Origin of the sequence: Kribbella sp. NPDC051137 (assembly GCF_040682535.1) — a bacterium.
GTDB lineage: Bacteria > Actinomycetota > Actinomycetes > Propionibacteriales > Kribbellaceae > Kribbella > Kribbella karoonensis.
Genome location: NZ_JBFBBI010000002.1, coordinates 1,206,127 through 1,319,493, shown reverse-complemented (window position 1 = coordinate 1,319,493; position 113,367 = coordinate 1,206,127). Strand labels below are relative to the sequence as shown.

Annotated in this window: 109 protein-coding genes (2 of these 109 cut by a window edge); 19 read left to right on the top strand and 90 right to left on the bottom strand. The window is 69.7% G+C overall.

Translation table 11 applies throughout. From position 1 onward, the window contains the following. Positions 1 to 403, top strand: partial view of a phosphotransferase gene (locus AB0M51_RS13800; RefSeq protein ID WP_344187464.1) — the 3' portion only. 671 nt of this gene lie to the left of the window's left edge; only the last 403 of its 1,074 coding nucleotides appear in the window; its start codon lies beyond the left edge, outside the window; the stop codon is at positions 401 to 403. A 1-nt stretch (position 404) separates the two neighbouring features. Here AB0M51_RS13800 and AB0M51_RS13795 read toward each other — a convergent pair whose 3' ends face one another. The 11 genes from AB0M51_RS13795 to AB0M51_RS13745 all read right to left on the bottom strand — a co-directional run bounded on the left by AB0M51_RS13795 (position 405) and on the right by AB0M51_RS13745 (position 10,038). Then, positions 405 to 2,429 carry a primosomal protein N' gene (locus AB0M51_RS13795; protein WP_344187465.1) on the bottom strand — a complete coding sequence of 675 codons (2,025 nt, stop codon included), beginning with the start codon at positions 2,427 to 2,429 and terminating at the stop codon, positions 405 to 407. Positions 2,430 to 2,528: 99 nt separating this feature from the next. Beyond that, the gene (metK, locus tag AB0M51_RS13790) at positions 2,529 to 3,722 is read right to left on the bottom strand and encodes a methionine adenosyltransferase (RefSeq protein ID WP_344187466.1); all 1,194 of its coding nucleotides are present in this window, start codon (positions 3,720 to 3,722) and stop codon (positions 2,529 to 2,531) included. 186 nt (positions 3,723 to 3,908) lie between these two features. Next, complete coding sequence (locus tag AB0M51_RS13785; protein WP_344187467.1) at positions 3,909 to 5,021, bottom strand: winged helix DNA-binding domain-containing protein; 1,113 nt, start codon at positions 5,019 to 5,021, stop codon at positions 3,909 to 3,911. Between the two features lie 11 nt (positions 5,022 to 5,032). Beyond that, a complete protein-coding gene (locus tag AB0M51_RS13780; RefSeq protein ID WP_363749445.1) occupies positions 5,033 to 5,521 on the bottom strand; it encodes a GNAT family N-acetyltransferase in 489 nt (162 codons plus the stop codon). Positions 5,522 to 5,523: 2 nt separating this feature from the next. Beyond that, positions 5,524 to 6,819: a bifunctional phosphopantothenoylcysteine decarboxylase/phosphopantothenate--cysteine ligase CoaBC gene (gene coaBC, locus AB0M51_RS13775; protein WP_344187469.1), complete on the bottom strand. Its 1,296-nt coding sequence runs from the start codon at positions 6,817 to 6,819 to the stop codon at positions 5,524 to 5,526. Between the two features lie 38 nt (positions 6,820 to 6,857). Further along, positions 6,858 to 7,163 (bottom strand): DNA-directed RNA polymerase subunit omega, encoded by a 306-nt coding sequence (gene rpoZ, locus AB0M51_RS13770; RefSeq protein WP_209695034.1) that lies wholly within the window; start codon positions 7,161 to 7,163, stop codon positions 6,858 to 6,860. Positions 7,164 to 7,165: 2 nt separating this feature from the next. Further along, positions 7,166 to 7,786, bottom strand: a complete 621-nt coding sequence (gene gmk / locus AB0M51_RS13765) for a guanylate kinase (RefSeq protein ID WP_344187470.1) — start codon at positions 7,784 to 7,786, stop codon at positions 7,166 to 7,168. 53 nt (positions 7,787 to 7,839) lie between these two features. Continuing rightward, positions 7,840 to 8,154, bottom strand: a complete 315-nt coding sequence (gene mihF, locus AB0M51_RS13760; RefSeq protein ID WP_344187471.1) for an integration host factor, actinobacterial type — start codon at positions 8,152 to 8,154, stop codon at positions 7,840 to 7,842. An 84-nt stretch (positions 8,155 to 8,238) separates the two neighbouring features. Continuing rightward, positions 8,239 to 8,610, bottom strand: coding sequence for a hypothetical protein (locus tag AB0M51_RS13755; RefSeq protein WP_344187472.1), 372 nt, complete (start codon positions 8,608 to 8,610; stop codon positions 8,239 to 8,241). A gap of 78 nt (positions 8,611 to 8,688) precedes the next feature. Beyond that, positions 8,689 to 9,063 (bottom strand): hypothetical protein, encoded by a 375-nt coding sequence (locus AB0M51_RS13750; protein ID WP_344187473.1) that lies wholly within the window; start codon positions 9,061 to 9,063, stop codon positions 8,689 to 8,691. A 9-nt stretch (positions 9,064 to 9,072) separates the two neighbouring features. Beyond that, entirely contained in the window at positions 9,073 to 10,038 is a 966-nt protein-coding gene (locus tag AB0M51_RS13745) for an EamA family transporter (protein WP_344187474.1), read from the bottom strand. Between the two features lie 69 nt (positions 10,039 to 10,107). Here AB0M51_RS13745 and AB0M51_RS13740 point away from each other — a divergent pair, with 69 nt between their 5' ends. Next, positions 10,108 to 10,965 (top strand): LysR family transcriptional regulator, encoded by an 858-nt coding sequence (locus AB0M51_RS13740; protein WP_344187475.1) that lies wholly within the window; start codon positions 10,108 to 10,110, stop codon positions 10,963 to 10,965. Here AB0M51_RS13740 and AB0M51_RS13735 read toward each other — a convergent pair. Genes AB0M51_RS13735 through pyrR form a run of 9 tightly spaced genes read right to left on the bottom strand, consistent with a single transcriptional unit; the run spans position 10,941 to position 21,547 of the window. After that, positions 10,941 to 11,891 (bottom strand): DUF4037 domain-containing protein, encoded by a 951-nt coding sequence (locus AB0M51_RS13735; protein ID WP_344187476.1) that lies wholly within the window; start codon positions 11,889 to 11,891, stop codon positions 10,941 to 10,943. The two genes, AB0M51_RS13740 and AB0M51_RS13735, sit on opposite strands and share 25 nt — an antisense overlap. A gap of 13 nt (positions 11,892 to 11,904) precedes the next feature. Beyond that, positions 11,905 to 12,741 (bottom strand): orotidine-5'-phosphate decarboxylase, encoded by an 837-nt coding sequence (gene pyrF / locus AB0M51_RS13730; protein ID WP_344188463.1) that lies wholly within the window; start codon positions 12,739 to 12,741, stop codon positions 11,905 to 11,907. A gap of 23 nt (positions 12,742 to 12,764) precedes the next feature. Beyond that, a complete protein-coding gene (locus AB0M51_RS13725; protein ID WP_363749444.1) occupies positions 12,765 to 13,838 on the bottom strand; it encodes a quinone-dependent dihydroorotate dehydrogenase in 1,074 nt (357 codons plus the stop codon). Further along, entirely contained in the window at positions 13,831 to 17,133 is a 3,303-nt protein-coding gene (gene carB / locus AB0M51_RS13720) for a carbamoyl-phosphate synthase large subunit (RefSeq protein ID WP_363749443.1), read from the bottom strand. Before carB ends, AB0M51_RS13725 begins: the two co-directional genes overlap by 8 nt. Next, positions 17,133 to 18,254, bottom strand: a complete 1,122-nt coding sequence (gene carA / locus AB0M51_RS13715) for a glutamine-hydrolyzing carbamoyl-phosphate synthase small subunit (protein ID WP_363749442.1) — start codon at positions 18,252 to 18,254, stop codon at positions 17,133 to 17,135. Before carA ends, carB begins: the two co-directional genes overlap by 1 nt. Beyond that, on the bottom strand, positions 18,251 to 18,736 hold the full coding sequence (locus tag AB0M51_RS13710; RefSeq protein WP_344187480.1) for a hypothetical protein: 486 nt from the start codon (positions 18,734 to 18,736) through the stop codon (positions 18,251 to 18,253). Before AB0M51_RS13710 ends, carA begins: the two co-directional genes overlap by 4 nt. After that, a complete protein-coding gene (locus AB0M51_RS13705; protein WP_363749441.1) occupies positions 18,733 to 20,025 on the bottom strand; it encodes a dihydroorotase in 1,293 nt (430 codons plus the stop codon). The genes AB0M51_RS13710 and AB0M51_RS13705 overlap by 4 nt, the downstream gene beginning before the upstream one ends. Then, positions 20,022 to 20,957, bottom strand: a complete 936-nt coding sequence (locus AB0M51_RS13700) for an aspartate carbamoyltransferase catalytic subunit (RefSeq protein ID WP_344187482.1) — start codon at positions 20,955 to 20,957, stop codon at positions 20,022 to 20,024. The genes AB0M51_RS13705 and AB0M51_RS13700 overlap by 4 nt, the downstream gene beginning before the upstream one ends. Beyond that, complete coding sequence (pyrR, locus tag AB0M51_RS13695; RefSeq protein WP_344187483.1) at positions 20,954 to 21,547, bottom strand: bifunctional pyr operon transcriptional regulator/uracil phosphoribosyltransferase PyrR; 594 nt, start codon at positions 21,545 to 21,547, stop codon at positions 20,954 to 20,956. Before pyrR ends, AB0M51_RS13700 begins: the two co-directional genes overlap by 4 nt. Before the next feature lie 205 nt (positions 21,548 to 21,752). Here pyrR and AB0M51_RS13690 point away from each other — a divergent pair, with 205 nt between their 5' ends. Continuing rightward, positions 21,753 to 22,268 carry a transcriptional regulator gene (locus AB0M51_RS13690; RefSeq protein WP_141851350.1) on the top strand — a complete coding sequence of 172 codons (516 nt, stop codon included), beginning with the start codon at positions 21,753 to 21,755 and terminating at the stop codon, positions 22,266 to 22,268. 195 nt (positions 22,269 to 22,463) lie between these two features. On the opposite strand, the gene nusB is transcribed toward AB0M51_RS13690, so the two are convergent. After that, a complete protein-coding gene (gene nusB, locus AB0M51_RS13685; RefSeq protein ID WP_344187484.1) occupies positions 22,464 to 22,874 on the bottom strand; it encodes a transcription antitermination factor NusB in 411 nt (136 codons plus the stop codon). A 23-nt stretch (positions 22,875 to 22,897) separates the two neighbouring features. After that, a complete protein-coding gene (efp, locus tag AB0M51_RS13680; protein ID WP_344187485.1) occupies positions 22,898 to 23,461 on the bottom strand; it encodes an elongation factor P in 564 nt (187 codons plus the stop codon). Between the two features lie 133 nt (positions 23,462 to 23,594). Here efp and AB0M51_RS13675 point away from each other — a divergent pair, with 133 nt between their 5' ends. Beyond that, positions 23,595 to 24,488, top strand: a complete 894-nt coding sequence (locus AB0M51_RS13675; RefSeq protein ID WP_363749440.1) for a hypothetical protein — start codon at positions 23,595 to 23,597, stop codon at positions 24,486 to 24,488. On the opposite strand, the gene fxlM is transcribed toward AB0M51_RS13675, so the two are convergent. Both fxlM and AB0M51_RS13665 read right to left on the bottom strand, forming a co-directional pair. Beyond that, positions 24,466 to 25,575, bottom strand: a complete 1,110-nt coding sequence (fxlM, locus tag AB0M51_RS13670; protein WP_363749439.1) for a methyltransferase, FxLD system — start codon at positions 25,573 to 25,575, stop codon at positions 24,466 to 24,468. The two genes, AB0M51_RS13675 and fxlM, sit on opposite strands and share 23 nt — an antisense overlap. A 2-nt stretch (positions 25,576 to 25,577) precedes the next feature. Beyond that, positions 25,578 to 26,075: a MarR family transcriptional regulator gene (locus tag AB0M51_RS13665; RefSeq protein ID WP_344187488.1), complete on the bottom strand. Its 498-nt coding sequence runs from the start codon at positions 26,073 to 26,075 to the stop codon at positions 25,578 to 25,580. Between the two features lie 74 nt (positions 26,076 to 26,149). Between AB0M51_RS13665 and AB0M51_RS13660 the strand changes: the two genes are divergently transcribed. Continuing rightward, on the top strand, positions 26,150 to 27,040 hold the full coding sequence (locus AB0M51_RS13660; RefSeq protein ID WP_363749438.1) for an EamA family transporter: 891 nt from the start codon (positions 26,150 to 26,152) through the stop codon (positions 27,038 to 27,040). Beyond that, on the top strand, positions 27,037 to 27,630 hold the full coding sequence (locus AB0M51_RS13655; protein ID WP_363749437.1) for an NAD(P)H-binding protein: 594 nt from the start codon (positions 27,037 to 27,039) through the stop codon (positions 27,628 to 27,630). Before AB0M51_RS13660 ends, AB0M51_RS13655 begins: the two co-directional genes overlap by 4 nt. Here AB0M51_RS13655 and AB0M51_RS13650 read toward each other — a convergent pair. The 3 genes from AB0M51_RS13650 to AB0M51_RS13640 all read right to left on the bottom strand — a co-directional run bounded on the left by AB0M51_RS13650 (position 27,627) and on the right by AB0M51_RS13640 (position 29,396). Continuing rightward, a complete protein-coding gene (locus AB0M51_RS13650; RefSeq protein WP_344187491.1) occupies positions 27,627 to 28,220 on the bottom strand; it encodes a response regulator transcription factor in 594 nt (197 codons plus the stop codon). The two genes, AB0M51_RS13655 and AB0M51_RS13650, sit on opposite strands and share 4 nt — an antisense overlap. A gap of 66 nt (positions 28,221 to 28,286) precedes the next feature. Beyond that, a complete protein-coding gene (aroQ, locus tag AB0M51_RS13645) occupies positions 28,287 to 28,724 on the bottom strand; it encodes a type II 3-dehydroquinate dehydratase (RefSeq protein ID WP_344187492.1) in 438 nt (145 codons plus the stop codon). 81 nt (positions 28,725 to 28,805) lie between these two features. Beyond that, positions 28,806 to 29,396, bottom strand: coding sequence for a TetR/AcrR family transcriptional regulator (locus AB0M51_RS13640; protein ID WP_344187493.1), 591 nt, complete (start codon positions 29,394 to 29,396; stop codon positions 28,806 to 28,808). A 56-nt stretch (positions 29,397 to 29,452) separates the two neighbouring features. On the opposite strand from AB0M51_RS13640, the gene AB0M51_RS13635 reads away from it, so the two are divergent. After that, positions 29,453 to 31,420: an AAA family ATPase gene (locus tag AB0M51_RS13635; RefSeq protein ID WP_363749436.1), complete on the top strand. Its 1,968-nt coding sequence runs from the start codon at positions 29,453 to 29,455 to the stop codon at positions 31,418 to 31,420. Here AB0M51_RS13635 and AB0M51_RS13630 read toward each other — a convergent pair whose 3' ends face one another. After that, complete coding sequence (locus tag AB0M51_RS13630; protein WP_363749435.1) at positions 31,421 to 32,587, bottom strand: FAD-dependent monooxygenase; 1,167 nt, start codon at positions 32,585 to 32,587, stop codon at positions 31,421 to 31,423. It lies immediately after the preceding gene. Positions 32,588 to 32,674: 87 nt separating this feature from the next. Here AB0M51_RS13630 and AB0M51_RS13625 point away from each other — a divergent pair, with 87 nt between their 5' ends. Beyond that, the gene (locus tag AB0M51_RS13625) at positions 32,675 to 33,343 is read left to right on the top strand and encodes a TetR/AcrR family transcriptional regulator (RefSeq protein ID WP_363749434.1); all 669 of its coding nucleotides are present in this window, start codon (positions 32,675 to 32,677) and stop codon (positions 33,341 to 33,343) included. Between the two features lie 46 nt (positions 33,344 to 33,389). Here AB0M51_RS13625 and AB0M51_RS13620 read toward each other — a convergent pair whose 3' ends face one another. The 5 genes from AB0M51_RS13620 to AB0M51_RS13600 are packed head-to-tail and all read right to left on the bottom strand — an operon-like array spanning position 33,390 to position 37,585. Next, positions 33,390 to 34,475, bottom strand: coding sequence for a Gfo/Idh/MocA family oxidoreductase (locus AB0M51_RS13620; RefSeq protein WP_363749433.1), 1,086 nt, complete (start codon positions 34,473 to 34,475; stop codon positions 33,390 to 33,392). 33 nt (positions 34,476 to 34,508) lie between these two features. Continuing rightward, positions 34,509 to 35,642, bottom strand: a complete 1,134-nt coding sequence (aroB, locus tag AB0M51_RS13615; RefSeq protein ID WP_344187498.1) for a 3-dehydroquinate synthase — start codon at positions 35,640 to 35,642, stop codon at positions 34,509 to 34,511. Then, on the bottom strand, positions 35,639 to 36,139 hold the full coding sequence (locus tag AB0M51_RS13610; RefSeq protein WP_344187499.1) for a shikimate kinase: 501 nt from the start codon (positions 36,137 to 36,139) through the stop codon (positions 35,639 to 35,641). Before AB0M51_RS13610 ends, aroB begins: the two co-directional genes overlap by 4 nt. Beyond that, on the bottom strand, positions 36,136 to 37,335 hold the full coding sequence (gene aroC, locus AB0M51_RS13605; RefSeq protein WP_344187500.1) for a chorismate synthase: 1,200 nt from the start codon (positions 37,333 to 37,335) through the stop codon (positions 36,136 to 36,138). The genes AB0M51_RS13610 and aroC overlap by 4 nt, the downstream gene beginning before the upstream one ends. 49 nt (positions 37,336 to 37,384) lie before the next feature. After that, positions 37,385 to 37,585 carry a hypothetical protein gene (locus tag AB0M51_RS13600; RefSeq protein WP_344187501.1) on the bottom strand — a complete coding sequence of 67 codons (201 nt, stop codon included), beginning with the start codon at positions 37,583 to 37,585 and terminating at the stop codon, positions 37,385 to 37,387. 144 nt (positions 37,586 to 37,729) lie between these two features. On the opposite strand from AB0M51_RS13600, the gene AB0M51_RS13595 reads away from it, so the two are divergent. Next, positions 37,730 to 38,845, top strand: coding sequence for an ADP-ribosylglycohydrolase family protein (locus tag AB0M51_RS13595; RefSeq protein ID WP_344187502.1), 1,116 nt, complete (start codon positions 37,730 to 37,732; stop codon positions 38,843 to 38,845). Between the two features lie 3 nt (positions 38,846 to 38,848). Here AB0M51_RS13595 and AB0M51_RS13590 read toward each other — a convergent pair whose 3' ends face one another. The 24 genes from AB0M51_RS13590 to AB0M51_RS13475 form a co-directional block, all read right to left on the bottom strand. Next, positions 38,849 to 40,432 carry an FAD-binding protein gene (locus AB0M51_RS13590; protein WP_363749432.1) on the bottom strand — a complete coding sequence of 528 codons (1,584 nt, stop codon included), beginning with the start codon at positions 40,430 to 40,432 and terminating at the stop codon, positions 38,849 to 38,851. 87 nt (positions 40,433 to 40,519) lie between these two features. Continuing rightward, the gene (locus AB0M51_RS13585) at positions 40,520 to 41,227 is read right to left on the bottom strand and encodes an A24 family peptidase (protein WP_363749431.1); all 708 of its coding nucleotides are present in this window, start codon (positions 41,225 to 41,227) and stop codon (positions 40,520 to 40,522) included. 11 nt (positions 41,228 to 41,238) lie between these two features. Then, on the bottom strand, positions 41,239 to 42,279 hold the full coding sequence (locus AB0M51_RS13580) for a DUF2330 domain-containing protein (protein ID WP_344187505.1): 1,041 nt from the start codon (positions 42,277 to 42,279) through the stop codon (positions 41,239 to 41,241). 9 nt (positions 42,280 to 42,288) lie between these two features. Continuing rightward, the gene (locus tag AB0M51_RS13575) at positions 42,289 to 43,848 is read right to left on the bottom strand and encodes an FAD-binding oxidoreductase (protein WP_363749430.1); all 1,560 of its coding nucleotides are present in this window, start codon (positions 43,846 to 43,848) and stop codon (positions 42,289 to 42,291) included. Then, positions 43,835 to 44,659, bottom strand: a complete 825-nt coding sequence (locus AB0M51_RS13570) for a shikimate dehydrogenase (RefSeq protein ID WP_344187507.1) — start codon at positions 44,657 to 44,659, stop codon at positions 43,835 to 43,837. Before AB0M51_RS13570 ends, AB0M51_RS13575 begins: the two co-directional genes overlap by 14 nt. 1 nt (position 44,660) lies before the next feature. Continuing rightward, positions 44,661 to 45,878 (bottom strand): endolytic transglycosylase MltG, encoded by a 1,218-nt coding sequence (gene mltG, locus AB0M51_RS13565; RefSeq protein WP_363749429.1) that lies wholly within the window; start codon positions 45,876 to 45,878, stop codon positions 44,661 to 44,663. Beyond that, entirely contained in the window at positions 45,875 to 46,333 is a 459-nt protein-coding gene (gene ruvX / locus AB0M51_RS13560; RefSeq protein ID WP_344187509.1) for a Holliday junction resolvase RuvX, read from the bottom strand. Before ruvX ends, mltG begins: the two co-directional genes overlap by 4 nt. Next, a complete protein-coding gene (gene alaS, locus AB0M51_RS13555) occupies positions 46,334 to 49,003 on the bottom strand; it encodes an alanine--tRNA ligase (RefSeq protein WP_344187510.1) in 2,670 nt (889 codons plus the stop codon). Between the two features lie 5 nt (positions 49,004 to 49,008). Beyond that, the gene (locus AB0M51_RS13550; protein ID WP_344187511.1) at positions 49,009 to 49,245 is read right to left on the bottom strand and encodes a DUF6167 family protein; all 237 of its coding nucleotides are present in this window, start codon (positions 49,243 to 49,245) and stop codon (positions 49,009 to 49,011) included. Beyond that, a complete protein-coding gene (locus AB0M51_RS13545; protein ID WP_344187512.1) occupies positions 49,242 to 49,652 on the bottom strand; it encodes a DUF948 domain-containing protein in 411 nt (136 codons plus the stop codon). Before AB0M51_RS13545 ends, AB0M51_RS13550 begins: the two co-directional genes overlap by 4 nt. A 187-nt stretch (positions 49,653 to 49,839) precedes the next feature. Next, positions 49,840 to 50,634, bottom strand: a complete 795-nt coding sequence (locus AB0M51_RS13540; RefSeq protein ID WP_363749428.1) for an excalibur calcium-binding domain-containing protein — start codon at positions 50,632 to 50,634, stop codon at positions 49,840 to 49,842. A gap of 51 nt (positions 50,635 to 50,685) precedes the next feature. Further along, positions 50,686 to 50,994 carry a hypothetical protein gene (locus tag AB0M51_RS13535; RefSeq protein ID WP_344187514.1) on the bottom strand — a complete coding sequence of 103 codons (309 nt, stop codon included), beginning with the start codon at positions 50,992 to 50,994 and terminating at the stop codon, positions 50,686 to 50,688. Beyond that, positions 50,991 to 52,541 carry a replication-associated recombination protein A gene (locus tag AB0M51_RS13530; RefSeq protein ID WP_363749427.1) on the bottom strand — a complete coding sequence of 517 codons (1,551 nt, stop codon included), beginning with the start codon at positions 52,539 to 52,541 and terminating at the stop codon, positions 50,991 to 50,993. Before AB0M51_RS13530 ends, AB0M51_RS13535 begins: the two co-directional genes overlap by 4 nt. Positions 52,542 to 52,777: 236 nt before the next feature. Then, positions 52,778 to 53,767, bottom strand: coding sequence for a hypothetical protein (locus tag AB0M51_RS13525; protein WP_344187516.1), 990 nt, complete (start codon positions 53,765 to 53,767; stop codon positions 52,778 to 52,780). After that, positions 53,764 to 54,012, bottom strand: coding sequence for a hypothetical protein (locus tag AB0M51_RS13520; protein ID WP_344187517.1), 249 nt, complete (start codon positions 54,010 to 54,012; stop codon positions 53,764 to 53,766). Before AB0M51_RS13520 ends, AB0M51_RS13525 begins: the two co-directional genes overlap by 4 nt. Beyond that, entirely contained in the window at positions 54,005 to 54,643 is a 639-nt protein-coding gene (locus AB0M51_RS13515; RefSeq protein WP_344187518.1) for a VC0807 family protein, read from the bottom strand. The genes AB0M51_RS13520 and AB0M51_RS13515 overlap by 8 nt, the downstream gene beginning before the upstream one ends. Before the next feature lie 87 nt (positions 54,644 to 54,730). Further along, entirely contained in the window at positions 54,731 to 55,561 is an 831-nt protein-coding gene (locus AB0M51_RS13510) for a class I SAM-dependent methyltransferase (RefSeq protein ID WP_344187519.1), read from the bottom strand. Next, a complete protein-coding gene (locus AB0M51_RS13505) occupies positions 55,533 to 58,139 on the bottom strand; it encodes an accessory Sec system translocase SecA2 (protein WP_344187520.1) in 2,607 nt (868 codons plus the stop codon). The genes AB0M51_RS13510 and AB0M51_RS13505 overlap by 29 nt, the downstream gene beginning before the upstream one ends. A gap of 40 nt (positions 58,140 to 58,179) precedes the next feature. Beyond that, on the bottom strand, positions 58,180 to 58,971 hold the full coding sequence (locus AB0M51_RS13500) for a GNAT family N-acetyltransferase (RefSeq protein ID WP_344187521.1): 792 nt from the start codon (positions 58,969 to 58,971) through the stop codon (positions 58,180 to 58,182). A 31-nt stretch (positions 58,972 to 59,002) separates the two neighbouring features. Then, the gene (locus AB0M51_RS13495; protein ID WP_344187522.1) at positions 59,003 to 61,015 is read right to left on the bottom strand and encodes a GxGYxYP domain-containing protein; all 2,013 of its coding nucleotides are present in this window, start codon (positions 61,013 to 61,015) and stop codon (positions 59,003 to 59,005) included. A 114-nt stretch (positions 61,016 to 61,129) separates the two neighbouring features. Next, positions 61,130 to 61,774 carry a hypothetical protein gene (locus AB0M51_RS13490; RefSeq protein ID WP_363749426.1) on the bottom strand — a complete coding sequence of 215 codons (645 nt, stop codon included), beginning with the start codon at positions 61,772 to 61,774 and terminating at the stop codon, positions 61,130 to 61,132. 137 nt (positions 61,775 to 61,911) lie between these two features. Next, on the bottom strand, positions 61,912 to 62,508 hold the full coding sequence (locus AB0M51_RS13485) for a hypothetical protein (RefSeq protein ID WP_344187523.1): 597 nt from the start codon (positions 62,506 to 62,508) through the stop codon (positions 61,912 to 61,914). Positions 62,509 to 62,687: 179 nt separating this feature from the next. After that, the gene (locus AB0M51_RS13480) at positions 62,688 to 64,760 is read right to left on the bottom strand and encodes a M64 family metallopeptidase (RefSeq protein WP_344187524.1); all 2,073 of its coding nucleotides are present in this window, start codon (positions 64,758 to 64,760) and stop codon (positions 62,688 to 62,690) included. A 79-nt stretch (positions 64,761 to 64,839) separates the two neighbouring features. Continuing rightward, positions 64,840 to 65,310: a hypothetical protein gene (locus AB0M51_RS13475; RefSeq protein WP_363749425.1), complete on the bottom strand. Its 471-nt coding sequence runs from the start codon at positions 65,308 to 65,310 to the stop codon at positions 64,840 to 64,842. Between the two features lie 20 nt (positions 65,311 to 65,330). Here AB0M51_RS13475 and AB0M51_RS13470 point away from each other — a divergent pair, with 20 nt between their 5' ends. After that, positions 65,331 to 66,065 carry a class I SAM-dependent methyltransferase gene (locus AB0M51_RS13470; protein ID WP_363749424.1) on the top strand — a complete coding sequence of 245 codons (735 nt, stop codon included), beginning with the start codon at positions 65,331 to 65,333 and terminating at the stop codon, positions 66,063 to 66,065. On the opposite strand, the gene AB0M51_RS13465 is transcribed toward AB0M51_RS13470, so the two are convergent. The 3 genes from AB0M51_RS13465 to AB0M51_RS13455 are packed head-to-tail and all read right to left on the bottom strand — an operon-like array spanning position 66,013 to position 68,803. Further along, entirely contained in the window at positions 66,013 to 66,576 is a 564-nt protein-coding gene (locus AB0M51_RS13465; RefSeq protein ID WP_344187526.1) for an ABC transporter permease, read from the bottom strand. The genes AB0M51_RS13470 and AB0M51_RS13465 overlap by 53 nt on opposite strands. Beyond that, positions 66,573 to 67,907 carry an ABC transporter permease subunit gene (locus tag AB0M51_RS13460; RefSeq protein ID WP_344187527.1) on the bottom strand — a complete coding sequence of 445 codons (1,335 nt, stop codon included), beginning with the start codon at positions 67,905 to 67,907 and terminating at the stop codon, positions 66,573 to 66,575. Before AB0M51_RS13460 ends, AB0M51_RS13465 begins: the two co-directional genes overlap by 4 nt. Continuing rightward, positions 67,904 to 68,803, bottom strand: a complete 900-nt coding sequence (locus AB0M51_RS13455) for an ATP-binding cassette domain-containing protein (protein ID WP_344187528.1) — start codon at positions 68,801 to 68,803, stop codon at positions 67,904 to 67,906. The genes AB0M51_RS13460 and AB0M51_RS13455 overlap by 4 nt, the downstream gene beginning before the upstream one ends. A gap of 106 nt (positions 68,804 to 68,909) precedes the next feature. On the opposite strand from AB0M51_RS13455, the gene AB0M51_RS13450 reads away from it, so the two are divergent. Together AB0M51_RS13450 and AB0M51_RS13445 are read left to right on the top strand one after the other, a co-directional pair. Next, positions 68,910 to 69,572 (top strand): response regulator transcription factor, encoded by a 663-nt coding sequence (locus tag AB0M51_RS13450; protein WP_344187529.1) that lies wholly within the window; start codon positions 68,910 to 68,912, stop codon positions 69,570 to 69,572. Continuing rightward, positions 69,569 to 70,564 carry a HAMP domain-containing sensor histidine kinase gene (locus AB0M51_RS13445; protein WP_344187530.1) on the top strand — a complete coding sequence of 332 codons (996 nt, stop codon included), beginning with the start codon at positions 69,569 to 69,571 and terminating at the stop codon, positions 70,562 to 70,564. The genes AB0M51_RS13450 and AB0M51_RS13445 overlap by 4 nt, the downstream gene beginning before the upstream one ends. A 7-nt stretch (positions 70,565 to 70,571) precedes the next feature. Here the strand turns inward: AB0M51_RS13445 and AB0M51_RS13440 are convergent, their stop codons facing one another. From AB0M51_RS13440 to AB0M51_RS13430, 3 genes are read right to left on the bottom strand one after another with little or no spacing between them, the layout of a single operon-like run. Continuing rightward, positions 70,572 to 70,925 (bottom strand): GntR family transcriptional regulator, encoded by a 354-nt coding sequence (locus AB0M51_RS13440; RefSeq protein ID WP_344187531.1) that lies wholly within the window; start codon positions 70,923 to 70,925, stop codon positions 70,572 to 70,574. A gap of 12 nt (positions 70,926 to 70,937) precedes the next feature. After that, positions 70,938 to 71,363: a VOC family protein gene (locus tag AB0M51_RS13435; RefSeq protein WP_344187532.1), complete on the bottom strand. Its 426-nt coding sequence runs from the start codon at positions 71,361 to 71,363 to the stop codon at positions 70,938 to 70,940. A 30-nt stretch (positions 71,364 to 71,393) separates the two neighbouring features. Next, complete coding sequence (locus AB0M51_RS13430; RefSeq protein WP_344187533.1) at positions 71,394 to 71,819, bottom strand: AraC family transcriptional regulator; 426 nt, start codon at positions 71,817 to 71,819, stop codon at positions 71,394 to 71,396. A gap of 74 nt (positions 71,820 to 71,893) precedes the next feature. On the opposite strand from AB0M51_RS13430, the gene AB0M51_RS13425 reads away from it, so the two are divergent. Then, a complete protein-coding gene (locus AB0M51_RS13425) occupies positions 71,894 to 72,586 on the top strand; it encodes a class I SAM-dependent methyltransferase (protein ID WP_363749423.1) in 693 nt (230 codons plus the stop codon). A 39-nt stretch (positions 72,587 to 72,625) separates the two neighbouring features. On the opposite strand, the gene AB0M51_RS13420 is transcribed toward AB0M51_RS13425, so the two are convergent. Beyond that, positions 72,626 to 73,192, bottom strand: coding sequence for a TetR family transcriptional regulator (locus AB0M51_RS13420; protein WP_344187535.1), 567 nt, complete (start codon positions 73,190 to 73,192; stop codon positions 72,626 to 72,628). Positions 73,193 to 73,231: 39 nt separating this feature from the next. On the opposite strand from AB0M51_RS13420, the gene AB0M51_RS13415 reads away from it, so the two are divergent. Next, complete coding sequence (locus tag AB0M51_RS13415) at positions 73,232 to 73,645, top strand: nuclear transport factor 2 family protein (RefSeq protein ID WP_344187536.1); 414 nt, start codon at positions 73,232 to 73,234, stop codon at positions 73,643 to 73,645. Here AB0M51_RS13415 and AB0M51_RS13410 read toward each other — a convergent pair. From AB0M51_RS13410 to AB0M51_RS13395, 4 genes are all read right to left on the bottom strand, one after another. Continuing rightward, on the bottom strand, positions 73,613 to 74,554 hold the full coding sequence (locus AB0M51_RS13410; RefSeq protein WP_344187537.1) for a glycoside hydrolase family 19 protein: 942 nt from the start codon (positions 74,552 to 74,554) through the stop codon (positions 73,613 to 73,615). The genes AB0M51_RS13415 and AB0M51_RS13410 overlap by 33 nt on opposite strands. 99 nt (positions 74,555 to 74,653) lie before the next feature. Continuing rightward, entirely contained in the window at positions 74,654 to 76,423 is a 1,770-nt protein-coding gene (aspS, locus tag AB0M51_RS13405) for an aspartate--tRNA ligase (RefSeq protein ID WP_344187538.1), read from the bottom strand. After that, positions 76,420 to 77,748: a histidine--tRNA ligase gene (hisS, locus tag AB0M51_RS13400; RefSeq protein WP_344187539.1), complete on the bottom strand. Its 1,329-nt coding sequence runs from the start codon at positions 77,746 to 77,748 to the stop codon at positions 76,420 to 76,422. Before hisS ends, aspS begins: the two co-directional genes overlap by 4 nt. Then, positions 77,745 to 78,434, bottom strand: a complete 690-nt coding sequence (locus tag AB0M51_RS13395) for an MBL fold metallo-hydrolase (protein ID WP_344187540.1) — start codon at positions 78,432 to 78,434, stop codon at positions 77,745 to 77,747. The genes hisS and AB0M51_RS13395 overlap by 4 nt, the downstream gene beginning before the upstream one ends. Positions 78,435 to 78,671: 237 nt before the next feature. Here AB0M51_RS13395 and AB0M51_RS13390 point away from each other — a divergent pair, with 237 nt between their 5' ends. The 3 genes from AB0M51_RS13390 to AB0M51_RS13380 all read left to right on the top strand — a co-directional run bounded on the left by AB0M51_RS13390 (position 78,672) and on the right by AB0M51_RS13380 (position 82,074). Beyond that, the gene (locus tag AB0M51_RS13390; protein ID WP_344187541.1) at positions 78,672 to 79,898 is read left to right on the top strand and encodes a DUF349 domain-containing protein; all 1,227 of its coding nucleotides are present in this window, start codon (positions 78,672 to 78,674) and stop codon (positions 79,896 to 79,898) included. Between the two features lie 52 nt (positions 79,899 to 79,950). Further along, complete coding sequence (locus AB0M51_RS13385; protein WP_363749422.1) at positions 79,951 to 80,808, top strand: hypothetical protein; 858 nt, start codon at positions 79,951 to 79,953, stop codon at positions 80,806 to 80,808. A 66-nt stretch (positions 80,809 to 80,874) separates the two neighbouring features. After that, positions 80,875 to 82,074 carry a hypothetical protein gene (locus tag AB0M51_RS13380; protein WP_363749421.1) on the top strand — a complete coding sequence of 400 codons (1,200 nt, stop codon included), beginning with the start codon at positions 80,875 to 80,877 and terminating at the stop codon, positions 82,072 to 82,074. Between the two features lie 13 nt (positions 82,075 to 82,087). On the opposite strand, the gene AB0M51_RS13375 is transcribed toward AB0M51_RS13380, so the two are convergent. Genes AB0M51_RS13375 through AB0M51_RS13365 form a run of 3 tightly spaced genes read right to left on the bottom strand, consistent with a single transcriptional unit; the run spans position 82,088 to position 84,021 of the window. Next, on the bottom strand, positions 82,088 to 82,654 hold the full coding sequence (locus AB0M51_RS13375) for a GrpB family protein (RefSeq protein WP_344187544.1): 567 nt from the start codon (positions 82,652 to 82,654) through the stop codon (positions 82,088 to 82,090). Between the two features lie 28 nt (positions 82,655 to 82,682). Continuing rightward, entirely contained in the window at positions 82,683 to 83,435 is a 753-nt protein-coding gene (locus tag AB0M51_RS13370) for a hypothetical protein (protein WP_363749420.1), read from the bottom strand. 1 nt (position 83,436) lies between these two features. Next, positions 83,437 to 84,021 (bottom strand): papain-like cysteine protease family protein, encoded by a 585-nt coding sequence (locus AB0M51_RS13365; RefSeq protein ID WP_344187546.1) that lies wholly within the window; start codon positions 84,019 to 84,021, stop codon positions 83,437 to 83,439. Between the two features lie 187 nt (positions 84,022 to 84,208). On the opposite strand from AB0M51_RS13365, the gene AB0M51_RS13360 reads away from it, so the two are divergent. Then, entirely contained in the window at positions 84,209 to 85,111 is a 903-nt protein-coding gene (locus tag AB0M51_RS13360; RefSeq protein ID WP_363749418.1) for a hypothetical protein, read from the top strand. A 20-nt stretch (positions 85,112 to 85,131) separates the two neighbouring features. On the opposite strand, the gene AB0M51_RS13355 is transcribed toward AB0M51_RS13360, so the two are convergent. The 12 genes from AB0M51_RS13355 to AB0M51_RS13300 form a co-directional block, all read right to left on the bottom strand. Beyond that, positions 85,132 to 86,055 carry a hypothetical protein gene (locus tag AB0M51_RS13355; RefSeq protein ID WP_363749416.1) on the bottom strand — a complete coding sequence of 308 codons (924 nt, stop codon included), beginning with the start codon at positions 86,053 to 86,055 and terminating at the stop codon, positions 85,132 to 85,134. 38 nt (positions 86,056 to 86,093) lie between these two features. Then, positions 86,094 to 88,283: a bifunctional (p)ppGpp synthetase/guanosine-3',5'-bis(diphosphate) 3'-pyrophosphohydrolase gene (locus tag AB0M51_RS13350; protein WP_344188464.1), complete on the bottom strand. Its 2,190-nt coding sequence runs from the start codon at positions 88,281 to 88,283 to the stop codon at positions 86,094 to 86,096. A 308-nt stretch (positions 88,284 to 88,591) separates the two neighbouring features. Then, positions 88,592 to 89,131 carry an adenine phosphoribosyltransferase gene (locus AB0M51_RS13345; protein ID WP_344187549.1) on the bottom strand — a complete coding sequence of 180 codons (540 nt, stop codon included), beginning with the start codon at positions 89,129 to 89,131 and terminating at the stop codon, positions 88,592 to 88,594. After that, entirely contained in the window at positions 89,131 to 90,318 is a 1,188-nt protein-coding gene (secF, locus tag AB0M51_RS13340) for a protein translocase subunit SecF (protein ID WP_344187550.1), read from the bottom strand. The genes AB0M51_RS13345 and secF overlap by 1 nt, the downstream gene beginning before the upstream one ends. Next, entirely contained in the window at positions 90,318 to 92,018 is a 1,701-nt protein-coding gene (secD, locus tag AB0M51_RS13335; protein ID WP_344188465.1) for a protein translocase subunit SecD, read from the bottom strand. Before secD ends, secF begins: the two co-directional genes overlap by 1 nt. Positions 92,019 to 92,189: 171 nt before the next feature. Continuing rightward, positions 92,190 to 92,645, bottom strand: a complete 456-nt coding sequence (gene yajC, locus AB0M51_RS13330) for a preprotein translocase subunit YajC (RefSeq protein ID WP_363749413.1) — start codon at positions 92,643 to 92,645, stop codon at positions 92,190 to 92,192. Between the two features lie 195 nt (positions 92,646 to 92,840). Then, positions 92,841 to 93,896 (bottom strand): Holliday junction branch migration DNA helicase RuvB, encoded by a 1,056-nt coding sequence (ruvB, locus tag AB0M51_RS13325; protein WP_344187552.1) that lies wholly within the window; start codon positions 93,894 to 93,896, stop codon positions 92,841 to 92,843. Positions 93,897 to 93,899: 3 nt separating this feature from the next. After that, positions 93,900 to 94,502 (bottom strand): Holliday junction branch migration protein RuvA, encoded by a 603-nt coding sequence (gene ruvA / locus AB0M51_RS13320; protein WP_344187553.1) that lies wholly within the window; start codon positions 94,500 to 94,502, stop codon positions 93,900 to 93,902. A gap of 22 nt (positions 94,503 to 94,524) precedes the next feature. After that, on the bottom strand, positions 94,525 to 95,121 hold the full coding sequence (ruvC, locus tag AB0M51_RS13315; protein ID WP_344187554.1) for a crossover junction endodeoxyribonuclease RuvC: 597 nt from the start codon (positions 95,119 to 95,121) through the stop codon (positions 94,525 to 94,527). A 72-nt stretch (positions 95,122 to 95,193) separates the two neighbouring features. Beyond that, positions 95,194 to 96,351: a GNAT family N-acetyltransferase gene (locus AB0M51_RS13310; RefSeq protein WP_363749410.1), complete on the bottom strand. Its 1,158-nt coding sequence runs from the start codon at positions 96,349 to 96,351 to the stop codon at positions 95,194 to 95,196. Between the two features lie 10 nt (positions 96,352 to 96,361). Continuing rightward, on the bottom strand, positions 96,362 to 96,823 hold the full coding sequence (locus AB0M51_RS13305; RefSeq protein ID WP_344187556.1) for a hotdog fold domain-containing protein: 462 nt from the start codon (positions 96,821 to 96,823) through the stop codon (positions 96,362 to 96,364). 9 nt (positions 96,824 to 96,832) lie between these two features. Beyond that, on the bottom strand, positions 96,833 to 97,855 hold the full coding sequence (locus AB0M51_RS13300) for a TrmB family transcriptional regulator (RefSeq protein ID WP_344187557.1): 1,023 nt from the start codon (positions 97,853 to 97,855) through the stop codon (positions 96,833 to 96,835). Positions 97,856 to 98,004: 149 nt separating this feature from the next. Between AB0M51_RS13300 and AB0M51_RS13295 the strand changes: the two genes are divergently transcribed. Then, complete coding sequence (locus AB0M51_RS13295) at positions 98,005 to 101,766, top strand: S8 family serine peptidase (protein ID WP_363749408.1); 3,762 nt, start codon at positions 98,005 to 98,007, stop codon at positions 101,764 to 101,766. A 52-nt stretch (positions 101,767 to 101,818) separates the two neighbouring features. Here AB0M51_RS13295 and AB0M51_RS13290 read toward each other — a convergent pair whose 3' ends face one another. The 7 genes in view from AB0M51_RS13290 to AB0M51_RS13260 are tightly spaced (at most 29 nt apart) and all read right to left on the bottom strand, a layout consistent with a single transcriptional unit that may run on beyond the window. After that, a complete protein-coding gene (locus AB0M51_RS13290; RefSeq protein WP_363749406.1) occupies positions 101,819 to 103,615 on the bottom strand; it encodes a heparinase II/III family protein in 1,797 nt (598 codons plus the stop codon). After that, entirely contained in the window at positions 103,615 to 105,837 is a 2,223-nt protein-coding gene (locus tag AB0M51_RS13285; protein WP_363749404.1) for a beta-galactosidase, read from the bottom strand. The genes AB0M51_RS13290 and AB0M51_RS13285 overlap by 1 nt, the downstream gene beginning before the upstream one ends. After that, a complete protein-coding gene (locus AB0M51_RS13280) occupies positions 105,834 to 107,519 on the bottom strand; it encodes a right-handed parallel beta-helix repeat-containing protein (RefSeq protein WP_363749402.1) in 1,686 nt (561 codons plus the stop codon). The genes AB0M51_RS13285 and AB0M51_RS13280 overlap by 4 nt, the downstream gene beginning before the upstream one ends. 27 nt (positions 107,520 to 107,546) lie before the next feature. Then, complete coding sequence (locus AB0M51_RS13275; protein ID WP_363749400.1) at positions 107,547 to 110,714, bottom strand: hypothetical protein; 3,168 nt, start codon at positions 110,712 to 110,714, stop codon at positions 107,547 to 107,549. Then, the gene (locus tag AB0M51_RS13270; protein WP_363749398.1) at positions 110,711 to 112,180 is read right to left on the bottom strand and encodes an extracellular solute-binding protein; all 1,470 of its coding nucleotides are present in this window, start codon (positions 112,178 to 112,180) and stop codon (positions 110,711 to 110,713) included. Before AB0M51_RS13270 ends, AB0M51_RS13275 begins: the two co-directional genes overlap by 4 nt. 29 nt (positions 112,181 to 112,209) lie before the next feature. Continuing rightward, entirely contained in the window at positions 112,210 to 113,058 is an 849-nt protein-coding gene (locus AB0M51_RS13265) for a carbohydrate ABC transporter permease (protein ID WP_363749396.1), read from the bottom strand. Beyond that, positions 113,042 to 113,367, bottom strand: the final stretch of a protein-coding gene (locus tag AB0M51_RS13260; protein ID WP_363749394.1) for a sugar ABC transporter permease. The gene runs 616 nt beyond the window's last position; the window shows 326 of its 942 coding nt (coding positions 617–942); the start codon falls outside the window, past its right edge; the stop codon is at positions 113,042 to 113,044. The genes AB0M51_RS13265 and AB0M51_RS13260 overlap by 17 nt, the downstream gene beginning before the upstream one ends.

The following is a 113,367-nucleotide window of genomic DNA, read 5'->3' as shown; positions in this document are numbered from 1 at the left end:
GCCCGAGGGACTGCTGCACGGCAATCTCCTGCATGCGCCCGATCACGCGATCATGGGCAAGAACGGGCCGCTGGCAATCAACTGGAAGGCGTCCGGGCGCGGCGCGAGGCTGTCCGACCTCGCCTACCTGCTGTGGGGTACCGGGAACTGGGCCCCGACCCGGAGCACCAACGAGGAGCGCGTCGAGGCGGTCGTCGCGGCGTACCGCCAACACGTCGAGCTGACCGACGAGGAACTCGACCGGCTCGAAGGCGTGATGTACATCAGGCCGCTCTACCTGGTCTGCTTCGGCTACCGGCGCGACCTCACCAACGGTGCGCCGTTCGACGAATGGTGGTTCCTCGAGCCGGCCGAGTACTTCACGACCACCGCGGCGGCGACCAGGAGAGCGTTCCGCCGGTAGGTCAGCCGAAGTTCGGAGGATCGACCTGGAGGCGGACCGTGCCGGGGTTCTTCTTGGTGGTGCGGGCCGACTGGGCTTCCTTCAGCGAGCGGACCAGCGCGGCGCCGTGGGCGCGAGGGGTGCGGACCACGGCGCGCGCGGTCTCGTCGTCGACGTCCACCGGGCCCAGGACCTCCAGGCCGGCGGACGGCGGGATCAGGTCGCGGAGGCGGGTGATCAGGTCGTTCACAGCCTCCGGCGGGCCGGTGAGTTCGGCGAGCTTGGCCGCCGGGGCGAGGCGGGCGGTACGGCGTTCCTCGATCTCGCGGAGCGCGTACCCTTCGGGGCTCCAGCGGACGATCGCCTGCAGCGGAAGGGCGGACGGGTCGCCGACCAGGATCACCGGAGCGCCCGCGCGGACCAGCGCGGCCGCGTTGAACCAGCGGCGTACGGCTTCCTCGGCCGCGCGCAGGTCGGGGCGGGACAGCAACAGCCAGGTGTCGAGCAGCAGCGCCGCGGCGTACCCGCCCTCGGCGACCGGCTCGGCACCTGGCGTGCTCACGATCAACGCCGGCGCCTCCGACACGACGTCCAGCACGTTGTCGCCGCCCGACGTACGCACGACGACCCCGGGGAAAGCCCGCCCGAGTTCTTCCGCCGTACGACGGGCGCCGATGATCGCGGCGCGCATCCGGGTGTCGCCGCACTCCGGGCAGCGGTGGTCCGCGGCCGGTCGCCCGCACACGCTGCAGCTCGCCGGCCCCGCTCCCCCGGTCCGGCGCAACGTACCGCCGCAGGTCGCGCACCGGGACGGCGCCCGGCACGTCTGGCACACGAGGCTCGGCAGGTACCCGGCCCGCGGCACCTGGACCAGCACCGGCCCGGACCGCAGCCCTTCGCGCGCGATCTCGAACGCCCGGTGCGGCAACCGCGCCGCCCGTGCCGACGGATCCCGGGCCAGGTCGATGTCGGACTCCCCCGCGATGTGCACCGACGGCGCCGCCGCGCGGATCACCTTCCGGTCCGCGATCAGCTCGTGCGCGAACCCGGACTCCAGCAACGCCGCCGCCTCGGCGGACCGCGCGTACCCGCCGAGCAACGCCGCACACTTCTGCCGGAAGGCCCGCAGCAGCAGGACTTCCCGGGCATGCGGGTACGGCGCACGCGGCTCGGCGTACGACTCGTCGCCGTCGTCCCACATCGCCACCAGCCCGAGATCCGCCACCGGAGCGAACGCCGCCGCCCGCGTCCCGATCACCACCCGCGCCCGCCCGTGCAACGCGGACAGGAAGGCGCGATAACGAGCCGTCGGCCCGAGATCCGCCGACAGCGTGACGAACCCGGTCTCCCCGAGCACGGCCTTGCACGCCGCCGCCAACCGCTCCAGGTCACGCGCGTCCGGCGCCAGCAGCAACGCACCCCTGCCCGACGCAGCACACACAGCCGCCGCCTGCGCGAACGCCAGCGGCCAGTCGGCCCCCGGTACGGCGGTCCACACCGCCCGCGGCGCCTCCGACCGCGCGATCGCGTCGAGGAAACCAGCAGGGTACGGCGACCACTCGGAGCGGGACGTCGACGCGGGCGGCCGCGGCGGCTGGTCGCAGCACAGCGCCTCGCCCTCGACCTTCGCGTGCCGCGGCGGGACCGCCAGCCGGGTGACGTCCGCGAACACCCCGGCGTACCGGTCGGCGACCGCACGGCACAGGTCCGCGATCTCCGGCGTCAGCACGCGCTCCCCGGACACCACCTTGCGGAGCCGGACCAGCTTGCCGTCGTGGTCGGAGGTCTGCAGCCGCTCCAGCACGAACCCGTCCAGGTCCTTGCCGGCGAACCGCACCTTCACCCGCGCACCGGGCTGCGCGGTCGCCGCCAGGTCGTCCGGAACCAGGTAGTCGAACGGCCGGTCCAGATGCGGCAACGAGACATCGACCGCGATCCGGGCCACCGGCAACGTCGCGGTGATCTCGGCCGGCACCTTCGTGCGGGACTTGCGAACGGTGTCGCGCAGCAGCGTCAGCTGCTCCGGGGAGTCTCCGTTCGACGTCACCGGGAAACTGTAGTCGGCCGCGACGACACTCCGCCGGAGGCCGACGCCCGCCTGTGGACAAGCGACGGCCCGGCCGCCGCGCCGGGCCGTCGCCCGCGCCTACTTGTTGATCGCGGCCTTGAGCGCCTCGACGCGGTCCGTCCGCTCCCAGGTGAAGTCCTCGCCGGTACGGCCGAAGTGGCCGTTCCGCGCGGTCTGGGCGTAGATCGGCCGGAGCAGCTCGAGGTCGCGGATGATCGCGGCCGGCCGCAGGTCGAAGACCTCCCGGACCGCGTCGGCGATCTTGGCGGCGTCGACCTTCTCGGTGCCGAACGTGTCGACGTAGAAGCCGACCGGCGCCGCCTTGCCGATCGCGTACGCGACCTGGCACTCGACGCGGTCCGCGAGGCCGGCCGCGACGATGTTCTTCGCCACCCAGCGCATCGCGTACGCGGCCGAGCGGTCGACCTTCGACGGGTCCTTGCCGGAGAAGGCGCCGCCGCCGTGCCGGGCCATCCCGCCGTACGTGTCGATGATGATCTTCCGCCCGGTCAGCCCGGCGTCGCCCATCGGGCCGCCGATCTCGAACCGGCCGGTCGGGTTCACCAGCAGCTTGTAACCGGTCGCGTCGATGTCGAACTGCTCGAGCACCGGGTCGACGACGTGCTTCTTGATGTCCGGCGTCAGCATCGTGTCGAGGTTGATGTCGGCCGCGTGCTGGCTGGACACCACCACGGTGTCGATCCGGACCGCCTTGTCGCCGTCGTACTCGATGGTGACCTGGGTCTTGCCGTCCGGGCGCAGGTAGGCGAGGGTGCCGTTCTTCCGGACCTCGGCGAGCTGCTCGGACAGCCGGTGCGCGATCGTGATCGGCAGCGGCATCAGCTCCGGCGTCTCGTTGGACGCGTAGCCGAACATCAGCCCCTGGTCGCCCGCACCCTGCAGGTCCAGCGCGTCCTGCGACGAGTCCGACCGCGTCTCGTACGCCGTGTCGACGCCCTGGGCGATGTCCGGCGACTGGCTCCCGATCGCGACCTGCACCCCACAGGACGCGCCGTCGAAGCCCTTCAGGGACGAGTCGTAGCCGATCTCGAGGATGCGCGACCGCACGATCCCCGGGATGTCGACGTACGCCGTCGTGGTCACCTCACCCGCGACGACGACCAGACCCGTGGTGATCAGGGTCTCGACCGCGACCCGGCTCTTCGGGTCCTCGGCCAGCAACGCGTCGAGGATGGAGTCGCTGATCTGGTCAGCAATCTTGTCCGGGTGACCTTCGGTCACGGACTCGGACGTGAAAAGGCGCCTCGCCACAGTTCTCCCTCGGATTCCTCGTGTGCCGCCCGGCTGATGGGTCTGGCCGTGCGATCCCCCCAATGCACCGGCGGTTGGCGATGCATCTGGGAAGTATGCCAGCAGTTTCCCCCGGGATCCCGGCGACGCTCCGAATTCGTCCGGCATACAAGACCGTCGACCATATCTTGGACAGACGGTCAGGATTCAGGCGTGCGCGCCGACCGTCACGTCGCCGAGTGTGAGCGAGGGAGTAGCACCGAGGATCGCACCCAGCCGGTCCACCTCGGCGTCGAGCAGCTTCCGGCGCCGACGGTTCAGCGGGCTCAGCGCCTCGACGGTGACCTGCAGCGTCCGGCCGGACTTCTTCTGGTGCCAGACGCCGGCGACGACGCCGTCGACGAGCAGCAGCGGGTAGTTCCCGGCCTGGCCGCGGGCGGTCGCGCGCTCGAATGCCTTGCCGGGGAAGAGCGACTCCCTCGGGTAGCTGCCGACGCCGTACGCGTCGAAGTACGGCAGCAGCCGTACGCCGTCGACCCGGTCGTCGGGGAAGTCCTCGTCCCCCGGTGCCACCCAGGCCGTCTCGCCGTTGAGCGTCACCTGTGGAAGGTCCTCGAAGTACGGCCTGACCAGCGTGGGCGTCGCCTTGAGCCAGCGGGCGAACTGTTGCGGGGTGGCGGGGCCGTAGGAGTACAGGTACTGGTGGAGCAGCGCCGTGAGGGCCTTCTCGGCAGGCAGCGGGTCGAACGGGCGCAGGCGGTGCGGATTCGAGTACGTCGTGAGCCGGCCGCGCATTGGCCCGTGACAGAGGACGCCGGCGTGCGCGGCCACGTGAACAGCCTGCCGCCACCGCGCCCAGGCGCCCTGGAACGCGGGGATGGTCGGAGTACGAGCCCATTCACCGGTACGCCGTACGACCTCCTCGGTGAGCTCGTCGACGGTCAGGTCGTCGTACGCGAGCGCCTCGCCGATCGCGGCGACCACCTGGTCGATCTCGTCCGGGGTCATCCGGATCGGCTCCGGCTGCTGCCCGTTCCCCGGGATCGCGGACAGTGCCCCGGTCCACATCGGAAGATCGTCCAACGGCAACAGATGTACGGTCCCCCGCGGCCCGAACGTCTTCACGAGCTCCTCGTCGCGTTGCACGGTCTCCCGGTCCGCCCCGCCCACCCGCAGTGCGACCGACACCTCCCCCGCCGCCGCGATCTGCGCATGCGCCCCACACATCGCCCGCACCGCCTCCACCGGCGCCCCCACCGGCTCCACCAACCCGTGCCGCCACATCCGCCGCGCGACAACCGCACCCCAGGAGATCTCCATATCCCCAGACCCTAGGGCGGAAAGCGGACAGCTTCCGTCCTCTTGTAGCGGAACACCTGCCGGGATCCACCTTCCGGCCCATTCTCAGCTGGCTCCGCCGGTGCGAACCCCAACCGCTCGTAGAACACCCGAGCTCCACTCTCGACAGCCCCCGGGTGGTCCATGCCGAACGTCACCACCTCGACCACATCCCCCACCGCGAGCGCCCACCGCTCGGCAACGGCCGCCATCAACGCACGCCCCACGCCGGCGCCGCGAGCCCGGCCCGACACCACCAACCAGTGCACGGCGAACCGAGGCGAGGCCCCTCCGAACAGCACAGCTCCCAGCGGCGCCTCAGTAGCTCCGAATGCCACCAGAGCACGCCGATCCGCGATGTGCTTGTCCAGCGCACGGTGGAAGCCGGGCTCCGCGACCATCGGCCCGAACCAGTGCTCGACCTCGCCGGCCAGGGCAAGAATCCCAGGTACGTCGGCAGCCGTGGCGAGCTCGACTCGCACGGTCATGACCAGTGGGCGGCGACCAGGTTCCAGATGACGCCGGAGAGGGCGTCCTTCGAGCCGGAGGGGACGGGGAGGGCGGTGCCGGCGCGGTCCAGGATCACTGCTTCGTTGAGGTCGCTGCCGAAGACCTTGCCGCCGGAGACGTCGTTGACGACCAGGAGGTCGCAGCCTTTGCGCTCGAGTTTGGCGCGGCCGAGGTCGAGGACCGTGTGGTCGGCGTCGCCGGTCTCGGCGGCGAAGCCGACGATGATCTGGCCGGGGCGGGCGCGGTCGTGCGAGATCGTGTGCAGGATGTCCGGGTTCTGCACCAGGTCGACCGCGGGGACGGCGCCGTCGGCGGTCTTCTTGATCTTGTGTTCGACGACGTCGGCCGGGCGGAAGTCCGCGACCGCCGCGGCCATCACGATCGCGTCCGCGTCGGCGGCCCGGCCGGTGATCTCGTCGTACAGGTCCTGGGCCGACACCACCGGCACCACCTGCACGCCGGCCGGGTCGGGAAGCTCGGAGTTGGCCGCGACCAGCGTCACCTTCGCGCCCCGGGCGGCGGCGATCCGCGCCAGCGCGTAGCCCTGCTTCCCGGACGACGAGTTGCCGAGGAACCGCACCGGGTCGAGGTGCTCCCGGGTCCCGCCGGCGCTGACCAGTACGTGCTTCCCGGTCAGGTCGGCCACCGACTGCCCGGCGGTCCGCGCCGCCTCGTCGGCGAGCATCAGCTGGCTGATCGCGAAGATCTCCGACGGCTCCGGCAGCCGCCCGCGCCCGGTGTCCGCACCGGTCAGCCGCCCGACCGCCGGATCGAGCACGGTGATCCCCCGCGACCGCAGCGTCGCGACGTTCGCCTGGGTGGCCGGGTGTTCCCACATCTCGGTGTGCATCGCGGCCGCGAACAGGATCGGGCACCGCGCGGTCAGCAGCGTGTTCGTGAGCAGGTCGTCGGCCAGCCCGTGCGCGGCCTTGGCGATCAGGTTCGCGGTGGCGGGCGCCACCACGACCAGCTCAGCGGCCTTGCCGATCCTGACGTGCGGCACTTCCTGGACGTCGTCGAACGGGTCCGCCGTCACCGGCTGCCCGGACAGCGCCGCCCAGGTCGCCGCGCCGACGAACTCCAGCGCCGCCGCGGTCGGCACCACCCGGACACTGTGCCCGGACTCGGTCAGCCGCCGCAGCAGGTCGCAGACCTTGTACGCCGCGATCCCGCCGCCCACCCCGAGGACGACGTTGGGCTTGTGTCTGGGTACGACGTCAGCCCCCGGCGCACTCGGCGTACCGGGGGTCTGGTCACCGGTTGCGGACATCTACGCGGACTCCGTTCCCGGTCAGTCGTCGGAGGTTGTTACTCGGACTTCTCCGCGGCCGCGGCGGCTTCCGCCTCGGCCTCGGGGTCGATGTCGGTGCAGGTCAGCACGCCGTCGTTGATCTCGCGCATCGCGATCGACAGCGGCTTCTCCTGGACGTGCGTCTCGACCAGCGGTCCGACGTACTCCAGCAGGCCCTCGCCGAGCTGCGAGTAGTAGGCGTTGATCTGCCGCGCCCGCTTGGCCGAGTACAGCACCAGCTTGTACTTGGAATCGGTGTGGGTGAGCAGGTCGTCGATCGGCGGGGAGGTGATACCGATGGCGACGGGCTGGTTGCCAGACAAGTTCAGCTCTTTCCAGAGATGTGGGGTGATCGAATCAACTTTACCAACTGATCGGCAGCCTCCCGAACCGAGGCGTTCACGAGCGTCACGTCGAACTCCTTCTCGGCCGCGAGCTCCAGCACCGCGGTCTCGAGCCGGCGTTCGCGTTCCTCCGGCGTCTCGGTGCCGCGACCGACCAGCCGGCGGACCAGCTCGTCCCAGCTCGGCGGTGCCAGGAACACGAACTGTGCCTCCGGCATCGTCTCGCGGACCTGCCGGGCGCCCTGCAGGTCGATCTCCAGCAGCGCGGGCCGGCCGGTGGCGAGCTTGTCCAGCACCGGCTGCCGCGGCGTACCGTACCGGGCCGCCTTGTGCACGACCGCCCACTCGAGCAGCTCGCCGTCGGCGATCATCCGGTCGAACTCGGCGTCCGACACGAACAGGTAGTGCACGCCGTGCACCTCGTTCGGTCGCGGCTTCCGGGTGGTCGCCGACACCGAGATCCAGATGTCCGGGTACCGCTCGCGGATGTCGGCGGCGACCGTGCCCTTGCCGACCGCGGTCGGCCCGGCCAGCACGGTCAACCGGGCCGGCGGCCGCTCGGCCGTGCCGGTCGGAGCAGAGTCGTTCGGGTGCGTGGTCATCGTCACACCAGTGTCCAACGAGCCAGTCAGTGTTTTGGTCTGGCTCACCTGGATCACTCGGCGAATTCGCGCTCGAGTGCCGCGATCTGGTTCGAGCCCAGACCGCGGACCCGCCGGGTCTCGGAGATGCCCGCGCGCTCCATGATCTGCTGCGCCCGGACCTTGCCGACGCCCGGGATGCACTGCAGCAGCTGGCTGACCCGCATCTTGCCGATCACGTCGTTCGTCTGCCCCTCGTGCAGCACCTCCGTCGGAGACGCTCCCGAGTGCCGGATCCGGTTCTTGACCTCGGCTCGTTCACGCCGCGCCGCCGCGGCCTTGTCCAGAGCTGCCGCACGCTGCTCCGGAGTCAAAGTAGGAAGTGGCACCGTTTCACCTGTCCCGTTGTATGGCTTCGCAAGGGAACCTAACACGGGTTCAGCCCGAGGTTCGGCCGACGTCGGGTCGAGTCGTCAGTTCAGGTTGGGCAGGTCGACCTTGCAGCTGTCCTTCGCCTGCCCGGAGATGTTCTTGTACGCGGTCATCACGGCGCCGGTCTGCTTGCTCAGCTTCGCCAGCTCGACCTTGTCAGAACCGGCCTTCTTCGCCTTCTCGGCGAACGCCACGACGACGCCCCAGTCGTCCTTCACGTCCTTCGGGGCGGAGCCCTGGAGCTTCTTCGCCTGGTCCAGGATCTTCACGTAGTCGACCGGCTTCTGCGGGTCGACGTCGACCGCCTTGGCGGCGTACTTGGCCAGATCGACGCAGTACGCCTGGTCATCGGTACAAGCGGTCAGCAGACCGGCACCAACAGCAACGGTCGCGAGAACGGCGAGAGTCTTCACGGACGGTCACGCTACTACCCGGGCGGGCCGGTGGAACGGAACGGGCAGAGCCGTCCCACCGACGTCACCCGCGGTGGGTCAGCTACCGCTGTTCATGTCGATCTTGCAGGAGTCCTTCGCCTGCTTGGTGATGGCTTCCTGCGCCGACTGGATCTTCGGCAGCTCGGTCTTCGCGAGCTCCGCCAGCTTGGTGGTGTCGCCGTTGGCGTCCTTGACCTTGCCGATGTACTCGACGACGACCTTCCAGTCGTCCTTCAGGTCCTTCGGTGCCGACTTCTCGACCTTCTTCGACTCCGACAGGATCTTGTCCAGGTCCTCGGACTTCTTGGTGTCCAGGTTCTTGCCGGTGTCGACGTAGCTCTTCAGGTCGTCGCAGTAGTTGCCGCCCGAGCAGGCCGTCAGGGCGCCAACACTCATCGTCACAACCGCCGCGAGGGCTGCCAGCTTCCGCATCGTGTTCCTTCACTGTGTCACGCGGGAAGTCCGTGGCTCCCCGTCCGCCGACACCTTTCCGAACGCCGGGGTCACCGCAAGCTCCGGCACGCCGTGAAGAACGTCGCACTCCGCGACTGGAACCCGTTTGTGACGTACTGCGTCAGCGCCGAAGGTGATCGCCACCGCGTTCGCCGACACGATCACGAGGATCGCGAACCAGTCGAGCACGGCCAACCGCTGATGCAGTACGACGAGCCCGACAAGGGCCGCGAGCACCGGGTTCACGCTCATGAACACACCGAAGAACTGGGCCGGCACCCGGCGCAGTGTCAGGACGTCCACAAAATAAGGGACAGCGGACGAGAGCACACCGGCGGCCAACGCGTACGTCGCGGCAGCGAGCGTCGCGGGATGATGCATGAGTACGACGATCCCGACGGGTACGTAGGCCAGACCGGACAGGCCGGCGGCCGCGGCGGCACCTGTTGCGCCCGGCAACTCTCTTCCGACCTTCCGGTTCAGCAGGATGTAGAACGCCCAGCAGGTCGCGGCCAGCAGGCCCAGCCCGACGCCCAGGTAGTCCGTTGTCGCTTGCGGTCGGGTGAGGAGGACGACGGCGGGGGCGGCGACGAGTGCACACACCAGGTCCAGCAGGCGCCGCGAGCCCAGCAGCGCGACGGAGAGCGGGCCGAGGAACTCGAGGGTCACGGCCAGGCCGAGACCGACGCGGTCGATGGCTGTGTACAGGGACAGGTTCATGACCGCGAAGACCGCGGCGAGTGCGATCACCGTGCGCCACTGCCGGGCCGTGATCGTGCGTAGTCGCGGGCGGCCGACGGCGAGCAGCAGCAGGGCGGCGACCCACTGCCGGATCGCCACCACACCGGCCGGGCCGATCACCGGGAACGCGAGCGCCGCCACCGACGCACCGACCTGCGTCGACAGCCCGCTGCCGAGCATCATCACCACACCGACCCACCGATCTCGCCTCACGCTCCCGAGGATCCGCTCCCCGCGGTCCGGCGCAAAATGCGGCGTACGGCGGATCTATACGCTGGAGTCATGGATATCCGGCAGCTGCGGTGCCTGGTGGAGATCGTGGACTCCGGCACGTTCACCGACGCCGCGATCGAGCTCGGGATCTCACAGGCCGCGGTGTCCCGCAACCTGCTGGCACTGGAGCGCGAACTCGGCGTCCGCCTGCTGCACCGCACCAGCCGCTCGCTGACGCCGACCACCGTCGGCGTCCGGGTCCTCGCCCGCGCGCGGCACGTCCTGGCGGAGCTGGACGAACTGGTGGCCGACGCGACCAGCGGACACAGCCGGCTGCGCGTCGGGCACGCGTGGTCGGCGTTCGGCAGCCACACGCGCGAGTTCCAGCGCCGCTGGGCGGCCGAGCATCCCGGAGTCGAGCTGCAGCTGATCCGCACCAACACCCCGACCGGCGGCCTCGCCGAAGGGCTGTGCGACCTCGCGGTCGTCCGCAGCCACCTCGACCTCCGCCGCTTCGCGCACGTCCTGCTGACCCAGGAGCAGCGGTACTGCGCGCTGCCCGCCGACGACCCGCTCACCCGGAAGCGGACCGTCACGCTCGACCAGCTCCGGGACAGGACGCTCGTCATCGACCGGCGTACCGGGAGCACCACCGCCGATCTGTGGCCGGAGGACGCGCGTCCGGCGATCGAGTACACGCAGGACGTCGACGACTGGCTCGCCGCGGTGGCGTCGGGGCGGTGCGTCGGGATGACACCTCAGGCCACGACGACGCAGTACCGGCGGGACGGCGTCACGTACCGGCCGGTGCGGGATGCGCCGCCGGTCGACGTCCACCTGATCTGGCAGCGCGCGGACCCGCATCCGGCGACGGACGCCGCGGTGGAGCTGCTGACGGCGATCTACTCGAGCAGTGGGAGCAGCTGACGCCGGTCGTCGACCCGCCACAGCAGGGCGCGGGCCTGCTCGATCCCGCCGGCCGGCCAGCGCTCGGCGATGCGCCGTACGTGGGGATCCTCGATGTCCTCGGCGAGGGCCGCCGGGAAGTCGCCCCAGACGACCTCGAACGGCCGGTCCCACAGCCGGCCGACCGCGAGCTCCACAGGTCGCGTGATCCCTCGCTGGTTGGACAGCTCCCCCACCGCGCGGAACGCCGCCATCAGCGCCTGCTCGCGCTGCTCCCAGCTCGTCGTACGCAGGACGTCCTGCAACAACGGCGTCAGCGACGGGCCGCAGCTCAGCCGGCTGAACGCCGTACCGAACCATTTGGAGTACGGCGCGTAGCGGCGTTCGACGAGGAAGCACAGCCGCATCAGGTCCTGTACGAGTTGCGCGCCGAGGACGGACGAGCCGAGTTCGTCGCCGACGTACCCGATCCGGCCGACGATGTTCATCTCGGGATGCACCCGCCACCAGGCGGCGATCATCAGGTAGCGCCAGACGTCGTCCGGGTAGTACGCCAACTGGTCGCGCACGTCCTGCAGGCCGAGGTCGTCGCGGAACACCGCGCCCGCGGTCAGCGTCAACAGGTTCGCCTCGGGGAACGTGAACCACTCCGCCACCGTCGGCGCCTGGACCGGGTCCCAGCCGAGCTGCTGCCGGAAGTATCCGCGGATCGTGTGTACCTCGACGAACGCGGCCCGGCCCTCGAACTCCGGCGGGACCCGCACGTCGAGATCGCCGTCGACGAACAGCAGCACCCGCGCTTCACAGTTGTGATCGGTCGACATGGCGTCGTCGTACCCGAGCACCTCCGAGCCGCGACCCATCAGAGCGGCGCTGTGCGGCACGTCGACCACGTGCCGCACAACCTCGTCGTAGAACCGCTTGCACAGCTCCAGCCCTGGCGTCATCCGACGAGGGTACTCAGTAGCCGAGCACCGCCCGGTACGCGTCGTTCGCGCGCTCGGCCGCCTCCTGCAGCGCCTTGGCGTCGGGACCGGCGCCGAGAATCTCGCGGGAGCTCGACGGTACGACGTTGCGGACCGCCGTCCCGAAGACCTTCGTCAGACCCTCGGCGGTGCCTCCCTGGGCGCCGAGGCCGGGGGCGAGCAGCGGGCCCTTGATGTCCAGGTTCTCCTCGGTCGAACTGATGGTGGCCCCAACGACCGCGCCGAACGAGCCGAGGTCGTCGGCGCCGGCGTTCAGCTCCCGCAGGCCGTCCAGTACGGCGCCCGCGACGGTCGAGCCGTCCGCGGTCCGGGCCGACTGGAACTGCGGGCCCTCCGGGTTGGAGGTGAGCGCGAGGACGAACAGGCCCGCGCCCGCCTCGCGCGCCTCGTCGATCGCGGGCTGCAGCGAGCCGAACCCCAGGTACGGGCTGACCGTCAGCGCGTCACACGCCAGCGGGCCCTTCTCGGACAGGTAGGCCGACGCGTACCCGGCCATCGTGGTACCGATGTCGCCGCGCTTCGCGTCGATGATCACCAGTGCGCCGGCTTCGCGGAGCCGGATCGTCGCCTGCTCGAGGACGGCGATCCCGGCCGAGCCGAACCGCTCGAAGAACGCCGACTGCGGCTTGAACACCGCGACCCGGTCGGCGAGCGCGTCCACAACGCCGTACGTGAACGACGCCAGGCCCTCGGCGGTGTCCGGGAGGCCCCAGGAATCCAGCAGGTGCTGATGCGGGTCGATACCGACGCAGAGCGGGCCGCGGGCATCCATGGCGGCCCGCAGCCGCGTCCCGAAAGGCTTGTTGCGCATGTCGCTCTCCAAGATTTCGTTGCTCACGGCAAACTCCTGTTGATCGTGCGGATCAGACCGGGGCCCCGGTAGATCAGGCCGCTGTACACCTGGACCAGACTCGCGCCGGCGTCGAACAGGCGGGTGGCGTCGGCCGGCTCGACGATTCCGCCCACCCCGATCACCGGCAGCGCTCCCCCGGTCTGGTGGTGGATATGGGCGACGATCTTCGCCGAGATCTCCGCCAGCGGACGGCCCGACAGCCCGCCGGTCTGCCCCGACAACGGGTGGGACTCGACGCCGGGACGGCCGATCGTGGTGTTGGTGGCGATGATGCCGGCGACGCCGGTGTCGGTGCAGACCTGGAGCAGTTCGTCGATCGCCGTCGTGGTCAGGTCGGGCGCGATCTTCACCAGGATCGGCTTCCGGGCCAGGCCGGCGACGGTCAGGGTGGCGGCTTCGGTGTGCAGGGCGGTGAGGAGTTCCCGGAGGTGGCCGGCGTCCTGGAGTTCGCGGAGGCCGGGGGTGTTCGGGGAGCTGACGTTCACCGCGAAGTAGTCGCCGTACCGGTACAGGCGGCGGAGCGAGGTGACGTAGTCCTCGACCGCCTGGTCCAGCGGGGTGATCTTGGACTTGCCGATCGAGATGCCGAGCGGGTAGCCGAGTTCGCCGTACGCCGCGAGCCGGTCGGCCAGAGCGGCACTGCCGAGGTTGTTGAAGCCCATCCGGTTGATGACCGCTTCGTCCTCCACGAGCCGGAACAGTCGCGGCTTCTCGTTCCCCGGCTGCGGGTACGCCGTCACCGTGCCGACTTCCACGAACCCGAACCCGAGCGCCGGCCACGCGCGCAACGCGACCCCGTTCTTGTCCATCCCGGCAGCGAGTCCCACCGGCGAGGGGAACCGCACCCCGAACACGGTGCGGGGCGTAGTCGAGCCGATCGCGCCGTACAACCGCGCCCCGGCGCGGGCCGCGCCGGGGATCCGGCCGAGGAGGCGGAGGCCGGCGAGCGTCTGCTCGTGCGCGACCTCCGCATCCCCGCGACCCAGCCGGTAGAGCACCGGCCGTACGACCCGCTCGTACGCCGACCGCCGCGGCCGCGCCACCAGTTCAGGCACCGTGGATCCTCGGGACCCAGTCCTGGAGGGACCGGACGGCGATGTCGCCGGTGCGTTGGGCCTCGATGCCCTGGACCGCGGCCGCCAGGCCCTGCACCGTGGTGATGCAGGGGATGTTCCGGGCGACCGCCGCGCTCCGGATCTCGTACCCGTCCAGCCGCGGCGAGCCGCCCTGGGTGATGCCGATCGGGGTGTTGACGATCAGGTTCAGCTCGCCGTCCTGCACCATCTGGACGATCGTCGGCTCACCGTTCGGGCCGGGGCCCTGGCTGCTCTTCCGGACCGTGACCGCCTCGACGCCGTTGCGTCGCAGTACGTCGGCCGTGCCCTCGGTCGCGTAGATCTGGAAGCCGAGGTCCGCGAGCCGCTTGACCGGGAAGATCATGTGCCGCTTGTCCCGGTTCGCGACCGAGACGAACACCTTCCCGTCCGCCGGCAGCGGCTGCGACGCCCCCGCCTGCGACTTCGCGAACGCGGTACCGAAGGTGTCGTCGATGCCCATCACCTCGCCGGTGGACTTCATCTCCGGCCCGAGCACCGTGTCCACCGACGAACCGTCGATGGTCCGGAACCGGTTGAACGGCATCACGGCCTCCTTCACCGCGATCGGCGTCGTCGGGGGCAGCGTGCCCCCGTCGCCGGAGGCCGGCAGCAGCCCCTCGGACCGCAGTTCGGCGATCGACGCGCCGAGCATCACCCGGGCGGCCGCCTTCGCCAGCGGCGTCGCGGTCGCCTTCGACACGAACGGCACGGTCCGGGACGCCCGCGGGTTCGCCTCCAGCACGTACAGCACGTCGCCGGCCAGCGCGTACTGCACGTTCAGCAGCCCGCGGACGCCGACCCCGCGTGCGATCGCCTCGGTCGAACGCCGGATGTTCTCAATGTCGGCGTTCCCGAGCGTGATCGGCGGCAGCGCGCACGACGAGTCGCCGGAGTGCACCCCGGCCTCCTCGATGTGCTCCATCACGCCGCCGAGGAACAGTTCGTTCCCGTCGTACAGCCCGTCGACGTCGATCTCCACCGCGTCGTCGAGGAACCGGTCGATCAGCACCGGGTGCTCCCACGAGCCGGAGCCGGCGCTCAGCCGGTCCAGCGCCGCGGTCAGCTCGGCCGAGCTGTACACGATCTCCATCCCGCGACCACCCAGCACGTACGACGGCCGGACGAGCACCGGGAACCCGATCTCCTCCGCGACCTCGTGCGCCGCCGCGGCGGACATCGCCGTACCGTGCTTCGGCGCCGGGAGGTTCGCGTCCGCGAGCACCTTCCCGAACGCGCCCCGCTCCTCGGCCAGGTGGATCGCCTCCGGCGACGTCCCGACGATCGGTACGCCGGCGTCCGCGAGCCGCTGCGCCAGCCCGAGCGGCGTCTGCCCGCCGAGCTGGACGATCACGCCCGCGACCGGTCCGGCCTGCATCTCGGCGTACACGATCTCGAGCACGTCCTCGCAGGTGAGCGGCTCGAAGTACAACCGGTCGGAGGTGTCGTAGTCGGTCGACACCGTCTCCGGGTTGCAGTTCACCATGATCGTGCAGTACCCGGCCTCGCGGAGCGCCATCGACGCGTGCACACACGAGTAGTCGAACTCGATGCCCTGGCCGATCCGGTTCGGCCCGGAGCCGAGGATCAGCACGGCCGGGGTCTCGCGCGGCGCAACTTCTGTCTCCTCGTCGTACGACGAGTAGTGGTACGGCGTCTCCGCCTTGAACTCGGCCGCACAGGTGTCGACCGTCTTGTACACCGGGCGAATCCCCAGCGCCTGGCGGACACCGCGGACGACGTCCTCGGTGAGCCCGCGGATCTCGGCCAGCTGCAGGTCCGAGAACCCGTGCCGCTTGGCCAGCTTGATCACCTCGGGCGTCAGCCGCGGCGCGGCCGCGACCTGCAGCGCGGTCTCGTGGATCAGGTAGAGCTGGTCCACGAACCACGGGTCGATGCGCGTCGCCTCGAAGATCTGCTCCGGCGTCGCGCCCGCGCGGATCGCGTCCATGATGATCCGCAGCCGGCCGTCCTGCGGCGTCCTGATGGTCTCGAGCAACGGGCCGAGCTCGGAGGGCTGACCGGCCCAGGAGAACCGGGCCTCCGGCTTCTCCAGCGACCGGAGCGCCTTCTGCAGCGCCTCGGTGTAGTTGCGGCCGATCGCCATCGCCTCGCCGACGCTCTTCATGTGCGTGGTCAGCGTGGCGTCCGCGGCCGGGAACTTCTCGAACGCGAACCGCGGCACCTTCACCACCACGTAGTCCAGCGTCGGCTCGAAGCTGGCCGGGGTCTGCTTGGTGATGTCGTTCGGGATCTCGTCCAGCGTGTAGCCGATCGCGACCTTCGCGGCGATCTTCGCGATCGGGAAGCCGGTCGCCTTCGACGCCAGCGCCGACGAGCGGGACACCCGCGGGTTCATCTCGATCACGATCAGCCGGCCGTCGGCCGGGTTCACCGCGAACTGGATGTTGCAGCCGCCGGTGTCGACGCCGACCTCGCGGATGATGCCGATCGCGAGGTCCCGCATGACCTGGTACTCGCGGTCGGTCAGCGTCATCGCCGGCGCGACCGTCACCGAGTCGCCGGTGTGCACGCCCATCGGGTCGACGTTCTCGATCGAGCAGATGATCACGACGTTGTCGGCCTTGTCGCGCATCACCTCCAGCTCGTACTCCTTCCAGCCGAGGATCGACTCCTCGATCAGCACCTCGGTGGTCGGCGACGCGTGCAGCCCGGCGCCGGCGATCCGGCGCAGGTCGGCCTCGTCGTACGCCATCCCGCTGCCGACGCCGCCCATCGTGAACGACGGCCGGACGACCAGCGGGTAGCCGAGTTCGGCGGCCGCGCCCAGCACGTCGTCGAGCGAGTGGCAGATCCGCGACCGGGCCACCTCGGCGCCGAGCTTCTCCACGATCTGCTTGAACGACTGCCGGTTCTCGCCGCGCTGGATCGCGTCCACCGACGCACCGATCAGCTCGACGCCGTACTTCTCCAGTACGCCGTTGTCGTGCAGCGCGATCGCCGCGTTCAGGGCGGTCTGTCCGCCGAGGGTGGCGAGCAGCGCGTTCGGGCGCTCCTTCTCGATCACCTTCTCGACGAACTCCGGCGTGATCGGCTCGACGTACGTCGCGTCCGCGAACTCCGGGTCGGTCATGATCGTCGCCGGGTTCGAGTTCACCAGGACGACCCGGAAGCCCTCCTCGCGGAGCACCCGGCAGGCCTGGGTCCCGGAGTAGTCGAACTCGCAGGCCTGGCCGATCACGATCGGGCCGGACCCGATCACCAGGACCGACTCGATGTCTGTACGACGTGGCATCAGGCCCGCCCCTCCATCAGCTCTACGAAGCGGTCGAACAGGTACGCCGAGTCGTGGGGACCCGCCGCCGCTTCCGGGTGGTACTGGACTGAGAACGCGAGCACCCGGCCGTCGTGGCCGGTCAGCTTGAGTCCTTCGACGACGTTGTCGTTGAGCGAGACGTGCGACACCTCGGCAGTCCCGTACGGCGTCTCGACCGTCTCCTCGATCGGCGCGTCCACGGCGAACCCGTGGTTCTGCGCGGTGATCTCGACCTTGCCGGTGGCCCGGTCGAGCACCGGCTGGTTGATGCCGCGGTGCCCGTACTTCAGCTTGAACGTCCCGAGCCCGAGCGCCCGCCCGAACACCTGGTTGCCGAAGCAGATCCCGAAGTACGGCTTGCCGCGCCGCAGCAGCTCCTTGAGCAGGTCCGTCGGGTGCTCGGTGGTCTCCGGGTCGCCGGGGCCGTTGCTCATGAAGATGCCGTCCGGGTCGACCGCGAGGATGTCGTCCAGCGAAGTCGTCGCGGGCATCACGTGCACCTCGATGCCACGCTCGGCCATCCGCGTCGGCGTCATCGACTTGATCCCGAGGTCGAGGGCGACCACGGTGAAGCGGCGTTCCCCGACCGCGGGCACGACGTACGGCTCGAACGTGGTCACCTCGGAGGCGAGGTCCGCGCCGACCATCGGCGGCTGCTCGAGCACCTTCTTCAGCAGCTCGTCGGCGTCCAGGATCTCGGTCGAGATCCCGGCCCGCATCGCGCCGCGTTCCCGCAGGTGCCGGGTCAGCGCGCGGGTGTCGATGCCGGAGATCCCGACGATGTTCTGGGCCTTCAGCCGGTCGTCGAGCGAACGGGTGGCGCGCCAGTTCGACGGCACCCGGGCGGGGTCGCGGACGACGTACCCGGCGACCCAGATCTTCTGCGACTCGTCGTCCTCGTCGTTGATCCCGGTGTTGCCGATGTGCGGCGCGGTCTGGGTGACGATCTGCCGGTGGTACGACGGGTCGGTCAGTGTCTCCTGGTAGCCGGTCATCCCGGTGGTGAACACCGCCTCGCCGAAGGTCTCTCCGGTCGCCCCGTACGACGTACCGGCGAAGGCCCGGCCGTCCTCGAGGACCAGCAGCGCTGGCTGGCTCATTGTGCTCCGATCAGGGTTGAGATGGTTGCGGTCAGGGCGGCGGTATCGGCCTTGCGGCGGGGCCGGAACCCCGTGTCCAGCGAGCGGCCGTCATGGGTCCAGGTGACCACCACCAGACCCGACTTCTCGGCGGTCACCTTGCCCGCGATGCCTTGGTCGGTCCGGACGGCGGTCAGGTGGTCCGCGGGGATGAAGACATCCGCCGCGCCCTGCCGGTGGAAGATCAGGCCGTCCGCGCTGACGGCCAGGTCGGCGACGCTACGGACGCCCAGTTCGTGCACGGCGATCCGGTCCATCCAGTCGCCGGCGCTGGTCGTGGCGACGTACACGCCCTCGACTCCGCGCGTGCCGTTGTCCGGTGCCGTCGGCAACGGCGCCAGGTCGGCCTGCCGGGCCTGGCGGTTCCGCCAGCCCCGGTACATCCCGAAGTAGCCCGCCGCCAGGACCAGCAGCGTGCCGAGAATGCCCAAAAAGGCCTTCACCGAGTGAGCTCACCGTCCAGCACGGTCGGCACGCCGCGCAGGAATGTCGCGACCACCTTGCCCGGCAGCGTCATTCCCTCGAACGGCGTGTTCCGCGACAGCGACACCGACGCGTCCGGTACGACGGTCTGCTCGACGCGCGGGTCGTACAGCACGACGTTGGCGGGCGCACCGGCGACCAGCGGCTGTCCGTGGTCGGCGGCCTGACCGATCGCGGCCGGGCGGAAGCTCATCCGGTCCGCCACGTCGGCCCAGCTGAGCAGCTTGGTGTCGACCATCGCGTGCTGTACGACGCTGAGCGCCGTCTCCAGGCCGGTCATACCGAAGGCGGCCGCACTCCACTCGCAGTCCTTGTCCTCGACCGGGTGCGGCGCGTGGTCGGTGGCGACGATGTCGATGGTGCCGTCGGCCAGTCCCTCGCGGACCGCCTCGACGTCCTCCTTGGTGCGCAGCGGCGGGTTCACCTTGTACACCGGGTTGTAGGAGGCGGCCAGGTCCTCGGTCAGCAGCAGGTGGTGCGGCGTCACCTCGGCGGTCACCTCCAGGCCGCGGCGCTTGGCGGCGCGGACGATCTCCACCGAGCCCTTGGTGGACAGGTGGCAGACGTGCAGCTTCGAGCCGACATGCGCGTTCAGCAGGATGTCGCGGGCGATGATCGCCTCCTCGGCGACGCTCGGCCAGCCGGTCAGGCCGAGGACGCCGGACAGCGCGCCCTCGTTCATCTGCGCGCCCTGGGTCAGCCGCGGCTCCTGCGCGTGCTGGGCGATCACGCCGTCGAACGCCTTCACGTACTCGAGCGCGCGGCGCATCAGCGCGGCGTCCCAGACGCAGTCGCCGTCGTCCGAGAAGACCCGGACCCGGGCGGCGGAGTCCGCCATCGCGCCGAGTTCCGCGAGTTGCGTACCCTTCCGGCCGACCGTGACCGCGCCGATCGGGTACACGTCGGAGTACCCCGCGTCGCGGCCCAGCCGCCAGACCTGCTCGACGACGCCGGCGGTGTCGGCGACCGGGTCGGTGTTGGCCATCGCGAACACCGCGGTGAACCCGCCCTTGGCCGCGGCCCGGGTACCGGTGAACACGGTCTCGGCGTCCTCCCGGCCGGGCTCCCGCAGGTGCGTGTGCAGGTCGACCAGCCCGGGCAGCGCGATCAGGCCGTCGGCGTCGATCCGCGTCGTACCCTCGGGCGCTTCCAGGCCGGTGCCGGCGGCAACGATCCGGCCGTCGTCGATCAGCAGGTCCGCCACCTCACCGCCAAGAACACGCGCGCCGGTGACAAGGTATGCGGTCATGCCTTCTGCTCCTCTTCGTTACTGCCCGACAACATCAGATAAAGGACGGCCATCCGGATGGCCACGCCGTTCGTGACCTGTTCGACGATCACCGAGCGGGTGGAGTCGGCGACCTCGGCGCTGATCTCCATGCCGCGGTTCATCGGGCCCGGGTGCAGCACGATCGCGTCGTCCGGCAGCTGGGCCATCCGGTACCGGTCCAGGCCGTACCGGCGGCTGTACTCGCGGGCGCTCGGGAAGTACGCGTCGTTCATCCGCTCGCGCTGCACCCGCAACATCATCACCGCGTCGCTCTTCGGCAGCACCGAGTCGAAGTCGTACGACGTGACGCACGGCCAGTTGCTCATGTCCACCGGCAGCAGCGTCGGCGGGGAGACCACGGTCACCTCGGCGCCGAGCGTGGACAGCAGCAGCACGTTCGACCGGGCGACCCGGGAGTGCAGGACGTCGCCGACGATCGTGATCCGGCGGCCCTCCAGCGAACCGAGGTGGCGGCGCATCGTGAACGCGTCCAGCAGCGCCTGGGTCGGGTGCTCGTGAGTGCCGTCGCCGGCGTTCACGACCGAGCCGGTCATCCAGCCGGACTTCGCCAGCAGGTGCGGCGCCCCGGACGACCCGTGCCGGCAGACGACCGCGTCCGCACCCATCGCCTGCAGCGTCAGCGCGGTGTCCTTGAGGCTCTCCCCCTTGCTCACGCTGGAGCCCTTGGCGGAGAAGTTGATGACGTCCGCGGACAGCCGTTTGGCGGCCGCCTCGAACGAGATCCGGGTCCGGGTGGAGTCCTCGAAGAACAGGTTCACCACGGTCCGGCCGCGGAGCGCGGGCAGCTTCTTGATCGGCCGGTCGGCCAGCGACCGCATCTCCTCGGCGGTGTCGAGGATCAGTTGCGCCTCGTCGCGGCTCAGGTCCGCGGCACTCAGCAGATGCTTCACTTCTCCCCCTTGTCGGCGATCAGTACGGCGTCTTCCCCGTCGAACTCGGTGAGGTGCACTGTGACGCGTTCCACAAGAGAGGTGGGCAGGTTCTTGCCCACGTAGTCGGCGCGGATCGGCAGCTCGCGGTGGCCGCGGTCGACCAGCACGGCGAGCTGGACCGCGCGCGGGCGGCCGATGTCGCCGAGCGCGTCCAAGGCCGCGCGGATCGTCCGGCCGGAGAACAGCACGTCGTCGACCAGCACGACGACCTTGCCGTCGATCCCGTCCGCCGGGATGTCGGTGTGCTCCAGGCCGCGGGGAGGTTTGAGGCCGATGTCGTCGCGGTACATGGTCACATCGAGTGACCCTGTGGGTACGCTCTGCCCCTCAACAGCCTGGATCCGGGCGGAAACCCGCTGGGCCAGCGGTACGCCGCGGGTGGGGATGCCGAGCAGGACGACCGGGTCGGCGCCGCGGTTCCGCTCGAGGATCTCGTGGGCGATCCGGGTCAGTGCCCGGGAAATGTCGGAAGCGTCGAGGACCTCGCGGCTGCTGCGATTCGGCGGCTGCGTGATCTCGGGGTGCTCTGCGCGCTGGGCAGGGCTCATCGCTACCGTTCCTCCTTTCCTGCCTCTCTGGACAGGTCTTTAAAGGACGTTCGGACCGCTTGACATGGTAACCGAAGTGACACGCCGTCTTGACGCTGGCCTACGCTCCGGAATATTGTTACTCTGTGTAATCGAGGGGGGTTTCAAGACCCGGCCCGTTCCGGCAGGCCGGACCGAACGAAACTAGTTGGAGGGAAGAACCAGCGTGCCTAGCGAATACGCGAAGACACTGGGTGGCAAGTTGCGCGCCATCCGCCAGCAGCAAGGGCTGTCGCTGCATGGTGTGGAAGAGAAGTCCAAGGGTCGCTGGAAGGCGGTCGTCGTCGGCTCGTACGAGCGCGGCGATCGGGCCGTCACGGTCCAGAAGCTCGCGGAACTCGCCGATTTCTACGGCGTACCGATCCGTGAACTGCTCCCTGGAAACGCCAGCGCGGCCGCTGCGGCTGCCGCTCCGCCCCGGTTGATCCTCGACCTGGAGGCCCTGCAACACCTCGACGCGAGCGAGGCCGGTCCGCTGACGCGGTACGCGGCCACGATCCAGGCTCAGCGCGGGGACTACAACGGCAAGGTGCTGTCGATCCGTCAGGACGACATGCGCACGCTCGCGGTGATCTACGACGAGTCGCCGACGACGCTGACCGAGCGCTTCATCTCCTGGGGTGTCCTGAACCCCGAGGCGAAGGGTGACGTCGAGGAGTCGTCCGAGGCAGCCGGCGCCTGATCGCCAGGTGAAGGCACTCGACGGTCGGGGCTTGTAGCAGCTGGCCCGCGGCCGCCCGCCTTCCCATCACGCACCACCGCATCGCATCGCATCGCATCAGATCGCATCACCCGCACAAAGCGGCCCGGGACCGTACCGAGACGGTCACCGGGCCAGGTAGCACCAGGAAAGAGAGGGACTCGCCCCCTCGGGGTCTCAGAGACCCAGTGTCGGTTTCAGCTGCAGCAGTCTCGCCAGCAGCCCGTTCACGAACGCCGGGGACTCGTCGGTCGACAGGTCCCGCGCCAGCGCCACCGCCTCGCTCACCGCGACCACGTCCGGGACCTGGTCGTCGTACAGCAGCTCGTAGGCACCGATCCGGAGGATGTTCCGGTCGACGGCCGGCATCCGGTCCAGCGTCCAGCCCACCGAATGGGTCTCGAGCAGTTCGTCGATCTGCTCGACGTGTTTCGCCACTCCCTCGACCAGCGCCACGGTGAACTCGTTCACCGGCGGGTCGTTGTCCGCCACCCGGTCGGCCAGGGTGCCGCCGACCGGCAGCCCCCTGACCTCGGACTCGAACAGCACGTCCAGCGCGCGCTTGCGGGCCTTGCTACGGGCAGACATGTGTGGTTGCCGGCTTCCGGTCGTCAGGAGTTGACGCGGCCGAGGTAGTCCCCCGTCCGGGTGTCCACCTTGACCTTCTCGCCAGTGGTCAGGAACAGCGGCACCTGGATGTCGTACCCGGTCTCCAGGCGGGCCGGCTTCGTGCCGCCGCTGGACCGGTCGCCCTGCAGGCCGGGCTCGGTGTACTCGACGACCAGCTCGACCGAGGCCGGCAGCTCGACGTACAGCGGCAGCTCGTCGTGCACGGCGACGATCGCGTCCTGGTTCTCCAGCAGGAAGTGCACGGCGTCGCCGACCACGTCCGGCTGCAGCTGGATCTGGTCGTACGTCGACTTGTCCATGAACACGTACGCCGAGCCGTCGTTGTACAGGTACGTCATGTCACGCTTGTCGACCGTGGCCACGTCGACCTTCACGTCGGCGTTGAAGGTCTTGTCCACCACCTTGCCGGACAGCACGTTCTTCAGCTTGGTCCGGACGATGGCACCGCCCTTGCCCGGCTTGTGATGCTGGAACCAGACGACGGACCACAGCTGCCCGTCCAGGTCGAGCACCATGCCGTTCTTGAGGTCGTTCGTCGTTGCCACGCGGGTATGCCCTTCGAATTCGATCAGCGGTAACACCGGATTGTAGCGGTCGGACCCGGCTTCTTCCGATTCGGCGGACCTCGGTGGGCTTAGGCTGGCAACCCAGACCGCGCGACGGGCAGGAGGCCGGGCGATGACGCAGTTCGTGATCTTCGTCGTGGTGATGATCGTGCTGAGCCTGATCACCAAGGCACGGCAGCAGTCCAGCCGCGGCAACGGCAACGGCAACGCGAAGCAGAACGCGCGGATGCAGGCGATGGTGCAGAAGATCCAGGCACAGCAGGGCGGCAACCAGCCGATCCAGTTCCAGGGACAGTTCACCCAGGCCGCCGGACCGGGCGGCCCGCCGCCGGCGCCTTCGGCCGGACAGTCCTCGTTCCCGGCGCAGGCCGGCAACCCGCAGGGCAGCCAGCAGGCCGCGGCGATCCTCCAGCAACTCCTGCAGAACGGCCGCCAGCCGGCCCGCCCCGGCGAGTGGGCTCCCCCGGGTCAAACACCCGCGCAGCCGGTCGCGCCGTACCAGGCACCCGGCCAGTTCCAGCCCGCGCAGTACCCGCTGCAGTACAACCCAACGCAGTACAACCCAGCGCAGTACAACCCGGCGCCGTACCAGCCCCCGGCGCACCGGCCGCCGCAGAACAACCTGCCTTCCACCAAGCAGGACCTGGACGCCAGGGTGCGCGAGCTGATGAACGCCGGCAACGAGGTCGGCGCCGTCCGGCTGCTGGGTGAGGAACGCGGGCTCGGGCTGCTCGAAGCACAGCAGTACGCCCGGTCCCTCGTCACGCCGCAGACCTCCGCCGCGTCAGGCACGGCGGAGAAGCCGGACGAGCCCGACGAGGACGACGGGCGGTACGTCGGTTCGGCCGCGTTCGCGGAGTCGATCTTCAACCTGGACGACCGCGACGAGAACGTTTGGGCCAGCGGCTGGGTGGACACACCCGAGCCCGACGACCGGTCCGACATCGACGAGCTCTGGCAGACCGTCAGCAACCCGCCGCGGCCTACACCTCCCACTGCACAGTGATGTAACCGTGCCGCCGGGCAATGTGGAAGCCCGGCGGCAGTTCGGCACCCATCGGGTGCACCTGGAACGTCGGATGCTGCCCCTTCCACTGACGCATCTGCTCGAGCACACGCCCGATCAACACGTGCGCCTCCGGTCCGTGAGCGCTACACCCCAGCTCGACGTGCGACTTGCCCCGGCCGGCCCGCCTCGACAGGTAGGCCAGGCTGTCCGCGGTCGCGACAGCGGCGACCCCTTCACCGTCGAGCACGCAGTAGCCGGGCAGGTTGCACGCCAGCCACAGGTAGAGGTCCAGCAACGGCTCTTCCCGATGCACCTCGAGCCTTGACCACTTCCGCTCGCGTCGCAGCTTCAGTACGGCGCCCTTCGGGTGGGGTTCGTCCTGCTGGTCCTCGTCGTACGTCAGCCCGTCCTCGTACCGCTCGTAATGCGCCCCCGCCCCTTGCATGCTGACGAACCCGCACATCGTCGTAGACCTGCTCTCCAGGTGCTCCCCCACCAGATCGAACGCCACCGATCGTGTCTGCCCGCGAACCCGCAGCGGTACGACGATGCGTCCGTCAGGCCGGAGCTGCCGCACCCAGGCGGGCGCGACCTCCCACGCGGTCACCGTCACCACGATCCGGTCGTACGGCGCCCGCGCGGGATCCCCGAACTCGCCGTCGGCCTGAACGACGGCCACATCGCCGTACCCGGCCTGGTCGAGCAACGCCCGCGCCCGCAGGGTCACGTCCGCGTCGATGTCGACCGTGGTGACCGCACCGTCCGGACCGGCCAGCTCGCGCAGCAGCGCGGCGTTGTATCCACCGGACCCGATCTCCAGCACCCGGTCGCCCGGCCGGATCGCGGCCTGCTCCAGCATCAACGCGATGATGCTCGGCTGCGACACCGAACTCGTCAGCACCCCGGCCCGGTCCTGCTTCATCGGTACGACGTCGTCGGCATAGGCGGTCTCCAACGGGACCTGCGGCACGAACAGGTGCCGCGGTACCGCCTGGAACGCCGCCGCGATCCGCGGGTCGCGGATCGTCCCGAGCGAGGTCAGTTGCCGGACGAGGGCGGTCCGCAACGAGTCCGCACGGGTCATGATCAGTCCCGCTTGTCCCCGAGCGACTCCAGCAACGTCCGCAGCAGCCCCGCCAGCTGATCGAGCTCGGCCTTCGACAGGCCGGCGAGCAGCTGCGACTCGGTGTCGACGTGGGTCGGCAGCACCTTGTCGATCAGCTCGAGCCCCTTCGGCGTCAACGTGACCTGGACTCCGCGGCGGTCGGTCTCGCTGGGCGCGCGGGTGACCAGGCCACGGGCCTCCAGCCGGTCGAGCCGCTGGCTGATCGCGCCGGAGGTGACCATCGAGGAGTGCATCAGGCCGGCCGGCGTCAGGCTGTGCTCGGGGTTGCTGCGGCGCAGCGTCGCCAGCACGTCGAAAGACGCGCGGTCCAGGTCGTGCTTGGCGAAGTTCCGCCGGAGCTCCGCGTCGAACAGCGCGCCGAGCCGGCTCATCCGGCCGATGATCCCCATCGGCGACGCGTCCAGGTCCGGCCGGCGCGCGCGCCACTGCTCGAGCACCAGGTCGACGTGATCTGCCATCTGCCCAGCCTAGCGCCAGATCACTTAGCGGTGAGAGACTTGAAACTATCTTAGTGCTGAGATAGTTTGTCTTAGTGCTAAGCAATCGACGAACTCTCATCCTGCTGGTCACGGCCATCGCGCCGATGTTCTGGGGTACGACGTACCTCGTCACCACTGAGCTGCTCCCGCCCCACCGTCCGCTGCTGGCCGCCCTTCTGAGGGCACTGCCGGCCGGTCTGCTGCTGGTCGCGATCACCCGTGTGCTGCCGCGCGGCAGTTGGTGGTGGCGCTCGCTGATTCTCGGCACGCTCAACATCGGCGCCTTCAACGCCCTGCTCTTCGTCGGCGCCTACCGGCTACCTGGCGGCGTCGCTGCGACGGTCGGCGCGATCCAGCCGCTGCTGGTCGCACTCCTGTCCGCAGCACTGCTACGGCAACGCCTGTCTCTGCACACCGTGCTCACTGCGATAGCCGGCATCTTCGGCGTCGGCCTGCTGGTACTGCGCGCGAGTGCGCGGCTCGACGGGTGGGGCGTGCTGGCTGCTGTCGGCGGTGCGGTCGTGATGGCGTTCGGCGTCGTACTCAGCAAGCGCTGGACCTCGCCTGCTCCCCTACTGGCTACTACCGGTTGGCAGCTGATTGCCGGCGGACTGGTATTGCTGCCGATCACCTTCCTGGTCGAAGGATCCCTGCCCGACTTCACCCTGCGGAACGTTGCGGGCTATGCATACCTCGCACTGTTCGGCTCGGCGGTCGCCTATGCCTTGTGGTTCCGGGGGCTCCGGGAGCTCGCTCCGACCGAAGTCACGTTTCTCGGCCTGCTCAGCCCGGTCGTGGCGACCACACTGGGCTGGCTGGTTCTCAACCAGCACTTGACTGGGCTGCAGGCGCTCGGCGGTCTCATCGTGCTGGCAGCACTCGTCGGCGCACAGGTCCGTCGTACGCCTGTCGTTACTGAGAAGCCGCGGGTGCTCGTCGGATGAGGATTCTCGTGTGGGGTGCATCAGGTGCCGTCGGCAGCCGGGTGGTCGGGGAAGCTGCCACCCGCGGGCATCACGTCGACGGCGTCGGACGATCCGGTACGGCGTACTTGCGCGGCGACGCGTCGAACGCCGAGGACGTGGTGCGGTTGAGCGCCGGGTACGACGTGGTGATCAGCGCGACTCGCCCGCGTGACGGCCAGGAGGGCGAACTCGTCGACGCCGCCAAGGCACTGTTGATCGGCCTACAGGTCACGGGCGTGCGGCTGATCCTTGTCGGCGGGGCCGCGAGTCTGCTGCTGCCCGGGCAGGAGGTGCTACTGATGGACGCGCCTGACTTCCCAGCTGCGCTGCTGCCGATCGCTCGCGCGTGTGCGGCACAGTACGAGCTGGTGCGCGCAGCCGACGGGCTGGACTGGACGTACGTGAGCCCGCCGGCCCTGCTCGAGCCGGGCGAGCGCACCGGCCGCTACCGAAAGGGCTACGACCACCTCGTCGGCTCGAGCATCTCGATGGAGGACTTCGCCGTCGCACTGGTCGACGAAGCCGAGCAGGCGCAGCACGTCCGGCAGCGGTTCACCGTCGCGTATTAGATCAAGCCCTGGCGGAGGGCGTACGCGACCGCATGCGAGCGGTTGCGGAGTTGCAGGCGGGTGGTCACGGCGTGCAGGACGTTCTTGACCGTGCGTTCCGAGTAGGACAGCTCGCGGGCGATCTCCTGGGTGTCTTTGCCATCAGCAACAAGTCGCAGTACCTGCGTCTCGCGGTCGGAGAGCCCCGCGTGCGGCAGCCGGCTGACCTGCCGCGTCTGCCCGAGCAGACGGCTCAACAGCTGCGTCGGCAGGCTGCCGTCACCCGCGGCCGCGGCCTGCACCAGGTGCACGATCCGGTCGACGGTGGCCTCGGTACGACGCAGTACGCCGGACACGCCCAGCTCCATCGCCGTCATCAGCCCCTCGTCGTCGATCGAGCTGCCGATCACGACGATCCGCCGGCACCCGCGGTCCGCCGCGCCGCGCAGTACCTGCACCGCGACCGCATCCACGGCGTCGACAGCGACCAGCGCCACCACGTCCGCTCCGGGTTCGGAGGTCAGCGAGACCTCCGGGCTGTTCTCCAGCGCATGCACCAGGCCGAACCGGGACAGCGGGTCAAGCGTCTGCACCCAGACCGGAATCGTCATCCTCGTCCCCCATCGCACCGCCGAGTGATCTCCACACTCACCCTGATGCCCGATGAGGCACGTTGGTTATGAATCCAGCGACGTCAGTGCGCGGAGCGCGAGCCGGTACGAGTCCAGGCCGAAACCGGCGATGGTCCCGGTCGCGACCCCGGCGACGACGCTGGTGTGCCGGAACTCCTCGCGGGTGGCCGGGTTCGTCAGGTGGATCTCGATCAGCGGCGCGGTCCGCTGCGCGATCGCGTCCCGCAGCGCGTACGAGTAGTGGGTGAAGGCGGCCGGGTTGAGTACGACGGGTGTCCGGTCGTCGGCGGCCTCGTGCAGCCAGCCGACCAGCTCCGCCTCGTCGTCGGTCTGCCGTACCTCGACCTCGAAGCCGAGCTCCGCCCCGGTCTTCTCGCAGACCCCGGTCAGCTCGGCGAACGTCGTCGTCCCGTACTTCTCCGGCTCCCGCGACCCCAGCCGCCCGAGGTTCGGCCCGTTCAGTACCAGCACTCGCTTACTCACGCGCTCACCCTAGGGCATGTCTCCTGATCCCACGCCGTAGCGAGGAGATGCCGTGCCGAGTGCCCCGCAGTAGGCGTGGGATCAGGAGACATGCCCTAGTCGGTCGAACGCCTGCTCGGCCTCGGCGACCGCGGCCGGGTAGCGGTCGTCGGCGGACTGGCCGTGCGAGATCGCCTCCCAGTTGCGGTACGCCAGGATGCGGCGGGTCGAGAGCAGCTGCGCGGCCAGCAGCTCGGCGTCCAGGTCACCACCCAGCGCCTCGGCGAGGGCACGCTCGTCGTCGTCCATGAACTCGCGCAGTCTGGTCGCGAGGGCCGGCGTACCGAACACGAGGTTGTAGTAGGCAACGACCTCGGGAAGGTCGTTCAGCCCGGTGGTCGGCTCGCGGTCGGCGAGCCCGGCCAGGAAGTACGCCCGGAGCGCGGCGGCCGGCGGCGCCGACGACGCCTCGACCACCCGGGCCGCCTCCCGCCGGTGGTCCTCGATCCGGTGCATGACCAGGTCTTCCTTGCTCGGGAAGTACTTGAACAGGGTCGGCTTCGAGACCTCGACGACAGCCGCGATGTCGGTCACCGGGACGGAGTAGAAGCCGTGCTTGACGAACAGCTCGATCGCCGCCTCCGACAGGGCGTCGTGCGTCTGCTGCTTCTTGCGCTCGCGAAGTCCGGCCATGGCGCTATGTTAACCTAGGCAAAAGATTAACCGGGTTAATGTTTTGAGGAGCCCCGATGCGAGACCTCGACGAGGAGCGTGCGTACGCCGACCGCTGCCGGGCGGCGCTCCGCCGGATGGTCGCGGGCGTCCGGGAGAACGTCGCCGTCGGCGAGCACACCTGGGGCGACCGGTACACGGCCGAGCGGCTCGGGTACTACCTGAAGACGCTGGCCAGGGACCTGGGCGAGGAGGGCGACAACCCGCCGTTCTTCGGCGTGATCCGCTACGGGTCCGACGCCGGCGAGCACACGGGACAGACCTACCACCTCGGCCGCCGGCACATCTCGGACGCGATCGGCCGCCCGCCGATGGTGATCGACTGGCGGGCGCCGGTGTCGGCCACGTTCTACCAGGCGTCGGCCGTCGAGCCGCGCGGGATCGACACCCGGCGCCGCTTCGGCTGGTCGGCGAACGCGCTGACCAGCTTCGAGGACGAGCACCTGCGGACCGGCGCCCCGGCCGGGGCGAGCGACCTGGTCCGGCGGGAGATCGAGCGCGCCCGGGTCGGGCCGATGCGGGACATCGTCGCGACGATCCAGCCCGAGCAGGACACCCTGGTCCGGACCGACCTCGACGTCTCGGTCTGCGTCCAGGGCGCTCCGGGGACCGGCAAGACCGCGGTCGGCCTGCACCGCGCGGCGTACCTGCTGTACGCACACCGCGCGCGGCTGCAACGCAACGGCGTCCTGGTCCTCGGGCCGAACCAGGCCTTTCTGCACTACATCTCCGCCGTGCTCCCGACGCTCGGCGAGGTCGACGTCGAGCAGACCACGATCGAGCGACTGCTGGACCGCGAGGTCCGCGCGACCGACGATCCGGCCGCGGCCGCGGTCAAACACGACGCCCGGATGGCCGGCGTACTGCGGGAGGCCGTGTACCGGCGGATCGGGCAGCCGGAGCAGGCAGTCGTGGTGACCGACGAGTCGTACAAGTGGCGGGTGAACCAGCACGAGTTCGCGGAGATGGTCGCGGAGACGCGGGCCGACGCGACGACGTACCTCACCGGTCGCGAGCGGGTGATCGCGCGGATCGTCGCCGCGCTGCAACGGCAGGCCGAGGCCCGCGGGCAGAACTGCAACGGCGTCTGGCTGCGGCGGATGGCCCGCGCCGTCACGCCGTACGTCGAGACCGTGTGGCCGCTGCTCAAGGCCGACGAGGTGCTCGCTTCGCTACTGAGCGATCCTCGCGAGGCGGCAGGTCTCACGACTGAGGAGCGACAGGCGATCGCCTGGCCCCGACCGCGGAAGGCGAAGAGCGCGCGGTGGACGGCGGCGGACGCCGTACTGCTCGACGAGCTCGGCGCGCTGCTGGAGCGCGGACCGACGTACGGGCAGGTGATCGTCGACGAGGCGCAGGACCTCTCCCCCATGCAGTGCCGGGCGATCGCGCGGCGCAGCGAGCACAACTCGATCACGGTGCTCGGCGACCTCGCCCAAGGGACGACACCCTGGGCCGCCACCGACTGGCGGGAACAGCTCATCCACCTCGGCAAGCCGGACGCCAAGATCGTTGCCCTGAGCACCGGCTACCGCGTCCCGGCGACCGTGGTCGAGCTGGCCAACCGGCTACTCGGGGCCCTCGCCGTGGACGTGCCGCCGACACGCTCGTTCCGCTCCGACGGCGAGCTGACCATCACCCGGGCCGACGACCTCGCCACCGGTTGCGTGGCCGCCGTACGCCGCGCACTCACCCAGGAAGGCTCGATCGGGGTGATCGCCGCCGACCACCAACTCCCCGCCTTCGCCGACGCACTCAAGGCCGCCGACATCGACGTGTCGAACGCAGACGGCGACGGCCGCGTGACGGCCGTCCCGGCGACGCTGGCGAAGGGCCTGGAGTACGACCACGTGATCGCCGTTGAGCCCGCCGAGATCGTCGCGTCGGAACCCCGCGGACTCAACCGCCTCTACGTCGTCCTCACCCGGGCAGTCTCCCGGCTGGACATCCTGCACCAGCAGGCCATGCCACCCGAGCTCTGCTGACTACAGCTTCGCCCCGGGAGCGAAGGCGGGCAGCTTCTCGAGGCTGCTGCGCACGGCCTCGGCGCCGTACTCGAACATCTGGCGCTCGTAGTCGTCGACCGCGCCGAGCAGATCGTGGCGACCTTCGTCGGCCGCGATCAGACTGCGGCGCAACAGATCGGCGTCGCGCAGCGCGGTGTTCGCGCCGTTGCCGCCGGTCGGTGAGGTGGCGTGGATCGCGTCACCGAGGAGCGTGACCGGGCCGGGCGCCCAGCGCTCAGCGGGCTTCACCACTCGGATCGACAGCAGCGCGCTGTTGTCCGGGTCGGCCTGCTCGATCAGCGCGCGCAGCTGCGAATGCCACCCGTCCATCCTGGACAGCACCGCCTCCGGCGCGGTCAGGTCCGTGGGCGCGTCGGTCGGCGGGAGAATCATCGCCCAACGCACGTAGTCGCCGACGTCCGGCAGAGTGACTTCCGGGGCCAGTTGCTCGGCGGCCTGCTTCGGCGGCGTCCGGAAGCGCATCGCGCCGAGCAGCAGACTGACCCCGTCACCGGCGATCTTCGAGCCGAACGCCTTGGACAACCCGGCGAACTCGTCGGTCAGCGCGGTACGGCCGATCACGAAGCGAACGCCGGTATCGACCGGCACGGTCTGCGGCGACAGCACCCCACGGACGGCGGACGTGATGCCGTCGGCACCGACGAGCAGATCAGCAGCCGCCGGGACGACGGCAACCTCCGCACCGCCGGCCGGCGCCGCGCTCGCCGGGTTGTGGCGGGCGAAGTGCGGTCGGACCGTGCCGTCGGGCAGCGCGTCGTAGCCGATGAGAGCGGCATCGGTGTGCACGGTGAGGCCGGTCAGCAGCAGGTGTCGCAGTACCTGCCGATCGACCACGATGCCGGTCCGGCTCGCTCCGAGCCTGCCGAGCTCATGCAACTGCGGGTCCAGGACGAGCTGCTCGGCGGAGGCTTCCATGACGATCTCGTCGAGCAGCGGATGCCAGCGCGGCGGCAGACAGTCGCGCACGGCCTGGAAGCCGATCGGGTTCAGCACGAGCCGGTAACCCTGGAACCGCGCGACGATCCCCGGATCGCGCTCGTACACCTCGGCCTCGATCCCCGCACCACGCAAACCCTGCGCGAGGGCCAGACCGCCCAACCCCGCACCCGCAATGAAAACCCGCATCACACCTCCTTGTGACGAACTAAGTTCGTTTCAACGATCTTAGTTCTACTCAACGAACTTAGTTCGCGTCAAGCTATAGTGACCGCCATGCCCGCCGATCCCCACCAGCGCCGCGCGGCCCGCAAAGCGCCGATCACCCTCGACCGGATCACCGACGCGGCCCTGGAAGTCGTCGCCACCGAGGGGTACGACGCGCTGACGATCCGCCGGGTCGCCGCCGTACTCGGCACCGGCCCGTCCTCGCTCTACGCGCACATCGTCAACAAGGACGACCTCGACGAGCTGCTGATCGGCAGGCTGTACGCCGACGTCGTACTCCCGGAGCCCGACCCGGCCGCCTGGCGCGAGCAACTCCTGGGGGTCTACACGCAGATCCGCGACCTGTACCTCAAGTACCCCGGCGTCTCCCGCGCCGCGCTGGCGGTGGTGTCGACCAATCTGGAGACACTGCGGGTCGGCGAGGGGATCCTCGCGATCCTGCTCGCCGGCGGCCTCGAACCACGCACCGCGGGCTGGACCCGCGACGCGCTCTCCCTCTATGTCAGCGCCTACGCGCTGGAGCAGTCCATGGTCCGGCTGCGGCGCCGCGCCCAGGACCAGGAATGGGTGCTCAGCGGGGACGAACTACTGGATCGCTTCACCGCACTGCCCGCGGAGGAGTTCCCGGAGACTCGCCGGCACGCCGCCGCGCTGACCTCCGGCACCGGACCCGACCGATTCGAGTTCACCCTCCGCCTGCTACTGGGCAACGACTGATCTGAAACGGATCAGCCAGCATCATCAAGGTCGACGGCTACGGAGCCTAGGCGGACCACGGTGCGCCGGGGCCGCCCATGCGGGTGGCGTACGGCGTACCGGGGGCCAGGTCGCCGCGGTGGATGGGCTTGTCGGTGAACGCGGAGGCGTAAATGGCAGCGGCCAGTTCGAGGGTGTTGCGGGCCTCGGACAAGGACACAGGAGTTGGTTCGCCGGCGGCCTTGGCATCGAGGATGGCGGTCAGTTGCGCCGTGTGGCCGCTGGGGACGTCGAGCAGGTCCGCGGACCAGGCGGCCTCGACGGCATCGTGGCCGGGCGCGGGTGTGATCGTCCAGTCGGCGTTCTGGTAGCCGTACAGGTGTTCCAGCTCGACCGTCGCGTTCTCGCAGTCGAAGCGGAGCTGGGAGGTCTGCCGGGCGGAGACGAGCGAGTTGACGATCGACGCGACCGCCCCGTTCTCGAACGTCACCAGGGCCATCGACACGTCCTCGGTCTGCGTCGGACGGGCCTGTCGCGCCGCGAGCGCGGTCACCTTCTGCCACGGGCCGAGGATCGACAGCATCAGGTCGTACTGGTGGATGCCGTGCCCCATCGTCGGGCCGCCGCCCTCGACGTCGAACGTACCCCGCCACGGCGCCGCGAAGTACTCGTCGTCGCGGTACCAGACGGTGTTGCACAGGGCGACCAGCAGCCGGCCGAGCACGCCGTCCGCGAGCAGCTCACGCAGCCGGACCGCGCCCGAGCCGAAGCGGTGCTGGAACACGCAGGCGATCCGCGCCGCGGACTTCTCCTCGGCCGCGATCAGCGCGTCGAACTCGTCCAGCGAGAGCGTCGGCGGCTTCTCCAGGTACACGTCGACATCCGCCGCCAGGCACTCCGTCGCGAGCGGCACGTGCGTGCTCGGCGGCGTACACAGATGCACCAGGTCGACCTGGCCGGTGGCCAGCAGCTCGGTGAGGGTCGAGTACGTCGCCGGGATGTTCCACCGGGCGGCGAATTCCTTCGCCCGATCCAGATCGACGTCGACAGCCGCGACCAGTTCGGCCCGATCCGCCAGCGCCGCCACGGCACCGGCATGCGCACCGGCGATCCCACCCGTACCGACGATCGCGATCCTGTACTTCTCACTCATCCGGAAAGCCCTTTCCGAGGCGTTTCCAGCACCCTAACCGATCTCCCCGTACGCCGCGACCAGGAGGCTGGGGTCCGGGGCTTCGAGGATGGTGGGCTTGGCGAGGGCGTCGAGGATGACGAAGCGGAGGCGGTCGGCGCGGGTCTTCTTGTCGAGCTTCATCGCGTCCTGGAGATGCGGCCAGGCGTCGGCGCGATAGCTGACCGGGAGGCCGAGGGATTCCAGTACGGCGCGGTGCCGGTCGGCGGTGGCGTCGTCCAGGCGGCCGGCGGCGCGGGCCAGTTCCGCGACGAAAACCATGCCGATGCTGATCGCGGCACCGTGCCGCCACTTGTACCGCTCGACGCGCTCGATCGCGTGGCCGAGGGTGTGGCCGTAGTTGAGTGCCTCGCGGCCGATCCGGCCGCCCGCCGTGGTGGTCCGCTCGCGCAGGTCCGCTCCGACGGTGTCGGCCTTCACCTGGATCGAGCGGGCGATCAGCTCGGCGGTCGCGTCGTACGACGGGCTGGTGACCGCGGCCGGGTCCTTCTCGACCAGGTCGAGGATCACCGGATCCGCGATGAAGCCGCACTTCACGACCTCGGCGAGGCCGCTGACGTAGTCGTTCTTCGGCAGCGTCTCGAGCGCGGCCAGGTCGCACAGGACACCGGCCGGCTCCCAGAACGCGCCGACCAGGTTCTTGCCCTCGGCCGTGTTGATCCCGGTCTTGCCGCCGACCGCTGCGTCGACCATGCCGAGCAGGGTCGTCGGGATGTGCACGACCTTCACGCCGCGCAGCCAGGTCGCCGCGACGAAGCCGGCCAGGTCGGTAGTGGTCCCGCCGCCGACGCTGACGATCGCGTCCGAGCGGGTGAACCCGGCCTGCCCGAGGACCGACCAGCAGTACGCCAGCACCTCCGCGGTCTTGGCCTCTTCCGCGTCCGGGATCTCGATCGCGTGCGCGGTGAACCCGGACGCGGTCAGGTCGTCGCGGATCGCGTCCCCGGTCTCCCGAAGCGCCCGCGGGTGGATCACCGCGACCCGTTGCACACCCTCGCCCAGCAGGCCCGGCAACTCCCCGAGCAGGTTGTTCCCGATCACCACGTCGTACGGCGCCGCCGCGGCCACGCGGATCCGAGTGGCGCCCGCCGGACCGCGATCGGCCGCCGGGGTCTGCTCGTCGGTCATCCCAGGTGCTCCTGGATCTCGTCGGCGACCTCGTCCGGCGTCTTGTGGTCGGTGAGGACGGTGAGCTTGGCGACCTCGCCGTACAGCGGCCGGCGGGCTTCCATCAGGTTGCGGAGCTGGGTGCGGACGTTGCCGAGCAGCAGCGGGCGGGCGACGCTGAGGCCGACGCGCTTGGTGGCCTCGGCCAGGCTGACGTCCAGGAAGACCACCGTGTGGCCGGCCAGGTCGGCGCGGGTGTCCGCGTCCAGGATCGCGCCGCCGCCGAGCGACAGCACCTCCCCCGCGCCCTGCAGCGCGGCCACGATCGCGGCCCGCTCGAGCGAACGGAAGTGCGGCTCACCCTCGTCGACGAAGATGTCCGAGATCGGCTTGCCGGCCGTCGCCTCGATGTCGGCGTCGGTGTCGCGGTGCGGCACCCCGAGCCGTTGCGAGAGCAGCGCGGCGATCGTCGACTTCCCGGATCCGGGCGGGCCGACCAGGACGACGACCGGGCTCACTCCCACTCCCGCGGGGTGATGGTCTTCGGCAGGTTCGCCAGGTACGACTCGTGGTTGCGCGCGGTCTCCCCGACCGAGTCGCCGCCGAACTTCTCCAGCGACACCTCCGCCAGCACGAGCGCGACCATCGCCTCGGCCACGATCCCGGCCGCCGGTACGGCGCAGACGTCCGAGCGCTGGTGGTGCGCGGACGCGGCCTCGCCGGTCGCGGTGTCGATCGTCCGGAGCGCCCGCGGAACGGTCGCGATCGGCTTCATCGCGGCCCGCACCCGGAGCGTCTCGCCGGTGCTCATGCCGCCCTCGGTACCACCCGAGCGGCCACTGGTCCGGCGGACCGCACCGTCCTCGGCGACGATCTCGTCGTGCGCCTTCGACCCCGGCGTCCGGGCCAGCTCGAAGCCGTCGCCGAGCTCGACGCCCTTGATCGCCTGGATGCCCATCAGCGCACCGGCCAGCTTCGAGTCCAGCCGGCGGTCCCAGTGCACGTAGCTGCCGAGACCCGGCGGCAGACCGTCGACGACCACCTCGACGACGCCGCCGAGGGTGTCGCCGGCCTTCTGCGCGGCGTCGATCTCGGCGACCATCTGCTTGCTCGCGTCCGCGTCCAGGCACCTGACCGGATCCGCGTCCAGGCGAGCGACGTCGCCGTACGCCGGGATCACGCCGTACGGCGCCTTGACCGTGCCGAGCTCGACGACGTGGCTGACGATCGTCACGCCGTACGCCTGCCGGAGGAACCGGGCCGCGACCTCGCCGAGCGCGACCCGGGCCGCGGTCTCCCGGGCGCTGGCCCGCTCGAGCACCGGGCGGGCCTCGTCGAACCCGTACTTCTGCATGCCGGCCAGGTCGGCGTGACCGGGCCGCGGGCGGGTCAGCGGGGCGTTCCGCGCGAGGCCGGCCAGCGTCTCGCTGTCGACCGGGTCGGCGCTCATCACCTGCTCCCACTTGGGCCACTCGGTGTTGCCGACCTGGATCGCGACCGGGCTGCCGAGGGACAGCCCGTGCCGGAAGCCACCGAGGAACGTCACCTCGTCCCGCTCGAACTTCATCCGGGCGCCGCGGCCGTAGCCGAGCCGACGACGAGCCAGGGCGTCGGCCACGTCGTCCGTGGTGACCTCAACGCCTGCGGGAAGACCTTCGAGTACGGCGACGAGCGCTTGTCCGTGCGACTCGCCGGCGGTGAGCCAGCGCAGCATGCCTTGATTCTTTCACGAATGCGGATGCCTACAGACACCGGTCTCAGACTCAGCGGCAGGCGTTGCTGTCCTCGGTCGAGCCGGTGCGCACCGCAAGGACCGCGTTGAAGGTCTTGACGATCGGGGACGACTTGCAGGACGTGCTGGCCTCGGCTGCCTGACCGCCGGCGATCGCGGCGCCGGTGAGGGCTGTCGTGGCGAGCGCCGCCACGGCCAGACGCCCGGCGGTACGACGGAATGCGGTGGTCATCGTGTGCTCCTTCTCAACCATCGGTTGCTTGTAACAACGACAGTAGAAGGAACAGGCTCCTCACGAACTGGCCTCAGATCCCGTCTTGGGGGTAGCGCTGGCACCACCATCGATGGACCACCAGACATGACCTAAGGTCCTGGCATGAGGCGGCAGGAGCAAGAGGCGTGGCGGGCGCGGGTGCGCGGGTGTTTGCTGGGCGGGGCGATCGGCGACGCGCTCGGCGGGCCGGTGGAGTTCCAGGACGGCCGGACGATCCTCGCGAAGTACCCGGACGGTGTCCGGAGCTACGTGGACGGCGGTCCGGGGTGGCCGCCGGGGACGATCACCGACGACACCCAGATGACGCTGTTCACGGTCGAGGGGCTGATCCGTGCGGGTGTACGCACCGACCGCGGGCTCGGCTTCACCGTTGGGGTCGTCCACGGCGCGTACGACCGCTGGCTGGACACCCAGACGCTGCCGGGGCCGAGTGGTGAGCGCAACGGCTGGCTGCAGGGCGAGCAGTGGCTGTACGCGCGCCGGGCGCCGGGCAACACCTGCCTGACCGCGCTGACCGAGGCGCGCAAGGGCGGCCCGCGGATCCCGCAGTACGGCGGCCAGGCCGTCAACGACTCGAAGGGTTGCGGCGGCGTGATGCGGGTCGCGCCGTTCGGGCTGCTGCCTGCCGAGGCCCCGATCGACTGGGTGTTCGACAAGGCTGCCGAGGCCGCGGGGTACACGCACGGACACCCGACCGGCAAGCTCGCCTCCGGCACGCTGGCCGCGATCGTCCGTGAGCTGTGCGACGGTGCCGGTCTCGACGACGCGATCACCCGCGCGACCAGCCTGCTGATCCGGCACGAGGGCCACGAGGAGACCAGTACGGCGCTGCAGCTCGCCCGGCAGCTGGCCGCCACCGCACCGGCCGGCCCGGTCACCGTCGAACGCCTCGGCGGCGGGTGGATCGCCGAGGAGGCGCTCGCGATCGCCGTCTACGCCGCCCTCGCATACCCGGAACCTGACCAGTTCCTGGACGCGCTGGCGCTGGCCGTCACGCACTCCGGCGACAGCGACTCCACCGGCGCGATCTGCGGGAACATCCTGGGCGCCCTGCACGGCGAGACGGCTCTCCCCGCAGAGCTCGTCTTCACCCTCGAGGGCCGCGCGGCGATCCTGCAGCTCGCCGACGACTTCGCCCTGGAGTTCACCCAGCAGCAGCGCCTGCACGGGGACTACGGGCCGTTCACCGCGTGGACGACCCGCTATCCCGGCGGGTAAGCGTCAGGCGGGTTCGATCGAGAGCTTGTGGTGGAACACGTTCCGCGGGTCCCACTTCGCCTTGATCTGCTGCAGCCGCGGGTAGTTGCCGAGGTAGTACAGATCGTGCCACGGCACCCCGGACTTGTTGTACGCCGGATCCGCCAGGTCGGTGTCCGGATAGTTGATGTACGACCCGGCGCTCACCGCGTTCGGCACCGGCGCGCCACCCGTGTCGCGGTAGATGTCGGCGTACACCTTGCGTGCCCACGCGAGGTGTGTCGCGTCGTCGGTCGCGGACTCCCAGGACGCGGCCAGCACCATCTTGGCGACCACGTCCCGCTGTGCGGCGGCGGTGGCATTCGACGGGACGGTGTTCACCTTGCCGCCGTACGGGACGAGCAGGATCGACGACTCCGACCCGTTGTACGACGCGTCGGTGAGGCCGCGGTACATCGCGTCGATCTGCGCGTCGGTGTAGCCCTTCTTCAGGTACCCGGCCTTGTACTTCGCGCGGCTCGGCGACGCGGTCTCGCCGATCGACCTCGCCATCGTGAGGTGCAGGAACGGCCCGGCCGGGACCGGCAACAACTGTGGCTTGACCTTCACGCCGGCCGTGATCGCGGCGTTGAAGTCGTCCATCAACTGCTGCGCGTTCGGCGCGGCGGCGTCGATCTGGGTGGACAGCAGGGACTGGCCCGCCTTCTGATGCGTGAGGATGAACGGCGCGTAGAGCGTGGCGTACGGCGAGTCCGGCGTGTTGTGCTGCTCGAAGAAGTCGAACCAGTTCCGCACGGTGCGGTGGAAGTCCGCCTGCGTGACCTTCGACCAGTCGTAGAACAGCACGCTGGACAACAGCGCGGCGGGTGCCTTGGGCAACGATTCCTCCGGCGTCCGGCCGGTCGCGCCGTCGGTGCGCATCAGGTACCGCAGCACGACGCCGAAGTTCCCGCCGCCACCGCCGGTGTGCGCCCACCACAGGTCGCGGTACGCGTTGTCGCGGGTCGCGACCACCGCGCGCGCCCGGCCGCGGGCGTCGACGACCACGATCTCCACGCCGTACAGGTGATCGACGACCGAGCCGTACTTCCGGGACAGCGGACCGTACCCGCCGCCGGCGAAGTGGCCGCCGACGCCCACGCCGAGGCAGCCGCCGCCCGGCACGGTCACGCCCCAGCCGAAGAACAGCTCCTTGTACACGTTCTCGAGGATCGCCCCGGACCCGATCGAGAAGGCCCGGTACTGCGGGTCCCAGCTGATCTTGGTGTTCGCCGACATGTCCAGCACGACCTCGATGTCGGTGCTGTCCACGAAGTCCTCGAAGCAGTGCCCGCCGCCGCGGACCGCGATCCGCTTGCCGTTGCGTACTGCGTCCTGCACCGCCGCGACGGCGTCCTGCGGCGACCGGATCACCCGGATGTAGTCGGGTTTGCCGACGAAGCGCCGGTTCTGCCCGCGGGTCACGAGGTCCTGGTACCGCGCGTCGTCCGGGCCGATCCTGCTACCGGTACTCGCGTCCGCCGGAGCGGCGGACGCCGTACCGGGGACTGCGAGCGCTACACCTGCGACTGCCGTTCCGGCCAACAGGCCACGACGACTGACTGGCATGAAATTCCCTCCCGAGATCGAATGCTTCGACCCTAGGAAGAGTGAGCCTGTCGGCACATCAACCATCTGGTGGAGTGGTGGACTCCCCTATCCGGCGTACAACCGCTCCAACGGCATCCCGAGCAGCACGCCGCCGAGCGCGCCGACGAGCATGAACGGACCGAACGGGACCATCTGCTTGCGGGTCATCACCCGCCCCACGATCAACGCGATCCCGACGACGGCGCCGAGGAAGAACCCGCCGTACAGCCCGGACACGAACTGCCCCCAGCCGAGCCACCCGAGTGCGAGCCCGAGCAGCCCCGACAGCCGTACGTCGCCGAACCCGACGCCGCGCGGGAAAGCGAACCAGAGCACGTAGAAGACCCCGAATCCGATGGCTCCCGCGATCAGCGCCCGCCACAGCGAGCCCCACTCCCCCGTGCCCAGTGCCGCGCCCAGCAGTCCCACACCGACCACCAAATAGGTCGGCCAGATGATGATCGACGGCAGGTACCGCGTCCGCGCGTCGATGTATCCGAGCACCGCACCGGCAACAGCCAGCACCAGCCAGGCGGGTAATACTGCGTCCAGGCCGAGCATCCAGCCCAGGAACCCACCGGCGACCGCAGCCAGGCCTCCACACCAGTACGCCGCTCGTTTGCCCGCCAGCGAGGCGTACGACGGCTTGGTCTCGCCCTCCTCCAGTACCGGCTCCGGAATGCGCCGCATCAGCCAGGGACCGAGTACGTACGCCGTCGGACCGCAGACGACAGCACCGATCCCGGCAGCGATCAACGCGTTCTCAGCCGGCACGATCGTGCAGCCTAGCGTTCGGCAGCCGAGCGTTTGACCAGCACCCGCGCGAGAACCGCCGCGCCGCCGCCCAGCAGCAGGACACCACCGAGCAGCACGAGGAACGTGCTGAGCAGCCCGTCGTTCTCGGTGACGTATGTGATCCGCTGGTACGGGTCGTCGTTGGCGGCGGGCGCGAACGTGAAGTCGTCGGTGATCCGGCCCGGGTCGCTGTACGACGCCGTGTACGCGGTCAGGTAGTCCGCCGGCTTCGGGAGCGCCTTGTCCTCGACCCGGCCCGCGAACAGCAGCTCCGGTTCGACTCCGTCGTACGGCGTCTTGGTCGCGTCCACGCGATGCTCCGCGGCCACGTAGACGGTCACGGTCTGGGCCGTGGTCGCGCCCTTGCTCAGCCGCATCGGGTACACGATCCGCTCGGACGCGAACGTCAGCCGGAGCGGAGGCGTCGCGCCGTACATGCTCTCGCCGGCCTTCTTCGGCGCGAGCTTGACCGCGACGATCTCCCACTTCTCGGTCAGGTACGGCGTCAGGTTCGCGGCCAGCGTCGCCGGTACGACGTACCCGTTCTTGCCGAGCCAGTCCGTGACCGCCGTACCGCTGGTGCCGGTCAGCCGGGTGACTGCGAACGGGCCGAGCACCATCTGCTGCTGGACGTTGACGCCGGACCCGGGGGCGGCAGCGCCCACAGAATTGCCGCGGCCGCTCATGATGCCGAGGTTGCGGAACGGCCAGTACGTCTTCTTCACCACGCGCTTGGGCCGCGTCATCCGGTCCAGCCGCCAGAACAGGTCGCTGTCGCCCAACTCTACCTTCGCCGCGGACGGCACCGGCATGATCCAGGCGGCCTTCTTCGAGGCGCCGCGGACCGCCATCGAGAGCGTGATCTCCTCGGTGCCGCCGGTGTGCCGGACCAGCGCGGTCTCGCCGTACGCCCGGGCCTGCGACTGCGCGTCCGGAAGGTACCCGCCGCACGCACACGCCCAGGCGGGCGTGACTCCGGCCGCAACGAACCCGACCGCCAGCACACCCGCGACCACCCGCCAAAGCTTCACGGGCGAAGACTAGATGGCGAACGGTCCGTGGAAGAAGTTCGCCGGATCGTACTTCGCCTTCGCCGACCGCAGCCGCGCCCAGCTCGCGCCGTAGTACGCGCTGACCGGCCGTCCGGCCTCGAGGTAGTTGACGTAGGCACCGGCCGAGTACGAGCGGACCGCGCGGTGCCCGTTCGCGATGAAGGTCTTCGCGCCGGAGTTCTGCGACGAGGAGTACCACTGCACCGTGCAGAGCCCGCTCCGCCAGGGCCACGAAGAACCGCCGGCCGGCTGCTTGGCCGCCTGCCCGCCGAGCGGATCGAGGATCGCGGACGCCGGCGTCCCGGCCCGCGCCGCCGCCTTCACCGCACCGAGCAGGGCGCTGATCGCGGCCGCGTCCATCGGCCCCTTCAGCACGTCGGACCCGGCGAGGAAGCCCTGCCGCGGACTCGTCGTACCGCCGCCGAGGTACTTCACGGCCTCCAGGTGCGACTTCACCGAGATCGTCCGCGCCGACGCCTTCGTGCCGACGAACGACTCCAGCTGCGCGGCGGCCGCGTTCGCGTTCCCGGTGGTGGAGACGCCGAGCACGTGGATCGACAGCGTTCCGTTGCTCTTGGCATCGATGTGCAGGTTGCCCCAGGACGTGGCCGGCGCGGTCTGCGCGAACTTCTGCCAGCCTCGGACCACCGCCGCCGCCTGCGACTCCGGCCAGGTCAGCCGGAAGAACCCGAGCTTGGTCGCGGGGATCGTGCTGAACTGGAACGACGTGACCACGCCGAGGTTGCCACCGCCGCTCCCCCGCAACGCCCAGAACAGCTCGGGCTCGGACGACGCGCTGACGGTGCGCGCCTTCCCGTCCGCGGTGATCACGCCCATCGACACGACCCGGTCGCAGGTCAGCCCGTACGTCCGGGTGTGGATCCCCATCCCGCCGCCGAGTGTCAGCCCGGCGACACCGACGGTCGGGCAGGTCCCGGTCGGCAGCGAACGCCCGTACCGGTCGAGGAACGCGTGGACGTCGTACAGCCGGGCGCCGACGCCGACGGTGAGGACGCCGTTCGAGTAGCTCATGCTCTTCAGGCCGCCGACGTCGACCTGAATGCCGTTCGCGATCGTGGACGCGCCGACGTACGAGTGGCCGCCGCTCTTCGGCACCAGGACGAGCTTGTGGGCGCGGGCGAACTGGATCGCCTGCTGCACGTCGGACGGCGCGGCGGCCTTCACGACGGCGGTCGGGCGGACGCTGTCCCAGCGTGGGTTGAACAGCTGGTGGGCGGCCGCGTACCCGGACGAGGCCGGAAGGTACAGGCGACCCTTGAGCGAACGGGCGAAGGTGTTCCAGTTCGGGGCCGCGGTGAGCGTCGGGGCCAACGTGCTCGGGGTGCTGCTCGGCGTCTTGGTCGGGACTGCCGTGCTAGGTGGCGGGGTGGTGGTCGCCGGCGCGGTGCTGGACGGGGCCGACGTGGGCGTGGGGCTGGGCGTCTGCGAGGGCGTCGTACCGCCGGCGTCCTTGTTGGCGTTGCCGCAGCCGGCCAGCGTGACGGCGGCTCCGGCGATCAGGACCGTACGACGGTCAAGCAGGCTCACGATCCCCCAGCTCCTCACGGGCAGCAGTCCTCATGGCCGCCAGAGGAGCCGGCGACCTACCTGTCATCATCTCCACCTGGAGGGTCGCCTGATGCACGAGTAGGTCAAGTCCGTTCAACAGCTCTGTACCGATCCGGTGTGCCGCGATCGCGAGCCGGGTCGGCCACGGGTGGTACGCGACGTCGAACACCACCGGCGCGACCCCGGCGAAGTGCTCCGCCCACGGGTCCACGGCACCGCCCGGCAGCGTCGACACGCACAGGTCGAAGCCGCCGATCTGTTCCACCTGCGAGAAGTCCGCGACCGACGTCCGGAGTCCCAGCTCCGCGGCCAGGTCCCGCAACCGCTCGGCCTTGGCGACGTCTCGGACGACGACAGTCACGTCCCGCACCTGCATCCCGCGCAGCGCCGCGAGCGTCGACGCGGCGGTCGCGCCACCGCCCAGCACGACAGCTGTCTCCGCGGCGGTGATGCCCTGCTCGGCGAACGCGTTCACGAGTCCCGGTACGTCGGTGTTGTACACCGCGCGCGACCCGTCCGGCTCGAAGATCATCGTGTTCGCCGCACCGATCAGCTCCGCGACCGGGTCGACCGTGTCCGCGATGTCGATCGCGACGCGCTTCAACGGCATCGTCAGCGACAGCCCGCGGACGTCCGCACCGAGCGACGCCACGAAGCCCGCCAACTCGTCCTCCGCGACCTCGAACGCGTCGTACGTCCAGTCCAGCCCGAGCGCGGCGTACGCGGCCCGATGCATCGCCGGCGACAACGAATGCGCGATCGGCGACCCGAGCACGGCGCAGCGGGTCATCTCAGCACCGGTTCTTGTGCGCTTGGCACCAGGTCTGGAGCTTCTTGACGTTGGCCTGGTGCTCGGCGGCCGTGCTGGCGAACGCGGTCTCGCCGGTGTCCAGGTTGACGAGCGTGAAGTACAGCCAGGAGCCCTGGGCCGGGTTGATCGCCGCGCTCAGCTCGTCGCGGGTCGGCGAGTTGATCGGCGTCGGCGGCAGGCCCTTGTACAGATAGGTGTTGTACTTCGACGGGTTCTTGCGCTGCGCGGGCGTCGTGAAGACGCCGCCGTTCTTGCCGACCACGTAGTGGATCGTCGAGTCCATCTGCAGCTTCATCCCGGCCTGGAGCCGGTTGTAGATGACCCGCGCGACCTTCGGGTAGTCCTGCTGGCGGTTCGTCTCGGCGCCGATGATGCTCGCCACGATCACCGCCTGGTACGGGTCCAGGCCCTTGCGGGCCGCGGTCTTCTCCAGGTTCAGCGAGGCGGCCGTCTTCGCGTAGTTGGCCGTCATCAGCTTGAGCATCGTGTACGCCGTCGCGTTCTTCGGAATGTCGTACGTCCCCGGGAACAGGAAGCCCTCCGCGTTGGCGTGCGCGTACGCCGGCAGGCCGAGCATGGCCGGCTTGCCCAGCGCGGTCGCGGCCGCTCCCGCGGGCAGCTTCATCTTCGAGCCCTGCAGGATCATCGCGACCTCGGCCTTGGTCTTCCCGGCCGGGACGCTGATCCGGGTCACCAGCACCGACTGCTGCGTGTTCAGCATCAGGTCGAGCGCGGCCTTCGCGGACATGTGCTTGTGCAGCGTGTACGTCGCGGCCTGCAGCTGCAGCGAGCGCGGGTCGTCGCGGGCCACCCGCTCGAAGGCACGGGCGCTCTTCACGACCTCCTTCTTCTCCAGGGTGTCGGCGATCGACGAGACACTCTGGCCCGCGGTGATCTCGACGACCACCGAGCCGGTGCCCTGTCCCTGGTAGTCGGGCGCCGAGAACACGCCTGCCAGCGCGTCCTTGCCCTTGCCGAAGCCGACCACGGCACCGGCGACCAGCGCGCCGACGACGAGCAGCGACACCAGGCCGGCGAAACAGCCGAACGCCTGGCGGCCGCGGGACCGACGACGGCTCGCCCGCCGCTCGACGCGGGTCTCGGCCCGCAGCCCCAGGCCGCTGCCGAGATCGTCCGCGCGCCGATCCTCGCCTTCGAGGCCATCGCTGTCGTTCACGTCCACCGACGGTCCGTTCACAGGGGCCTCCCGGGTGGGTTGCCGGTCTCGCGCTCGAAGTCGAGCGCGTGCTGGAGAATGACGACCGCCGCGGCCTGGTCGACCACAGCCCGTCGCTTACTGCCCTTCTTTCCCCGTTCCCGCAACATCCGTTCGGCGGTGACCGTGGTGAACCGTTCGTCCACCAGCCGCACCGTCGTCGCCGTGTTCGTCTCGCGCACCTTGTCCCGCACCTGCTCCGCCGTCTCCCGGATCTTCACCGCGGCCGGTCCCTCGCCCCCGGACAGGGAACGCGGCAGCCCGACCACGATCTCGAACGCCTCCAGTTCGGCGGCGAGTTCCGCGATCCTACCCAGATCGCCCGGTCCACGTCGTACGGTCTCCACAGGTGTGGCCAGGATGCCGTGCGGATCGCTGCTGGCGACGCCGATCCGCGCGTCTCCGATGTCCAGCGCGATCCGCACGCCTCGTCTCATCTAGCCCGTCACCTGGTGCCCGATGGCGTGCTCGACCGCGCTCAGCGCGTCGTCCGCGCCGGCCGGGTCGGTGCCGCCACCCTGGGCGACGTCGTCCTTGCCGCCGCCCCGGCCACCGAGCTTCTCGGCCGCGATCCGGACCAGGTCACCGGCCTTCAGCCGCCACTCGCGGGCCGTGTCGTTGAGCGCGACCACCACACCGGGCTTGCCGTCGTTCACGCTCAGCATCGCGACCACGACCGGCTTGTCGTTCCCCATCCGGCCGCGGACGTCGAGGGCCAGCTTGCGCAGGTCCCCGCCGTTCACGCCGTCCGGCGCACGGTGGCCGACGTACTGGACGCCGAAGACGTCCTTCGGGCTGTTCGCCAGCTCGGCGGCGGCCTGCAGCACCTGTGCGGCCCGCACCCGCTCGAGCTCCTTCTCGGCGGCCCGCAGCCGCTCCGCGAGGTCCGCGACCTTGGCCGGCAGCTCCTCCGGGCGGGTCTTCAGGTTCTCGCTGAGCAGCCGGACGAGCGCCCGCTCCTTGCCCAGGTAGTGCAGCGCCTCCATGCCGACGAACGCCTCGATCCGCCGGACGCCGGCGCCGACCGAGGACTCACCGGTGACGGTCAGCGCGCCGACCTGCGACGAGTGCTTCACGTGCGTACCGCCGCAGAGCTCGCGGGACCACGGGCCGCCGATCTCGACCACCCGGACCTGCTCGTCGTACGTCTCGCCGAACAGCGCCAGCGCCCCCCAGTCCCGGGCCTCCGGCAACGTCATGTACTGCGCGGACACCGGCAGGTCCTTGCGGACCGCGAGGTTCGCGACCTCCTCGATCTCCGACCGGGTGGCCGGGTCGAGCGCCGACGACCAGGCGAAGTCGAGCCGCAGGTAGCCGGGCTTGTTGTACGAACCGCTCTGCAGCGCGTTCGGGCCGAGCACCTGGCGGAGCGCGGCGTGCACGACGTGCGTACCGGAGTGCGCCTGGCAGGCGGAGATCCGCCAGTCGTGGTCGACCTCGGCGTGCACGTCGGTCCCGGGGCGCAGCACGCCCTCGAGGATCTCGACGCGGTGCACGATCAGGCCCTTCACCGGACGCTGGACGTCCAGCACGTTGAGCTTCAGGCCGTCGCCGACGATCAGCCCCTCGTCCGCGATCTGACCGCCGGACTCGGCGTAGAACGGGGTCTTCTCGAGCACCACCTCGACGGTCTCGCCCTGCTCGGCGAACGGCGCGACCGCACCGTCGCGGAGCAGGCCGCGGACCTGGGAGTCCGTCGCCAGCTCCTGGTAGCCGGTGAACTCGGTGACGCCCTTCTCACGCAGCTCCCGGTAGCCCGAGGTGTCCGCGTGGCCGGCCTTCTTGGCGCGCGCGTCGGCCTTGGCCCGCTCGCGCTGCTCCTTCATCAGGCTCTTGAAGCCCTCGGTGTCGACGTTCAGGCCCTGCTCGGCCGCCATCTCGACGGTCAGGTCGATCGGGAAGCCGTAGGTGTCGTGCAGCTGGAACGCCTTCGCGCCCTCGAGCTGGTGCGCGCCGGACGCCTTCGTGTCGCGGACCGCCACGTCGAAGATCGTCGTACCGGCCGTCAGGGTACGGCGGAACGCCTCCTCCTCGGCGTACGCGACCTGGCTGATCCGGCCGAAGTCGGTGACCAGCTCCGGGTACGACTTCTTCATCTGCTCCAGGCTCACCGGCAGCAGCTCGACCAGACTCGGGTCCTCGTAGCCGAGCAGCCGCATCGAACGGATCGCCCGACGCAGCAGCCGGCGCAGCACGTACCCGCCCTGCTCGTTGCCCGGCGTGACGCCGTCGCCGATCAGCATCAGCGCGCTGCGCACGTGGTCCGCGACGACCCGGAACCGGACGTCGTCGTCGTGCTCGGACCCGTACTTGCGGCCGGTCAGCTCCGACGCCTTCTCGATCACCGGGTAGATCTCGTCGATCTCGTACATGTTGTCGACGCCCTGCAGCAGGTACGCGACCCGCTCCAGGCCGAGGCCGGTGTCGATGTTCTTCTTCGGCAGCTCGCCGAGGATCGGGTAGCCCTCCTTGCCGCCACCCTCACCGCGGATGTTCTGCATGAAGACCAGGTTCCAGAACTCCAGGTAGCGGTCGCCCGCCTCCCAGTCCCGGTCGGCGCCGAACTCCGGGCCGCGGTCGATCAGGATCTCCGAGCACGGGCCGCACGGACCCGGGATGCCCATCGACCAGAAGTTGTCCTTCATGCCGAGCCGGACGATCCGGTCGTCGGGCAGCCCCGCGACCCGCTTCCAGAGGTCGATCGCCTCATCGTCCTCGTAGTACACCGAGGCGTACAGCACGGACTCGTCGAACCCGTAGCCGCCCTCGTTCTGCGGCTTGGTGACCAGCTCCCAGGCGTACTCGATGGCCTTCTCCTTGAAGTAGTCGCCGAAGGAGAAGTTGCCGTTCATCTGGAAGAACGTGCCGTGCCGGGTGGTCTTGCCGACCTCGTCGATGTCGAGCGTCCGGACGCACTTCTGGACGCTGGTCGCCCGCGGGTACGGCGGGGTCTGCTGGCCGACGAAGTACGGCACGAACTGGGCCATGCCGGCCACGTTGAACAGCAGGTTCGGGTCCGGCGACGGCAGCGGCGCGCTCGGCACCACGGTGTGGCCGCGGTCCTCGAAGTACTGCAGGAACCGCCGCCTGATCTCACTGGTTTCCATGGGTGTTACCGGTAGTCCTCACGATCGTGGGTGTTCTCGATGCCGAGCGCGTCGCGCAGCTCGGTCTCCCGCTCGGCCATGCCCTCGCGGACCTGGTCGCCGAAGTGCCGGACCGCGGCGGCCAGCTTGGCCGCGGACTCCTGGACACTCTCCGGAGCGAGGATCTGCGCCCGCTTCTTCAGCCTGGTGACGGCGTACACGCCGACGGCGATCCCGATGATCAGCCAGAAGATCCGCTTCACCGCTTCCGCGCCTTCCGCTCGGCCTTCATCTCGTCCTTGACGCGCTTGGCCACGTCCTTGCGCTGCTGGTCGCCGAGCGCGCGGCGGACGCCGTACGTGAACGCGGCCGCCTTCACCAGCGGGCCGCCGGCGGTGGCCGAGAACAGCGACATCAGCGCGGCCGCGTTGGTGGTCACCGTGGTCGCGTTGTCGGTGATCGTGTCCACCTTCGCCAGCTGGGCGTTGGTGGTGGCGACCGTGGTGGTCACCTCGCCGAGCAGCGGGACACTGGAGTCGGAGACGCCCTTCACCATGATCCGGGTCTCGTCGAACACCTTGCCGAGCTTCAGGATCGGATAGGCCAGCAGGCCCACCAGGATGAGCAGCGCGCAGGCGGCTATCAGCCCCGCGACTTCACCGACGCTCATGGAGACGATCCACCTTCCGTAGCGACCTCGTGCGAGCTAGTGCCCACTTTATGGACCGCCCGACCTTATCGCGCGGCCATAGCGCACTCCGCTCCAGGACACCATCCCGCACATCACAGTCGCTCACCAAACCGGCGCGAGGGGTGTACGGCGGGTGATGTGACGGGCGGTGTGGGCGTTGGTGGGGTCAGGAGTTGCCGCGTTCGCAGGCGATGCCGTCGCCGTTGTGGTCCAGTGCCGGGGAGTAGCCGGGGTCGCCGCGGTAGAGCGGTGCCTTGCCGGCGGCGCGGACCTCGGCGCAGTCCTTGTAGTAGGTCGGGGTGCCGGACGGCGAGGTGCTCGGGGTCGTCGGCGTCCCGGTCGTGGAACTCCCGGACGTCGGCCCGGACGTCGGCTCGGTGGTCGTCGGTCCGGTGGTCGTCGGCCCAGCGGTCGTCGGCCCGGCAGTGGTCGGCCCGGCGGTGGTCGGCCCCGCGGTGGTCGGCCCCGCTGTCGTCGGCCCCCCTGTGGTCGGGCCCGCTGTGGTCGGGCCGCCTGTCGTCGGGCCGGCGGTTGTTCCGCCTGTGGAGGGGCCTGTCGTCGACGGGTCTGTGGTCGTGGGACCTGATGTCGTCGAACCGCCCGGTGTCGAGCTGTTGGTGGTTGTTCCCGGCGGTGCGGCCCAGGTGGGTGCGTTCGGGGTCGCGGTCGCGGCCGGTGGCAGCAGCGACGGCGTGATCGGGACCAGGGGTCTGCCGGCCGGGAGCGACGGGCGGGCGCTCGAACGCGTCGTACCGTCCGTCCGCTCGACCGTGGGAACCGACGCGTTCTGCGTCGCCTGGCTGTCGGCCGGGTCCGGCCTTCCGAACGGTACGAGGAACCAGACCGCGGCCAATGCGACAACGAGCGCCGCGAGCCCGCCCAGCTTCAGAACCGGCAGGCGCCGCCGGCTGTGCCGCGCCCTGAACTTCCGTGCATGTCGACCTAGATGGAGCTGCCTCACTGACTAACCCTTCACCCCCAGGCCGAGAGGCAGCCTACCCATTCGAGCGCTTCAGTCGAAGCTCACCATGAGTACCTGGACGGCTCCGTCGGGTGCCCAGCGCACGTCCATCGACCCGGTGCCGCCGCCTGACCAGCGGAAACGTCCCGAATCGCCGTCGTCCTCGAGCAACGTCATGGTCTCGGCCGGCGGACTTTCCCGGTACGCCGCGGCGATCGCCGTCCGTCCTTCGAACGGACAGACCGGAATACCGGTGAACCGCATCGACGCGTCGACCGCGAACCGCCCGGCGAACGTGTCCCAGTCGCCGCTGCGCACCGCCGCGTTGAACGCGGCGACGTGCTCGGCCAGCCGGCTCATGTGCGGTCGCGGAGGATCTTGCGGATCGCGGTCACCCGATCGGCGTACGACGCCTCGCCGCCGCGGCGGGTCGGGTTGTAGTAGTCGGTGCCGTCGATCACGTCGGGTGCGTACTGCTGTGGGAGGACGCCGCGCGGGTCGTCGTGCGAGTACTGGTACGACGAGCCGTGGCCGAGCTTCTTCGCGCCGGCGTAGTGCGCGTCCCGCAGGTGCGGCGGGACCGGGCCGACCTTGCCGGCCTTCACGTCCGCGATCGCGGCGTCCACGGCCATGATCACCGCGTTCGACTTCGGCGCCAGCGCGAGCGCGACGACCGCCTGGGCGAGGTTGATCCGCGCCTCCGGCATGCCGATCAACTGCACCGCCTCGGCCGCCGCGACCGCGACGCCGAGCGCGGTCGGGTCGCCCATGCCGATGTCCTCGCTGGCCGAGATCACCAGCCGGCGGGCGATGAACCGCGGGTCCTCCCCCGCCTCGATCATCCGCGCCAGGTAGTGCATCGCGGCGTCCACGTCGGACCCACGGATCGACTTGATCAGCGCCGACGCGACGTCGTAGTGCTGGTCCCCGGCCCGGTCGTACCGCACCGCCGCCCGGTCGACAGCCGTCTCCAGCGTGACCAGGTCGATCAAGGCCCGCCCGGGCAAAGCAGCCCCGCCCGCCGAGGACTGCTCGACGCTCCCGCGCGGGGACTGCTCCGCGCCCTCGCGCGCCGGGGACTGCTCGGCGGATTCGGTCGAAGAGCTCGGGCCGATCGGGGCGGTGGTGTCTCGGGCGGCTTGGTCGGGGCGGGTGGCTGCCGCGAGTTTGATCGCCTGTTCGTGCTTGGCGCGGGCGCCGCCGGCCGCGGCCTCCAGGTAGGTGAGGGCTCGGCGGGCGTCGCCGCCGGCCATCCGCAGCAGGTGGTCGCGGGCGTCGGCGGCCAGTTCGACCTCGCCGTTCAGGCCACGCTCGTCGGTCAGCGCACGGTCGAGCAAGCTGGAGATGTCGTCGTCGGTGAGCGACTCCAGGGTCAGCAGCAGACTGCGGGACAGCAGCGGTGAGATGACCGAGAAGAACGGGTTCTCCGTAGTCGCGGCGACCAGCGTCACCCAACGGTTCTCCACGCCAGGCAGCAGCGCGTCCTGCTGGGCCTTGGTGAAGCGGTGCACCTCGTCGATGAACAGCACGGTCTCGACGGCGCCGCCCGGCCGGGCGAGGTCGCGTCGGGCGCCGTCGATCACCTGCCGGACGTCCTTCACCCCGGCGGTCACCGCCGACAGCTCGACGAACTTCCGGTTGGTCTGGTGCGAGACCACGGCGGCGATCGTGGTCTTCCCGGTCCCCGGCGGCCCCCAGAGCAGCAACGACATCGGCTGGTCGCCCTCCACCAGCCGGCGCAGCGGCGATCCCGGCGCCAGCAGATGCTGCTGCCCGACGAGCTCGTCGAGACTCCGCGGCCGCATCCGCACAGCCAGCGGAGCCGCCGTATGGTCTACGTCCGCCAGACTCCCGCCCCCACGAGCAGGCGCCGGCGCACCCGGCAGATCGAACAACCCATCACTCACGCCAGCAGCCTATCCAGCCCCACCGACAACCCCCGCACCCGACAACCGCCCCGCAGCCCAGCCCGCCAGGTCAGCCCCGCAGCCCAGCCCGCCAGGTCAGCCCCGCAGCCCAGCCCGCCAGGTCAGCCCCGCAGCTCAGCCCGGCAGCTCCGCCCCGCAGGTCAGCCCAGGCGCGCCGCCCCTCAGGTCGGCCCGGGCGGTCAGCCTGGCCGGGCGGCTGGCGGCTCAGCGGTCGGCTAGCGGCTCGGGCCGTTGCGGCGTTCGGTGGCGTTTCGGAGAGTGCGGATGTCGCGGCGGGTGGCCGGGGGTGGGATGCCGAGGGTGTCGACCAGGCCCTCGCGGTCGAGCAGGAGCCTGTCCTGGGCCGCCGGATCGACCTGGGTGGCTGCGGCTTCCCGATGCTCGCGGCGAACCTGCCGGAGGTTGTTGAGGTACATCCCGAGCACCACCGCCTGGGACGCGACACCCACCATCGGCGGGAGCGGCGCGGAGCCCGCCTGGAGGCCGACGCTCAGCAGCACGTACGGCACCGTGAGCCTCTCCTCCGCATCGCGCAGCGCGACCTTGTCGCCGGGCCGCCGGCCGATACTCCGATCCAGCTTCCCGCGGTCGTCGATCAGCTGCCTCCCCTGCCGGACCAGGTCGTCGGCGGCCGCGCGGAGTGGTCCGCTCACCCGGGTCTTGGCGCCGGACTCGACGACGTCGCGGAGCAGGCTCGCCCGGGCGAACCGGGTCAGGGAATCTGCCAGCCAGGCGTCGTTCGACGGCTCACCCGCATGTCCGCCGTACGCCTGCTCGAACTCCTTCCGGAAGTCCGCGATCCCCTTCTCCGGGACCGGCCGCCCGGCGATCGCGGCCTCGCTCGCCGCGAGACCGGAGGCCTCCTCGAGGCTGACACCCCATTCGTTGTCGGGGTCGAGCGCCAGGTCGGACACCTGCGCCAAGACCTGCTCGGCGTCGGTCCCCGCGCGGTCCAGCCGTACGCCGTCCAGCTCGAGCTTGTGCCACCAGTGCGCGAACCGGTCCGCCGTACGCCGGGCCTTGTCGGACGCGTCCGCGGGGAGGGACTGCTCGTACCGGTCCAGGGCCAGCAGCGCCTCGGTGGCGAACAGGTCCACCACCCGCTGGGCGGCCAGCACCTCCTCGCGGCTCGGCTCCTGCTCGGCCTCGGCGCGCCTCGGCGCCCGCATCCCGGCCCCGGTCCACTTCGCCAGCGGACCGGTCATCCCCGGCCGTCCAGCTCCGCCTGCACGCGCTCGATCGCGTCCGCCCGGCGTTGCAGGCCGGCGAACCGCTCGGACATCTCGGCGTCGGCCGGTTCGTAGTCGGCGTCGTCGGCGGCCTCGGTCGGGATGTACCACCAGCGGTCCTGGTAGAAGGTCGGACCGACCTCCATGCCCTGCAGCATCGGCTTCGCGGCGCCGCTGTCGATCAGCTCGCCCATACGGTCCTGCGAAATGTGCTCAGTCACCTACCCGACTGTAGGGGCGCCGGGGGCCGAAGACGCGGTGCCACGAACCGCTGCGGCGGAGCAGCACGATGGTCGGGACCTGCAGTGCGACGATCGTGGCGACGGTGATCACCGGGTCGGTCGCCGGGACGACGGAGATCGGCAGCGTGTACGACACCACGATCCGGACGACACCGTCGACGATCGTCGCGATCCCCCACCACACCGTGATCCACTTCCACGCATGCCGGAACCGCGCGTCGGTCTCCCACAGTTCGTCCATCAGCGCCGCGCGGGGCGCGAACATCGCGCGGGTGACGACGTACGTCATCGGCTGTGGGTGGCGCAGCGACCAGAGTGTGATGCCCGCGAACGGAAGGCTGATCCACGCGTTGCGGACCAGCAGCAGCCGCGCGTCCCCGCCGAGCACCGCGACCACCGCGCTCGCCACCATGCTGACCACCACCGCCATCCCCAGCAGGTCGGTACGACGGGTACGCGCCAGGGACACCGCTGAGCTGATGAGTCCGGGGACGACGCCAGCGAGCAACGCGGTCAGGTCACTCGCGCCGAGTGCCTTCAGGCCGTAGTACAGCGCGAGCGGGACGCCGATGTCGACGACGAGCAGCCAAGGGCCTTTACCGGTGGACATGCGAGAAGGTTCGCCGAGGAGCCGGCCGGCCCGCATCGAGCCGAGGGCTGTCCACCCCTAGACCAAAGTCTGAGAGGGTGTCTGAGGTCAGAAGCGGAAGCGCACGATCCGGGACGAGTGCCGGAAGCCCGGGAGCAGGTTCATCACCCGGTACAGACGGCGTACGCCGGTGGGCGCCTTCGCCAGCAGTTCGGGTGCGTCGTTCATCGGCGCCTCGTCGACGTACTCGAGCCGCGGATGCCAGTCGGCCAGCGCGGCCGGGTCGTCGAAGCCGCACTCGAAGCGCGCGTTGTACCTCCGCGCGACGGGATCCCACTTCGACATCCGCCACGCGGAGACCGACACCGTGTCGAACGCTGTCTGGCCGGACGGGAAGGCGTCGACGACGGTGGTCAGCAGTTGCCAGACCTGGGCCTCGGTCAGGTACGGCACGAGTCCCTCGGCGATCATCAGCACCGGCCGGTCCCGCGGGACGTCCTCGAGCCACGCCAGTTCGGTGACATCGGCGCCGATCAGCGTGTAGTTCTCCCGCGCCGGCAGGATCTGCCGGCGCAGGTCGACGACCGAGGGGTAGTCCAGGTCGTACCAGTCGACGCCTGCGGGTGGGTCGATCCGGAACACCCGGGCGTCGAGGCCGCAGCCCAGGTTCAGGACCACCGCGTCCGGGTGATCCGCGACGAAGCTGCGGGCCCAGTCGTCGAATGCTTTCGCGCGAACCACCGCGGACAGGCCGAGCTGGCTCGTGCCGAACCGGCCGCTGTCGTAGTCGGGGTCGAGACGGCGCATGGCCAACTCGGCGTACTCGTCACCGAGGATCGGGTCCGGCAGCCGGTTGTCGAGCGCCTTCGCCTTCAGGACCGGCGTCAGGGTCTGCTGGACGCCGACAAGGTCACTCGGCTTTCCCCTTCGTCGGCTCATCGTCCGGCTCCTCCTCGTCGTCCGCGTCCCGGAGCTCCTCGGGCAGGTCGTCCTCGTCGAACTCCTCGGCGAGGATCTCCTCGGACTCGGCGACGGACTCGGGCTTGATCGCGTTCCGCAGCCGGCCGAGGATCCGGTCCGCCTCGGTGCCGAACGGGTTGTCGTTCACCAGGTACGTCCAGGTCGCGGTCGGCCGCGGGATCCCGCTGGCCTCCTCGTCCAGGCCGTCGGCGGTGATCTCGGCCTCGCCGAACGTCGCGGCCGCGTCCTTCCAGGAGTCCTCGATCAGCGTCTCGAACGACGCGATCGCGGACTTGTTGAACTCGTCGATCGGCTTCAGGTGCACGATCCCGCCGGCCAGCGACCGCAGGTGGATGCCCTCGCGCAGGTCCGCCAGGTACGCCAGGTGGTCGGTCCAGCGCCGGTCCAGATGGCCCAGCGCGATCCGCCGCGCGGCGGCCTTCACCACGTCCGCACCGACCTCGTCGACGAGTTCGTCGTACCGCTCCTTGGCCCGCTCCGCGAGCTCGGTGGCGGCCAGGTCCTCGGTCAGCACCTTCTCGCGGGTCTCCAGCAGGATCGCCCGCTGCTGGCCGGTCAGCCGGTTGTACTGCCAGGTGGTCCGGTGCAGTTCGGCGTTCGCGCCGTCCGCGACCCGCTGCGCGTGCTCGAGCATGCCGATCGACTTGCGGTCGGTGAGCCGGCCGGTCTCGTCCGGGTGCGGGCGCAGGCCGGACGACACGGAGTACCGGGTGACGAGCTCGTCGGCGAGCGACGCGAAGAACAGCGTGCCGCCCGGGTCGCCCTGCCGGCCGGCGCGGCCGCGGAGCTGGTCGTCGAGCCGCCGGGACGCGTGCAGGCCGGTGCCGATCACGTACAGCCCGCCGAGCTCGAGCGCCTTCTCCTTGTCGTGCGACTCGTCCTTGCCGCCGAGCCGGATGTCGGTACCGCGGCCGGCCATCTGCGTGGAGACGGTCACCGTGCCCGGTACGCCGGCCTCGGCGATGATCCCCGCCTCCTCGGCGTCGTTCTTCGCGTTCAGCACGACGTGCGGGATCCCGGCGGCCTCGAGCCGGTCGCTGAGCTGCTCCGACTCCTCCACGCTGTGGGTGCCGATCAGGATCGGCCGTCCGGTCTCGTGCACCTCGGCGATGTGCTTGACCAGCGCCTCGTTCTTCTGCTCGACGGTCAGGTACAGCCGGTCCTCGGCGTCCTTGCGGACGTTCGGTTTGTTCGGCGGTACGACGGCCACCTCGACGTCGTAGAACTCCTGCAGCGACTCGCCCACCACGACCGCCGTACCGGTCATCCCGCACAGCGACTTGTAGCGCTTGATCAGCGACTGGACCGTGATGCTGTCCAGCACCTCGCCGGAGTCGCTGACCGGGACGGCCTCCTTCGCCTCGACCGCGGCCTGCAGACCGTCGGGCCAGCGCTGCAGCTTCGCGATCCGGCCGCGGCTGTTGTTGATCAGGCTGACCTTGCCGTCGCGGACCAGGTAGTCGACGTCCTTGCGCAGCAGCACCTCGGCGTGCAGCGCGACGTTCACCTGGGTCAGACGGTCGAGGTTCTCGTCGTCGTACAGGTTGAACTTCGGCCGCTCCGGCTCGTCCACAGCCTCGTCGTCGGCGTCGTCGTCCGCGGCCTCGTCTGTCTCCGCGTCGTCTGTGTCCGCGTCGTCTGTCTCCGCGTCGTCTGTCTCCGCGTCCGTGCCGGCCGTGGTTGCTGCCTGGGCTGCGGCGGCGGCGCGTTCGCCGAGGGCTTCCTCGACCTTGTCGGTGCCCCGGTCGGTCAGCGCGACCGTCCGGCCGTCGCCGTCGATCTCGTAGTCGACACCCGCGCGCAGCGTCCGGACCAGCTGGACGACGTCGTCGTCGAGGGCCTCGTTCCGGGTCGCGCCGGCCAGCACCATCGGCACCCGCGCCTCGTCGATCAGCACCGAGTCGGCCTCGTCGACCAGCGCGACGTCCGCCTCGGCGGTGACCCGGTCCGCGACGTCGGTGACCAGCCGGTCCCGCAGTACGTCGAAACCGATCTCGTTCACCGGCACGTAGCAGACCTCGGCCTGGTACGCCGTGCGCCGCTCCTCCGGCGTGGACGCCTGGCCGACGTGCGACACCGTCACGCCGAGCAGCTCGTACACCGGCCCCATCCACTCGGCGTCCCGCTTGGCCAGGTAGTCGTTGACCGCCAGCACGTGCACCTTGCGGCCGCCGAGCGCGTACCCGGCGGCGGCGATCGCGCCGGCCAGCGTCTTGCCCTCACCGGTCGCCATCTCGACGATCCGGCCCTGCAGCATCGCCAGCGCGCCGACCACCTGGCCGTCGAACGCCCGCTCGCCGATCGCCCGCTTGCCGGCTTCCCTGGCCAGCGCCAGGTACTCGATCTGCTCGTCCTCGTGCAGCCCACCGGTGGTGCGCAGCTCGGTGACCGCCTCGGTCAGCTCTTCGTCGGTCAGGGGGAGGACCGATTCCTCCGCCTCGCCGACCAGCTGGGTGAGCCGCTCGTACGGGCCGAGATCGATCGAGCCGGGGCGCTGCAGCAGCCGGCGGAAGCGGGAAGCGATTTTCAGGGCCATGATGCAGGCAACGTACAGCCTTTACCGGTCGTTCCGCCTCTCAGGGTCGCCAGTGGTACGGCGTTGTAACGGTGACCGCGTGCAGCCCGAGTTTCTGCAGGATCGGGCGGGAGTCCGCGGACGCGTCGACGCGGAGGAACTCGTACCCGCGGTCCTTCGCCAGCCGGGCGCGGTGCACGAGAAGCGCGGAGTACAGGCCCTGCCGTCGCCACTCCGGCAGCGTCCCGCCGCCCCAGAGGCTGGCGAACCCGGTGCCCGGGTGGAACCGGATCCACGCCGCCGAGACGACCGGCCCGCCGGTGAGCACGTCCTCGACCAGGAACACCGACAACCGGTCCGGGAACATCCGCGCCTCGCCGGCCAGGTGCTCCACGATCCGCTCGGTGCCGTTGTGCCACAGCGAATCCGTGAGTACGGCGATCCGCTCGTAGTCCTCCGGGCCGTCCGCCTCCCGCAACCGGACCTTCGACGGCAGCGCCGACGGCCGCGCGAGCACCCGGTCCACCTCACCGAGGACCAGCGTCTCCGGATCGTCGCGCACGAACCCGTACCGCTCGAGCCGGTCCCCCAGATCGGCCGGCTCGTCGTACGCGTACGTCTTCCATTCGAACGGCAGGCCGCGCTCCCGGAAGAACGCGACCTCGCCGACGATCACCGCGTCCGGGTCCTCGCCGAGCCCGCGCGGCGCCTCGACGAACCCGGCACCGTCCGGCCCCTCGACGTACGACCGGTGCACGAGCCCGACGTGCTCCTGCTTCCAGCCGGGAATCGCGTCGGCGTCGGGCAACCGGATGCGGCGGTGGAACACGTCGAGCAGTTCGTCAGGGGTCATTCGCCCATCGTGCTCCACCGCCACCACCTGTCTACGGCAGCACGCGGTTGAGCAGGTCGTAGAAGGTGTTCGCCAGCACCAGTTCGTACGGATCGCCGAGCAGCGGACCGAGTTCGGCCATGTCCGACGGGGACCACGACCAGGCGCCGATCAGACCGGAGATGAACAGCGGCTTGGAACCGTCCCAGCTCGCGATCCGCTGGTCGAGCGCGGCCTTGAACTCGGCCGCCTTGCCGGGCGCGCCCCAGCCTCCGGTGATCGGGATGCCACCCACCTTCGCGGTCAGGGTGTCGCCGTCCCACGTCTGCATGATGCCCTTGGTCGGCGTGTACTCGGCGTACCCCTTGGCGATCTCCTCGGACAGCAGCACCCAGGTGTTGTCCTGCCGGCCGCTGTACGCGTACACCTCCTCCAGCCCGGTACGGCGCATGAAGCCGCCCGACATCTTCAGGTACTGCGTGAGCTCGTCGGGCTTCCACGACGCCGGATAGGTGTAGCCGGCGCCGGACGGCCCGCAGACCAGCAGGTCGTTCGCGGTCGCGGTCCGCTGGAAGTAGCTGTAGATGTTCGGGCCCGTCTCCACCAGCAGCGGGTCGATCGTCCAGTTGGTCGGCACCTCGCCGCGCTTCGGGTCGTCCCAGATCTCCCGCAGCCGGCGCTGGCAGTACTGGATGTTGTCGCCCTCGCCGAACGTGAGCGTCAGGTAGACCTTGTTCTGCGGCTTGTCGATCCGCCGCGTCGCCCTCGGCTTGTCGGAGATCGGCGACGCGAGGCCGGCGTGCACGGTGCCGTTCATGTAGAAGTCGGCCGCGACCACGGGCGAGCCGCCCTTCGACGCCAGGTCGACGCCGTCCCACTCACCGGAGACGTCGTTCGCGAACCAGCCCATGTACGGCGCCAGCGTCGGCCACTTCGCGTAGTGCTCGATCAGCAGGTCGCCTGTCGCACCGCCGGGTGGCAGCCAGCTCACCAGGGCCTTGGTGGCCACCACGTAGTCGCGGAAGTACGGGAACGGCTCGACGCGGGTCGGCGATGTGTCGGTGGCGCTGACCACGTACTGGTTCCACATCTCGACCGTGACGACGAGGGACGTCGTACCGGCCGGTGGCGCGATCCGGTAGATCCAGTAGTTCCCGCCGTCGGCGAACCTGTTGCCCTCACCGCCGATCGACGAGTGCGAGCCGTCGAACAGGTACGGCGCCTCCTCCGGGGTGTTCGGCTCGAAGGTGGCGATCACGGTGTCGTTCGCCTTGATCGAGACATGCCGCACCGAGGCACCCCAGCCGTCGTCGGTGAACGAGTCCCCGAACTTGACGTACACGGCCTCCTTCCCGAGCTTGGCGGAGACGTCGAGGTTGTAGGTGCCGCGGTTCGACGAGTCGCGGATCTGCGTTGTCTCGCGGGCGATCTCCAGCCATTGCACGCCCTCGACGTCGACCACCCGGGTCGGCGGCAGACCGGCGAGCAACTGCTTGCTGACCAGCGGGAACAGATTGTCGAGCTGCCACCGGTACGTCTTCACGCGGTCGTCGTCGAACATCCCGCGCAGGTCCTTCACGATCTTCAGGCCGTACGCCTTCGCTTGGTCCGCGTTCGCGACCACGGCGTTCTCCAGCCCGGCGAGCGTCGTGGCGACGTTCAGCGAGTCCGGTACGGCGTCGTCGTACACGATCGCGCCCCGGACCCGGCCCCGGTACTTCGCGACCAGGTCCAGCGGGTTCTTGTAGAGCTTCTTCGGCAAGGTCATGTCGGACAGCCACTTGGCGTCCGGCACGCTCTCGGTCCCGGTGTCGTAGATGAAGTACAACTCCGGCTCGGTACGGTTGACGACGCCTTGCAACGTTGTCAGCAGGGTCTGATCCTCCCCGCGGAGCTTGCTGACGTCGGCGTAGTCCAGGTGTCGTGGGCGGTTGAACACCGGCAGCAGCCGAGCGGAGCTGCCGGACGTCGATGAAACTGCAGCATTTGCAGGCAACGCGAAGGGCTGCACCAGCCCCGCCGTCACCGCACCGCTACCCGCCAGGAACGCACGTCTCGAAACCATCGCGACCACTCCCTGAGGTTGACATCGATGTCAAATCTGCCGGGAATGTAGCAACCCCGCGACGGTGTGTACATAGCTCACTTGGAATCGTTTCCGCCGAGGTTGGGGCAATGGTCAGTCCTGCCGGGCGTTCAACCTTCGTGCGGATCGAACCCCGAAGGCGTCCTCGGCCTTGGCCACGATCCCCATGCGGGACAGCCGCCGACGCAGAAGCGGGCGGATCCACAGGTACCTCCGCCATCCGATTCGGTACTGGATGGCGGAGGAGAACAACTGCACGACAAGCCACTCGGCTGGGAGCTCTCCGGGTCGCAAGTCGCCGGTGTCGGGCTGCGGTCTCGGCCCAGCGAGGTTCATCGCCTCACCAGTTCGCGCCGGGGCGGTCGACCAGGCGAGGCGCGCGTGGACGGTGACTTCGGCACGGAGAACCTGGAGCAACTGGTTGTAGAGCTCGCCCAACTCGGCGCTCTCCGCACCGACCCACCCGGTGGAATACGCGAGTGCCGACTGGATCTCCGCGCCGAGCGCCTCCAGCCGTGCCAGCGTCTCCGGTTCGTCGTCGGTTCGTCGCTGTATCCGGAGCGGAAACTGGCCCCAGGCGTTCAGCGCCCGGGTCGCGTCGGCGTACCCGGTACGGAGCGTCTCGGTCCGCGATGCGCCACGCTCGAGCGCCTTGCTCAAGACCGTTCCGACGACGGACGAGCCGAGCGCGATCGTCACAACAGCTGGCCACGTCACCACAGTCGACGGATCGGGCACGGCAGCTCCTCAAGGTGTCAGTTGCGATGAAGAGTCAAGCTTGCCGGGTCAGGCGGTCCAGCGCGGGGGTCGGATAGCGACAGGCGACAGGGACCGCGAACAAGCTGTGCCCTGTTCACGGCCCCCGTCGGATGTGTTCAGTTGCCCTGGCCGGTGCGGGCGCCGCGGGATTCGATGGCGGACGGGAGGGCGGATTCGGGGAGGCCGGTGAGTTCGGCGACCGTGGTGAGGCGGCCCTCGAACTGGGTGGCGAGCGGGGCGGCTCCCATGTGCTCCGTGGTGGTCGGTTCGTCGATGCGGTGCAGGCGGACGTGGATGCCTGTGCGGGTCTCCGGCGTGACGTCGGACGCCGGGATGCGGGCGGTGAACTCGTAGATCTCCCGCGGTGTGACGTGGTGGCCCTCGGGGCCTTCGGGGAGCGGGAACGAGCGTTGCGTGTTCGGGTCCGCGACGGTGCCGGCGTGCAGTAGCCGGTCCTGGTACGTGACCTCGTACGCGTTGGCGCCGTGGAACGTCGTCGACTGGGCCAGCGGGCCGTCGACGAGGTGGCTGTCGACGACCGTCAGGCGGTCGCCGCGGACCCGGATCCGGAGCCGGACGTACTGCTCGGCCGGAGCGCCGGTACGGCGGGGGCGCGCGGCCTGCTGGTCCGGGTATCCGCCCGGCGGCTGCTGCTCCGCCGACTCCCGGCTCGCCGCCTCCCGGTTGAACGCGGGCTTCGCCGCCCGGCTCACATCCGGGCCACCCGCGGCCGCACGGGGCTGCTTCGGGTCCGGCTTGGTGGGGCCGGCGTGCGGTGGTACCGCGGCGTGCCTCCGTCGGGTCTCTCCGGCCGGCGTCTTGGTCGGACGGCGGTCTCGCGTTGCCGGCCGTTCCGTCTGTGTGCCTTTGGCGTGTTTCATCGTCGGCCCCCTTACCAGTTCCGGCCGTGGCGGTAGTTGTGGATCCAGCGGTAGTAGATGCGGTCGAGCGCGATCCCCCGGCGCCCGTTGATCACGCCGAACCAGTCGGTGTTGTGGACGTACAGCTGCGGCTGCCCGCTGCGCCCGGTCATCCGGGCCGGCGCGAACCGGTCGGCCGCGCCGAGGTTCCACTCGCCGACCCAGTCACCGACGTAGTCGGCCTTCAGCTCGGTGCCCGAGCTGAGCATCCGGCCCAGGTACTCCGTCGACCAGTCCTGGTCGTTCCACGCCCACAGGTCGCAGCGCCCGGTGCCGTCGATGTCCGCGGCGAAGAACTGGTCGTGCCGCGCCAGCCCGTCCCACCCCGGTACGTCGCCGTCGTGCCGGTGCGCGTACGCCAGCCCGGACCCGGTGGACCGGAACAGACCGAGGTACGGCATCGACCAGTCCAGGCCGTTGAACACGAACACGTCGCACTTGCCGTCGCCGTCGAAGTCGCCGAGGATCAGCTGGTCGTGCTGCGCGAGACCGCCCCAGCCGGGGATGTCGCCGTCGTACCGGTGGATCATCGAGTACCCGGAGGCGCTCGCGCCGAACAGGCCGACGTACGCCATCGACCAGTCGTCGCCGTTGAAGATCACCAGGTCGTCGCTGCCGTTGCCGGTCAGGTCGCCGGCGAAGAACTCGTCGTGCCGGGCCAGCCCGCCCCACCCGGGGATGTCGCCGTCGTAGCGCTGGCTGACCCAGAACCCGTTGCCGGTCGAGCGCAGCAGGCCGACGTACGGCATCGACCAGTCGTCGGTGTTCACCACGACGAGGTCGTCGCGGCCGTCGCCGTTCAGGTCGGCGACCAGGAACCGGTCGTGCGCGGCGAAGCCGCCCCAGCCGCGGATGTCGCCGTCGTAGCGCGCGACCAGCCGGAGTCCGCCGGCGCCGTCGGACTTCAGCAGCCCGAGGTACGGCATCACCCAGTCGACGCCGTTGAAGATCGCGACCTCGTCGGTACCGTCGCCGTCGAAGTCGCCGACGTACACCTGGTCGTTCGGCATGAACTGCCACGAGCCCGGGACACGTTCGACGGCGCTGAAGCTGTGCTCGAGGGCCGTGCCGTCGGCGCGGAACAGCTGGATCGACGTTCCGTGGTGCAGCAGCAGGTCGCTGCGGCCGGTGCCGTAGAAGCGGCCGGCGTACGCGTTGCGGAACGTGTGCTCGGTCTCGTGGTCGCGCGCGGTCTTGATCGAGGTGTAGCAGACCGGGCAGTACGCCGGTGTGTTGCTGTTCATCCGGCAGTTCTCCACCGGGCGGTAGATGCCGGTGTCGTTGGTGCCGCCGCCCTCGAACAGGCCGACGTCGGTGTCGCTGTTCCAGTCGGCCGGGCGCGGGCCGTTGTTGTAGTTCGCGGCGGACCCGGTGCCGGTCGGCAGCGGCGTGGTCGGCGCGATCAGGTTCGCCCACTTGGTGGTCGCCCGGTCGGTGATCGTGGTCAGGTTGATCCAGCCCTGCTCACCGCCGGTGTACGCGCCGCCGGCCGAGTACTCGTCCGCGAAGCCGCCGATCCCGTGGCCGAACTCGTGCGCGATCACGGTCCAGTTCACGCCCATCGGGACGTGCGCCCGGCCGCCGCCTCCGCAGCCGCCGTAGTTCGGGTTGTTGAGTACGACGAGCAGCTCGTTCCAGTCCGGTACCCACTTGTTCAGCGCGGCCTGGATCCGCGCCTCGGTGTCCGTCCCGTACTCGAGCCAGCAGTGCGCCCACGACCCGCTGAAGATCATCCCGAGCGCGGTGTCGTGGATCGTCTCCGCCGAGATCGTGTCGTCCGACGGGTCGGTCGGCGTGCCGTGCTCGTCGTACGTCCGGGTGCTGACACCGGAGTCGACAGACTCCAGATTCACCCGGTAGATGTTGTACGCCGACGCGTCCTCGCTGTAGTAGTCGTGCCCGAAGACGCCGTCGATGAGCGTCGTCTGCACCCAGCTGTTGTACGCGACCTGATCCAGCGCGGTGAACCCGTCCCCCAGCACCGCGATGTTCCGCTTCACGCCGGGCGGTCCTGCCTTCCGCAGCACAGTCATGCTGTCAGCCATCACTCCCCCTTACACAGCGGCGCCCCCAACGAACACCCCTAACTCGCGGAGTGTCGTGGTGGCGCCGGTGATACAGGGGTCAGGTCTTGCGGCGCGGGAACCGCGACCGGAAGGTCCCGTCGTACTCGAGCTGCATGTACCCGGACGAGTGGACGCCGACCGCGAAGAACGCGACCAGCACGAAGACGATCCCGGCGATCACAGAGATGTGCCAGAACGCCGCGGCGATGCCGACGAACGCCGACCCCTGCGCGATCGCCTTCGCGAACGCCACGAGTCGCGAGCTGCTCACCCGGTGGCGGTACTCCTCCTGCAGGTTGAGCACCAGCAGGGCGGCCAGTAGCGGGATCGAGACCGCGAACGCGACCACGCAGATCGTCGCGGTCAGGTCCAGCGGTTTCGCGGTCAGGAAGGGCTGCACCACCACGAGCCCCGCGGCGCCGAGTCCGCCGTACGTCAGGTTGGACTGCCGGATCCACTCCTGCTGAGCGGCCGGGTCGGAGGTCGCGTCCTCGACCTCGGCCTTAATCCGCTCGATCTCGTCGTCCATGGCGAGCAATAGTAGGGCCCGTGAGGTACTACTACGCCGAGCATCGGAGCGCCTACCGACAGCTCCTGCAGGACGGGCTCACCCAGTGGAACGACCTGTTCGGGGAGAGCTGGACGTTCGAGGAGTTCCCGAACCGCGCGTTCCTGGAGAGTGCGCTCGGCCGGCTGGTGCCGGGTGGTGAGGTGCTGGAGTACGGGTGCGGAACCGGCCCGGCGGCGTGTTTCCTGGCGGCGCGGGGCTTTCGGGTGGACGCGATCGACCTGATCCCGGAGGCGATCGCGATGGCCCGGCGACTCGCGGCGGAGCGGGCCCTCGAGGTGAACTTCGGCGTACAGGACGTGTGCGCCATGCCGCCTGGGAGCAAGCGGTACGACGTGGTCCTCGACAGCTACTGCCTTCAGTCGATCGTCACGGATGCCGACCGGGAGAACGTCCTCCGCGCGGTCCGCGAACGCCTGAAACCCGGCGGGTACTACGTGTTGTCGACGGCCATGTACGACCCGGACCGGGTCTACGACGGCGAGTTCCGGTACGACGCCCGTACCGGCATCTGCTACCAGGAGACCACGGCGCAGTCACCGGACGCGATCCGGCTCGACGGAACCTGGTACCTCCCGCATCGCCGCCACCTGCGCGCCGACGGTCTCCGTGCCGAGCTGGAGCGGGCCGGCCTGCATGTCGTCTCGCAGGACGGCGGCAACGTCATCGCAACAGCCGCGTCCCCAACAGCAGCGCCCCCGCAGCCCAGGACGTGAGTACCGGAAGGCTTGCTGTCATCGGCGCGAGCTTTTCGACCACATGCGGTACGAGCGGAGCGACGACCGGTGGGACATAGAGCAACCCGAGCACGCACCCGATGGCAACAGCGGAGTCGTGGACTACGGCCGCTGTCCCAACGCTGAGGACTGAGATGAGGGTCAGGTAGGCAACTGCTCTGGCTGTCGCGTGAGGGGCCGCTCCCGCCATAAGGGCTGCCAGCGCGAGCATGCTGGCGGCTCCGGCGACCGCAGTACCTACAACCGTCGCCTTGGCTGCCAGCACCGCAGCACGGCTTGGGACCGCGGTGAGAGTAGTGCCGATCAGACCGTTGCTGTACTCGCCGCTCACCACCAGAACGCCTAGCACTGCAACGGGCGCCTGGCCTGCGTACACACCAATCAACGGTGTCTTCACGGCAACGCTCAACCCAACGCTGACGATCGCCGTAACAGCTAGCAGCCACGCCGCACCGCTCGTCGTACGCAGCTTGGTCCACTCGGCTCTCACACGTCCCTCCGGCGCAGCAGAACGGTCGCAACGCCCAGAGCGACAACGGTGTACGCACACAGCACACCCACACCAGCCCACGGAGACAACGGGTAATACCCGTTCGCCGGCGTGTAAACGCTGTCGACCTGCGGATAGCGCACCAGCGTCTGCTGTACGGCGAACGCGGCGGCCGGGGTGAACCGGGTAACCCACAACGCCAACGAAGGCGGCAGGAACGGCGTGAGCGCCAGGAGATACGGCAACACCGTCACAAGCACCACAGTCGTCACCGCCGTCGCACTACGTCGCAGGATCACGCCTACGCCCAACGCCAGCACAGCCGTGATCGCCAGCACCGCCGCCGTGCCCACCTCCATCCGCAGCAAGGCCAGCCACCCCACCGGGAACACGTACGCTCCAAGGCCGCGCAGCACCCGCAACCACACAGGCACTGCGATCACACTGGCGACAAGGGTGCACCCGAACGTCACACCAGCAAGCACAACGCCCTTCACCAGCAGCACGCGCACGCGGCCACCACCAGTGCTCAAGGTGCTGCGGATCAACCCGTACCGGTACTCCGTGGTGATCATCAAGGTGCCCACGACAACAATCACGATCAACGCCGGGAACGTCCCGAACAGCACATCCCCCGCAGCAGCCGCCGTCGGTACGTCGCTCCGCGTTGCCGGCCCGATGTCACCGCTACCGCTCAACGTGAAGCCGACCGCGCTCCCCTGGCCCGAACCGGACCAGCTGGCGTCCGGCCAGGCCCCCGACACCTGAGGCGTACTGAAGACAGCGGTCGCAGTGTCATCCGCGATGCTCACACCATTGATCCGCGACGGACAGGCAACGAACAACCCCGCCTGCACGACACCGCCCAGCCCCTGCACCCGGTCGACCACGCTCCATCGCGTGCCGTCGGCCGACACCTCACCCGTCACCGTGTCGCCCGAGCGCGTCAGCCGCAGCCACCGACCGTCCGGCCCTGCCTTGTCGGCGAAGTAGTCGTGCTGCATCCGCACGCCGTGCTGCCCGGTCACCATGATCGCGGCGTACCGCGAACCGGCCCGTAGGATCAGTCCCGCCTTCGACCACGGCCCGTCCCGCTCGGACGTCAGCCTGTTCACGGCCACGGTGAGCTGTCCGTCGCCCGTCAAGGGGCGGCCGACGAAGTAGTACGCGTCGTTGACCGGCGGCCCGCTCGGGCGCGGCGTCTTCTCCCCCGGCCCACCGCCCAAGCCGGCTACCGGAAGCAGCAGGATCAGCAGCCCGGCCACCAGGACCCCCCGCACCCAGCCAGGTACCGACCGGAACTTGGTCCACTCCGCTCGCAACAGGTTCACGCCGTCGCTCCCCGGTACTCGACCGACCCGGCGGTCAGTTCCAGGTACGCGTCCTCCAGCGTCGCCCGGTGCGGCGCGAGCTCCGAGAACGGCACACCGTGGCCGGTGAGCACAGCCACGATCTCCTCGGCCCCGAGCCCGCGTACGACGCCGTCTGCCACCTCAGCGCCCGCAGCGGCGAGTACTGCGGCCGCCTGCGCTGGGGCGCTCGTCCGCAGCCGTACGCGATCTCCCGAGACAGCCGCGATCAGCTCAGCCACACCGCTGTCCGCTAACACCCGCCCGCGGCCCACAACCACCACGTGGTCGGCCATGTCCTGCAGCTCGCTCATCAGGTGGCTGGACACCAGCACAGCCCGCCCCTGCTCGGCCAGCGCACGCAGGAAGCCGCGCAGCCAGACAATGCCTTCCGGGTCCATCCCGTTGAACGGCTCGTCCAGCATGATCGCCGGCGGATCGCCCAGCAGCGCAGCCGCGATCCCGAGCCGCTGCCGCATCCCCAACGAGTAGCCACCGGCAGTACGCCGCCCTGCCCCCGTCAGGCCTACCAACTCAAGCACCTCGTTGACCCGTCCCTGCCCGAGCCCCTGCGTCTGTGCGAGCCACAGGAGGTGGTTCCGGCCGCTCCGGGCCGGGTGCAGGGCAGATGCGTCCAGCAACGAGCCCAGCGAGCGCAGGGGGTGCTGCAGCGACCGATACGGCCTCCCACCGACCAGCGCCTCCCCTGCGTCCGCCCTCTGCAGCCCCAGGATGATGCGCATGGTCGTTGACTTCCCAGCACCGTTAGGCCCTACGAACCCGGTCACCCGTCCCGCACGCGCCGTGAACGTCATCCCGTCCAGCGCGGTCGTTCCGCCGTACCGCTTCCGCAGTCCGCTCACCTCGATCGATGTCATGGCATGGTTTTGTACGCGGACCGCGGTGACGTCCCGGTGCGTTCCGTTGTCACCTGGCTGTCACCGCGTGCCCGGCACCGTTGGTGCACCGAGAGGAGCTGTGCGGATGAGGGTGCTCGTGGTGGAGGATCACCGGACGCTGAACCGGCTGATCGCGACCGGTCTGCGCCGGGAGGCGATGGCGGTCGACACCGCGCTCGACGGTCGGGACGCGCTGGACCGGATGATCAGCACCCGGTACGACGTCGTCGTACTGGACCGGGATCTCCCCGAGGTCCACGGCGACGAGGTCTGCCGCCGGATCGTGGCGGACGGCTCGCCGTCGCGGATCCTGATGCTGACCGCGGCCGGAACCGTCCGCGACCGGGTCGAAGGGCTCGGGCTGGGCGCCGACGACTACCTGCCGAAACCGTTCGACCTCGCCGAGCTGGTGGCCCGGGTCCGGGCACTCGGCCGCCGGTCCGCGCCGGCGCTTCCCCCCGTCCTCGACAACGGCGACCTGAGCCTCGACCCGAACCGCCGGGTCGCGTTCCGCGCCGGGCGGCGGCTGGACCTCAGCCCGAAAGAGTTCGCGGTCCTCGAACATCTGCTGGCCGCCGCCGGTCGCGTCGTACCGGCCGAAGAGCTCCTCGAACGCGTCTGGGACGAGGCGGCGGATCCGTTCACGACGACGGTCAAGACCACGATCGGCCGACTGCGCGGCAAGCTCGGGGAACCGGCGGCGATCCACACCGTCCGCGAGGGCGGCTATCGGATCGATGCGCCATGACAGCGCTTCCCCGCCTCCGGATGAGGCTCGCGGTGCTGCACACGGCGCTCGCGTTCACGTGCTGCGTCGTTGTCGTCGCGGTCGTTGCGCTGGGCATGTTCCAGGGCAGCAACACCTCCAGCAACCTCTCCGACGTACTGCGGTACGCCGGGGTCGCGCTCGCACTTCTGGCAGTTGTCTCGATCGCCGTCGGGTGGCTGATCGCGGGCCGGGCACTGCGTCCGCTCGACGCGATCACCCGGTCCGCGCGGAGCCTGTCCGCTCAGGACCTGGAGACCCGGTTGACCGTGCCGCCCGGGTACCGCGAGTTCACCGAGCTCGCCGGCACGCTGGACGACCTGCTGCGGCGGCTGCACGAGTCGTTCACCGCACAGCGCCAGTTCGTCGCCAACGCGTCCCACGAACTGCGTACGCCGCTGACCGTGCAGCGGACGCTTCTCCAGCTCGCCCTGGACGATCCGTCGCCGGACGCGCTCCGATCCGCGTGTGAAGAACTGCTCGACCTCAACCGTCAACAGGAACAGCTGATCGACGCTCTCCTCACCCTCGCGACCGGGTACGACGGCATCGACCGGTGGGAAGCCTTCGACCTGGCGGCCCTCACCGCGCGGATCGTCGAAGAGCATCAGCCCGATGCGGACGCCCGCCACGTCGACATCCGCACCACGCTGGCGCCGACCGCTGTCACGGGCGACGTACCGCTGACCGCGAGCCTGATCACGAACCTGCTGGTGAACGCGATCCGGCACAACCTCCCCGGCGGAACCGTCCACGTCACGACCGCCGACGGCCGCCTCACCATCACCAATACCGGCCGCCAGATCCCGTCCGACGAGCTCCGGACGCTGACCGAACCGTTCCAGCGCGCCCAGTCCGACGGCCACGGCCTCGGCCTGGCGATCGCCACCGCCGTCGCCCGCGCCCACAGCGCCGACCTGACCATCCAGCCCGACCCGAACGGCGGCCTGCGCGTCAGCTACCAAGCCGGGTGAAGGACGGCTACCAGGCCTTCTGAAGGATCGCGGTCGCCTCAGCGAGCGACATGCCCGCCTCGTGCGCCGCCGCTGCCAGCTGGGCGGCCGCGGTATGCGTCGCGGCGTCGTTGATCTGGCTCCGGGACGCCAGCACGAACGTCCCGTTCCGCCCACGCGTCTCGACCAGTTGGCCGGCCTCCAGTTCCTTGTACGCCCGGGCGATCGTGTTGACCGCGAGCCCGAGATCCAGCGACAGCTGCCGCACGGTAGGCAGCCGGGTCCCGCGCGCCAGCTCCCCGGCACGGATCAGCGCCTCGATCTGAGAACGCACCTGCTCGTACGGCGGCGTCAGCCCGACCGGGTCGACCGTGATGTCCATCCGCCCAGCATCTCAGGAGAAGTCCTCCGCCGAGTACGCCTTCTGCTCCACCAGCACCAGCCAGTTGCCCGAATTGTCCCGGAGGACAGCCTCCACACCGTACGGACGGTCAGCCGGCTCCTGGATGAACTCGACCCCCTTCGCGGTCAGCTCCGCGAACGTCTTGCGGCAGTCGTCGGTGGCGATGCCGAACCCGTGCATCGTCCCCTTCGCCATCATCCGCTTGATCGCCGCCGTACCCTCCTCGTCGAGCGGCGGCCCAGGCACCGCCAGCTGTAGCTCCAGCTCCGGATGATTCGGGTGGTACACGGTGCACCACCGAAACTCGGGCAGCGTGATGTCGTCCTTCACCGCGAACCCGAGCTTCTCGGTGTAGAACACCTTCGCCTCGTCGACATCGTTCACGAACACGCTCACCAGACTGATGTTGGTGATCACAGGCTCCTCCAAACGTCGTTGGTACCGACGCTAGCCCTCCGGATCCGCGGCCGGCTTCTCCGGAATTGCGGAGTTCAGTCCCAGCATGAACACGAAACACCCCGGGATCCGCGCCCCGGTCTGGGTCCGCTGGTACTGCGCCGGCGGCATCCCGACCAGCTCGGTGAAGCGCTGGGAGAACGAGCCGAGGCTGGAGTACCCGACCAGACCGCACACCTCGGTCACGGTAAGGTTCGTCGCGCGGAGCAGGTCCGTCGCGCGCTCGATCCGGCGGCGGGTCAGGTACTGCATCGGCGTCTCGTCGTACGTCGCCGCGAAACAGCGCAGGAAGTGGTACTTCGACACCCCAGCGGCGGCCGCCAGGGCCGCGAGGTCCAGCGGCTCCGCATAGTTGCGATCGGCAACGTCGCGCGCCCGGCGCAGATGCGGCAACAGCTCGGTCGGTACTGCGCTCACGAGGAAACCCTAGGTACTTTCGGCCGGTGCCGAAAGACTGGCGGCGTCGCAGCACCGCTCGGAGCATGCGGTGTATGAGAGTCGGACAGGGCGGTACTGGGCCGGGCGCGCATACGCGGGACGGCAGTGCGGTCGAGCTGTACGAGGTCACGCCGGCGCACGGCGAGGACGAGCTGATCGACGCCGCGATCGGGCCGGGCAGCAGCATCCTCGAGCTCGGCTGCGGGACCGGGCGGATCACCCGCCCGCTGCTCGCCCGTGGGCACCAGGTCGTCGCCGTCGACGAGGCTCCCGAGATGCTCGCGCGGGTCGCGGAGGGATCACCGGCGGTCGAGACGATCCGCTCCACGATCGACGAGCTGCGCCTGGACCGCCGGTTCGACGTGGTGCTGATGATGTCGTTCCTGATCAACGTCGCCGACGACGCCGAGCGCCTCCGCCTGCTGCGGACGTGCGCGCACCACGTCCGGCCCGGCGGGTCGGTCAGCCTCCAGCAGGAGATCGCCCGCCACGCCCCCGCCGTACTCGAGAACGAACGCCGCAAGCTGGTGATCGCCGACGTCGAGGACCTGCCCGGCGGTGCGCAGGCCGCGACGCTGACCCACGTCGTGAACGGCCGCTCATGGTCGCAGCGGATTGTCACCAAGTACCTGTCCGAGGACGAACTGACCGCTCAACTGGCGGACGCCGGCCTGCAACTCAGCGGCTACCTCACGCCCGACCGGATGTGGGTCAGAGCACGGCTCGACCGAGCCACGACCGACTGAAGGCGACGGCTCCCCGAGTCGGGGACCGGTGCGAGGGATTCAGCTGAGACACAGCCGCACCGCGGCGTCCTGGAACGCGGCGCCGGCCGCGCCCGCGGCCATCCGGCCGGCCGCCAGTTCACCGGCCGCCGCGTGACCGACGGACAGCACCGCCACGACGAGCCAGTCGACGGTCGCCCCAGGCGCCAGCAACCCCGCGTCGGCTGCGCGCCGCAGCACCTGCCGAAGCCCTCCGGTGATCGGCGCATGCGTCTCCCCATCCGCGCCACTCTCCCGGTGCGCGAACAGCGCCGGGTTCAGCAGCGCCGGATTCGCCTCGATCACCCGCCACGACCTGGCTGCCCACTCGGCGATTCCGGCCCGCGGCTCGACCGGCAGCGGCGTACCACCCACCTGCGCCGCCACCTCGAGCGTCAACCGCTCGACGAGAACGTCGAACAGGTCGCTGCGGCGGTCGAAGTGCGCGTACAGCGTCTGCCTGCTGACCCCGGCGCGGGCGGCGATGTCGGCCAGCGACGGATCCTTGCCGGCGGCCAGCAACTCCTCCGCGGCGCGGACGATGCCCGCGGCGTTCGCCTGGGCATCTTCGCGCTTTTTCCTGGACATGCTTGTCAACTTTAGCGGATCGGGATTACCTTGACATACATGTCAAAGATAATCCCGATCCGTACCGAAGCCGATCTCGTCGGCTACCTGACCCGGTACCCCGTCGACGTCGCCTTCGGCTCCGAACCACCGGAGGTCGTGTTCGATCGGTACCACTGCGAGGACTTCCTGATGGTCAACGACGGAGTCCCGCTCGATCGGCAGCGGTTGATCGCCCACGTACGCCCGGCCCGCAAACGCGCGACGGCCGTCGAGGTCGAGGTGCACGACGCGGTCGTCGGCGACGGCCATGCCGCCGCGCGCTACACGCTGACCGCGACCATGCGCAAGGGCAGCCCGATCGTGACCGAGATCCGCGCGTTCAGCACCCTCGCCGAGGACGGCCGCTTGCTGCGCACCGAGCAGTTCACGGATATCGCTCTAGCCCAGCCCCCCGCCCTGCTCGGCAAGTGAATCGAACTGGGTCCGGCTGAGCTTGCTCGTATCACCCTTGAGCGCGGCCGGACGGATGCAGATGACGCCGGCCGGGACCGACCCGGTGAGGTACTGCAGCGCGCTCTTGAACGAGTCGCAGCGCCGCTGGTCCTCGGCGCCGGCCGGGTACCCGATCGCGGCGTTCACCCGGCCCATGTCCAGGTTGTCGGCGTACGGATTGATGTTCCGGGCAACGGTCCAGTACCAGCGGGCGATCGGCGCACTCCACTGCAGCGACAGCGCGAGGTCCGGGTTGCCGAGCAGGTCGATGCCGAAGTACTGGCCGGCCGGGCCGTAGTTGAAGTCGCCGGTCAGCTGGATGTACCCGCGGCCGCCGTACAGCCGGGTGTCGCCGATCTCGCGGATGTTGTACTCCAGCCGCGACTCGTGCACCAGCGTCGCGAGGAACGCGGCCTTCCGGTACGGCGTGTTGATCTGCGCGTCCTTCATCGCCTGGTTCAGCGACGGCAGACCGGTCTCGACGATCGACGGGTTCGCGATCCGGCTGCCGAACATCGCCTGTACGTCGGCCAGCGTGATGTCGTCACCGGCCGGCGGCGGGTTGTCGCCGCCGCACTCCGGTACGCCGGGCAGCTTGTCCTCGGGCACCGCGATGTAGACGACCGTGACGTACCCGCCGAGCGCGGGCACGTGCGCCCACCACTCGCTGGTCCCGTCCGCGGTGCTGACCCGGTCGCCGTGCTTCTGGCAGTCGACGTCGATCGAGGTCGGGCCGCCGAGCGTGCGGACCACGGCGGAGGACAGATAGGCGTCGGCGCGGACGTTGACGCCGCTGCCGTACGTCTGGAAACCGGTCGCGGAGGCCGGGGTGACCGCGGCGACGGTGAGACCGAAACCTACGAGCAGTGCAAGAAGAAGGCGACGCATCGAGCAACTCCCGGGGCGGTAGGAGAAGGGGGCGGTGCCGTGAAAAGCTAACTAAGCATCTTCACGACACGGCCAGTTTCCTCCCAAACCCCGGATTGCTCAACCCTTGTCGGGTTTGGCGTCCACTCCCGCTTCCTTGCGCTGCTCCGGCGTGATCGGGGCCGGCGCCGCGGTCAGCGGGTCGAATCCGCCGCCGGACTTCGGGAACGCGATCACGTCGCGGATCGACTCCGTACCGGCCAGCAGCGCGGTGATCCGGTCCCAGCCGAACGCGATCCCGCCGTGCGGCGGCGCGCCGAACTTGAACGCGTCGAGCAGGAAGCCGAACTTCTCGGTCGCCTCCTCGTCGGTCAGGCCCATCACCTTGAAGACCCGCTTCTGCACGTCCTCGCGATGGATACGGATCGAGCCGCCGCCGATCTCGTTGCCGTTGCAGACGATGTCGTACGCGTACGCCAGCGCCGAGCCCGGGTCGGTGTCGAACGTCTCCAGCGACTCGGGCTTCGGCGACGTGAAGGCGTGGTGGACGGCGGTCCAGGCGCCGGACCCGACCGCGACGTCACCGGCCGCGGTCGCCTCGTCGGCCGGCTCGAACAGCGGCGCGTCGACGACCCACACGAACGACCAGGCCGACTCGTCGATCAGACCGCCGCGGCGGCCGATCTCCAGCCGGGCCGCGCCGAGCAGCGCCCGCGACGTCTTCACCGGACCCGCCGCGAAGAAGATGCAGTCGCCTGGCTTCGCACCGACGTGGTCGGCGATGCCCGCGCGCTCCTCCTCGGACAGGTTCTTCGCGACCGGACCGGCCAGTTCGCCGTCCTGTCCGACCAGGACATAGGCCAGCCCGCGAGCGCCGCGCTGCTTGGCCCACTCCTGCCACGCGTCCAGCTGCTTGCGCGGCTGGTCCGCACCGCCCGGCATCACGACGGCGCCGACGTACGGCGCCTGGAACACCCGGAACGGTGTGTCCTTGAAGTACTCCGTGCACTCGACGAGCTCGAGGCCCATCCGCAGATCGGGCTTGTCCGAGCCGAACCGGGCCATCGCCTCGCCGTACGTCATCCGCGGGATCGGGGTCTGCACGTCGTGCCCGACGAGCTTCCACAGTGCGGTCAGGACCTCCTCGGCCAGCGCGATCACGTCGTCCTGGTCGACGAAGCTCATCTCGATGTCCAGCTGGGTGAACTCCGGCTGCCGGTCCGCGCGGAAGTCCTCGTCCCGGTAGCAGCGGGCGATCTGGTAGTACCGCTCCATCCCGGCCACCATCAGCAGCTGCTTGAACAGCTGCGGCGACTGCGGCAGCGCGTACCACGACCCGGGCTGCAGGCGGGCCGGGACCAGGAAGTCGCGGGCGCCCTCCGGCGTGGAGCGGGTCAGCGTCGGCGTCTCGATCTCGACGAAGTCGTGCTCCGCGAGCACCGCACGCGCGGCCTGGTTCACCTTGCTGCGCAGGCGGATCGCCGAGCCCGGGCCCTGTCGGCGCAGGTCGAGGTAGCGGTACTTGAGCCGGATCTCCTCGTTCACCGGGGTCGCGTGGTGCTCCTCGACCGGGAACGGCAGCGGGGCCGCCTCGTTCAGCACCTCGACCTCGGTCGCGATCACCTCGATCTCGCCGGTCGGCAGGTTCGGGTTCGCGTTGCCCTCCGGGCGCGGCGACACCTCGCCGACGATCTTCAGGCAGTACTCCGAGCGCAGGCCGTGCGCGGCGTCCTCGTCGCGGATGACGACCTGGACCGTGCCGGACGAGTCGCGCAGGTCGATGAACGCCACGCCGCCGTGATCGCGCCGCCGCGCCACCCAGCCCGCCAGGACGACGGTCTCGCCGGCGTCGGATGCGCGCAGCGAACCTGCGGAACGGTTACGGATCACGACTTCTCCTCTGTGATGATGCTTGGACGTAGGTCTTCGACGGACGGGGTCCAGGTGGCGGCGTCGGCCGCGACCTGCTCGCCACTGCGGATGTCCTTCACCTCAGGACCGTTCTCGGTGCTGAACCAGACGAACGGGATCCCCCGCCGGTCGGCGAACTTGATCTGCTTGCCGAACTTCGCGGCAGCCGGCGCGACCTCGACGGCGATCCCCCTGGCGCGCAGCTGGATCGCTGTCCGCATCGCCTCGGCCCTGTCGTCCTCGGAGTTCAGCGCGATCAGCACAGCCGTCGGCGTGCTCCGGCTCGCCTTCAGCAAACCTTTGCTGATCAGCCGGTGCACCAACCGGGACACACCGATCGAGATCCCGACCCCCGGGTACGTCGTCTTCCCGTCGGAGGCGAGCGAGTCGTACCGCCCGCCGGAGCAGATCGACCCGTACCCCTCGTCCCCGATCAGCTGGGTCTCGTACACCGTGCCCGTGTAGTAGTCGAGCCCCCGGGCGATCTTCAGGTCCGCGACCAGCAGCCCGGGCGCGTGCTCGTTGGCCGCCGTCATGATCTGCGACAGCCGCTCGAGCCCCTCGTCGAGGATCTCGTGCTGCACCCCGAGCGCCCGCACCTGGTCCGCGAACGACGCGTCGGTGCTGGAGATCTCGGCGAGCCGCAGCACCTGCTTGGCCGTCTCCGCGGACAGCCCCGCTTCGGTCAGCAGCTGGGTCACCTTGTCCGGGCCGATCTTGTCCAGCTTGTCGACGATCCGGAGCGTGCCGACGATGTCCTCGATCCCGAGGCCGCGGTAGAAGCCCTCGGGGATCTGCCGGGTGTTCACCTGGATCCGGAACGGCGGGATCGGCAGCTTGCGGAACGCGTCCGCGACCACCAGCGGGAGCTCGACCTCGTAGTGGAACGGCAGCTCGCCGCTGTCGATGATGTCGACGTCGGCCTGGGTGAACTCGCGGTACCGGCCCTCCTGCGGGCGCTCGCCGCGCCACACCTTCTGGATCTGGTAGCGCCGGAACGGGAACACCAGCTTGCCGCTGTTCTCCAGCACGTACCGCGCGAACGGCACGGTCAGGTCGAAGTGCAACCCGAGCGCCGCGTCCTCGTCCGCGTTCGCGGCCAGCCGCCGTACGCCGTAGATCTCCTTGTCGGCGTCCTCGCCCTGGTTGGACAGCCGCTCGACCGGCTCGACCGCACGGGTCTCGATCGACGCGAAGCCGTGCAGCTCGAACGTCTCGCGGATCGTGTCCAGGAACTGCAGCTCGACGATCCGGTCACTGGGCAAGAACTCCGGGAACCCGCTCAGCGGGGTCACCTTACTCATTTCTGTGGAATCTCCAGGTCCTGCAAGTAGGGGTTGGTCGCCTTCTCCCGGCCGATCGTGGTCTGGCCACCATGACCCGGCAGGACGACGATCTCGTCGCGCATCGGCAGGATCTTGGTGGCCAAGGTATGCAGCATCGCCGGATGGTCGCCGCCTGGCAGATCCGTCCGGCCGATCGACCCGGCGAACAACACGTCACCGGAGAACAGCACCGCGGGCACCTCTTCGGGCCCGTCGTACGGCGTGGTGAAGGTGACCGAGCCCTTCGTGTGCCCGGGCGTGTGGTCGACGGTGAAACGCAGGCCCCCGAGCTCCAGGGACTGTCCGTCCTTCAGCTCGGCCACGTCGTCGGGCTCGGCGAACTCGTGCGCACCGCCCAGCAGCATCCGGGCGGTCTCCGGGCTGACGCCGGCCATCGGGTCCGCGAGCAGGTGCCGGTCGTCGGGGTGGATCCAGGCGGTCGCGTCGTACGTGCCGCAGACCGGGAGCACCGAGAACATGTGGTCGATGTGACCGTGTGTGAGCAGCACCGCGACCGGTTTCAGCTTGTTCTCCCGGACGACCTGCTCGACGCCCGCGGCTGCTTCCATCCCGGGGTCGACGACGATGCACTCCGCGCCCTGGCCGGTGGCGACGACGTAGCAGTTCGTACCCCACGCACCCGCGGGGAACCCGGCGATGAGCACGACAGACCTTCCTGGAACGGGGTTCGGGACCCACCAAGGCTACCGGTCGGGATCCACCGATATCGAACCGGATTGTGATCCAACCCCGTTGCGCCTGAGCTGGGAGTTTGTGATTGTTCAGGGATAAGCGTCGAGAATGCGGCTCGACGCGCCCGGGCAGGGCCTGGTCACGCGGTTGGACCGGGGACTGGCCAGAATGGGCACGAGCGCAGTGCATACCGCCGGAAGGGGCGAGTTGTGGCCGGAGAGAACTGGGGCCGGGTAGCCGAGGACGGAACGGTCTTCGTACGGACGAAGGACGGTGAACGGGCGGTCGGCCAGTGGCCGGACGCGAACCCCGAGGAGGCGCTCGCCTTCTACACCCGACGGTACGACGCGCTGGCCTTCGAGGTCGAACTACTGGAGCAGCGGGTCCAGGCCGGCACCGTGTCGCCGGACGACGCACGCGCCGCCGTCAAGAAGGTGGGCAGCTCGCTCGAGGACGCGCAGGCGGTCGGCGACCTGGACGGACTGCGGGCCCGGCTGGACGCGCTCACCCCGCTCGTCGCGCAGCAGCGCGAACGCCGCAAGGCCGAGCGGGCGGCGAAGGTCGAGGAGGCGCGGTCCGCGAAGACCAAGATCGCCACCGAGGCCGAGACGATCGCGGCCGGCACCGACTGGCGGCACGGCGTCACCCGGCTGCGCGAGCTGCTCGACGAGTGGAAGGCCCTCCCCCGGCTGGACAAGTCGTCTGACGACGAGCTGTGGCACCGGTTCTCCTCGGCGCGGACGACGTACACCCGGCACCGCAAGCAGCACTTCGCGGAGCTGTCCTCCAAGCGGGAGGAGGCCGCGCTGGTGAAGGAGCGGCTGGCCGCGGAGGCCGAGTCGCTCGCGTCGTCGAACGAGTGGGGCCCGACATCCGGCCGGTTCCGGGACCTGATGCGGCAGTGGAAGGCCGCCGGCCCGGCGCCGCGCGAGGTCGACGACAAGCTCTGGGCCCGCTTCCGGGCCGCGCAGGACCTGTTCTTCGGCGCCCGCGACGCCGTCCAGGCCGAGGAGAACGCCGAGCAGGTGGAGAACCTCAAGGCCAAGGAAGCACTGCTGGTAGAGATCGAAGGCATCCTGCCGGTCGAGGACGCGCGGACCGCCCGTGAGCAGCTGCGCGACTACCTGGACCGCTGGGACCAGATCGGCAAGGTCCCGCGCGACTCGATGCGCGCGATCGACAGCCGGCTGCGCGCCGTCGAGCAGGCCGTCAAGTCCGCGGAGGACGAGGTCTGGAACCGCAGCAACCCGGAGGCCCGCGCCCGCGCCGAGGCGACCGTGAAGCAGCTCCAGTCGCTGATCGCCGACCTGGAGAAGCAGGCCGCGAAGTTCGAGTCGCAGGGCAACACCCGCAAGGCCACCGAGGCCCGGGAGGCCATCGCGGCCCGCCGCGAGTGGCTCACCCAGGCCCAGAACGCGCTGACCGACTTCAGCTGACCCCTGTGGACAACTCCGCACTCCCGCAAGGGATTTCAGTCATCCTGGTCCGATGCTCCCCGCTGACCTCCCCTACTACTGGAGCGGCCTCCCGTTCCGCACTCACCAGGTAGGCCGCAAACTCAAATGGCTCCTCGCCCGTGGCGAGATCCGCGAACTGATCTCCGGTGTGTACGTCGACACCCGCGTGCCGGACACTCCTGAGCTGCGCGCCGACGCCCTGCGGCTCGTCGTACCGCCCGACGCCACCGTGTGCGGACAGGCCGCCGCCTGGCTGCACGGCATCGAGACGACCGCGCTCGGCCAGGAACTGTTCCGGCCGCAATGGACCTTCACAGACCGGCCGTGTACCGAGGTTCTCGGTCTGAAGGTCACCACCCGCGAGGCCTCCGCCGTCGAACTGGCCAAACTGCTGCCCCGCCCGTTCGCGCTCTCGGCCATCGACGCACTCCTGCGCTCAGGCACGTCGCCGACCGCCCTCAGGAACGCGGCAGTCACGTACTTCGCCGAGAACAGCAACTCCCAAGCCGCCCAGATCCTCCGCCTCGCCGACCACCGCGCCGCCTCCCCCGGCGAATCGTGGCTCCGGCTCCGCCTGTTCGACGCCGGCTTCCCCCGCCCCGAACTACAGGTCCGCGTCGAAGGAAACGGCCGCACTTATCGCCTCGACCTCGGATACCCGGACCGGCCGGTCGACGGGCGGCGGCTCGGGCTGGAGTACGACAGTGACGCCTGGCACTCGTCCACCGGCCAACAGCTCAAGGACAAGACCCGCCGTACCGAACTCGACGCCCTCGGCTGGCACATCATCTCCGTCCGCCGTCCCGACCTCTGGGGCCGCTACCCCGCCCTGGAACTCGCCATCGGCAGCTTCCTCTGCCAAGAACCACGCCTCCCCCGCCGCTGGTGAGGCTGTGGCCTGAACCAGTGCGAACTCGGCTAAAGTCGCCGCAGAGAAGCAGGCCTGAGGGGGGTCATGGACACACCAGAAGAGGTACCTCAAGAAGTCGCGGTTCGGCGGTTGGGGAAGGAAGGATCGGAGCTCGCCGTCTTCGAGTTCCAGGGCAAGCTGCGGGAGCAGATGATCTCCAGTCTCCGTGAGGGGTACCTGGCGACCGGGAGCTACGTCCCGGATGCGAAGGCCGTCTCTCCGCAAGGCGCCATGTCGTTGGCCGTAGCGGGCGCGGCGACGGGAGCGACCGCGCTGTCGGCCGCGTTCTCGTCGACGCTCTACATGGCGACCGCGAATCCCGCCACGCTGATGAGCATCGGCAACGGCGTCGGCAGTGCCGTGATGGGAGCCGGCGGGATCGTCGGGCAGGCGCCGTTCATCGCGGTGGCGAGCTCACTTCCGGTCGTCGCGCCGATCCTCGCGATGCAGGCGCTCAACACCGCGGTGATGATGCAGCAGTTCAAGCAGGTGGATCGGAAGCTCGATGCGATCAAAGGCGCTCTGGACAAGGCGATCGGCAGGATCGAGGCGACGCACGCGGGCGAACTCCTCGCCGCCTCCAGGACGGTCGACGACATCTACCGGCAGTACGGGCTCGACGGGTCCTTCTCGAACGACATGCTGATCCGCCTCGCGCTCGCCGAGCGGGACGCGAGTGCCCTGGCCGCCCGGTTCCGGCAGCTTGTCGAAGCCCGCAGTACGACGAACTTCGACGACGTCGAGGAGATCCAGCGGGCGAACTACGACGCCCACAGTGCGATGCTCGCCTCGTTCGTGGAGCTCCGGGTCTCCTATCTCCGGGTCTGTGTCGACATGCAGGAGAATCCGAAATCGGTGGCCTCCTCGATCGATCGTCTGAAAGCTGTCATCGACGACGGGATCGTGTTCTGGCAACAGTTGCAGGACCGTTCGCGGGTGCTCAAGGAGCAGATCGGTCAGCTCGAGGCGAAGCTCCAGGGCATGAACTGGGCGGAGCGCAACCTGCCACGCGGCGAGGGAGCCACGGTCGGGAAGGCACTGGCGAATCGAGTCCGCGCATACACGGAAACGATGGAGAGCGAGCGGGCGATCATGAGCGAGTTCCATTCACTCGTCGAGTCGGCGCGAGCCACCCGGAAGGCGCTCGAGGCGCCGGCCGACGCCAGCACCTCGCCGACCCTCGTCTACTGGAAGGACGAGCTGGGCGAGCACGCGTTCGTCACGGAGAAGAACCTCATCTCCTGACGGAGCACTACGTCTACAGGGTCCAGCCGGACTCAGCTGCCCAACGTTCGGCCGTGAGCATCAGAAGGGTCGTGGCCGGGGCCTTGATCTGGCCGTAGTCGGCGAGGTCGGGGACCGACTGGGCAAGGCGTTGTTTGAAGGCGCCCCAGGCATCACGAGCCGCCAGGTCGGCGCGGAGGTAGTCGCGGAAGAGCAGGGCGAAGCGGGTGTTGGGGGTGTCGGCGCGGCGGAGGTGGATGTTGGTGAGGCGTTCGCCGATCGGCGGGGCGAAGACGAGCTTGTCGCAGGCCTGGCCGAACGAGACTTCGGTGCGGTTCCACGGTTCGGGCCGGCAGCGGAAGCCGGCGGACTCCATCAGGTCGATCAGGTCCGGTCCGAGGTCCGCGACCCGGACCTGTGCGTCGATGCAGTTCTTCGCGGGGAGGCCGGGGACGGAGGTCGAGCCGACGTGGTCGACCGCCAGCGCCCGCTCGCCGAGCGCAGCCTCAATGCGCTCGGCGAGGACAGCGAACTCCCCCGGCCATGCAGGGTCGTACTCGACGACGGAAACACCAGCACCCAGTTCGTCCGGAAATGGCATTCCGCCATCGTCTCAGCCGCCCGGTTCTTCAGTGGACCTTCAGCCGGCGTCGTACGACCAGCAGGACCCCGCCCGCAAGCACCCCGCCTGCCAGCGCGATCGGGACGACCGGGCTGTGACCTTCCGCGGCCACGGAGTCCTGGTAGCCGGCGTCGTAGCCACCAGCGACACCCTGGTCGTTGTACTTCGAACCCGGCAGCTTGTCGGAGTAGCGGTGTGAGACCAGGTCCTGGTACGCCGTGATCGCGACCGGCTTCGACCCGATCGACTTGACCGCGGCCGGGTTCAGCGGGCGCACCTGAGTGGCCGTCAGCGCGTACCACGCGCCCAGTTGCGGCTCGGTGAAGAGCGTGGCGCCCTTGGCTGCGGCGACCATCCGGGACTCAGTGTTGCCCGACGCAACATTCACCGCCTGCCACGAGCCGTGGCCGTCTGGCGTGGTGTAGACGGTCACCGGCTTACCGCCGGCGGACGCGCTCGTCGCCGCGTACCAGAAGGTGGCGACCGGCGCCGTCGCGTCCCGGACGAACGCGGGGTTCAGCGCGTAGATCGGATGCGTGTCCTGAGCAACCGTCGGCCTCGCTTTCGCCGTGCCACCGGCCTTTTCGAGCAGACTCAGCGCAGTCTCCGACCGAGCCGCAGTAGTTGCCTTGGACAACTCGTTCGGCGCCACCGGCTGCGGGCCGGCCGCACCGGCCAGTCCGGCCGCGGCGAAGGTGAATCCGAGACCGGCGGCGACTACGGCGGCGCACCGGAGCAGGATGTTCTGAGGGCGGCGCATGTCAGGCTCCGATCCGGTACAGGGAGTGGGTCCAGGTGAACTGCGAGTTGGACTGGTACCAGCTGTACGTCGAGTAGTTGTACCGCTGGTCGTCCGGCCACGGGTCGTAGTACTCGATCGTCGAGTTCGAGGAGTCGTAGCCGATGATGTCCATCATGTGACCGCCGCCCGAGGTCCAGCCGATCCGTGTCATCACCGGGCGGCCGGACGCGATCTCGGTGACCAGGGTGCCGAAGGCGAGCGTGCCGGAGACGTAGCTGCCGGTGCTGATCCCGATCGCCCGGAACGCGGTCTGGTCGTTGCCGAGGGTGGCCTGGTTGTTCGGGCAGGTGCCGTTCATCGAGTAGCCGAACGCGAGGTTGCAGAACTGGTTCTGGCTGTACGAGTAGCCGTAGAACGCGGCGATGCTGTTGCCGCTCGCCGCCCAGCACCAGTTCGTCTTCTGCTGGGACTGGCCGGTGACGTTCAGGTAGTAGCTGGACGGGGCGGCGGCCGTGGCCGGCGGTGCGGACGGTGCCAGCACGGCCAGCCCGAGGATCGTGGCCAGAAGCAACGACCAGGAGCGGCTGGGGCGGAGCCTGCGCATGGTTCCTCCTTCGCGAGGTACTGCGTGCGTGATGGGCGGAGTCCATCGTCAGGAGGCGCCCGCGCCGCGGCAAGCGTTCGGCGAACGGCCGTACGGCGGTGTGAACGGCATGCTCGCGTGAACAGTGTGTGATCAGCCAGTGCCGCACTGTGGTGTGAACGTTTACAATCCACGGCAGGGAGGGCCCATGGTGAAATCCGTCCAAGCATCGGTCCCTGCGGTGGCACCGGAGGCGTCGTTCGCGGACGCGCTCCGGCAGGCGATCGCCCGCCGCGGCCTGGCCCTGAACCGGATCCGCACGCATCTCGCCGATCGCGGGCTGCAGGTCGGCGTGGCCACGCTCAGCACCTGGCAGAGCGGACGCCGCATCCCGCGGGAGGACTCCCTCGCGACGGTGACGGCGCTGGAGGAGCTCCTGGAGGTGCCGCCCGGCTGGCTGACCGTACGCATCCCACCGCCGCGCACCGAGCCGGACATCCAGCCGTATGCCGTCGTGGACTACGCGGAGACTCTGACCCGGCTGCTCGATCGCCTGCGCCGGGACGCCCACGGACGGCTGCGGAACGTCACGGTGCTCGAGGAGGTCCACGTCGACGCGGAGCGGAGCGCGCGGACCCGGCGGGTGTGCCAGAGCGTGGTCGCCGTACAGCCGGTGGACCGGCTGATCATCGCGCACCAGGGCGAGCCCGGGAGCGACGCCGAGCGGCTCGCGCTCCGCGCGCTGAGCGGTTGCCGTACCGGCCGGGTCGCCCGCTCCCCCGAGGCCGGCGCGCTGCTCGGCGAACTGCTGCTCGACCGGGTGCTCGCGGTCGGCGAGACCGCCGTCGTCAGGTACGAGGTCGAGGACCGCAACGGGCTGCCGGCAACGGACTACCAGCGGTTCAGCGAGTGGGGCGGGATGCACTACGTGCTGGAGGTACAGTTCGACCGGTCCGCGCTACCGGTCCGCGTGTACGAGATCCGCCGCGGGCATACGCTCGGCCCCAACCTGGTGGACCGCGAACTGATGCTCACCCCGGACGGCCGCGTCCACGTCATCGAGCCGTCCGCGGACGCCGGCACGGTCGGCATCGCCTGGGAATGGGACTGACGCGCTGCAGGAGCTGCGGCTCAGACTTGGAAGCCTGCGTGGACGTGGTCGTGGTGAGTGCGATCGGAGAAGTACGCCGCACCCGAGAGCTGATAGGGGCCGCCGACGTTGTAGGAGCCGAGGGATTCCGCGGCTCGCATGTACGACGTGACGAGTGAGCGCGGCGTGGACGGCGCGACGACCGCGCGGCCGTCGATCTGCCAGGTGTCGAACGCGCGGCCCTTCGGGTGATCGCTCGGCCGGGTGGTGCCGAACACGTCGATCGGATGCCCTGAGCGGATCACGCTGATCCCGATCCGGTACGTCTTCGCGAGCTCGAGCATCGTCGTCAGCACGCTGTCGTGCACCTGCCCCGACCGGATGTCCGCGGCCGATGCCGGCGGCAACGTGATCCGCGGACTGCCCAGCACCTGCCGCGCCGCACGCGAAAGACTCGTCGCCGGCGCCCCGGGCTGCGCCGGGTGCGTCGCGGTCACCCGCCAGTTTCCCTGCGCCGACTTGCTCAGCCGTACGTCGACCGTCGTACCGCCGGTGATCAGGCGGTTCGCCCGGACCGAGTACACCTGGCACGGCACCAGCACGCTGGCGGAGTCGCTGAGGAGTCCGCCGTACTGCGCATCGATCACGTCCACCACCGCCTGGGGCCCGGTCGGCCGCAGCAGCTTCACCACCGCCGCCACAGCAAGGCGTTTGACCTCGGGCTCGAGCTCGCCCGGGCCAGGAGCCCACGACCGGACGGCCGGCAGCGCAACCGACGGCGAGGCGGAGGGTGTCGGGGCCGTCGTAGCGGACGTGGGAGGAGTGGTGACCGACGGGCTGGTGGCGGGTGGGCTGGACGGCGGGGCGCTGGACGTTCCGGTGGAACTCGGATGGTTCTGTGCCGACGAGTTGCTGCACCCCGCCAGCAGCCCGGCACCCGCGATCAGGAACACACGACGCCTCATAGTCGCAGTGTCCCCGCCCTACCAAGCCGGGCGGAGATCTACTGCGTCACCCGATACACGTCGAACACACCCTCGACCGACCGCACCGCCTTCAGCACATGCCCGAGATGCGTCGGATCGCCCATCTCGAACGTGAACCGCGACTTCGCGATCCGGTCCCGCGTCGTGGTCAGCGCCGCGGACAGGATGTTCACGTGGTAGTCCGACAGCACCCGGGTGATGTCCGACAGCAACCGCGCCCGGTCCAGCGCCTCGACCTGGATCGCGACCAGGAAGACCGACTGGGCGGTCGGCGCCCACTCGACCTCGACGATCCGCTCGGGCTGGGTCTTCAGGTTCTCCACGTTCGCGCAGTCGGCGCGGTGCACCGAGACGCCGGCACCGCGGGTGATCCAGCCGATGATCTCGTCCCCGGGCACCGGCGTACAGCAGCGCGCCAGCTTGGACAGCACGTCGGTCGCGCCCTTGACGATGACACCCGCGTCGCCGCGGGCCGTCCGCTTGCGCCGCTCGCGGCTCGCGGGCAGCCGGACGCCCTCGGACAGGTCCTCGGCAGCGCCCTCCTCGCCGCCGTACGTCTCGATCAGGCGCCGTACGACGGCCTGTGCGCTGACGTGCTGCTCGCCGACGGCGGCGTACAGCCCGGTGACGTCCGGATAGCGCAGGGAGTTGGCGACCGCGGTCAGGGTCTCGTGAGACAGCAGGCGCTGCAGCGGCAGGCCCTCCTTGCGGAGCTGCTTCGCGATCGCGTCCTTGCCCTGCTCGATCGCCTCGTCGCGCCGCTCCTTGGAGAACCAGTGCTTGATCTTGTTCCGCGCGCGGGGACTCTTGACGAACGTCAGCCAGTCGCGGGACGGGCCCGCGCCCTGTGCCTTCGAGGTGAAGACCTCGACGACGTCACCGTTCTCGAGGGTGCTCTCCAGCGGCACCAGGCGACCGTTGACGCGGGCACCGATGCAGCGGTGCCCGACCTCCGTGTGAACGGCGTACGCGAAGTCGACCGGCGACGACCCGGTCGGCAGCGACATCACGTCGCCGCGCGGGGTGAAGACGTAGACCTCGGTGTTGTTGATCTCGAACCGCAGCGAGTCCAGGAACTCCGACGGGTCCGACGTCTCGCGCTGCCAGTCGACGAGTTGCCGGACCCAGGGCATGTCGTTCGGCCCGCCGATGTCCGTGCTCGGCGTGGCCGGCGCCGCGGAGGTCGGGTCCTCCTTGTACTTCCAGTGCGCGGCGATGCCGTACTCCGCGCGCCGGTGCATCGAGAACGACCGGATCTGCAGCTCCACCGGCTTGCCCTGCGGGCCGATCACCGTCGTGTGCAGCGACTGGTACATGTTGAACTTCGGCATCGCGATGTAGTCCTTGAACCGGCCGGGGACCGGGTTCCAGCGCGCGTGCATGATGCCGAGGGCGGCGTAACAGTCCCGGACCGAGTCGACCAGGACCCGGATGCCGACCAGGTCGTAGATGTCGCCGAACTCGCGGCCGCGGACGATCATCTTCTGGTAGATCGAGTAGTAGTGCTTCGGCCGCCCGGTGACGGTGGCCTTCACCTTGGCCGAGCGCAGGTCCTCGTGCACCTGGTCGATCACGGTCGCCAGGTACTCGTCGCGGGACGGCGCGCGCTCGGCGACCAGCCGGACGATCTCGTCGTACACCTTCGGGTGCAGGGTCGAGAACGCCAGGTCCTCGAGCTCCCACTTGATCGTGTTCATACCGAGCCGGTGAGCCAGCGGGGCGTAGATCTCCAGCGTCTCGCGGGCGATCCGCTCCTGCTTCTCCTGGCGCAGCGAGCCGAGCGTGCGCATGTTGTGCAGCCGGTCGGCCAGCTTGATCACCAGCACCCGGATGTCCTTGGACATCGCGACGACCATCTTGCGGATCGTCTCGGCCTGCGCGGACTCGCCGTACCGCACCTTGTCGAGCTTGGTGACGCCGTCGACCAGCATGGCGATCTCTTCGCCGAAGTCGCGGGTCAGGTCCTCCACCGTGTACGGCGTGTCCTCGACGGTGTCGTGCAGCAGCGCGGCGCACAGCGTGGTCGCGGTCATACCGAGCTCGGCGAGGATGGTGGCGACCGCGAGCGGATGCGTGATGTACGCGTCACCGGACTTGCGCATCTGGCCGGTGTGGTACTTCTCCGCGGTCCGGTAGGCGCGCTCGATCATCCCGAGGTCGGCCTTCGGGTGGGTCGCGCGGACCACCCGGAACAGCGGCTCGAGCATCGGCGCCCGGTTCGGGTGCCGGGTGCCGCCGAGGCGGGCCAGCCGGGCACGGACCCGGGCCGGCGCGATCCGCGGCGGCTGGGTGGCAGGAGGCGGCGGTGACGCCGGAGCCGGCCGCACCGGTGACGGCGCGCGCGGAGGCTCCTGCGGTACGGCGTTCGGTACCGCAGATGTCATCGCCGGGTCTTCGCCCACGTTGTGTCCCTCCGCCGACAGGCCACCAGTCTAGAGGCCTACGTCCAGCCAGGCAGACCCGCCTGTGGACAACACGCCGGGTCACCCGACGGCTGCGGAGAGTGTATCCGTTCCTACACCGTCAGCAGTGCGCCGACCTGCTCGCCGTCGAGGCGCTTGCGGCCCGGCAGGAACGACAACTCCAGCAGCACCGCCGTACCGGCGACCTCGGCACCGCAGCGGCGGATCAGCCGCAGGCAGGCCTCGACGGTCCCGCCGGTCGCCAGCACGTCGTCGATGACCAGCACCCGGTCCCCCGGTGCGAACGCGTCCTGGTGCACCTCGATGGTCGCCTCGCCGTACTCGAGCGCGTACGACTCCTCGTACGTCGCGGACGGCAGCTTGCCCTTCTTCCGGACCGGGACGAACCCGGCGCCGAGGGCGAGCGCGACCGGGGCGGCGAGGATGAACCCGCGCGCCTCGATCCCGACCACCTTGTCGACCGCCGGGTTGCCGTCGTCGTCGGTGCCGAACGCGGCCAGCGCCTCTACCACCTGGCCGAAACCGGTGTGGTCGGCCAGCAGCGGGGTGATGTCCTTGAACACCACCCCTTCCTGCGGGTAGTCCGGGATGTCGCGGATACCGTCCGCGAGCACCTGCTCCAGCGAGCGCATCACTTACCGCGCTTCGAGCGCGGCTTGCGGGTCGGCTGCGGACGCCCGGCGGCCGCCGCCTTCATCGGCCGGGTCGACGCCGCCGGCGCGGAACCGGTCGCCCGGTCCGCCTTCCGCGGCGTGTCCTGGACGGCCGAACGCGCCGCCGCGTCCGCCGGCGCACCGGCGGTCGCCGGCTCGGCCGGAGCGGTCGCCGCCTTCGCGACCTGGGCCTTCTTCGCCGCGACCCGCTTGCTCAGCGCCTGCATCGCGGGCTCACGCTCCTTGAAGACCGCGAGCAGCGACGGAGCGATGAAGATCGACGAGTACGCACCGACCGCGATACCGACGAACAGCGCCAGCGACAGGTCCTTCAGCGGACCGGTGCCGAGCACCACGGTGCCGACGACCAGGATCGCCCCGACCGGCAGCAGCGCGGTGACCGTGGTGTTGATCGACCGGACCACGGTCTGGTTGACGGCCAGGTTGGTCGCGTCCGAGTACGTGAACCGGTTCGACCCGGTGATGCCCCGGGTGTTCTCGCGGACCTTGTCGAACACGACGACCGTGTCGTACAGCGAGTAACCGAGGATCGTCAGTACGCCGATCACCGTCGCCGGCGTGACGTCGAAGCCGATCAGCGCGTACACACCGACCGTGATCGTCACGTCGTGCACCAACGCGATGATCGCCGCCGTCGACGCCTTCGCCTCACGGAAGTACAGCCAGATCACCGCGAACACCAGCACCAGGAACACAACCAGCGCCCAGATCGCCTTGTCGGCGATCTGTTTCCCCCAGGAGGCGCCGATCTGCTGCGACGTCACCTGGTCGGCCGGAACGCCGGCTTCCTTCGCGATCGCCTCCCGGACCCGGCCGATGTCGGCCTGCTCCAGCGGCTTGGTCTGGACCCGCACCTTCTCGTTGTTGATCGTGGTGACCACCGGGTCGCCGAGGCCCTTGGCGTTGGTCGCCTTCACGGCGTCGCCGAAGTCCTGCACCGTGCTGCTGGTGACCTTGACCTTGGCCTCGTACTCGACGCCGCCGCGGAACTCGATACCGAGCGCCAGGCCGCGGGCGAACAGGCCGCCCAGCGAGATGATGACCAGGATCGCCGAGAGGCTGAACCAGAACTTGCGGTGGCCGATGAAGTCGTACGAAACCTCACCGCGGTGCAGCTTGGCACCGATCTGTCCGAGCTTCGACATCAGACCTCCCCTCCGACCGGCTTGCGCGTCGACGGCGTCCGGCGCGGCCGGGCCGACGGTTTCGTCTGTCCGGGCAGGCGTTCGACGCCGAGATGCTCCGGGTCCAGGCCGGACAGCTTGTGGCCGTGACCGAAGAAGTCGGTGCGGGCCAGCAGCGTGACGACCGGCTTGGTGAACAGGAAGACCACCACCAGGTCGATCAGCGTGGTCAGGCCGAGCGTGAACGCGAAGCCCCGGACGCTGCCGATCGCCAGCACGTACAGCACGATCGCGGCCAGCAGCGAGATCGAGTCGGCGGCGATGATCGTGTGCTTGGCCCGCGCCCAGCCGGTCTCGACCGACGAGCGCAGACTGCGGCCTTCACGCACTTCGTCCCGGAGTCGTTCGAAGTAGATGATGAACGAGTCCGCGGTGATACCGACCGCGACGATCAGACCCGCGATGCCCGCCAGCGTGAGGGTGAACCCGATCGCCTTGCCGAGCAGGATGACCAGCGTTCCGGTGAGTACGCCGGCCGCGACCAGCGAGAGCACCACGACCAGTCCGAGGCCGCGGTAGTACAGGAAGCAGAACACGACCACCAGCGCGAGGCCGATCAGACCGGCCCAGATGCCGGCGGACAGCTGGTCGCCACCGAGCTGCGGCGACACCGTCTCCACCGAGGAGATGTCGAACTTGACCGGCAGCGAGCCGTACTTCAGCACGTTCGCCAGGTCGCGGGCCTCGGCCTCGGTGAAGCTACCGGTGATCTGCGCCTGGCCGCCCGGGATCGGGTTGTCGACGGTCGGGGTGGAGATCGTCACGCCGTCGAGCACGATCGCGAACAGGTTGTTGCCCGAGCCGCGCTGCGAGATCGCCGTGGTGGCCTTGAGGAACCTACTGCCGCCCTCGCCGGTGAACTTCAGGTTGACCTGCCACTGCAGGCCGTTCTGCGGGATGCCGGCGGTGGCGTCCGACAGGTCGGTACCGGCCATGATCGCCGGGCCGAGCAGGTACTTGTTCTGGTTGGTCTTGTCGCAGGAGAACAGCGGCTGGTTCGGGTCGTTCTTCTGCGGGTCGCCGCACTTGAACGCCGCGAACTTCGCCTGCGTGGCGGCGTCCGGCGTGTACTGCAGCGGGTCCTTGCTCGCGGCCGGGGTCGACGGCGTCGCGGCCGGCGTACTCGGCTTCGGGGTGGTGCTCGCCTTCGGCGTCGTGCTGGCCTTCGGCGTCGCGGTCGGCGTCGGCGTGGCCTGGCCCAGGGCGCTCGACCAGGCGCGGCCCTTCGGCGTGCTGGTCGGCTTGATCGTGGCGCTCGGCGTCACCTTGGGGCTCGGCTTCGGCGTCGCGCTCGGCGTGGTACCCGGCTTCGGCGTCGTCGTCGGCGTCGTCGTCGGGGTCGGCGTCGCGGCCGGAGCGACCGTCTGCGCGTCGTACACGACCCGGAAGTACAGCAAGGCGGTCTGGCCGACCTGCGACACCAGCGATTCCTTCGTGGCGCCCGGAACGGCCACGTTGATGTGGTTCGCGCCCGACGTGGTGATGTCGGCCTCGGCGACACCGGCCCCGTTGACCCGCTGGCTGATGATGTTCTTCGCCTCGTTCAGCTGGTCGGCGGCGACCTTGCCGCTGCCGTCCAGGGTGCTGGCGGTCAGCGTGATCGTGGTGCCGCCGCGCAGGTCCAGACCGAGTTTGGGCTTCCAGGTCTTGGTCAGCGCCATGATCCCGAACAACAGAACCACGACCACCAGCAGGGTGATCAGGCTCCGCCCGGGGCGGGAAGTCGAAGTTGCCACGTCAGATTCAAACCTTTGTGCTTCCGGGCGCGCCGTACCGTCACTGGATGTCTCACAGGACGCCGCACGACGCGCCGCAGGCCGTTGGGACGGAAATCAGTTCTCGGTGTGCGTCGGCGGCAGCTTCGGCGTGTCCTGCACCTTGCCGTCGGCCTTCTCGCCGCCGGCGTCCGGTACGTCGACCTTCTCCGGGGTCGTCGCCTCGGCCGTCGTCTCGGCGTCGTCGTCCGCGGCGGCGGCCGGCTCGTCGGCGGCGTCCTCCTCCGGGATCACCCGGCCGATCGCGGCCTTCACGACCTGCACCAGCACGCCCTCGGAGATCTCCAGCGTGACGTAGTCGTCGTCCGTCTCCTCGACGATGCCGACCAGGCCGCTGGTGGTGATCACCTTGGTGCCGGGCGACAGCTTGGCGACGGTGTCCGCCTGGCGCTGGCGCTGCTTCTTCTGCGTGCGGCTCATGAACCAGATCATTCCGACGATCAGGATCAGCGGCAGCAGCAGCGTGATGCCGCCGCCCCCGGAGGAGGCCATCGGTACGGCGAGGAGTTGCATTTGGTCTCAGAATCCTTCGTCGGGGTCAGTTGTCAAGGCAGTGGAATAGACCTGGAGGCCAGGCCACCGGGGAGTCTAACCCTGAGCGTCAACAACTGCCTCATGACGCCGGGTCACGTTTGAGTTACTCACTACGGAGTCTCTACGTACCGGCGCCGGCAGTGGTTCCCGGCTCTTCAGTTGGGTTTGTTCTCCTCAGTCGTCCTCGGTGTCGAAGAGCGTGTCCGCGAAGGTCGCGCCCTTCGGAACCTTCAGGCCGATGTGCCGCCAGGCGGCGGGCGTCGCGACGCGGCCGCGCGGCGTCCGGGCCAGGTAGCCCGATCGGACCAGGAAAGGTTCCGCTACTTCCTCCACGGTCTCACGTTCTTCGCCGACCGCAACCGCCAGCGTGGAAAGACCGACCGGGCCGCCCCCGAACCGGCGGCAGAGCGCGTCCAGGACCGACCGGTCCAGCCGGTCCAGGCCCATCTTGTCGACCTCGTACAGGTCGAGCGCCGCCTTCGACAGCGCGAGCGTGATGATCCCGTCCGCCCGCACCTCCGCGTAGTCGCGGACCCGGCGGAGCAGCCGGTTCGCGATCCGCGGCGTACCGCGGGACCGGGACGCGATCTCGGTGGCGCCTTCCGGGGTGATGTCGACCTCGAGCAGGTCGGCCGAGCGGTTCACGATCTTCTCCAGCTCGGCGGCGTCGTAGAACTCCAGGTGCCCGGTGAAACCGAACCGGTCCCGCAGCGGGCCGGGGAGCAGCCCGGCGCGGGTGGTGGCGCCGACCAGCGTGAACGGCGGGATCTCCAGCGGGATCGCGGTCGCGCCCGGCCCCTTGCCGACGATCACGTCGACCCGGAAGTCCTCCATCGCCATGTAGAGCAGCTCTTCCGCGGGTCGCGACATCCGGTGGATCTCGTCCAGGAACAGGACTTCGCCCTCGCCCAGCCCGGACAGGATCGCGGCCAGGTCGCCCGCGTGCTGGATCGCCGGACCGCTGGTGACCCGCAGCGGCGCGGACATCTCGCTCGCGATGATCATCGCGAGCGTGGTCTTTCCCAGTCCTGGCGGGCCGGAGAGCAGCACGTGGTCGGGTGCGCGATTGCGCCCGCGGGCCGCGTGCAGCACGAGCTCGAGCTGCTCGCTCACCCGCCGCTGACCGCCGAACTCGGCCAGCGAGCGCGGCCGGAGCGCGGACTCGATCTTGCGTTCCTCGAGGTCCACCGCGTCCGCGGAGACCAGCGGGCGCACGTTGTTCTCCTCCATCGGCTACGCCTTCGACAGCACGCGCAACGCGGCACGCAGCAGGTCGGGAACCGACGGGTTCGGGTTGTCGGCGGCGAGCGGCGACACCGCGGTGACGGCATCCTCGGCGTCCCGCGCGGACCAGCCGAGCCCGACCAGACCGGCCTGCACCTGATCGCGCCACGCCTCCTGAGCCTGCAGCGGCCGGCCCGTCACGGTCCTGGACGGCGCACCGATCTTGTCCTTCAGCTCCAGCACGATCCGCTGCGCGCCCTTCTTGCCGATCCCCGGGACCTTCACCAGTACGGCGAGGTCCTCGGTCGCGACCGCCTGCCGCAGCTGGTCCGGGCTGAGCACCGCGAGCGCCGCCTGGGCCAGCTTCGGGCCGACGCCCGACGCGGTCTGGAGCAGCTCGAACAGGTTCTTCGCGTCGTCGTCGGCGAACCCGTACAGCGTCAGTGAGTCCTCGCGGACCACCATCGAGGTGGCGATCCGGGCCTCCTGCCCGGGGCGCAGACCCGCCAGCGTGCCGGGGTCGCAGTACACCTGCAGGCCCACGCCGCCGACCTCGACCACGGCACTGTCGATCCCGACAGCCGCCACCGGTCCACGTACAAAGGCGATCATCGCCAACCTCCCGTTCCCGTGCTCACCGCTTGCCCTGCTGGGCCGCCACCGCGGCCCGGAGCCTCGCCATCTGCAGCCGTGACTGCGCCTGCGCGGCCGCTTCGAGGTTGGCCCGGCCGGCGGCGGCCTGCTGCAGCTTGCTCGCCACCCCGCCACGCCAGACCTGACAGATCGCCAGCGCCAATGCGTCGGCGGCGTCGGCCGGCGTCGGCCGCTCGCTGAGCTTGAGGATCCGGGTCACCATCGTGGTGACCTGCTCCTTGTCAGCGCGGCCGGATCCGGTGACCGCGGCCTTCACCTCGCTCGGCGTGTGCAGCGCGACCGGCAGCCCGCGCCGGGCGGCCACCACCATGGCGATCCCGGACGCCTGCGCGGTACCCATCACGGTCCGCACGTTGTGCTGCGCGAACACCCGCTCGACCGCGACCGCGTCCGGCTGGTACCGCCCGATCCACTCGTCGAGCTCGGCCTCGATCCGGACCAGCCGCTTCGCCACGTCCAGCTCGGCCGGCGTCCGGATCACCCCGACGGCGACCATCGCCGGCGGCTTCCCCGGCGTACCCTCGACGACGCCGAGGCCGCACCGGGTCAGTCCCGGGTCGACGCCGAGCACCCGCATGGACCACCTCCGAACGTTTGTTCGACAACCCTAGTCGGAGGCGTCGGGACTCCCGAAATCGACGCGCCGGTCTTAGAAGTAGTCGAGCATGTACGGCGCCGGGCCGCCGAAGGTCAGGTCCAGCACCGGGTCGAGGCCCGCTTCTCCGGTGACCAGGCCGGCCGCACGGAGGGCCTGGACCGGCGTACCGGCGTACAGCGCGGCCAGTCCCCGCGGGCCGAGGCGTAGCGCGTCCGGTGACGGCTCGGCCGGCTTGAGTTCGGCCACGCCGCCGGCGACCGAGAGGTGCCAGTCGCCGGTGTTCGCCGGCAGTTCCGGGTCGTCGATCCGCAGGTCCGCCTCGAGAACGGCGCCCTCCGGGTAACCGCGCCCCGCCAGCGCCGCGGGTGCGTCGATCAGCCGGAGCATCCAGCGGTTGATCTTGGTGTCGCCGTCGGCCTCGTGCTCGGCGAGCAGGTGGATCGGGTCGTACGGCGGGCAGTAGGCGTGTACGGTCCGCGCGATCGACGACCCCGAGCCGACGGTGGCCCACAACGCCCGCGCGGTCTCCTCCGAGCCCGCGATCAGCTCGTCGACGGACAGCGCCCCGTCGGACCAGTTGTAGACGACGAAGCCGTCCTCGGCGACGTACGCGAAGGTGTCCTCGTCCTCGAGCCAGGACACGATCTCGGACCGCGGCCAGATCAGCGGACCGCTCGAACGCCGGTCCTCGTGCGCCTTCGACGCCAGCTCCTGGAACCGGTCCGCGTCGGCGACCCCGGCCCGCCGTACCGCAGTACCCCGGCCGCCGAGGGTCCGCAGATCGGCTGCCTGGAAGGAGAACTTGTACCGGCTGCCCGCGAACTCGTAGCCGAGATGCCGGTAGAGAACAGTGGTCGCCGGATACAGCCCGGTCAGCGGATAGCCCTTCTCGGCGCAGCGCCGCAGCACCCCGCGCATCAGCAGGCTGCCGACCCCGCGACCGCGGTACTCCGGAGCGACCACGACACCGGCGACGCCGCCCATCGGGACCCGCCGGCCGCCCCACCACTGCTCGAACGGCCAGATCCGCGCCGCCGCGACCAGTTCGGTACCGTCGACGACCCCGAGGAGCCGCCCGTCCTCGATGAACGCCCGCGCGTTCTGCTGCCACTTCTCCCGGTCACCGCCCGGGCCGAACGACCGGATCCGTACCTGCCACACCGAGTCCAGATGGTCCTCGGCGACATCCACCACGCGCAGCTCAGTCACGCGGGAGACCCTACGTCTTCCGGTCCGTCACCCACAGGTGAATTGTTCCCTCGACGACCACGGTGCCGTCGTCCCGCGTCGCCTTCACCTTGACCGGCACGTCCGGCCCGGCCGTCCAGGTCGCGGGATCGGTCTCCGCGGAGCAGGTCAGGTCCGACGTCGACTTCGCGAGGTACGCGACCTCCATCCCCTTCGGCAGCCAGCGTTTCCCCGCCGGCACTGTCGCCTCCGCGAGCGCGCCCATCGCCGCCTCGAGACCGTTGCACACGGCAATCGCATGCACGGTCCCGATGTGGTTCAGCACCGCCCGCCGCTTCGGCAGCGTCAGTGCCGCGTAGTTGGGACTCACCTGCACGAACCGCGGCCGCACCGACCAGAAGTACGGCGCCTTCCAGGCGAACCCCCACGAGAACACCCGCTCCCCACCCGGCACCCCACGCAACCGCTCCCACAACCCCAGCACCTGGCTCATGCCGACATGTTACTCACGAGTCACATTCGCTGTGAAGCGCCGCGTGACCCAGCCGCGCTCGGAAGCCTCCCACCCGAGTTGCATCCGGGAGGTGGACCCGGTCAGATCCATCAGCACCCGGAGCCGTCGCTGGACGGTCCGGCCGCTCATCCCCAGTTGTTTGCCCACGGCGTCGTCGGTGAGCCCTGTCAGCATCAGCGCGAGTACGGCGAGGTCCGCGTCGTCCGGACCCGCCGCCGCCTCCTCGATCGGGCCGCCCGGTCCGAGGCCGATGGGTACGGCGGACGACCAGATCGACTCGAACAACGCGATCAACGACTGCACCAGACCGGCCGCCCGGATCACCAGCGCCGCCGTCTGATAGCCCCGAACCGCCAACGGCACCAGCGCGACCGTCCCGTCCGCGACGACCAGCTTGGTCGGCACCCGGTCCACCGTTCGTACCTGCGCATGCGACTCGATCGCCTCGACCGCGTCGTTCACCGTCCCCGGCGCCTCGAACGCGGACCGCTCGATCACCACCCGGAACCGCACCCCGCGCCCGAGCGCCTCGCCCTCGGCCTCGTTCTCCTGCCCCGACAGCGCCACCGGGCGCGCGTCCACGAACGCGCACACCTCGTGCCGCGCGGCACGCTGGATCTGCAGGAACCGCGACCGTACGGCGGCCGACCCGAGCACGACCTCGACGAGATCGCCGATCACCGCCTGGCCGAGATCGCTGCGGAAGATCGCCGCCAGCCGCGCGACCGAGGTCTCCGCGACCGACAGCTCGTGCCGCCGCGAATTGAGCAGCCCGCGCAACGCCACGTCCGGCGGTGCCGCGAACCACCGCGGCTCGCTGTCGTCGGACGGCACCGTCTCGGCGAGCCCCAGCCTGGCCAGCGCGTCCAGCACCTCCCGCGCCTCGGCGGCGGTCGACCCGACTCGCGAGCCGAGCACCTCCGCGGCCGCACCGCCGTCGACCACCAGCGAGCGATAGTGCGCCTCCTCCGACCGGTTCAGGCCGAGCGCGGTCAACTCGATGCCATTCATCCGCAGCGCGGCCTTCCTGTCGAGAACACGTCACGTCGATTCTCCGCCGTCGCGATTCGTTCCTCCAGAGGTGACCGCGCTGACACCCTCTGTGCCAATCCCGTCCGCTTTCCCGGGCCGACCAGCCCGGAAGACCCTGGAGGTCCCCCATGCGCCCGAGATGGCGTCATCCGGTGGCCGCGGCCGGCGTACTCCTGTGCGCCGCGACCGTCCTCCCCGCACCCGCATCGGCGCGCAGCGCCGACAGCCGCCCGATCGTCGGCTCCGCCGAAGCAGCCGCCTCCGGCCCGTCCGCGACCGTCACGCTGATCACGGGCGACCGCGCGCGGCTGACCCGGACCGGCGACGGCCGGCCCGTCGTACAGCTGCTGCCCGGCGCCGACGGCGTCACGCCCGACTACGAGACCTCCCGCACCGGCGACCGGGTGTACGTCTACCCGTCGTCGGCGGCCCATGCACTGTCGGCCGGCCTGATCGACCCCGAGTTCTTCGACGTGACCGGTCTGGTCGCGCAGGGGTACGACGACGCACACCAGCAGACCATCCCGGTGATCGCGCAGTACGGCGCCACCGCGCGGACCGCCCTCGCCGCGACGCCCACCCCTCCCGGCGCGACCGGGGCCGCGAAGGCGCTGCCCGCGGTCGGCTCGGTGGCGTACCCGGTCAGCAAGGAGCAGGCGCACACCGCGTTCGCCGAGCTCACCGACACCAGGTCCCGGTCCGGGCGTGGGATCACCAAGCTCTGGCTGGACCGCGCACTGAAGGCAACGCTCGCGGACTCGACCGCGCAGGTCGGCGCACCGACCGCGTGGAACGCCGGGCTCGACGGCACCGGTTCGACGGTCGCGGTGCTGGACACCGGCGTCGACGCCGGCCACCCGGACCTGGCCGGGCGGATCGCGCAGAGCAAGGACTTCACCGGCTCGGCGTACGGCACCGACGACACGATGGGCCACGGTACGCACGTGGCCTCGACGATCGCCGGCACCGGCGCGGAGAGCAACGGCAAGGAGCGCGGTGTCGCGCCGGGGACCCGGCTGCTGATCGGCAAGGTGCTCGGCGACGACGGCACCGGGTCCGAGTCGGAGATCATCGCCGGCATGCAGTGGGCGGTCGACAACAAGGCCGACGCCATCTCGATGAGCCTCGGCTCGCCGGTCCCGGCGACCACCTGCGACGACCCGATCGCGCAGGCGGTCAGCCGGCTCTCGAACTCCAGCAGCAGCCTGTTCGTGATTGCCGCGGGCAACATGGGTGCGGGACCGGGCACCGTCTCCAGCCCGGGCTGCGCGCCCGAGGCGCTGACCGTCGGCGCGGTCGACGCGAACGACGAGACGGCGTACTTCTCCAGCCGCGGTCCGGTCTCCGGGACGCACATCGAGAAGCCCGAGCTGGCCGCGCCCGGCGTCGCGATCCTGGCCGCGAACGCGGGCGGCCGCGGCGTCTACGCCTACCAGACGATGTCCGGTACGTCGATGGCGACGCCGCACGTCTCCGGCGCCGCCGCGATCGCCAAGCAGGCGAACCCGTCACTCAGCGGCGCCCAGCTGAAGAACCTGCTGGTGTCGTCGGCCGACCCGAGCGTCCCGGGCGACGTCCAGGAGGTCGGCGCCGGGCGGCTCGACATCGCCAAGCTGCTGACCACCAAGGTCACCGGCCCGTCCTCGGTGTACGGCGGTACGTACGCGTGGCCGCAGGCGGGTACCGCCGACAAGACCGTTGGCCTGACCTACACCAACAGTGGCTCGACCCCGATCGATCTCCGGTTGTCGGTGGAGCATCTGACCGGGAACGACGGGCGCCCCCTGAACGCGCCGGTGGTGCGGGTCCCGCAGCACGTCGTCGTACCGGCGAAGTCGATCGCGACCGTGCCGGTCACCGTTCGGCCCGGACAGAAGCTGGCCGGGTCGGTGCTCGGCGACGTGACCGCGCGGATCGTTGCTACGAGCAACGGCCAGCAGGTCTCCACGGCGTTCAACCTGTACCTGCAGCCGCAGACGGTGGCGGTCAAGGTCTCGGTGATCGACCGCAACGGCAACCCCGCGACCGGTTCGTCGTCGCTCGACCTGATCAACACCGACACCGCGAGCGGTGAGCGGCGGTTCAACTCGGGCGCGGCCGAGCAGGTGTTCCAGGTACGACCGGGCCGTTACTACCTCGGCGGCTACGCGCTGACGCCGCAGGCCGGCGCGCCGACCACGGCGGCGCCCGCGTCGGTCAGCTACCTCGCCCGTCCGGAGCTGATGATCACCCGCGACACTGCGATCGTGCTGGACGCGCGGCGGGCACACCCGCTGACCGTCGCGACGCAACGGCCGTCGGAGCTGCGATCGACCACCCTGACCTTCGAGCGGCAGTGGCCGACGTCCTGGCTGCACAGCGGTTCGATGACGACGGGCTCGCTCACCAAGGAGGCCTACGCGGACGTCATCGGAACGGTTGCCAAGGGCGACGGATCCTTCGAGTTCGGGCACTGGACGCACCGGATCGCACCGGTCGTCTCCTCGATGCGGACCACTGACGGTCTCACCCTGACACCGTCTGCGCCGCAGGCCGGTGTCAGCAACCTGGACGGCAAGGGCAGCGGCACCTTGGTCGACGGCGGCGCGGGCAGCGCCGCCGAGCTGGCCAACGCGGCGGGCAAGGTCGCGCTGGTTCATCTCGCGGCCGGTGCCAGCGACTCCAGCGTTCAGACAGCCGCGGCCAAGGCCGGCGTCAAGGCGCTGCTGGTCTACCGCGACGACGCCTACAACTGGCTGCCGTCGGTCGGCTTCGCACCGAATCCGCTCCCGGTCTACAGCCTTCCGAACACGCAGGGCGCGGCTCTGGCGGCGAAGCTCACGGCTGGTGCCGTCACGCTGACCTGGTCGGCTTCGGCGAGTACGCCGTACGCCTACACGCTCGGCTTCTTCAACGACAAGCAGGTGACCACGGCGCAGCGGCACAACGTCTCGGACAGGTCGCTCGGCCGGATCACCGCGACGTACAACAGCATGGGTGTGAAGACGAACTTCGGCGGCTTCACGACCGGGCTGCGGCCGTCCGGGGTGGCGTTCGCGGTCGGCAGTCTGGACGCGGTCGCGGTGCCGAGCGGGCAGACCGAGTACTTCTCGGCGGACGGTACGTCGTGGTTGAAGTCGGTCATCTCGAGCATGCCGTGGGGCGAGGTGATGAGCGACCGGTACCGGACGTTCGAGCCGGGGCAGCACGTCGCCGACAGCTGGTACGGCGGTGTGGTCGCACCAGGTGTGCGTGCGGGCAGCGATGGTGCTCCGCAGCTGATCGCCGAGCGTCAGGGCGAGCTGATGGGCTTCGCGCCGACCATGTGGGCGGACAGTGCGGGCCACTGGGCGGACCAGGGCGGTTTCGGTGACTTGGGCAACCTCGAGCTCAAGCGGAACGGAGTCTCGCTCGGCACCAGCGGGTGGCCGTCGGGCGTCTTCACGGTCCCGGCCGACGACTCGGCGTACGAGCTGACGATGAACACGATGAAGATCGGTGCTCCGGCGAAGATCTGGAGCCGGTCGGTGTCGACGACCACGACGTGGGCGTTCCGTTCGCACCAGGAGCCGACCGTCTTCAGCCGCGCGCTGCCGCTGCTTCTGCCGCGGCTGGATCTGCCGGCCGACGGGCTCAAGACGGTCGCAGCCGGCAGTCTGACGATCCCGGCCCGCTTCCGCGCCAACCCGGGGTACGACGCGGGCGCGCTCACCGCGGCGAAGGTCTGGACCTCCGTCGACGACGGCACCACCTGGACCGAGGGCAGCACCAGGCTCACCAGGAGCGGCGCCGACCTGGTCGTGAACCACTCCGGTGACACCGGCAAGCAGGTCTCCCTGCGCATCGAACTCACCGACTCGCACGGAGCGAAGGTCACGCAGACCGTCCTTCGCGCGTACGACGTTCGCTGAGGCAGCTGGAATCAGCTGGAGCCTGGCGCGGTGGGCCCGTCCGCCCGCCGCGTCAGGCGAACGTCAGCGTGATCGCGCCCGTGCGCCGCAACAGCTGCGGACGGGCGGTCAGCACGACCCGGGTGACGTGGTCGCCCCAGATGTCGGCGAGCTTGGGGTCGGGGAGTGGAAGCGGCTCGAGCACGGCGGTGAGGTTGTCGTCGTGACGGATCGTCAGATCGTTGACGATGATCGTGTTGGCGTCCTGGGTCGGGGCACCGTGCAGGATCAGGTGCCACACGAGCTCGGTCGGATCCGCTTCGAGGTCCCAGGTGTCGGTCAGCTCGACCATTTCGACACTGTCGTGCAGCACCAGGCGGCGGTGCCACGAACGGATGCCGGCCTCCTCCGGATACGCGCGCGCCAGGTCGGCGCCCTCCGCCGTCATTCCGGTCGCACGGAACTCCCGCCCCGGCCGCTGCGCGAACCCGTTGATCCGTGGCAGGTTGTGGTAGTCGCTCTGCATCGTGAAGATCTGGTACCGGTCCGCCGAGAACGTCTGCCGGGTGTAAGTGCCGACGCCGAGATCGATCACCCGCGGTACGCCGTTCGCCGCGACCACGAAGGTCCCGACGTCGTTGTGGTTGTGCGACTCCTCGTTGTGCCCGCCCTTCCAGGCGAGCAGCAACTTGTCCGTCCGCGTGACGACGACCTCGGTGTCCGGAAGGTAGACATTCTGCTTGTCGACAATCTGCTCGTCGACAAGCAGACCAGGCTCGAGCAACGCGCCGACCACCCGGAGCATCGACGGGATCCGCGGCACCAGCGGATCGTCGCGATGCCGGATCACCCGCGCGTGCCCTCGCGCGGACGGCTCGTCGGTGTGCACGCCGAGCCGGTACAGCGGGTAGGCCGCCGATGGATCTGCGAGCTGCGCCGGGCAGTCCGCGAAGTTCACGTACCACCGGTCAGCGATGTGCATCGCCGGCAGGTACGCCGTGATCGCCCGCAGCTTGGGGTGCCCGAACCCGTCCAGCGCCCCGTCCGTCGCGTCGTACAGCAGCAGCAGGTTGTCCGCGACCGAACCACCCGCGCGCGTCCAGTACGAGGCGCCCTCGTCGCACCCGCCGTCGTCCGGGTACGAGTCCAGGAACACGTCGAGCCCCTGCACGACCAGGTCCACGATCTGCGCCCGCCGGACCGGATCCCTCTCGACGAGCAGCGCGCAGGCGGTGACGTTGGAGTGGATCCACGGGTTCCAGTTGTTGGTGAACCCAACCAGCCACCGCCAGTCCCGGACCTCCAGGAACGGCGCCAGCACCCGCCGGTCGACCTCGACCGCGATCCGCCGCCGGGTCGCCTCGTCGAGCACCGGCCCCAGCAGATGATCCACCCATGCGAGGAGCCCGCCGGTCTCCGCACAGAACAGATCCAGGTCCCGGTCCCCCGGCCACGGCAAGGCCGACCCCCGCCCGATCGCCGCCGAAGCATGCGCCGGAACCGTCCAGGTCACCTCGTCACACAACAACCACACCCCGTCGACGACATCCGCCACCCACTCCGCATCACCGGTCAGCAACGCCGCCAACGCACTCGTCACCACCCGCCGCCGCCGCTCGAAGTACGGGTTCTCGTAGCGGCTGCGATCACCGCCGCGATGGAAGCGCGCGAAATCGCCGGCCAGCAGCACCGGCCACTCCCCCGCGGCCTGCCGAGCGGCATCGGCGAGCAGCGCCGTACGGTCCTTGTCCGAAACGGCGGACCACGCCGCGCGGTCGGTGACAGTGGGCAGGAACCCGGTCAGCTCGGCGGCGCTCAACGCCTCGCGCAACACGGATTGGGGCATGAGGTCACGCAGTGTCTTGGACATCAGTTCCACCCTATCGGCCGGACGATCGCCGACTGCCTGGCGAACGGCCGGATCCGGTCGATCCGCGCCTCTCCGAGCACTTCCTGATGACTGTCGAGCAGCATCGGCGCGTCCTCCCGGGCGCGGGACGACGCCATCAGCGGCTCGACGCGCAACTGGACCCCGTCCGCCGCGAGCGCATCCGCGAACCGGCCGAGCTTCACCCGCCAGGGGATGCCGCGATGGAAGTCGTCCGCGATCAGCTGCCCGGTCCGGGAGTCGAAGGCCCGACACAGGTCGCCCGTGTAGGCGATGTCCACCCACAGATCGTCCGGGTCGCTGACGCGGCCGTCCGCGACCCGCAGCAGTAGGCGAGACTCCGAGAGCCGCTCGATCCGCAGATCGTCCGCCGCGAGCCGCGGCGCCGGCAACTCGGCGGCCAATCGTGCGGCGCCCGGCAGCACGCGGACCCCGGCCGGCGACCGGTCAGGATCCGCCAGGTCGACGAACCTCGAGATCCGGATCCCGGCCGGTGTCTCGGTCAGGTCGTCCGGGCCGGTCATCAGCCATTTACGGCCGTTCCGCGTGACGATCTGCGCGTGCTCGGCCGCGCCACGGTCCAGCGTGATCAGCTCGAACTGACTGCTGCCCACGGTCAGCGTCCGCCCGGCGCTGGTCAGCACCTCCTCGTCGCCGTCGGGACCGGACACGACGTACTCGACCGGAAGGTCGCTCGGCGCGAACGAGACCAAGGAGTTGCCCAGCCGGGCGAGCGGCTGCGCTGTCGAAGAGACCAGCGTGTATCCGTGCCCGAGGTCCAGCCGTACCGGCAGGATCGCCCAGCCGCCGGACGGCACGGCGAGCCGGTTCTCACGTGGGAACCGGACCTGCCCGCCGGCGAGCGCCACCTCGACGCGAACGTCGTCGCGGGCGCTCAGCGGTGTGTTGTTCCCGTAGTTGCTCAGGAACACGAACCCGCTTCCACCGTCGGACCGGACGACCGCCCGCAGCCGGTCGTCATCCGGGTCGACCACCGGATCCGCCACCGCGATCGCCTGCTGCCGCGCCAGTTCGGTGCCGAACTCGCGGACGAACAGGTTCAGCGGAGCCGCTCGGTAGAACGACGCCCGCCGGTCCCCGAACTCGCCGACCGGCGCCCAGAAGTCGTACGACCGCAGCCCGAACGCGTTCTCCTTCGTCAGCCAGCCGAACCCGTCACCTCGCGTCGGGTTGGTGCCGCCGTGGAACAGGTAGTACCCGAGGAAGATCGACTCGGTCCCGCCGAGCCGGGTCAGCGCGGTGCTGATCATCATCTCCGGCGGCGACATCGGCCGGTACGCCGCCCGGTTCGGTGAACCGGTCCCGAGCTCGCTGAACGCGATCGGCAGTCGCCCGCGGCAGGGGTAGTCCTGTGCGCCCTCGAACGTGGTCAGCCGGGCGTTCGGCCCGGGTCGATGGTGCAGGTCCATGTACCCGCCGTACGTCGGCAGGAACTCGTCGCCCGGCAACTCGCCCGCTGTGCCCCAGCCGGTCATCGCGAAGAACGGCGCCTCGATCCCGTTGTCTATCGCGAGCCGGCGCAGCGCCGACATGTGCCGGCCGAACTCGGCACCTTCCGGCCCGCGATGATCGGTCGCGGTGTAGCCGAACAGCGTCCGCCAGTCGTTCGGCGCGTGACTGAGCTCGTTCTCCAGCTGTACGACGATCACCGGGCCGCCGTCCCGCCACAGCAGCCCGTCCAACTGCTCCGCGAGCGCGCCGTAGTACCGGCCGACCAGCTTCAGGTAACGAGGGTCGTTCGACCGCTCCACGAGTGGCATGCCGTACAGCCAGGGAGGGAGGCCGCCGAGCAAGAACTCCGCGTTGTTGAACGGGCCGATCCGCGCCTGCAGCCAAAGTCCTTCGTCGGCGCACAGTCGGGCGAAGGCCGCGAGATCGTTCGTCCCGGTGAAGTCGAAAGTGCCGGGACTCGGTTCCACGAGACTCCAGAACCAGTACGACGACACCATCGTGCAACCCGCCGCCTTGAGCGCACGGATGCCTTCGCGCCACTCCGATCGCGGGTACCGCTGCCCCTGGAACTCGCCCGCGACGATCGCCAGCGGCTCACCGTCCAGGGTCAGGTGATGGTTGTTCGCCGCCAGCAACCGGCCGTCGGGCGCGGCGCCTCCCCAGTGCGAGAGATGACTGCCGTCGATGTCGAGATGCGCGGTCCGGGCGTCACAGCTGATGAATGACTTCACAGGTATCCAATCACCGGTGTCCAGTTGACGGTGTCGTACGAGTTCGCGCCGGCGGACCCGGCGTCGACGGCGAAGCGGATGACGTCGCCTGCCTGCACCTGCAGAGTTGTGATGTCGGTACCGATCCCGACCAGGTCGGTCCCGTCGACGTCGGTCGGTGCCACCACGGTCGTGCTGTTGTCGAGAATGCGGACCCGGACGCCGTCGCCGCCGACGACGCCCTTGGCCGCCTGGCCGGCGATCGCGACGGTTCCGTCGGTCGGTGCTGTCCAGGACCGAGCGACCAACGATCCCGGTCCGGCGGGATGCCAGTTCCACTTGCTGATCAACGGCAGCGCTCCGGCTGCCGGTCGCCAATCCTCTGTTGCCGGCTGGTAGGTCAGTGCAGACCAGGTGGTGCCGGAGTCGCCGGAGTACTCGTACCGCCAGCCGTACTGTCCCTGACCGGTTGCCCAGTCACGGGCGGCGTACCACACGCGTGTGCTGGTGACGGGTCCCGGATTGGGCCCGACCCAGAAGCCGTCGAAGCTGCCGCCGTCACCGGCGTACAGCAGTGCGCTTCCCTGCCACAGATTGCCTCCGATCGAACCGGTCGGAGTAGACGCGGAGCCCACCGTGGCGATCGGCTCCTTGCCGTTGAAGACGATCGCGTTCGACACGATGCTCGCCCGGGTGTTCGCCGTGGCGTGGATGGCCAGGTCCTCGACTCCCCATCCGACGTTGTTGCCGATGTAGTTGCCGCGCAGCGCGACGCTGTCGGTGTTGCCCTCGAGATCGACGCCGGTCTGGTCGGGCGAGGCGGTCTGGTCGGTGTTGACGATGATGTTGTTCATGATCGTGGTGTTCGCGACGTTCCCGACGTACACCCCGGTCGTCCCGGTCGTCACCGGGCAGCCGCCCGCGTCGGAGATGACGGAGTTCGTCAGCAGGACGCCGGTCATGCTCTGCAGCGTCAGGGCGTTGGCACAGCCCACCTCGGCCGCGGGTGCACCGTCGTCGTTGTGCAGGAAGAGACCGGTGAGGGTGGTCTCCTGAAGGAACTGCCTCGGCGCCGAAGCGTTGCCGAAGGCGATCGACACCTCGTTGTGCGCGCCCTCCACACGAGCCATGGTCAGGTCCTTGATTGCCCACTGGTCCGCGGCCGGCGCCGCGGTCCCGGTGATCGCGATGCCGATCTGGTTGTGATGGACGTACACGTCCGAGAACCGCAGGTCCTCGTTGCCGATTCCGGCGTCGCCGTCGAAGCGCACCTGGATCCCCGCATCCAGCTTGTCGGTGCCGGAGCCGTCCACCTCGATCGAGCTGACCTGCCAGTGCGACGGGTTGATCATCCGAATGCCCCAGCCCAGCCCGGAGTTGAGCAGTAGGGGCCGATCGCCCGACCCGTACGCACCGAACGTGATCGGAGCGTCGGCCCTGCCTGTGCCCTGGAGTTGGGCCCGTTCGCGCCAGGAGGCGCCACGGGCCAGCAGGATTCGGTCGCCCGGCGCGAAGGTCCGGGCGGTGATCGGCGTGAACCCGCACCACGGCTGGGCGCTCGACGTACCCGCGCCGCTGTCGTCACAGCCGGCGACGCGATTGTCCACGTAGTAGGTCGTCCCGGCGGCCTGTGCCGGCACGGCGAGGCCGGCGCAGGCCGACCCGAGCGCCACCGCCAAGGTGACGACGGTCTTGGTTCTCATCGCAATCCTCCTCGGTTCGTCGGCCCCTCAGTCGACCCGGACGTAGTCGATGCCGCCGGTCCAGGTCATCGACAGTGAGCCGATTCGGTAGCTCCACCGGTTCAGTGGCTGGACCAGCAGTTGGTCCACCGTTCCCGTCCACCCCGGTACGTCGGCCATGTCGAGCACGTATTCGACGTACCCGGCTCCCGGTGTCAGAGCAAAGGTGAGCCCCTTGCCGCCGTCCTCGTTGCGTTGTGGCCACCCCGTCGCCGGCCGATCGAACCGCGGGTGTTCCGTGGTGGTGAACAACAGGTACGCCGTCGGCCGGTTCTCCGGGTTGTTCATCCTGATCCGGACGTAGCGGTGCTCACCGGCGTCGATGCCGAGACCGGCTGGTGAGTAGAGCATCGGCTCGTACCCGGTCTTCGCGGTCAATTTGCCATCGGCAACTGCCACTGGCATGGTCTTGTCCGGTTCCTGGACCACCTCGGCACTGCTGAAGGTGCGGAACCGCAGGCTGCGCTTGCGGCTGGCTTCCGGGCCGCGCAGCAGCGCACCACTGTCGACGGTGTAGAACTCTCCGCCGGACGGGTAGAGGCCCTGGTCGTTGTAGCCGATGCCGTACGTCGATCCGCCCGGCGTCAGGTACGGCGCAGACACGAGGACGGCGTACGTCGCCTGTGGGTCGAGTCCGTGCAGGTTCGGATTGATCGTGACGAAGCCACCTGCGGCGCTGACCTGAGCTGCCGGGACGGCACCGGTGAACAGCCAGTCGGCGATCTGGTTCTTGTCGTCGAGCCGGACGACCTGGAGGAAGAGGCAACTCGCGGGTGTGCCGGTCTTGTACGCCCACAGATCGAGGCGCGCGAGGCTGCCGGACGGTACCTGGAACGATTGCGCCCGCGCGGTGGACCACACGATGTCGGCGTGCTTGACGAACGTACCGGTGCTGTTGTCGATCGCCGGGCTGAGCTGTGCAGCCGGCGTCCCGGCCGCTGGACAACTGTTGTCCGGGTTGATCCGCCACCCGTCGGCGGCGGCGAAGTCCCAGGAGTACTTCGGCGCGGCAGCGAAGGAGACGCTGTCCACCGAGATGGTGCCGTCGGCACCGGCGAATTCGAGTGAGATCTGGTCGATCCTGTCCCGCCAGTCCGGGTTGTCTGTCAGCGGGATCACATAGTCGGTGTAGCCGACCGTGATTCCTTGCGGCTGCGCGGCGTTCACGGCGAATGCCTCGTGCCCGGTGCGACCGGTGGAGGTACGGAAGGTGAGGACGCCTTGTGTGGCGGGCGTGCTGTTCAGCATCCGCGCGTGGATCGATCGGTGGTCCGCGGCGTCGATTCCCAGGTTGGCCGGGGAGCGCAGTGTCGTCGTACTGCCGGCACCGGTCACCTCCAGCTTGCCGCGGGTGACCGTGAGCTTGTCGTCGCTGTGCCAGCCCTGGGTGTCACCGTTGACCGAGAACGTCCACTCGCCGGCCGGGTCGGAGGATCGTGTCGCGGCGGAGTAGCCGATGCTCGGCGCCCAACTGACTGTGCCGTCGCCGCTCGCCTCGAACCGGATCTGCTCGCCCGCCCGGACGCGAAGATCGTCGACGGAAGTGGGTTGATCCTGAGTTGCCGAAACGGCCCTCTGCAGCAGGGTGCGGTTGCCGATCGTCACCCGAACCGCGGCGGCGCCGGTCGTCGTCAGCGCGTTGCCGCGGATGGTGATCACGCCGTCGTGCGGCACCGTCCAGGTGCGTGCGACCGCGGCGGCCTCTCCGGCGGTGAGCGTGAAGCGATCGACGCCAGCCGTACCGTCGTGGTAGTCACCGGTCGCCTGGTCGCGGGGCAGATCCTGCCACTCCGACGTCAACCGCTGGGCGCCCCACCCGGACTCGGTGCCGTACTCGGCGGCGGCGTTGTGGAGGTCGCCCGGATCGGCGATCTCGATGTTGTCGCTGACCGTGAAGTTCGCCGTCGTACCGCCGAACTTGGCCTCCAGGAAGGCGTGCGGCTCGGAGTAGAGGTTGCCGTCGACGGCCGCATGGACCGGGACGCTGCCGCCCAGTTGCCCCACGGAAGCCCCGGCCGGGTAGGGAATGCGGGAGCCGCCGCCGTTGCCGGCGAACGCGTTGTCCGCGGTGACGTTCGCCGTGTGTACGTCGCGGGCGCCGTGGATGGCGAGGTACTCGATGGCCCCGCCGTAGTTGTTACCGAAGTAGTTGCCGCGGATCTCGACGTTGCTGGTCCGGATCTCGTGGTCGATCGCGACCATGTCCGGGTTCATCGTGTTCGGCGTGTTCACGAACAGGTTGTTGGTGATCAGCAGCCGGTGGACGCCGCCGAGATAGATCCCCGCGGTGCCGTACGTCGTCCGGCAGCTCACCTCGTCGTCGAAGATCGAGTTCATCACGATCGCGTCCTGCACCCGTCCGAGTGCCAGCGCGTCGGGACAGCCGTTGCCGACCTGTGTCGGGGTGGGGCCGGGATTGTTGCCGTCGTCGTCGTGCAAGTAGAGCCGGTCGAAAACGGCATGGATGAACGCGTTCTCTCCCGCGGTACCGGGCCCAGGGTCGGCGGGTAGGTCGGTCGGCGAGGTGAGGCTGCGCGTGAGGATGCCGTGGGCGTTGTGGCTCGACTCCACGCGGGTTACCCGCAGCCCGTCCAGTACCGAGTCCGTCAACGTGTACGGGCCGGCGTTGGTGACCAGCAGCCCGACATTCGAGTTGTCGTGCACGGAGATGTCGGAGAACTCCACGTCCTGGTGCCCCGGCGTGTTGTAGTCCAGCCGGACGCCGTAGGTCATCCGCGACTTGCCCGTGTCGGTCTTCGAGCCGACGTCGAGATCGCGCACCCGGACGTGGTCGACGTTTGTCAGCGTCAGACCGGTCTTCGACGTACTGTCAGTGATCCTCGGACGCACTCCTGTGCCGTAGGCACCGATGGTGATCGGTGCGTCCGCCGTACCCGAGTCGTTGAAGGTGAGGCCGTCGGAGAAGCTGGACCCTCGCTCGAGCAGCAACTGGTCCCCGGGTCCGAAATCGAAGGCGTTCGCGGGTCCGAAGCCGCACCAGGGCTGTTCCGGCGACGTCCCGGGTCCGGTGTCGCTGCACCCCGCGCGATCCGAGATGTAGTAGGTCGTCCCAACGACAGCTGTCGCAGTCGGCGCGGTCAACGCAGTACCGGCGAGCGCCGCGCCGACCAGCGCCGCCAGGCTGCGGCGCCTCATGCCTTCGCCCAGTCTTCTTTGTCCCAGCCGTTCTTCTTGACCAGTTCACGTGTGCTCTTGGTCCACATGTCCTGCAGGTGGTCGAGCTCCTGGTCGAGGGGCTTCGTACCGAGCAGGTAACCGTCGTACAAGCTCAGCTCCGTGGTGCCGGCTGGGCCGCTCGGCAGTCCGCCCATCCGCATCGGCTCGCTCCAGACACCGCTGATCATTCCGGCCACGCCCTTCGGGACCCTCGCGCCCTTCACCGCGGGAATCCCGCCGGTCGCGTCCAGCCAGGGCTGGATCTTCGCAGGCACACTCATCCACTGCAGGAACTTGACCGCGGCGTCCCGGTGCTTGCCGTCGAGGGTGGACGGGATCATGTACGACGTCCCGCCGACGCTCGTGCCGAACCGTGCCGGCGCACCGGTCGACAGCGGCGAACTGCTCGCGGTGATGGTCGGGAACGGCATGCTCGACACCTTCCCCTGCAGGTCGCCGAGCGCGCCGTACCCGAACGGCACGCCCCAGGCCATCGCGGCCTTGCCCGCCTGGAAGTCCCGCAGGTTGACCACCGAACCCGACGAACTGGCGACACCTGTCCAGTTCTTCGTCGCGCCCGCGTCGAACAGTTGCTTGAGCAGCCGCAGCGACTCGGCGACCTCCGGCGTACCGTGCGCACTGATGTCACCTGTGAGGATCGCCCGCGCCCAGCTCTTGCCCTTCGGCGACAGGTACTCAGCCTGACCCTCGTTGCCCTTGGCATCGTACTTGTTGATCTTGTCGAAGTACTTGTCGAGCATCATGTTGGCGATGGTCTTGACGGTCCAGCCGACGCCGAGGTCGGAGTTGTCCATCGCCAACGGGGTGTACCCGGCCGCGATCAGCTTCGGGCATGCCGCGAGCAGGTCGGCGAACGTCGCGATCGGCGCTGTCACCCCGGCCTTCGCGAACGCCTCGGTGTTGTAGTACACCCCGACCGCCACCAGGTTGAACGGAATGTACTCGAAGTCGCCGGACGTCGTACTGACGACGTTCGGCAGGCCGGGAGCGAAGTACCGCTGGTCGAACAGGTCCAGCCATTCCTTGTTGCCCTCGACGTACGGGTTCGGCTTCTTCAGTGCGTCGGTCAGCGGATAGATCATGTGCGGCTCGTGCGCCGCCTGGCTGAACACCAGCTCCGGCGCGCTGCCGGCTGACAACTGGGTGGCGAGGGTCTGCTTGAACTCCTTCAGCGGCAGTACGACGGTCTTGATCGAGATGCCCGGCTCGTCGGCGTGGAAGCGGGCGATCAGCTCCTCCCACGGCTTGCCGAAGCTGGCACCGTCGGAGTTCCACTGGTTCGGACCGGCAAGCGTGATCTGCAGGTCGCTGCCGCTACCGCTGCCGGACGAACAGGCACTCAGGCCGAAGGTGCCGGCCAACGCGCCGCCGAGCGAGCCGAGCAGCAAGGTACGCCGGCCGAACGGGGTGCTGACGGGATTCATGACACGGTCCTCTCGTGAGGGTGTGGTGATCACTTGCCGGTGCCGGGCAGACCGCCCTGCACGCCGGCCAGGAACCACTTGGACAAGAAGGTGAAGACGAGCAACAGTGGGAGGCTCGCCAGCGTGTAGCCGGCGAACAGCGGCCCCCAGTTGGTGGCGTTCTGACCCTGGAAGAAGGACAACCCGACCGGGATGGTGCGCAACGAGTCGTCGGTGATGACCAGCAGCGGCCAGAAGAACTCGCCCCAGACACTGATCACCGTGATCAGCGCGACGGTGCCGATCACCGGCAACGACAGCGGCAGCATGATCGACACGAACAGCCGAAACCCGCCCGCCCCGTCGACCTGGGCGGCATCGAACAGTTCCTGCGGGATCTGCTGGACGAACGTCCGCATCAGGATCGTCGCCAGTACGACGCTGCCCGCGATGTGTGGCAGCACCAGGACGGGCAGGGTGTTCAGCAGATGCAGGTCGCGCATCAGCACGAACAGCGGGATCAGACTGCTGATGTTCGGCACCATCATCAGCGCGGCGATCATGCCGAACAGCAGGTTCCGGCCGGCGAAGGCGTAGCGCGCGAACAGGAAGCCGCTGACCGACGCCAACGTGAGTGTCCCGACGATCGACAGCGCGGCGACCACGACCGACGTGACGAAGTACGGCTCGATCTGCCGCCAGGCGACCGCGTAGTTGCCTAGGTCCAGCGGCCAGGACGGCATCCAGTAGCTGGCCGTGAACTGCTCGTCGGTCTTGACCGAGGTCATGATCATGAACAGATAGGGGAACAACCCGGCCAGCACGAGCACGCTGAGCACCGCGACGACGATCGGCTGGCGGCGCCGTCCGCGGGCCGGAGCCTCAGTGACCGCGGACATCGCGGGCCTCCCGCCTGCGGATCGCCATGACCACGCCGCTGAGCGCGAGCGTGATGACGAACAGCGCGGTCGACAGCGTCGTCGCGTACCCCCAGTCGCTGCCCTGGAACGCGACACCGATCATCCGCAGTACCGGAACCTGCGTCGCGTTGTCCGGACCGCCGCCGGTGACCAGGTAGGCGGCGAACCCGTACTGCAGTACAGAGATGGTGGCGAGGAAGAACAGCAGCCGGATCTGCGAAGCCAGCAGCGGCAGGTCGATGACGAATACCCGCCGCAACCGGGACGCACCGTCCAGCGCTGCCGCCT

Coding starts and splice junctions, on each gene's coding strand:
- AB0M51_RS13785 (WP_344187467.1), bottom strand. CDS start 5,021: ATGGAGATCTCCTGGGGTGCGGTTGTCGCGCGGCGGATGTGGCGGCAC.
- coaBC (WP_344187469.1), bottom strand. CDS start 6,819: ATGTCCGCAACCGGTGACCAGACCCCCGGTACGCCGAGTGCGCCGGGG.
- gmk (WP_344187470.1), bottom strand. CDS start 7,786: ATGACCACGCACCCGAACGACTCTGCTCCGACCGGCACGGCCGAGCGG.
- AB0M51_RS13750 (WP_344187473.1), bottom strand. CDS start 9,063: ATGCGGAAGCTGGCAGCCCTCGCGGCGGTTGTGACGATGAGTGTTGGC.
- AB0M51_RS13740 (WP_344187475.1), top strand. CDS start 10,108: ATGGATATCCGGCAGCTGCGGTGCCTGGTGGAGATCGTGGACTCCGGC.
- AB0M51_RS13735 (WP_344187476.1), bottom strand. CDS start 11,891: ATGACGCCAGGGCTGGAGCTGTGCAAGCGGTTCTACGACGAGGTTGTG.
- pyrF (WP_344188463.1), bottom strand. CDS start 12,741: ATGCGCAACAAGCCTTTCGGGACGCGGCTGCGGGCCGCCATGGATGCC.
- carB (WP_363749443.1), bottom strand. CDS start 17,133: ATGCCACGTCGTACAGACATCGAGTCGGTCCTGGTGATCGGGTCCGGC.
- carA (WP_363749442.1), bottom strand. CDS start 18,254: ATGAGCCAGCCAGCGCTGCTGGTCCTCGAGGACGGCCGGGCCTTCGCC.
- AB0M51_RS13705 (WP_363749441.1), bottom strand. CDS start 20,025: ATGACCGCATACCTTGTCACCGGCGCGCGTGTTCTTGGCGGTGAGGTG.
- pyrR (WP_344187483.1), bottom strand. CDS start 21,547: ATGAGCCCTGCCCAGCGCGCAGAGCACCCCGAGATCACGCAGCCGCCG.
- nusB (WP_344187484.1), bottom strand. CDS start 22,874: ATGTCTGCCCGTAGCAAGGCCCGCAAGCGCGCGCTGGACGTGCTGTTC.
- AB0M51_RS13675 (WP_363749440.1), top strand. CDS start 23,595: ATGACGCAGTTCGTGATCTTCGTCGTGGTGATGATCGTGCTGAGCCTG.
- fxlM (WP_363749439.1), bottom strand. CDS start 25,575: ATGACCCGTGCGGACTCGTTGCGGACCGCCCTCGTCCGGCAACTGACC.
- AB0M51_RS13665 (WP_344187488.1), bottom strand. CDS start 26,075: ATGGCAGATCACGTCGACCTGGTGCTCGAGCAGTGGCGCGCGCGCCGG.
- AB0M51_RS13655 (WP_363749437.1), top strand. CDS start 27,037: ATGAGGATTCTCGTGTGGGGTGCATCAGGTGCCGTCGGCAGCCGGGTG.
- AB0M51_RS13650 (WP_344187491.1), bottom strand. CDS start 28,220: ATGACGATTCCGGTCTGGGTGCAGACGCTTGACCCGCTGTCCCGGTTC.
- AB0M51_RS13640 (WP_344187493.1), bottom strand. CDS start 29,396: ATGGCCGGACTTCGCGAGCGCAAGAAGCAGCAGACGCACGACGCCCTG.
- AB0M51_RS13635 (WP_363749436.1), top strand. CDS start 29,453: ATGCGAGACCTCGACGAGGAGCGTGCGTACGCCGACCGCTGCCGGGCG.
- AB0M51_RS13630 (WP_363749435.1), bottom strand. CDS start 32,587: ATGCGGGTTTTCATTGCGGGTGCGGGGTTGGGCGGTCTGGCCCTCGCG.
- AB0M51_RS13625 (WP_363749434.1), top strand. CDS start 32,675: ATGCCCGCCGATCCCCACCAGCGCCGCGCGGCCCGCAAAGCGCCGATC.
- AB0M51_RS13620 (WP_363749433.1), bottom strand. CDS start 34,475: ATGAGTGAGAAGTACAGGATCGCGATCGTCGGTACGGGTGGGATCGCC.
- aroB (WP_344187498.1), bottom strand. CDS start 35,642: ATGACCGACGAGCAGACCCCGGCGGCCGATCGCGGTCCGGCGGGCGCC.
- aroC (WP_344187500.1), bottom strand. CDS start 37,335: ATGCTGCGCTGGCTCACCGCCGGCGAGTCGCACGGACAAGCGCTCGTC.
- AB0M51_RS13600 (WP_344187501.1), bottom strand. CDS start 37,585: ATGACCACCGCATTCCGTCGTACCGCCGGGCGTCTGGCCGTGGCGGCG.
- AB0M51_RS13595 (WP_344187502.1), top strand. CDS start 37,730: ATGAGGCGGCAGGAGCAAGAGGCGTGGCGGGCGCGGGTGCGCGGGTGT.
- AB0M51_RS13590 (WP_363749432.1), bottom strand. CDS start 40,432: ATGCCAGTCAGTCGTCGTGGCCTGTTGGCCGGAACGGCAGTCGCAGGT.
- AB0M51_RS13570 (WP_344187507.1), bottom strand. CDS start 44,659: ATGACCCGCTGCGCCGTGCTCGGGTCGCCGATCGCGCATTCGTTGTCG.
- ruvX (WP_344187509.1), bottom strand. CDS start 46,333: ATGAGACGAGGCGTGCGGATCGCGCTGGACATCGGAGACGCGCGGATC.
- alaS (WP_344187510.1), bottom strand. CDS start 49,003: ATGGAAACCAGTGAGATCAGGCGGCGGTTCCTGCAGTACTTCGAGGAC.
- AB0M51_RS13545 (WP_344187512.1), bottom strand. CDS start 49,652: ATGAGCGTCGGTGAAGTCGCGGGGCTGATAGCCGCCTGCGCGCTGCTC.
- AB0M51_RS13535 (WP_344187514.1), bottom strand. CDS start 50,994: ATGAGCCGGCTGGCCGAGCACGTCGCCGCGTTCAACGCGGCGGTGCGC.
- AB0M51_RS13525 (WP_344187516.1), bottom strand. CDS start 53,767: ATGACCGGTCCGCTGGCGAAGTGGACCGGGGCCGGGATGCGGGCGCCG.
- AB0M51_RS13515 (WP_344187518.1), bottom strand. CDS start 54,643: ATGTCCACCGGTAAAGGCCCTTGGCTGCTCGTCGTCGACATCGGCGTC.
- AB0M51_RS13510 (WP_344187519.1), bottom strand. CDS start 55,561: ATGAGCCGACGAAGGGGAAAGCCGAGTGACCTTGTCGGCGTCCAGCAG.
- AB0M51_RS13505 (WP_344187520.1), bottom strand. CDS start 58,139: ATGGCCCTGAAAATCGCTTCCCGCTTCCGCCGGCTGCTGCAGCGCCCC.
- AB0M51_RS13500 (WP_344187521.1), bottom strand. CDS start 58,971: ATGACCCCTGACGAACTGCTCGACGTGTTCCACCGCCGCATCCGGTTG.
- AB0M51_RS13495 (WP_344187522.1), bottom strand. CDS start 61,015: ATGGTTTCGAGACGTGCGTTCCTGGCGGGTAGCGGTGCGGTGACGGCG.
- AB0M51_RS13480 (WP_344187524.1), bottom strand. CDS start 64,760: ATGGCTGACAGCATGACTGTGCTGCGGAAGGCAGGACCGCCCGGCGTG.
- AB0M51_RS13475 (WP_363749425.1), bottom strand. CDS start 65,310: ATGGACGACGAGATCGAGCGGATTAAGGCCGAGGTCGAGGACGCGACC.
- AB0M51_RS13455 (WP_344187528.1), bottom strand. CDS start 68,803: ATGACATCGATCGAGGTGAGCGGACTGCGGAAGCGGTACGGCGGAACG.
- AB0M51_RS13450 (WP_344187529.1), top strand. CDS start 68,910: ATGAGGGTGCTCGTGGTGGAGGATCACCGGACGCTGAACCGGCTGATC.
- AB0M51_RS13445 (WP_344187530.1), top strand. CDS start 69,569: ATGACAGCGCTTCCCCGCCTCCGGATGAGGCTCGCGGTGCTGCACACG.
- AB0M51_RS13440 (WP_344187531.1), bottom strand. CDS start 70,925: ATGGACATCACGGTCGACCCGGTCGGGCTGACGCCGCCGTACGAGCAG.
- AB0M51_RS13425 (WP_363749423.1), top strand. CDS start 71,894: ATGAGAGTCGGACAGGGCGGTACTGGGCCGGGCGCGCATACGCGGGAC.
- AB0M51_RS13420 (WP_344187535.1), bottom strand. CDS start 73,192: ATGTCCAGGAAAAAGCGCGAAGATGCCCAGGCGAACGCCGCGGGCATC.
- AB0M51_RS13415 (WP_344187536.1), top strand. CDS start 73,232: ATGTCAAAGATAATCCCGATCCGTACCGAAGCCGATCTCGTCGGCTAC.
- AB0M51_RS13410 (WP_344187537.1), bottom strand. CDS start 74,554: ATGCGTCGCCTTCTTCTTGCACTGCTCGTAGGTTTCGGTCTCACCGTC.
- hisS (WP_344187539.1), bottom strand. CDS start 77,748: ATGAGTAAGGTGACCCCGCTGAGCGGGTTCCCGGAGTTCTTGCCCAGT.
- AB0M51_RS13385 (WP_363749422.1), top strand. CDS start 79,951: ATGCTCCCCGCTGACCTCCCCTACTACTGGAGCGGCCTCCCGTTCCGC.
- AB0M51_RS13380 (WP_363749421.1), top strand. CDS start 80,875: ATGGACACACCAGAAGAGGTACCTCAAGAAGTCGCGGTTCGGCGGTTG.
- AB0M51_RS13375 (WP_344187544.1), bottom strand. CDS start 82,654: ATGCCATTTCCGGACGAACTGGGTGCTGGTGTTTCCGTCGTCGAGTAC.
- AB0M51_RS13370 (WP_363749420.1), bottom strand. CDS start 83,435: ATGCGCCGCCCTCAGAACATCCTGCTCCGGTGCGCCGCCGTAGTCGCC.
- AB0M51_RS13365 (WP_344187546.1), bottom strand. CDS start 84,021: ATGCGCAGGCTCCGCCCCAGCCGCTCCTGGTCGTTGCTTCTGGCCACG.
- AB0M51_RS13360 (WP_363749418.1), top strand. CDS start 84,209: ATGGTGAAATCCGTCCAAGCATCGGTCCCTGCGGTGGCACCGGAGGCG.
- AB0M51_RS13355 (WP_363749416.1), bottom strand. CDS start 86,055: ATGAGGCGTCGTGTGTTCCTGATCGCGGGTGCCGGGCTGCTGGCGGGG.
- AB0M51_RS13350 (WP_344188464.1), bottom strand. CDS start 88,283: ATGCTCGAGCCGCTGTTCCGGGTGGTCCGCGCGACCCACCCGAAGGCC.
- AB0M51_RS13345 (WP_344187549.1), bottom strand. CDS start 89,131: ATGCGCTCGCTGGAGCAGGTGCTCGCGGACGGTATCCGCGACATCCCG.
- secF (WP_344187550.1), bottom strand. CDS start 90,318: ATGTCGAAGCTCGGACAGATCGGTGCCAAGCTGCACCGCGGTGAGGTT.
- secD (WP_344188465.1), bottom strand. CDS start 92,018: ATGGCGCTGACCAAGACCTGGAAGCCCAAACTCGGTCTGGACCTGCGC.
- yajC (WP_363749413.1), bottom strand. CDS start 92,645: ATGCAACTCCTCGCCGTACCGATGGCCTCCTCCGGGGGCGGCGGCATC.
- ruvB (WP_344187552.1), bottom strand. CDS start 93,896: ATGGAGGAGAACAACGTGCGCCCGCTGGTCTCCGCGGACGCGGTGGAC.
- ruvA (WP_344187553.1), bottom strand. CDS start 94,502: ATGATCGCCTTTGTACGTGGACCGGTGGCGGCTGTCGGGATCGACAGT.
- ruvC (WP_344187554.1), bottom strand. CDS start 95,121: ATGCGGGTGCTCGGCGTCGACCCGGGACTGACCCGGTGCGGCCTCGGC.
- AB0M51_RS13305 (WP_344187556.1), bottom strand. CDS start 96,823: ATGAGCCAGGTGCTGGGGTTGTGGGAGCGGTTGCGTGGGGTGCCGGGT.
- AB0M51_RS13300 (WP_344187557.1), bottom strand. CDS start 97,855: ATGAATGGCATCGAGTTGACCGCGCTCGGCCTGAACCGGTCGGAGGAG.
- AB0M51_RS13295 (WP_363749408.1), top strand. CDS start 98,005: ATGCGCCCGAGATGGCGTCATCCGGTGGCCGCGGCCGGCGTACTCCTG.
- AB0M51_RS13290 (WP_363749406.1), bottom strand. CDS start 103,615: ATGTCCAAGACACTGCGTGACCTCATGCCCCAATCCGTGTTGCGCGAG.
- AB0M51_RS13280 (WP_363749402.1), bottom strand. CDS start 107,519: ATGAGAACCAAGACCGTCGTCACCTTGGCGGTGGCGCTCGGGTCGGCC.
- AB0M51_RS13275 (WP_363749400.1), bottom strand. CDS start 110,714: ATGAGGCGCCGCAGCCTGGCGGCGCTGGTCGGCGCGGCGCTCGCCGGT.
- AB0M51_RS13270 (WP_363749398.1), bottom strand. CDS start 112,180: ATGAATCCCGTCAGCACCCCGTTCGGCCGGCGTACCTTGCTGCTCGGC.
- AB0M51_RS13265 (WP_363749396.1), bottom strand. CDS start 113,058: ATGTCCGCGGTCACTGAGGCTCCGGCCCGCGGACGGCGCCGCCAGCCG.